This is a genomic window from Aeromonas sp. FDAARGOS 1409, from assembly GCF_019048705.1.
In the GTDB taxonomy this organism is placed as follows: domain Bacteria; phylum Pseudomonadota; class Gammaproteobacteria; order Enterobacterales; family Aeromonadaceae; genus Aeromonas; species Aeromonas sanarellii.
Map to the genome: position 1 here is coordinate 1,573,010 of NZ_CP077395.1, position 113,684 is coordinate 1,686,693.

Here is a 113,684-nt window from a genome sequence, read left to right on the forward strand (position 1 = left end):
GTTGCACCGGCTGCGGCTGGTACGGCTTGGCCTGGCCGATGGGGGTCCCCGGCTGGGGGATCTCGGTCGGCACGGGTTGCGGCAGCTTCTCCGGCTGCAGGGTCAGGGTCTCGGCGGGTGGCGGCGGCAGCACGCCCGGCTGGGGCGGCGGCTCTATGATGTCCACCTGCTTGTTCTCCAGCCGCTCGATGTAGCTCCACTTCTCCTGGGGCAGGCCATTGCCCTGCGCCTTGGGCTTGTTGGCCTTCACCTGCTCCTCGATGGTGGGGGCGTCGGCTCCCTTGCCGTTGATGAGGTAGAGGAAGGCGCCGAAGCCGACCACCAGGGCCCCGGCCAGCAGTGCCGGGATAACAGGAAAGCGGCGAGGCGCCGCTTTCTTGATGTTACGGCCACCCGCCCGTCGTCTCGGGCTGTTGCCGACGTAATCCCGGGTCGCCATCTATTACATGCGCTCCAGGGTGTGGATGCCCAGCACGCCCAGGCCCAGCTTGAGCACCTTGGCAGTGGCGGCACACAGCAGCAGACGGCTCTGGCGGGTCGCCTCGTCCACGCCGTCCTTGTTGATCGGGCAGGCTTCGTAGAAGGTCATAAAGTTGCCAGACAATTCATAGAGATATGTGCACAGAAGGTGCGGCATCCCCTTGTCAGCCACGCCGTTGACCGCGTCGGAGAACTGGATCAGCTTCTGGGCCAGGGTCTCTTCCGCCTCTTCGGCCAGGACCACCTTGCCGCTCAGGGTGTCGGCATCGACGCCGGCCTTGCGGAAGATGGACTGGATCCGGGTGTAGGCGTACTGCAGGTAGGGGGCCGTGTTGCCTTCAAAGGAGAGCATCAGATCCCAGTCGAAGATGTAGTCCGTGGTGCGGTTCTTGGAGAGATCCGCATACTTGACCGCGCCCATGGCGATGGCGTGGACCACCTCGGCCTTCTCTTCGGCGGAGAGGTCGCTGTTGCGGCTCTCCAGCAGGGCGCTCGCGCGCTCTTCCGCCTCGTTCAGCAGGTCGACCAGCTTGACGGTGCCGCCGGAGCGGGTCTTGTAGGGGCGGCCATCCTTGCCCAGCATCATGCCGAAGGCGTGGTGCTCGAGGGGCACGGACTCCGGCACATAGCCCGCCTTGCGGGTGATGGTCCAGGCCTGCATCAGGTGCTGGTGCTGACGGGAGTCGATGAAGTACATCACCCGGTCGGCGCCCAGGGTCTCGTAACGGTACTTGGCACAGGCGATGTCGGTGGTGGTGTAGAGGAAGCCGCCGTCGCTCTTCTGGATGATGACCCCCATGGGCTCGCCATCCTTGTTCTTGAACTCGTCCAGGAAGACGACGGTGGCCCCTTCGCTCTCGACCGCGAGGCCCTTGGCCTTCAGGTCGGCGACGATCTGGGGCAGCATGTCGTTGTACATGGACTCGCCCATGATGTCCTTGTTGGTCAGGGAGACGTTCAGGCGGTCGTAGTTGCGCTGGTTCTGCTCCATGGTCATGTCGACCAGCTTCTTCCACATGGTACGGCAGTACTCATCGCCACCCTGCAGCTTGACCACGTAGTTGCGCGCGCGCTCGGCGAAGGCTTCGTCTTCGTCGTAGTGACGCTTGGCCTGGGTGTAGAAGGCCTCCAGATCGCGCAGCTCCATGTCGGAGGCGTGCTCGTTGGCCATCTTCTCCAGGTAGGCGATCAGCATGCCGAACTGGGTGCCCCAGTCGCCGATGTGGTTGGCGCGGATCACCTTGTGGCCGAGGAACTCCAGGGCGCGGGCGGCCACGTCACCGAGCACGGTGGAACGGATGTGGTGCACCGCCATCTCTTTGGCCACGTTGGGGGCGGAGTAGTCCACCACCACGGTCTGCGGCGCGGGCAGGCGCACGTTGGCGTTGGCGCTGGTCACCATGGCTTCCACCTGGCCGGCCAGCCAGCTCGTGTCGAAGAAGAAGTTGATGAAGCCGGGGCCGGCGATCTCGACCTTGGCGATCAGATCGGAGGCGGGCAGGTGCTCGATGATGGCGGCGGCCAGCTCGCGGGGATTCTTGCGGGCCGGTTTGGCCAGCAGCATGGCCAGGTTGGTGGCCAGGTCGCCGTGAGCCTTCTCCTTGCATCGGTCTACTTGCACGCGGGCTTCCAGGTCCGCCGGCAGGACGCCCACAGACTTGAGATTGGCTACCGTTTGTTCAAGTAGATGATGAATATGCTCTTTCATAACTGACCACCGAGGTTGCGCGTCGAAAAATGACTGACTGGATAAGGGCGTGAATTTTACCCGCATCGGGCCGAGAAAACTATAGGAACGGCCCGTACCCGTGGGTGCGACGGATATTTCACTGCGTTTTCCACCACATGGCAGGATATTGATTTGAATAAGTGGTGGTTATCCATTTCTACTGCATATCGAAGCGGCTTGTCCAGGCTATTTTCCCCTGATTATTGCGGGGCTATTTATACCGTTTCGGTCTGAATGATCTCGCTGCCTACGGCGGTCGTATCCTTAGAGGAAGCCGCTGGAGGACGATTCCCATGACACTGGTACTGTTTCCACTCTCCGCTCACCTGCTGCCCGGCGGCATCATGCCGCTGCGCATCTTCGAGCCCAGATACCAGCGCATGATCGCCGAGTCCCGGGAGCGGGAGTTCGCGCTCTGCATGCTGGATCCCCGCCAGCCCGATGCGCTGCGCAACATGTATCCCATCGCCACCCGGGTGCGGATCATCGACTTCGATCTGCTGCCTGACGGCCTGCTCGGCATCACAGTGCTCGGGGTGGAGCGGGTCAGGATCACCGATCTGTGGCAGGAAGAGGACGGCCTGCGGGTCGGCGAGGTGGAGCCGCTGCCCCCCTGGCAGAGCGGCCGGCTCAAGGCCGACCAGCACTCCCTGGCCAAGGCGTTGCAGGACGTGTTCAACGACTACCCCGAATACGCGGCCCTCTATCCCGAGCCGGACTGGGAGGACGCGAGCTGGGTGGCCCAGCGCTGGCTGGAGGTGCTGCCCATCCCGGTGGAGCAGAAGCAGTGGCTGGTCGCGGCCAAGGACAACCAGCCCGCCCTCTCCCTGCTGAGCGGCCTGCTGGTCGCCAGCCACTGACAGTCCGGGGTGATCCTTTTTCCTTCCCGCACGTACTGGTGAAGACCACGACACGCGAGGGATGGCGCAATGGCATATACTGGCCAACCACAATCGGCTCCACGCAGGACATCGCCCCCCATGGACAACCCAGATGGCGATCTGACATCTCTACTCATCCGGGTGGCCGAGCAGGCCGACAAGGCTGCCTTCGCCACCCTGTTTCAACACTTCGCCCCGCGCATCCGCAGCTACGGGCTGCGCCACCTCGGCAGCGAGGCCAACGCCATGGAGCTGGTCCAGGAGACCATGCTGCTGGTGTGGCAGAAGGCGCGCCTCTACCACCCCGACAAGGGGGCGCCGACCACCTGGATCTATACGGTGATGCGCAACCAGAGCTTCGACATGCTGCGCCGCCGCCGCGCCAGCAAGGAGGAGCTGTGCGCCGAGGAGATCTGGCCCCTGCTGGAGTTCAGGGCGGAGGAGGAGCACCTGAGCGGGGGCGAGGACGCCGTGCTGACCCGCCAGATGGCCCACTATGTGGCCACCCTGCCGGAGCCGCAGCAGCAGGTGGTGCGCGGCATCTATCTGCAGGAGCTCTCCCAGCAGGAGCTGGCAGACCGGCTCGGCGTGCCGCTCGGTACCATCAAGTCCCGCCTCCGGCTGGCATTACAGAAACTGAAGGAACAAGTGGAGCAAGGCCATGATTAAGACCCATCCGACTGCACTCATGCTGCGCGCCTTCGCCGCCGACGAGCTGCCACTGCCGCTGGCCGTCGGCGTCTCCGCCCATTGCGAGCTCTGCCCGGACTGCGCCGCCCGGGTCAAGGATTGCGAAGAGGAGCTGGCCCGCGAGCACCTGGCGCCCGCCGAGCCGGACGAGGCGCTGCCGGCCGGGTTCGATGCCATGCTGGCCGGGATACTGCATCAGCCGGTGGCGACGGCGGCCGAGCGGGAGCCCCCGGCGAGCCCCCGGCCCGAGCTGCGGGTGGCGGGTCACAGCTACCGCCTGCCACGGGTGCTGGCCAGGTACCATGACCCCAGGTGGCGCCACATCGGCGCCATTCGCCAGCACAGCCTGCCGCTCGACGAGATGGGGGCCCGCGCCAGCCTGCTCCACATCGAGGCGGGCGGCCGCATCCCCGAGCACACCCACAGGGGCTATGAGCTGACCCTGCTGCTGGCGGGCACCATAGAAGATGGCGACACCCGCTATCAGGCCGGGGATTTCATCTGGCGCGACGCCAGCCACGCCCACAGTCCGCACACCCCGGACGGCTGCCTCTGCTACACGGTGCAGGATGCGCCCGTGCAGTTCACCAAGGGGCTGTCGCGGCTGCTCAACGGCATCAGCCATCGCCTCTACTGAGCCCTCAATGGCAATAAAAAAGGGACCCTCAGGGTCCCTTTCTCGTTCCACGGCATGGTGATCAGGCCACAAACACCAGGTAGACGGCGAAGGCCACCACGAAGCGGTAGATGGCGAACGGGATGAAGTCGAGGCGACGGATCAGCGCCAGGAAGGTCTTGATGGCGATCATGGCCACCACGAAGGCGGTGACGAAACCCACCGCAAACATGGGGAAGTCGGCCATGGAGAGGAAGTCACGGCTCTTGTAGAGATCCAGGCCGCTGGCCGCGATCATCATGGGCACCGCCATGATGAAGGAGAACTCGGCCGCCGCGTGGCGGCTGATCCCCATCAGCATGCCGCCGCTGATGGTGGCGCCGGAGCGGGAGAAGCCGGGCCAGAGCGCCAGGCACTGGAACAGGCCGATGCCGAAGGCCTGCTTGTAGCTGATGTCGTCAAGCGTCTCGGCGCGAACCGCCGGACGGAACTTCTCGGCGATGATGAGCAGGATGCCGCCGGCCACCAGGGCATACATCACGGTCTGGGGGCCGAACAGATGGGCCTTGATCCAGCTGTGGATGACCAGCCCGATGACCACGGCGGGCAGCATGCCGAGGATGATGTGCACCAGCGACAGGGTGGCCTGGCCCTTCGGCGGCTTCTGGCCGAAGTGGATGCCGATGAGACCGAACAGGCGGCGCCAGAACATGACGACCACCGCCAGGATGGAGCCCAGCTGGATCACCACCTCGAAGGTGGCGGCCTTGGGCCCCTCAAAACCGAGCAGGTGGCCGACGATGATCATGTGGCCGGTGGAGGAAACGGGCAGAAACTCGGTCAGGCCTTCCACTATGCCCAGCACGAAGGCGACAAACAGGGCGTAGGATTCGGTCATGGTGCAGATCTCTTGGTTGATGGGTCTGGATAAAATCAGCCCCGAACAGGGTCGGGGCGGCCAATGATGGCGGAAAATCGCGCGGGCAACCAGAGATTATTGGAAGGGACCGCCGACCCCGACCTGTGCCGTGCGGCCGGGGTCGTCTGTCTGCGGGCTGCGCGGGGCAGGGGTCGGCCGCCCCCTGGTCCCGTCATCTTCTGGCATGGTCAGCGGCATAGGCCCGTCACGCCAGCACGGACAGGATCTGCTGCTGCAGCGTCTCCTCCAGGGGCGGCAGGGCCAGGGCGTCGACGGCGCTCGTTATCTGTTGCGGGTTGCTGGCGCCGATGAGGGCGCAGCTCACCACGGGGTCGCGCAGCACCCACTGTAGCGCGAGCTGTGACAGGGATTGTCCCCGCCGCTGTGCCAGATCGTGCAGGGCGCGGATACGGGTCAGCCTGTCCGGGGTGATCTGTTCGGGCTTGAGGAAGGGGCTGGCGCTGGCGGCGCGGGAATCCGCCGGAATGCCGGCCAGATAGCGATCGCTCAGCAGTCCGCCCGCCAGGGGCGAGAAGGCGACCACCCCCATCCCCTGCTCCCGGCAGACCGGCAGTGTCTGCTCTTCGATCTCCCGCTGGAACAGGGAGTACTTGAGCTGGTTGACCAGGCAAGGGGTGCCGAGCTCCGCCAGCCGGGTGGCGGCACTAGCGGCAAGCGGGGCCGGGTAGTTGGAGAGGCCGACGTAGAGCGCCTTGCCCTGGCGCACCATGAGCGCCAGTGCCTGGCAGGTCTCCTCCAGCGGGGTGCGGGGATCCGGCCTGTGGTGATAGAAGATGTCCACGTAGTCGAGGCCGAGCCGGCGCAGGCTCTGGTGCAGGCTGGCAAACAGGTACTTGGCGCTGCCGCCGTCGCCGTAGGGGCCGTCCCACATCACGTAGCCCGCCTTGCTGGCGATGATCAGCTCGTCCCGGTAGGGAGCCAGGCTGCCCTTGAGCAGCTTGCCGAAGGTGGTCTCGGCGGCGCCCGGGGGCGGGCCGTAGTTGTTGGCGAGATCGAAGTGGGTGATGCCGAGATCGAACGCCCGGTGCACCATGGCCTTCGCGGTGGCGGGATCGCTCCCTTCGCCGAAGTTGTGCCAGAGGCCGAGACCGATGCCGGGCAGGCGGAGGCCGTGGCGACCGGCGGGTCGGTAGGCCTGGCGCTGGTAACGATCCGGCGCGGCGAGGTAGGGATCATCCATGGGTACTCCTGAATCAGCTTTCATGTGCAGGACCTTAGGCCTCAAGCCGTTGTTGGCGCGGGCATCGGCACGCCGGGGGATGTCTGAATGCATCGCCATACAACGCCAGAAGCCATCGCGGTTGTCAACGGCAATGACGGGGGCAACCACGGTGTGATCACACATTGCAAACTCAATATAAAACAACGGGTTGGCATAGTTTCTATGCCAACCCGTCGCGCCTCAATTCCTGCCGGTTCTCAGCCCCCGTCCCTGTGGAACACGGGGATCGGCAGCGGATCCTGGCCGGGTGGTTACCACCATACGTTGGCTTGCAGGCCCACGGTCCAGGTGTCATCGGCGGTGCCGTTGTCGAAGGCGTGGGAGCCATCCCAGTCGGCGTTGTCGCTGTCGAGGTAGCTGGCGAACACGCGCAGCTCCGGCTCGCCACGGCCGAAGGAGAAGGCCTGGGCGATGGTGGTCTTGGAGCCACTGCGGGAGTCGACGTCACCGTTCTCGGTCTTCTCGTCCTCGAAGTAACCGGCTTCCACATAGGTGCGGGTGATGTCGGTCCAGTGGTAGGTCACCTTGGCGCTCACGGCGAAGGCGCTTGCGTCACCCTCGACGCCATCCCACTGCTTGATGTCGTTCGCTTCGGCGTAGTTGATGGCGTGGCTCAGATCCCAGTCTGCGGCCAGCGGGATGATGCCGTAGTTGCGGATGGCGAAGCCGTTGCCGCTCTCGACACGGCCGCTCAGGGTATCGGCAGAACCGAAGGTGACCCCTTGCAGGGCGGAGCCGTCGGCGTAGTACTGGAGGGTGGTCTTGTTCCAACCAGTTCCCAGGAGCGACTGATTCAGTTCCAGCATCACGGCATGGCCGTCGGCGTAGTCATGGTTGCCCAGATCGGCATCGATCTGCTCCGCGGTGGCATCGGCCTTCAGGAACTTGTAACCCATGGCCAGGGTGGCGCCATTCCACAGCGGCAGGTCGGTGTAGAGCAAGTCCAGCTGGTTGGAGTCGATCATGTCCTCTATCGGGTCGCCGACACTGTTGTTGTAGGTGCCGGCGATGTCGCGGTGCAGGGCGGCGACGGAGAGCTTGCCCTGGCCCAGCTGCATGTCTTCGATACCGCCACCTATGTTGGTCTGGTTCCAGTAGAAGAAATCATTCGAGTCGATGACGAAGCCCTTCTTGTACTGACGGATGCCGGCCCAGGAGGTCTCACCCAGGCCCATGAAGTTGCGCAGCTGCATGTTCATGTTTTCCCAGCCGAAGTTGGAATCCCCCATGTTGCTGTTGGTGTCGCCGTCGTACATGTTGAACATGGTCTGGATATAGACGGACTTGGTTTCGTCGCTCTTCAGCTCCTTGCCGAAACCCACCTCGGCATAGGTATCGAATTCGTTGCCCAGACGGCCGACCTTGTTCTTCTGGAAGCTGCCCCCCACGGCATCTTGCATGGAGCCGCTGTCGCCCGTTCCCATGCCGGAGCGGAAATAGCCGTAATAATCGAAGCCGGCCGCCTCGGCAGAAACGGCAGCTTGCGCGGAAAGCGCAGACACGACGGCGACGGCAACTGGAAGCCACTTGGTTTTCATGATCTCTTCCTTATAACAATGATGAATTGGGTAACGCCGAAAACAATCAGCATTCCACTGAGTCAATTCCCTGACCGATTTGAAACTCGACACTTCTCTGTGCTGAGCCTTGCAAACATAAATAATGGGAATAGCGGCGTGACGGCATGGGAGCCTGCCACAGGTGGCCGTTATTTTAGGAAACCGTGTTATCCATTCTTTTAATAAAAGAATGGAGCATTGTCAGGACATCATTGCCGGCGGCATGTCTTCGCAACTAGCTTTCATTGATCGCAATGGTTACCAACGAGGACGCGATAATGGCAAATCCGTTGACCGTTTTTCGAAATAGCATTGGGGCGACGCGCACATCTGCCTGCCCCTCGCCTGGCGAGCAGCCTGTCACAGGCAAGCATCACAGGTGTCTCGACCCTTAGCGTGGCGTTCAGGCGCTGAGCTGATGTCGCTGTTCTGGGGCGCGTTCAACCCTTGTCTGTCATGAGGCGAGCAGCCCTCATGGCACATCCAAAATAGATGGCACCTGTTCACGCATATTTTGACCTTGCCAGACAAGCGCATCAAAAAGGCATGCTTGTGGAGTCAGCCTGACTATAGCAAACAGACCAGGCAAGAACATCAGCAGCAATTTATTTTGCCATGCGCTTCACACAATTCTTTCTCTATTTAATTCAAGTGGACTCATTCCAGTTCATATTAATTTGATGATGTGTTTTGCCAGTATTTAGGCTGAACTGGAACTTAACTAAGAAAATAATAAAGACTGTTCAGCTTGCTTGATTAAAGCTGAATAAAACAAATTAATGTTCAATCCATGTCGCCACCATATTGACAATTATTGAGGTGTGGTGAGGCCGATATATGACCCGTACATCGCACCGAGTGAGGCGGTGAATTTTGTGGGTCAAATGACACTCTCCTGCATCAGGTTGCTGCCGACAACCACAAAAAGCCTCTCAGGAGGCGATGGCGCTGTCGCGGGCCGCATCCTGGCCTCTCTCACGGGCGGCGAGTGCAGGGTGCTCTCCTCCCACCATGTCGTTGAAGCCCCCCATCGGGGTCTCCATCAGTGCGGGGCTGTCCGTGGGCGTCCGGCCCCCAGGGGGGAGCCAAACAGAGGCAGGCCCTGCTCGTCCCAGTGAAAGGGTTGCATGTGTATCTCGCGGTTCCAGCCTGCCCCCTTGAACTTGGCGGCGTGATAGATCAGCCAGGGCTGTCCCGCGCCATCGGCAAAGAAGCCGTTATGGCCGGGACCATAGACGTCCACCGCCTCATGCTTGCTGAAGACGGGTTCCGGCCGCTTGCGCCAGTGTGCCGGGTTCATCGGATCCTCCCCCTCCAGCGTCAGCAGGCCGAGGCAATAATCGTCCGTCCAGCTGCCGCTGGCGGAGTAGACGAGGAAGAGGCGCCCTTCCGGGCCCAGCAGGACTTGCGGGGCCTCATTGACCTGGGGCGTGCCGATGCGCTCCCACGCCAGCTCGGGGCGGGAAATCTCGACCCGCGCTCCTGCCAGTCGCCAGGGGGAGCTCATCCTGGCGATGTAGATGCGCTGCTGCTCGTTGACGTCCCCCTCCCAGCCCGACCAGATGAAATAGCGCTGGCCCTCGTATTCCAGCACTGTGCCATCGATGGCCCACTTGTCGCTGGCATCGGAGATCTTGCCGGCGTCGGTATCTTGCGGGAAGGCGTAGCTGCCGAACGGGTCGTCCCCCTCGGATTGCAGCACGTACATGCGCTGCCGGGCCATGTCCCCTGCCGAGGCGGCGAAATAGAGGTACCAGCGGCCGTCGAGCCGGTGCAGCTCGGGCGCCCAGATGTGGGAGCCGTTGACGGCACCCTGAGCCGGCATCCAGACCACCTTGCGCTCGGCATGCTCAAGGTCGGCGATATCTCTGGTTCGCCATAGGGTGATGTCGTTGCCGGTTGTCTGGGTGTAGTAGTAAAAGCCGTCGTCATGGCGCACGACCCAGGGGTCTGCGCCATCACTCAGGATGGGATTGGTAAACGTCGAACCGGCCTGTGCTGGCATGATGGCTCCCACCAGGATGAACAGAGTGAACAGGATGCGAAACATGGCTGATGCTCCATGACGGGGCGAGGCTTGCCCGCCCCTCGGCTCAACGCCGCAGGCTCTGTCCCTGCTCGCCGAAGAGGTGGACGTATTCGAGGGCGACGGTGAGGGAGACGGCCTCGTCGCACGCGGGCACCCGCCGATCCGTGTTGACCTTGGCCAGCAGCAGTCGCTCCAGACCCTCGCACTTGATGTGCAGGATGGCGGAATCGCCGAGGTTCTCTACCAGAGAGACCCGACCCTGGAGATGGGCGCCCGACGCCCCCTCTGCACCGACCAGCAGATGTTCGGGGCGGATCCCCAGCTTGATGCTGTGCTGGCCGGTGCAGTCGAACGAGGACTCAGGCACGGCCAGCGCGATCCCTCTGCCCGCTGTCAGCTGCCAGTGTTTCCCCTCTGCTCCCGCCAGTTTGCAGGTCAGCAGGTTCATTTTTGGCATGCCGAGGAAGGTGGCCACGAACTCGGTGGCGGGGCGCTGGTAGAGCTCCAGCGGTGAACCCACCTGCTCGATGTGTCCCTTGTTGAAGACCACGATCCTGTCCCCCAGGGTCATCGCCTCCACCTGATCGTGCGTCACGTAAATCATGGTGGTGCCGAGCTTCTGGTGCAGGCGCGCCAGCTCGGTGCGCATCTGTCCGCGCAGGGCCGCATCCAGGTTGGAGAGCGGCTCGTCGAACAGGAAGACGTCGGGTTCGCGCACTATGGCACGACCGATGGCAACCCGCTGACGCTGGCCCCCCGAGAGCTCGGCGGGCTTGCGATCCAGCAGGTGGGCCAGTTGCAGGGTCTCCGCCACCCGGTTCACCTTGGTGGCGATCTCCGCCTTTGGCGTGCCGTTGAACAGCAGGGAGAAGCCCATGTTCTCGGCCACCGTCAGGTGGGGGTAGAGCGCATAGGACTGGAACACCATGGCGACCCCCCGCCTGGCGGCATCCAGATCGTTGGCGCGCTTGTTGCCGATGTGCAGATCCCCTTCGGAGATCGCCTCCAGCCCGGCGATCATGCGCAGCAGGGTGGATTTGCCGCAGCCGGAGGGGCCGACGAAGACGACGAATTCCCCCTGCTTTATTTCCAGATCCACGCCGTGGATGACGGCATTGCCGTTGGGATAGGTCTTCTTGATGTTGTTAAGCAATACGCAGGACATATGAATGTTCTCTCACGAGGGCCCGTGCTGGCCGTAAAACAAGGGGCTCGCCTCGGCGGGCCCGTGAATGGTCAACCCTTGAGACCGGTGGCAGCGAGGAAGCCCGATGCGACTCGTTTCTGGAATATGACGTAGAGGATGGCGACCGGCAGGCCACCTATCAGGGCGGAGGCCATGTTCTGGGCATAGCGCACCCCGTAGGTGTCGTTGAGCTGGGTCAGGCCGATGGGGATGGTCATGTTCTCGGTGGAGCTCACCACCAGGAACGGCCAGAGGAAGTTGTTCCAGGCCCCCATGAAGGTGATGATCGCCATGGCATAGATGATGTTTCGAGACAGGGGCAGATAAACGCGCAGCAGCACCTGCCACTCCCGTGCGCCATCCAGGATGGCCGCCTCGCGAAAGTCCTTTGGGATCTGATCGAAGAAGCGCTTGAGCACGAACAGCACCATGGGCGACACCACCTGGGGCAGGATCACGCCCCCGAGGGAGTCCGCCAGTCCGAGGTGATAAATCTGGCGGAAGAGCGGGATCACCAGGGCCTCGAACGGGAAGATGATGCCGAACATGCAGCACCAGAACAGCAGGTTTGCCCCCCGAAAGCGGAGCTGGGAGAAGCTGTAGGCGGCCAGCACTGTGACGGACAGCGTCAGCACTGTGACCGCCAGCGAGGTGAACACGCTGTTCATGAAGAAGATGGGCAGATCCCCCAGGGTCAGCACCTTGATGAAGGCATCGAGGGTGACGGGGTCGGGCAACCACTGCAGCCCGGCGACGGTCTGCTCCTCCGGGCGCAGCGCAGTGCTGATGGCCCACAGCAGCGGGGCGCCCCACAACAGGCAGAGCAGCAGGGTCAATGAGATGGCCAGCAAGGCGGTAAATGTCAGTTTGCTCTTCATCTTAGCCTCGACGATTGATGAATCTATTAGCCAGGGATTGCAGCACCAGAATGAGCAAGACGATCAGCACGAAGACCACGGCGATGGCCGAGGCATAGCCGGCGTTCTGGTTGACGAACCCGGTCTCGTACATGTAGTGCAGAACGACCTTGGTGCTGTCGAAGGGGCCGCCGCCAGTCAGCAGGTAGGTCTGGCCGAAGATCTTCAGGGAGGCCACCAGTTGCAGGCCGAAGACCATGACGGTCACGGGGCGCAGCTGGCGCCAGGTGATGTAACGGAAGATCCCCCACTCCGAGGCGCCGTCGAGCCGGGCCGCCTCGTAGAGGTCCTGCGGGATGTTCTTGAGCGCCGCGAGGAACAACAGCACGTTGAAGCCGACGGTCCACCAGATGGTCGCCATCGCGACCATGGGCATGGCGAAGTCCGGGTCGTTGAACCAGGCGATCTCGGTGCCCGCGATCAGGTTGACCACCCCAAAGGTGGGGTGCAGCATCCATCCACCGATCATCGCCATGACGGCGATAGGCAAGATATTGGGGATGAAGAAGATGGCCTGCACCAGGCCGGCGAAGCGGGTGAGCCGGTTGATCAGCATCGCCATCACCAGCCCCAGGGCGGTCAGGGGGACCACGGTGAGCAGGGCGAAGTAGGCGGTTTGCAGCAGTGAATCCCAGAAGCTCGGGTCTTGCAGCAGTTCCACATAGTTGGCAAGGCCAACATAGCCGTGGGTCTCGGTCAGCCCGCTGTCGGTAAAGCTCAACTGCAACGTTTGCAGGGCCGGAATGACAAAGAAGAGCAAAAAGGCGAGCAGGAAGGGGGCCAGCATGAGCCAGGGCGTCATGAGGGCCCCCAAGCTGCCGGCGGGGGTTCTGGTAGTGTCTTTATGATCCATGTCTGCGATCGAACCTGGAATGGGAGAAACGGAGGGGCAGGGGGTGACCCTCTGCCCCGGGGTCATTAACGGGCCGGGCGGCTCATGAACTTGCCTGCGTCGCGCTCGAACATCTGCAGTGCCTTTTCGGTGGGCAGCTGACCGGTCAGGGCCGCAGGGAAGTACTTGGAGGCGGTGGCCTGCAGGGGGCCTGCGGCTCCGCTGTACCAGCCGTCCGGGTCATAGACGATGTGGCTGGCGGTGTCGCTGACATAGTCGGCGAGCAGCGGCATCTCCTTGAACTCCTTGGTCTCCACTACCGGTTCATAGGCCGGGATATGGCCACCCTCGGCCCAGGTGATGGCGTGCTGGTTGATGTAGGTGGCGAACCGGGCGACCCCTTTCATCTTCTCGGCCGAGATGGGCTTGCCCTTGTTGTTCGGAATGGCGAGCGCATGGGAGTCGGCCCAGGCCGCCTGCACGCCGTTGAAGAAGGAGGGCAGCGAAGCCACCCCCACCTCGAAGCCGAGCCTGCCGCCCTTCATGCCGTCGTTGACGGAGGGCAGCTCCCAGACGCCGTTGAGCATGAAGGCGGATTTGCCCGTCATGAATTCGGTGGTGGAAGAGGCGTAATCCAGCCCCTTGGTGGCGTAGCCGTCGGCATACCACCTGGCCATGGCCTCCATGGCCTTCTGGCCCGCCTCACCGTAGACGAACTTGTTGTTCTCTATGGTCTTGCCCCCCTGCTGGGTGATCATGGATAGCCAGAGGCGGTACGGCATATAGGACATGGGAGAGGTCTCCATGCTCAGCCCCATGGCGCCCTGATCTTTGACGCTCTTGAGCGCCGCGTCGAACTGTGCCAGCGAGGTGATGGGCTTGAGCTTGCCCTGCTCGTCCAGCAGGCCGGCCTTGGCCGCGATGGACTTGTTGTAGTAGAGCACCAGGGCATGGGTATCGATGGGCAGCGCATAGGTCTTGCCATCGACGTTCGATTGTTTCCAGAGCAGCGGGAACAGCTTGCCGCTGTCATAGCCGGCGGCCTGCATCGCCTGTGCCGTGATGGGCTCCAGGCCCTGGGTCTGGGTGAGGCCGGAGATCTTGGAGAGGTGGATGGTGGCCATGTCCGGGCCGCTACCCATGGCTGAGGCGGTCTTGAGCTTGGTGTAGAAGGGTTCGCCCCAGTTCAGGGTGGTGGTCTCTATTCTGTAGTCGCCCTGGCTGGCGTTGAAACCGTCGACCAGCTGTTTCATGCGGGCGCCGTCGCCGCCGTTGAGCAGGGTCCAGTATTGCAGTGTGGTCTGCGCCAGGGTGACGGGAGAGAGCGTCGCGCCCGCGACCAGCAATGCCAGCAGCTTTATCTTTTTCATCATTTGACCTCTATGCGTAGGGTGAGGCGATGCCTGGTGGATCGCCCCGGAAGGTTTTTTTATTCGTCGGTCAGGGACCGGATCAGGGCAACTTCGCGTCCGTCATAAGGGGAGCCATCCGCCTCGAGCAGGTCGTGGAACCAGGTGTCCGCATACTCTGGGAGTTCGCGCTGGATATTGGGCCAGGGCAGATGGGTCTGGGTTTTCCCCTTGACCAGCCCCCACTGGTAGCAGGCGATTTTCCGTTCCTTGAAGAGGGGCAGTTGTTCATGCATGAAGGACTGTGCGTGGCGAGCGAGCCATTCGGTGCAGAGCAGGGGGCGATCATAGGCCGCGACTATTGCCAGGCTCTTTTCCAGCAGCGCCAGTGGCTGATAGGCATGGAAACTGATCACGTCTGACAGCTCCATGGCCCGGATGTCGGTGGGATGGGCAAAGATGGGCTCATCCGGGCTGAAGTGGTTGGCGGCATGCCAGGCACAGACGGTGAGCGGCTGGCTGGGATCCGCTTCGCGTGCCCAGGTGAAGGCCAGCTCCATCAGATGGTGGCTGTAGGGCTCCATGGCCGGATCGAACTCTTCAGACAGACCGGGGCCGCGGAAGATGCCGCGATTGGTCGGCTCGTTGTAGAGGTCCCACACCAGGATGCGATCGTCCTTGGCAAAGGTGGCGACGATGTCCTTGATATAACGCCCAATCTCATGCCACTGCGTAATATCCATGACGACGTTGCGCCCGGGGCTTGCCGCCGCCTGGCTGTTGTGCAGCTGCTCGACAGGTCCTTTCTGCGGGCCAAGGTAGGGATGATCGCCGGAGAAACCGCAATCATCCATGGGGGTCAGCATGACGCCGATCCCTTCTGCGGCCGCAGCCGCGAGGAAACTGTCGATGCGGGCGATCAGGCCATCCCTGTCTGCCTGCCAGACGATGAAGGGCAGGTTGGTGCGCAGGGTGTTGTAGCCCACCTCTCTGGCCCAGGCCAGCTCCTGCCTGATGGTCGGGAGATCGAAGGTGTCCCGTTGCCACATCTCCGTCCAGTTGACGGCGGTTCTGGGCAAGTAATTGAACCCTCTCAACCAGGGTTGCCTGCTCCACCATTGCCAGGCCCGGTCTGTGGACCACTGTTGTACCGCCATCGAGACTCCCCATTGCTAATCTTTGCTTTTGATTAGCTAATTTTTATTAGCTAATCATGTTGATGGCAAAGGATGAAGGGTGAAATTTGGTGGCTGGTCACAAAATGAGCCTGAGCAGGGCTCATTCCAATCTCTGGTTTCGCCGTCGCGGTTCACCGCACGGCACCTGTCGAGTGAACGGTGCAAGCCGCACGACGCCATGGTGAGGGCGATAACTTGGCTGGCTCCCCCCTGTCCCCTGGGTTATGATTGGCGAGAAAAAATAACTAATAATATTATCTGGGCGACAGGGACAGCCCGTAATCAATGGCCATATCGATGAACAAGAAACGCATAACCATGAGTGCCATCGCCGCCGCGGCGGGCGTCTCCCAATCCACCGTCTCCTTGGTGCTCAATGGCTCTACCGCGGTGAAGCTCTCCGAAGAGACGAGGCGTCGGGTGATCGAGAAGGCGTCCGAGTTGGGCTACCAGCACAAGCGGGTGGAGCATCAGCCCAAGGGTCCGGCTCCTCGCAAGATTGCCTTTGTATTCAACGGGCTCACCCTCTATGACCCCTTCCTGGATGCGATCAATGCCTGCAATGAACGCGCCTGGGAGGCCGATCGCATGCTGGTGACCTTCGATTATCGCAACAGCCGGGATCTCACCGAGCTGATCGAGCAGGAGATCAATCAGGGAGACTATATGGGGATGATCTTTGCTTCCTCGATGACGCGGCAGCTCCCCGAGATGGAGCTTTCTCCCCAGGTGCCCACCGTCCTGCTCAACTGCTATCTGGAGGCATCAGGCTCACCCGATCGCCCCTCCATCCTGCCTGCCGACAAGCTCGGGGGATACAAGATGACGGCACACCTGTTGGCGCAGGGCTGCCGGCGGATCGCGCTGATTCAGGGAGAACCCTGGATGGAGGCCAACAACCTGCGGCTGGAGGGGTATCGCCAGGCGCTGATCAATCATGACGTGATCCCGGACCCACAACTGGTGCGCGTCGCTAACTGGTCCTTGCACGAGGCCTATGAGCAGACGCGGCAGTTGCTGGCGCTCCCCCAGGCACCCGACGGTATCTTCTGCTGCAGCGACTACATGGCGCAGGGCTGTTATCAGGCCATTGCGGAGGCAGGGTTACGCATTCCGGAAGATATCCTGGTGGCTGGTCACGATAATCAGATGCTGGCCAACGAGATGGTCCCCCCGCTGAGCTCCATCGAGCTGCCCTACGACGAAATGGGCAAGCTGGCGGTGGAGACCCTGATGCAGCTGGCGCAGGGGGAGAGACCGATTGCCCCCGTGATGAAGCTGGAGGGGGAGCTCTTTATCCGGACATCCAGCCAGCGGTTGGTGCATGAGTCGTGAGAGGGGGCGTGGCGTTTGTCTGGGATTGGCACCACGGCATGGGATTGAGATAAAGACTTTTCTCTCTCCCCTCTAAAGCACGCCGTCGCCCTCCTGAGTCAGCGTCATCGCCTATCTGGCATCCGCCCGCTGCAGCCGCATGCTCGGCGTCTCGCCGGAGACTCGCTGGAAGAGCTGGCTGCCGGGAGTGCCCGGAACAGCCAGTCGTCAAGGCGCCCTGTCCGCAGGCGGGAAGCGGCTGGTCGGCTGGAGCTTCACATTCCGGATGGTGGGCGCGACCAGATGAGCCCGTTCTTTTCCATCGGAACCTCAGGTACGCGACTCGTTGCGCAGCTTGAGCAGCAGCACAGTGCTGGCCAGCGCCAGCGTGATGCTGTTTGCGATGGTGACCGGTCTATCGCCAATCTTCAGACCGTACACCAGCCACAGCAGCACGCCACAGCCGAAGGCGAGATACATGCCGAGGGAGATGGCCTTGGTCTCCCGGGTTTTCAGGATGTGGACAACTTGCAGGGCAAAGGAGCCTGTGGTGAGAAAGGCGGCGCACAGGCCGAGATAGGCATCATCCAGCCAGAGCACCAGACCCCCCAGGGAGAGTGACAGGGCGATGGCTCCGGGCCAGAACAGGGGCGGCATAATCAGGTTCCTCGATAGCGATGGGGGCGGTGATGGCCGGAGGGCGGGCCAGATGATGATCCGGCCCGCCGCATCTTTGTATTGTCCGGTTAAATAGCGTTGGTGGAGCGCCACTTCAGCAGGGCATGACGGACCTTCGCATGCTTTTCTTCGGTGAAGTTGTAACGGGTCATGATGATGACGCGCATGACGCTGCCCACGATCGGCACCAGCGAGATGCAGATGAAGAGCCCGTCCATGGTGGCCTGCGTCTGCGCCATGTTCGGCTGATAACCGAGCCAGATCAGCAGGGAGCCGGAGATGCCGCCCGCGATGGCCCAGGCCAGTTTGCCGGTAAAGGTCTGCCCGGAGAAGGCGATGGCGGCGCAGCGGCGGCCGGACTTGAGCTCGGCATATTCGATGGTCTCGCTCAGCATGGCGGAGATCAGCGGGTTGGTGATGACGTTGGCGGCGTGGATCAGGGCGAGGAAGCCGAACACCAGCATCAGGTTGTCGTAACCCGTCGTGTAGAAGCCGACGCGCAGGGCGATCTCCAGCATGGTGAGCATCAGGAAGAGATCGCGCTTCCTGAAGCGCTTGGTCAACACCGGCACCAGCATGCAGGCCATGGAGGTGGCCACGCCTATGGTCCCCATCACAGAGAGCAGCCCGGCGTCACCCATGTTGTAGGTGAAGAAGAAGATGTAGAGCCCGGTCGCCAGGTTGAAGAAGACGTTGCAGAAGAAGGAGCCCAGCACATAGGCCAGCGGCTTGTTGGAGCGCAGGACGCGGAAGGAGTCCCGGATGGTGATCTTGTCATCCGGATTGGGCCTGACGCGCTCCTTCATCTGGCTGGCGCCGATCACCATCAGCGGCAGGGCGATCAGCATCAGGCAGATGGCGCCTTCCATGTAGCCCTTGGTGCTGCTGGTGGCGGCGAACAGCTCGGTGAGCTTGGGGAAGATGATGGAGGCCCCGCCGATGCCGATGTTGACCCCCAGCATGGCCACGGTCACGGCCTTGGCGCGCTCTTGCGGCTCCTGGCTCATGACAGACGACATGGTCCAGAACGGCACATCGGAGAGGGTGTAGATCATGCCCCAGGCGATATAGGTCACCGCCGCATAGGCCACCTTGGTCGCCATCGGCAGATCCATGCCGATGAAGCTGAGGGAGGTGACGCCCGCGATCAGGAAGGGCACGAACAGCATGTAGGGAGTGAATTTGCCGCGCTTGAAATTCAGCGTGTCCATGTAGCCGGCGATCAGGGGATCGTTGATGGCATCCCAAATACGGGCGACGAGGAAAATGGCCCCGGCCGCTGCGGGCGATATTCCAAGGATATCGGTGTAAAAATAGAGAATGAAGGAGCCCACCAGGCCGAAGCTCAGGCATTGCCCGACGGCGTAGCTAAAATATCCCGCCAGCTCTCTATTTTGTATCTTCTGGTCTGTCATCTGCCAACCTCTACGACATGAATGGGTTGCGAAGGGCGCCACCTCTGTGGCGTCCTGTTGGTGTTATGAGCGGGTCAATGTGCGGATAAGCGCCGTCTCGCTGGCGGAGTAGGGGGTGCCGTCCTCTTCCAGCAGGTCATGGAACCAGACCCGGCGAAAATCGGGGTCGATATTGCGGACGAAGGGCCAGGGCAGGTGGGTCTGGGTCTTGCCTTTCACCAGGCCCCACTGATAGGCGCCAATCTTCAGCTCCTTGAACAGGGGCAACTGCTGCTCCACCACACTGCCGACATGGCGTGCCAGCCACTCGGTGCAGAAGATCGGGCGGCGATAGCTGCCAACCACCTCCAGTGAGATCCTCAACCCCTCCATGCGCTGATAGGAGTGGAAGCTGATGACGTCAGACAGCTCCATGGCGCGCCGGTCGGTGGGGTGGGTGAAGGTGTTTTCCGGGGTAAATTCCGAGTCACCCTGACCGATGCTGTAGGGGGCGTGCCAGGCGCCGACGGTGAGCGGCTGGGTGGGGTTCTCCTCCCGCGCCCAGACGAACGCCAGCTCCATCAGATAGTGGGCGTAGGTCTCCAGCGCCTCGTCGAAGCGCACCTCCACATCGCCCTCCGCGAAGATGCCGCGGTTGGTCGGCTCATTGTAGAGATCCCAGATGAAGATCCGTTCGTCATTGGCGAAGGTACGCACCAGATCGCGGATGTAACGCTCCAGATCGCGCCATTGGGTCGGATCGATGACGACGTTGCGGCCGGGGCTCGCGGCCGCCTGGCTGTTGTGCACATCGTCCCGCGGCGGTTTCTGGCTGCCCAGATAGGGGTGATCGCCGGAGAAGCCGCAGTCATCCATCAGGGTCATCATCACGCGGATGCCGTGCTGGGCGCACAGGCCGAGGAACTGCTCGATGCGGGCGATCAGGCCGTCGCGGTCGTGCTGCCAGACGATAAACGGCAGGTTGGTGCGCAGGGTGTTGTAGCCCAGCTCGCTGGCCCAGCCCAGCTCCTGATCGATGGTGGCGGGATCGAAGGTCTCGGCCTGCCACATCTCGGTCCAGTTGACCGCGGTGCGGGGCAGATAGTTGAAGCCCAGCAGCCAGGGCTGCTCGTCATACCAGGCGTTGGCCTGCTCGATCGTCCATTGTTGTACCGCCATCGGAACCTCTCGCTAAAGTTTATTTTGATTAGCTAATTTTATTAGCTGGTTTTCGCGATGGCAAAGGAGGAAGGGCAGAAGTTGGTGCTCAGTCACAAAATGAGCTCCCCGGTTGCACTATCGCTTAGAGACGCGCGGTTCGCATCGATCCCGCGGTGATAAGCCACAGAAGTCGAGCACGAGGGGGATCACGCGGCAGGAGCCCCTGATCTTGCGGGTCATGACTGGTGAGAGAGAACAAACTAATAATATTAGCTGGCGGCAGGCTGCCAACGCCTATGGGAGATGGCAGCCTGCTGAGGGTACCTCATTCTGTGTTATAGCGGCGGCCTCTGGGTTTAGCTCCCCAGATACCAAGGCAACTCTGTCATACGCAGGTGGGTGCATCCAAAGGGGATCAGGGTGAGATCGGTCTCCTCGCCTCGCACCCTGATCGGACTCTGTGGCGGCTCGCCGGCCAGGCATGAGACGCTGGATTGCCAGTCGGGCAGGTGGATGGCCTTGACCTTCAGGGTGGCGGGAGGCTGTTCCCGGCTGAAGGGGACGGGGCCAGGGGTGCCCAGATGGACCTCTGCGCTGCCGGGATCGATGGCCCAGTTCCAGGGGGAGCCAGGGGTCACCTCGTAGTCACAGTGAGGTGGCTCGCGATGGGGCTTGTCCTCATTGATGCGTGTCCACCGTTCCTCCAGTGGCAAGGCATAGACGAGGGGGCCATGGCTCAGAACCAGGGCTCCGTTGTGGCGGGATTCCTGCTGCAACTGGAAGTCGAACTGGATGTCGATTCGCTGGGTGCCTTGCCAGGTCTGACGTAGCACGACGTCGCCGCATGCCCCGCTGCTCACGATCTCCCCATTCAACCTGATGGTGGTGTGTCGGGACCAGGACGGGATACGGAGTCGCAAGGCAAATTCGGCGCCGGATTCGCACTGCAGGCTGAGGCTCACCCCATCCGAGAAGGGATAATGGCTTTCGTTGCGCACGCTGACGCTGTGGCCCTTGAAACGGGTACTGAATTCGAGCGGTACGTATGAAACGGCCACCAACTCCTCCTCATTCTGGAGCCAGGCGTGCGCGGCGAACTTGGGCAGCCCCTGATGGTAGTTGGAGGTACAGCAGCCGAAATGGGGCATTAGGCCATAGGTATTGGCGTCCGGGTGGTTGGTGTTCCAGGGCATGGCCGGATCGACGACACAGGCGATCTGATTGACCTGCTGGTTGTACTGATGTGTCCACATGTCGCGGCTGAAGTAGGCCGGCAGGGCGTTGAAGGCGATCTTCTCGAGCCGGTCGGCAAAGCCGAGATCCCCGTAGATGGCGATGAGTTGCTCCAGGGAGTACATGTATTCCACCGCGGCGCAGAGTTCGGTACCGCGTGTCGGATGCTTGCCCGCCAGGCATTCATCGCCGGTGAAGGTGCCGACGGCGGTACCGTGGTAGCGATCCAACTGGGTGATGAAGTCGTAGGGGGTCTGCCGATCCCGCTCCTCCCCGGTCAGCTTCCAGACCAGGGCGTAGGCCTTGACCGCCATGGCGTTGTTGACGACGTGGCTCATGAAGTTCCAACCCCCCTTGGGGGTCGCCTCCTTGCAGGGCCAGGCGGCGATGAACCTCTGCCAGTTGAAACCCTGGGCCTCCAGCTTGACGCACAGATCGAGCAGCCACTGCTCGGGGCGACGCTCGTGGAGCCAGAAAATGGCGATGAAGGCCTCGAACCAGCGGGCCTGACCCCAATCGAACAGCGGCGTCCAGTTGATGGAGGCATCTATCTTGCGCAGCGCACGCTCGACGGCCCCTTCGACCCGTGAGTCTCCGGTGAATGCGTGATACTCGATCAGCATCTTCACGGCCAGGAACTGGGCCCAGATGTCATAGCTTTCCTTGGCCTCGGGGTTGACCGTGTTCGAGTCCCTGGGACCGAGCCAGCCATCTTCCTGCTGGTGGGTGAGGATGTAGTCGACATAGCCGGTGATGCGCTGTTGCAGGGCCTCGTCGCCGGTGAACCAGGCGAGCGGGATGGCACCGTCGAGCCAGTAGGGGGCCCGTTCCCATCCCTCGGATGCACCGCCGAACCAGGCGCTGTCCTGCACGTCTGGCCAGAATTGATCGAGGTGGCCGCTCATGCCGGCACACTGGATGGCCAACTGATCGCGCAGCCAGCCAAGCGGGCGCAACTGGGTCAGTGGCACGCGGGAGTAAGCATTGGGTTGGATCATGATCGCGTTCCTTAGGCAGCGGTGGTGTTGGTTTGGCTCTGACGGGACTGGGAGCCTTTGAAAAGCAGCATGAAGCTGGCGGCGACGATCAGGTTGAAGGCGGCAAACGCAATCATGATGCCGTTCCAATCGCGCAGGCCGTCATGGGTGAAGAAGGCATCGATCATCCAGCCGCTGACGAAACCGCCAAGGGTACCGCCGACTCCGATGATCATGACCTGCAGCAGGCCCTGTGCCGTGGCCTTCATGCCGTTGTCCACATTGGTCTCAAGGAACAGGGATCCCGCCAGGTTGAAGAAGTCGAAGGCAACCCCCCAGACCAGCATGGAGAGGATGATCATCCACCACAATTCCCCCGGGTTGCCGAAGCCGAGCAGCAGCCAGCGGGCGACCCAGGCGAACATGCTGATGAGCATGACGGTCTTGACGCTGTAGCGGGTCAGGAAGAAGGGGACCAGCAGCACGAAGAGCATTTCCGACATCTGACCGATGGAGACAATCACCGCCGGGTACTTGATCATGATGCTGTCGCCGTAGAGCGGGTTGCTGCCGAAGTCATGCAGGTAGGTACCGGCGTAGGCGTTGGACAGCTGCATGCTGACCCCGAGCAGGCCGGAGAAGACGAAGAAGGCGCCGAAGCGCTTGTCGGCGAACAGTTTGCCGAAGCTGAGGAACTGCTGGGCGATCGAACCCTGGCTGGCTCCGCTTGGACGGCACTGGGGCATGGTCATGACCAGGGCCGCAACGGCAAGAGAGGCGGCGGCGGAGATGTAGAACTGGATCGGCGAGGTTTCCAGACCGGAGAGGCTGGTCAGCCACATGCCGCCGGCGAATCCCAGGGTGCCGAATACCCGCAGCGGCGGGTACTCCTTGATGATGTTCATGCCGGACTGGGTCATGACTCCGAAGGAGACCGAGAAGGCGAGGGAGATGGTGGGGATGTAGCAGATCATGTTGACCAGCATCAGCCAGAACAGCTGTTGCGGCGTGTCGACCTGAGGCACCATCACCATGCACAGGGCACAGCCCAGTTGCAGCAGGGCATAGAGGCGTTCGGCGTTCATCCACTTGTCCGCCACTATGCCGGCCAGGGTCGGCATGAAGAGGGCGGCGATGCCTATGGTAGCGAAGATGCTGCCAAACTCGGCGGCGCTCCACTGCTTGGCGTGCAGGCAGTAGGCGCCGACGGAGATGAGCCAGCTCCCCCAGGCCAGGAACTGCAGGAATTGCAGTCCGGCAATCTTAATTTTCAGCGGTTTCATATCGTTATCCTTAAGTAAGGTAAAATATTATTTGTTGCTTGTTAAAAGGAGACCATAAATGTTCGCGTGCGATCGTATTGATGACGACGATGGTAGATGCATGGATCATCACCAACAAGGTGACAAAGAGGCACAAAAAGAGGACAAAACCGACCTGCCGTTGTGGAGTGTGAGCCTGGTCATGTAACGGATATGAGAAAGCCATATACTGAAAAAGTCTTGTGAGAGTTTTCGGGTGCAATATGAACCTCTGTTTTTATAATCCGGTCTGCGTCGAAAATGGCGGTTTTTTCATTTCAAATGGTAAAGGGCGCCATCCATCCCGTGTGATTGACTCTTACGAGCTTATTTTTGTCCATAGTGGTTGTTTAGCCATGAGGGAAGCTAATCAAAATTATTCGTTGGAACCGGGAAGTTTTTTATTGCTTCATCCCGGACTGCGTCATGAGGGGATAGCAGATTATGCGGCTGATCTTAAATTTTATTGGGTGCACTTTACATTGTCCCCGAGAAGAGATGCTACCTCGAATCACAGGTTTCATCTTGTTAAACAAGGGCTAACAAAGTCACTGGAACGGACGACAGAGTTGTTCAACTTTTTTCTACGTGAACAGGAAAATGAAAATGACAAGGAGTCTCTCGGTTTGGCTTTATTGTTGATATTGGAGCAACTTGGTAAAGCGAATCAAAAAGAACAACCCAAACAAGGGGCTCATCTGGCGTACCATGCAAAAATGTATATTACGGTGCATTATCGTGAGAAATTAACTCCGTCACTAGTTGCGTCGAAAATGCAATGTAATGTGGATTATCTTGGGCGCGTTTTTAAATCAGCATTTAATGTCACCTTGACACAATATATTCTGCAAAAGAAGTTGTCAGCGGCAAAAAAGATGTTGGTTGAGGGAAAACTCTCTATCAATGCTGTCGCAGCCATGCTGGGTTTTAGTGATGTCAGCTATTTTCGCCGAGTGTTTATAAAAAATGTCGGTGTGAAGCCGTTAGCATACAAAAAGCTTTATGCTATCAAACACACTAACTCAGAATGAAAACACCGTAACGCACGATTTTTATCTAATTTTACTGAGCACCGAACGATACTGATTGTACCGATCTGGTTATCACCCTGGCCTCAGAGCTGTGTCTTGTTTGTACAGTTCTAGTTATCACCTGACACCGGCCACAAACCGGTATCTTGTTTACGCTGCTTTAAGAGCGCACTCCTTCGGTATTCATTTCGGCCCCTTCTTGAACGTGCTGTAGGGTCTGTCCCTCCATCATTCTGTCCTGATGTGGCCGTTGGTTGTTGCAGTGCCCCAGGCATCTGTCCAGGTCTGTTTGTATCTGTTCCACCGACCCAATAGGGCGTCAGCGCTTCGGGGTTATGTCTGGTTGTGGCATGACAGATCCGGCCTAATTGATCACATCAGTGAGGAGAGTGCCGTGACAAGGTGAAGAGAGAACCCCAGCACGGTGGGCTCCACGGCAGAGGTTCTCACTTGGTCAATTCCAATGGGGGTTATTTGTCTGTCGGGATCAAGCGATACCGGGTCTGATGCCGATAGGTCTGACCGGGCAGCAGCCAGGGATCGCCGAGCTCGGGGCGGTTCGGGCTGTCCGGCAGTTGCTGCGCCTCGAGGCAGAGCCCCTGATAGTTCTGCCACTCGCCGCCGCCACGGGCCGGGGTGCCGGCCAGCCAGTTGCCAGTGTAGAGCTGCACGCCGGGCTGATCCGTGTACATCTCCAGGCAAAGGCGCTGGTCACCCGAGATCAGGGTCACGGCGGGCTCGTCCTGTGGCCCGTCCAGCAGGAAGCAGTGATCGTAGCCACGGCACCGCACCAGCTGTGGATGGTCCTGCCAATCGGCGCCGATGCGGCGGGTCTGGCGCAGATCGAAGGGGCCGTCCACCTCGGCCTTGCCGAGCGGGATCGAGCGTTCGTCGGTCGGCAGGTAGCGATCGGCGGCGATGCAGATGAGGTGGTCGCGCACGTCACCGCCATCCAGGTTGAAGTAGGCGTGGCTGGTGAGGTTGACCGGGGTCGGCGCATCCGTGGTGGCGGTCAGCTCGATCACCAGATCCAACTGCTCCAGCCGGTACTCCAGCTCCACTTCCAGATTGCCGGGGAAGCCCTGCTCGCCGTCGGCCAGCCGGGTGCGCAGGCGCAGGCGGTCGGCAGCCTGCTCGACCAGCTGCCACGTCCGGTTGTGCACCGAGTCGTGGCCCCCGTGCAGGCAGGTGGTGCCCTCGTTGGCGCTGAGGAGCCACTCCCGACCATCCCGTACCAGCCGGGAGCCGCCGATGCGGTTGGCGAAGCGGCCGACGATGGCGCCGAGATAGGCCTGCTGGCGCGGGTAGTCGGCGGGCTCGCAGGCCAGCGCCACGTTGCGATACTGGCCGTCGACGGTCAGGCCCAGTTCGGTGAGGGTGGCACCGAAGTCGAGCACGCGGGCCTTGAGGCCAGCCTTGTTTTGCAGATGGAACTCTTGCATCAGATGGCCCCCGCCCCGGTGTCGTTGCTGGGGCAGACGTTGTGGCCTGCCCTGATGATGGTGCCTGTGTTGAATGTGGTCATAGCTGGCCCGCCCCGGCGCTGGCACGACAGACGTAGCAGTCTGCCTTGAGGCCGAAGCGAGCCTGATACTCGGCCTCGACCGCCGCGATCGCCGCGGCCACCTTCTCCGGACGCAGCACGGCCACCACGCAGCCGCCGAAGCCGCCGCCCGTCATGCGCACGCCGCCCTCGCTGCCGATCTGGGCCTTGATGATCTCCACCAGGCCGTCGATGGCCGGCACGGTGATCTCGAAGTCATCGCGCATGGCGGCGTGGGACTGGCCCATCAGCTCGCCGAGGCGCACCAGATCGCCGGACTCCAGCGCATCGGCGGCGGCCAGGGTGCGGGCGTTCTCGCCGACCACGTGGCGGGCGCGGCGATAGCTCGCCTCGTCCAGCCCCGCCTTGCCGGCTTCCAGCGCGGCCAGATCGAGGTCGCGCAGCGCCTTGACGCCGTAGTGGCGGGCGGCGGCCTCGCACTGCTGGCGGCGGGTGTTGTATTCGCTGTCCACCAGGCCGCGGCGCACGTTGGAGTTGACGATCAGCACCGCCAGATTGCTCGGCATGGGGATGAGGCGGGTCTCCAGGGAGCGGCAGTCCAGCAGCAGGGCGTGATCCTTCTCGCCGCTCGCCGAGATCATCTGATCCATGATGCCGCAGTTGCAGCCGACGAACTGGTTCTCCGCCTGCTGGCCGTTCAGGGCGATCTCGGCCTGGCTGATGTCAAGTCCCAGTGCCTCCTTGAAGGCCTGGCCAATGGCCACCTCCAGGGAGGCGGAGGACGACAGCCCTGCCCCCTGGGGCACGTTGCCGGAGACCACCAGGTTGAGGCCGCGCAGGGCATGACCGCGCTCCTGCAGGCACTTCACCACGCCGCGGATGTAGTCGCTCCAGCGTTGATCCGGATGATGGGCGATGGGCTGGTCCAGGCTGAACAGATCGCGCTGGTTGCCGTAGTCGGCGGCGACCACCTGCACCAGGTTGTCGGTGCGGTGGCCGATGGCGACGCAGGTCTCGTAGTCGATGGCGCAGGGCAGCACGAAGCCGTCGTTGTAGTCGGTGTGCTCGCCGATGAGGTTGACGCGGCCTGGGGCTCGGACCAGCAGGTCGGGTTGTTGTTCAAACTGCTCGGCGAAGACGGCGCTGACGCGCTGGCTGGGGGTCATGGGGTCACCTCATTGGTTTTGTAATGAACGGGGGAGAGGGAGCGCAGGCGCTCGGCGGCCTGTTCCGGGGTCAGGTCTCGCTGGGTTTCGGCCAGCATCTCGAAGCCCACCATGAATTTGCGCACCGTGGCGGAGCGCAGCAGGGGCGGATAGAAGTGGGCGTGCAGCTGCCAGGCCTCGGGGCAGTCCGACTTGGGCGGCGCGAAGTGCCAGCCCATGGAGTAGGGGAAGCTGCACTCGAACAGGTTGTCGTAGCGGCTGGTCAGCTCCTTGAGCGCGATGGCCAGATCCTGCTGCAACTCCGGGGTGAGATTGAGCAGGGAGGGCACATGGCGCTTGGGCAGCAGCAGGGTCTCGAATGGCCAGGCGGCCCAGAACGGCACCACGGCCAGCCAGTGCTCGGTCTCCACCACGATGCGGGAGCGGTCTTTGAGCTCCCGCTCCACGTAGTCGACCAGCAGCGGGCGGCCGTGCTCGGCCAGCCAGGCGCGCTGGTGTTCCTCTTCCCGGGCGATCTCGTTGGGCAGGAAGTCGCTGCCCCACAGCTGGCCGTGGGGGTGGGGATTGGAGCAGCCCATGACGGCGCCCTTGTTCTCGAACACCTGCACCCATTCCCACTGGGCTGACAGCTCGGCCACCTGGCTCATCCAGGTGGTGATCACCGCCTCGATGGCGGGCAGTTCCAGCTCGGGGAGGGTCTTGCCGTGGTCCGGCGAGAAGCAGATGACCCGGCTGGTGCCGCGGGCGGCCTCCAGCTTCAGCAGGGGATCCTGCTCGCCGGCGGCGGCCGGGGTGTCCTGCATCAAGGCGGCGAAGTCGTTGGTAAAGACGAAGGTGCCCCGATAGTCGGGGTTCATGTCGCCGGTGACGCGCTTGTTGCCCGCGCAGAGGAAGCAGTCGGGATCGTGGGCCAGGCTCGGCGCCTGGCTCACCTTCTCGACCTGGCCCTGCCAGGGGCGCTTGGCCCTGTGGGGGGAGACCAGCACATACTGGCCGGTCAGCGGGTTGAAACGGCGGTGGGGGTGATCAACGGGGTTGAACATCATCACTCCAGTCAATGAGTTGGGAGAATCGTCATGGAGAGGCCGGGGGCCTACTCCTCGTAACCGTTCGGGTTGGCGGACTGCCAGCGCCAGCTGTCGGCGCACATGGCCGCGAGATCCCGGCTGGCGTGCCAGCCCAGCTCACGCTCGGCCTTGGCCGGGTCTGCCCAGCACTCGGCGATGTCGCCGGGGCGCCTTGGCTCGATGCGATAGGGCAGGGGGCGGCCGCTGGCCGCCTCGAACGCCGCCACCATCTGCAGCACGCTCTGGCCCTGGCCGGTGCCCAGGTTGTAGGCATGGACGCCGCCCTTGTGGGTGCAATGCTGCAGCGCCTTGACGTGGCCCTCGGCGAGATCCATCACGTGGATGTAGTCGCGTACCCCTGTGCCATCCGGGGTTTTGTAATCGTTTCCAAAGACCGAGAGGCAGTCGCGGCGACCGATGGCGACCTGGGTCAGAAAGGGCATGAGGTTGTTCGGGATGCCCTGGGGATCCTCTCCCAGGGTGCCGGACTCGTGGGCGCCGACCGGGTTGAAGTAGCGCAGCAGGGTCATGCTCCAGTGGGGCTCGGCAGCCTGCAGATCCTCGAGGATCTCCTCGATGATCAGCTTGGATCGCCCATAGGGATTGGTGGCGCTGCGGGGGAAGTCTTCGCGGATGGGCACGCTTGCCGGGTCGCCGTAGACGGTGGCCGAGGAGCTGAACACCAGGTTGTGGACCCCGGCGCGTTTCATGGCCTGCAGCAGCACCAGGGTGCCGCCGAGGTTGTTGTCGTAGTAGTCGAGGGGAATGCGGGTCGACTCGCCGACCGCCTTGAGGGCGGCGAAGTGGATCACGGCCCCTATCTCCTGCTCGGCGAAGATGCGATCCAGCAGGGCCGGGTCGCGGATGTCCCCCTGGTAGAACGCGGGCGCCTGCCCGCTGATGGCGGCGATGCGCGTCAGCACGCCGGTCTTGCTGTTGCACAGGTTGTCCACCACCACGGGCTCCATGCCTGCGGCCTGCAAGGCCAGGCAGGTGTGGCTGCCGATATAGCCGCAACCGCCGGTGACCAGTACTTTCATCCTCTTCTCCACCCTTGGATCCTCACACAGGAAAGTCTGAGAAGGAGTCTAGCCGAGGGCTTGGAAGGTAAACTGTGATCCGGTTAACGGTTTTGTGTAAACGATTACACTTGTTTTTGTCGTCACAAATGCCGTGGGATGACTTTTTCCCCTGTTATCAGGGACATTGCCCGGTATAATGCGTCATATCGAACCGTGAAATAAGTGAAAACAGCATGAGCACCATCAAGGATGTCGCCCGTTTGGCCAATGTGTCGGTGGCAACGGTTTCACGGGTGATGAACAATTCACCCAAGGCCAGCGCCGCCTCCCGCGAGGTGGTGCTGAAGGCCATGGCCGAACTGGGCTACACCCCCAACGCCAACGCCCGGGCCCTGGTCAGCCAGACCTGCGACACCATGGGGGTGGTGGTGGGCGACGTGGCCGATCCCTTCTTCGGTGCCCTGGTCAAGGGGGTGGCGACGGTGGCGGTCGAGCAGGGGTTGCACCTCCTGATGGGTAATGGTTTTCACCGAGCCCAGCAGGAGCGGGCAGCGATCGAGCTGCTGATCGGCAAGCGTTGCGAGGCGCTGGTGGTGCACAGCAAGGCGCTCGGTGACGAGGAACTCATCGACTATGCCCTGCGGGCCCCCGGCATGGTGCTGATCAACCGCGACATCCCGAGCCTGCGGGGGCGCTGCATCGCCCTCAACAACCGTCAGGGGGCCGCGACCGCGACCCGCCATCTGCTGGAGCTGGGCCATCGCCACATCGCCTTCCTGAGCTCGGATCACGCCATCGAGGATGCCTTGCTGCGCCATCAAGGCTATCAGGACGCCCTGGCCGAGGCGGGATTGAGCGCCGATCCCGAGCTGGTGGAGAGCGGCATGCCCAATGAGGAGGGTGGGGAGCGCGCCATGCTCAACCTGCTGGCCAAGGGGCTGCCCATCACGGCGGTGGTGGCCTACAACGATGCCATGGCGGCGGGGGCCATCTCGGTGCTGGCGGACAACGGCTTCAAGGTGCCGGAGGAGGTCTCGGTGGTGGGGTTCGATGACATCATCTATGCCAGATACTTGCGGCCCAAGCTCTCCACCATGCGCTATCCCATCGAGCTGATGGCGGCGCAGGCGGCCAAGCTGGCATTGCAGCTCGCCGCGGGGGAGAGCGAGTCGGTGCAGAGCCGCATCTACACTCCGACCCTGATCAACCGTCACTCGGTCGCCCCCGTCAGGCCCTGATCCTTCCCGCCCATTTCACCTGTGACGGGGCCGTCCCCTGCGTCTGCACCAGCGCAGGCGGGGGCTGACTCCTCCATCCCGCGTCCATCGCTGCGTCCGGGCTGCGACAGCTCTCACCGCGGCGACAGCGCTTTGGCGCGCCTAAGATGGGGTCACAGCCGCCATCTACCCTAGTCTCTGCGCCATCATCAGCATCGCTGAACCCTCAGGGCCGGGTGCGCTTCTATGCCGTCTCCGGCCCGTGGAACCGCGGCTGCATGGGCTTCCACCCCTGCCAGCCAGCGCCCTGGCCCCGCCGTGTGCCAGCGAAGCCTGTGCACCTGCGGTACGCCACTCGGCCCGACTGGCTGCCGACGCCCCGGTGTGGCGGCCCTTTACCCCTATTTATCCGATTTTTACTCCGCTTTACTTAACAAAATAAGTGTAATCGTTTACATCTGTGTGAGCGAGATCGCCGATCGCCGGTCAAAACTTCCCTACACTGCAATGGTTTTCAGCGCTCATGCAGGGAGAGAGAAGCATGCTCAGGGAGATAGTGGCCCGTCAGGACTGGCAGACCCAGGCGATTACGTCGGTGAATCGTCTGCCCACCCATACCCCCTTGTCCAGTTGGCGCAGCGAGGCCGAGGCGCGAGTCGGGCTTCCTTCGCCTTCCCGCATGCTGCTCGACGGCGAGTGGCGTTTTTCTTTCTTCGGTGCCCCCGAGCAGGTGCCCGAGCGCTGGGTGAACGAGGATCTGCCCGACGCGACGGCCATCCGGGTACCCGGCAACTGGCAGCTGGATGCGGCCTACCCAGGGTTGCGGCCTGCGACCGACGTGCCCATCTACACCAACATCAAGTATCCCTTCCCCTGCGATCCGCCCAGGGTGCCCGCCGAGAATCCCACCGGCTGCTACTCTCGCGAGTTCGCACTGCCCGCCGACTGGCTGGCCGGCGGCCAGACCCGAGTCATCTTCGACGGGGTGGACAGTGCCTTCCACCTGTTCTGCAACGGCCGCTGGGTCGGCTACTCCCAGGACAGCCGGCTGCCCGCCGAATTCGATCTGAGCCCCTTCCTTCAGGCCGGATCCAACCGGCTCGCCGCCCTGGTGCTGCGCTGGTCCGACGGCTCCTATCTGGAGGATCAGGACATGTGGCGCATGAGCGGCATCTTCCGCTCCGTGAGCCTGCTGCACAAACCGGCCCGTCATCTGATGGATATCCGGGTGACGCCCGAGCTTGACGCCTGCTACCGGGATGCCCGCCTCAAGGTCGATCTGCAGGTCAATGAGGGCAGCGGCCTGGCGGTGGAGGCCAGGCTCTATTTCGGTGAGACGCTGATCGCCGAGCGACGCCAGCCGCTCGGCACCGGCGCCATCGACGAAAAAGGGGTTTACGACGACCGTGCCGAGCTGTGGCTGGCGGTGGCGGCGCCACACAAGTGGAGCGCCGAGACGCCCCATCTTTATCGTCTGACCCTGACCCTGCTGGACGAGCAGGGGGCGCCCATCGAGAGCGAGGCTTATGACGTGGGCTTTCGTGCGGTGGAGATCCGTGGCGGCCTGCTGCGGGTCAACGGCCAACCCCTGGTGATCCGCGGCGCCAACCGCCACGAGCACCATCCCGCCACGGGACACGCGGTTACGCCTGCCGACATGGAGCAGGATCTGCTGCTGATGAAGCGGCACAACTTCAACGCGGTGCGCTGCTCCCACTATCCCAACCACCCCGAGCTCTATCGCCTGTGCGACCGGCTGGGCCTCTACGTGGTGGACGAGGCGAACCTGGAGACTCACGGCATGACCCCCATGGGGCGGCTGGCGCGGGATCCCGCCTGGAGCACCGCCTTCCTCGAGCGGGTCACTCGCATGGTGGCCCGGGACTTCAACCACCCCAGCATCATCATCTGGTCCCTGGGCAACGAGTCCGGCTACGGCCCGGCCCACGACGCCATGTATCGCTGGGTCAAGGGGAGCGATCCGAGCCGCCCCGTGCAGTACGAGGGGGGCGGGGCCGACACCCCGGCCACCGACATCATCTGCCCCATGTATGCCCGCACCCACCAGGATCAACCCTTCCCGGCGGTGCCCAAGTGGGCGCTCGGCAAGTGGATCGGCCTGCCAGGAGAGACCCGGCCGCTGATCCTGTGCGAGTACGCCCACGCCATGGGCAACAGCCTGGGGGGGTATGCCCACTACTGGCAGGCGTTTCGCGATCATCCCCGCCTGCAGGGCGGCTTCGTCTGGGATTGGGTGGATCAGGGGCTGGACAAGCAGACAGACGAGGGTCGCCACTTCTGGGCCTACGGCGGCGACTTCGGCGACGCCCCGAACGATCGCCAGTTCTGCTGCAACGGCCTGCTGTTCCCGGATCGCACCCCCCATCCCTCCCTGTTCGAGGCCAAGCGGGCCCAGCAGCCGTTCGCGCTGACGCTGATCGAGCGGCAGCCGCTGACGGTGGTGATCCACAGCGAATATCTGTTCCGCCCCACGGACAACGAAGTCTTGCGGTGGCGGCTGTGCGAGGACGGCGTGGCGTTGAGCCAGGGAGAATGCCTGCTCGACCTGGCGCCCCAGGCCAGCGTGACGCTGACCCTGCTGGATCGGCTGCCGGCCTTCACGGCAGGCTCCCTCGCCTGGCTGGAGCTCGCCATAGTGCAGCCGGCCGCCACCCCCTGGGCCGGGGCGGGCCACGAGGTGGCACGCCAGCAATTCATGCTGCCCACGCCGCTGGCGCTGCCCGGCCTCTCTGCCCCCGCCAGCTTGCAAGAGCAATCCGATCGATGGCTGGTCACGGCGGGTGGCACCGAATGGCGGTTGGACAAGGCCAGCGGCCGCATCCTGAGCTGGCGCAAGCGGGGACGCGAACAGTTGCGGGAGGCGATCTGCGATCACTTCTACCGGGCGCCGCTCGACAATGACATTGGCACCAGCGAGGCGGATCACGCCGATCCCAATGCCTGGATTGCCCGCTGGCAGGAGGCCGGACTGAACGATTTGAGCCATCGCTGCCTCGGCCTGGAGGCGAACCCGGCGCAGGGGCTAGTCACGGTACGCCACGGCTACTTCGTGGGCGACGAGCCGAAGGTGCTGACCCGCTGGCACCACAGGTTTGGTGATGATGGCGCCATGGCGCTGGAGATCGAGGTGGAGATCGCTGCCGACATGCCCTCCCTGCCCCGCATCGGGGCCAGGCTCTGGCTGGCCGACGAGGTCGCCGGGAATGGCGAGGTGAGCTGGCTGGGGCGCGGCCCCCACGAGAACTACCCGGACCGCCTGCTGGCCGCCGACCTCGGTCGCTGGCAGTCGTCGCTCGATGCGCTGCACACCGCGTATGTGTTCCCGACCGACAACGGCCTGCGCTGCGATACCCGCCAGCTGCGGCTGGGAGAGCTGGAGGTGGAGGGGCACTTCCACTTCAGCGTCAGCCGTTACAGCCAGCAACAGCTCGCCCTGGCGCGTCACCAGACCGATCTGGTGGCCGAAGGGGGAGTGCACCTCTGCCTCGATGGCTTCCACATGGGGGTGGGAGGCGATGACTCCTGGAGCCAGAGCGTGCGGCCAGAATTCTGGTTGTTGCCGGGAAGTTACAGCTGGCACTGCATTTTGCGCTAGATGGGCTAGTCTTTCATGGAGAGGCCTCGAAAGAGGCCTTAACTTACATAACTATTTAATTTTTAACAATATTGCTTCTATGTAACAGAGTGTAAACGTTTTCATTTTGTTGCCATGATCACAGACCGTCACACAACAAACTGATTACATTAGGCTGGCGCCAGTTCACATGGTGTACAGCATTCCCTACAAAAACAGATAGAGATCGGAGCATAACAATGAAAAAACTCACGACAGTTGCCACCTTGCTGATGGGACTGATGGCGGGAGCCCAAGCCCAGGCCGATACCCGTATCGGTGTCACCGTCTACAAGTATGACGACAACTTCATGGCCGTGGTGCGCAAGGCCATCGAGAAGGAAGCGGCAGCCAATCCCGGCGTGGAGCTGCTGATGAACGACTCCCAGAATGACCAGTCCAAGCAGAACGACCAGATCGACGTATTGCTGGCCAAGGGCGTGAAGGCGCTGGCCATCAACCTGGTCGACCCGGCGGCGGCCCCTGTCGTGATCGAGAAAGCCCGTGCGGACGAGATCCCCGTGGTGTTCTACAACAAGGAACCGAGCGCAGCCGATCTGGCCAGCTACGACAAGGCCTACTACGTAGGGACCGACTCCAAGGAGTCCGGCATCATCCAGGGCGAGCTGATCGCCAAGCACTGGAAGGCCCATCCCGAGTGGGATCTGAACAAGGATGGCGTCATCCAGTTCGTGCTGCTCAAGGGAGAGCCTGGCCACCCGGATGCGGAAGCCCGTACCACCTACGTCGTCAAGACCCTGAACGACGGCGGCGTCAAGACCGAGCAGCTGCACATGGATACCGGTATGTGGGATACCGCCATGGCCAAGGACAAGATGGATGCCTGGATCTCCGGCCCCAACGCCAACAAGATCGAAGTGGTCATCGCCAACAACGACGGCATGGCAATGGGCGCTGTTGAATCCCTGAAGGCCCAGGGCAAGACCGCCATCCCGGTGTTCGGCGTCGACGCCCTGCCGGAAGCCCTGGCCATGGTCAAGAGCGGCGCCATGGCGGGCACAGTGCTGAACGATGCGGCCAACCAGGCCAAGGCCACCTTCGAACTGACCAAGAACCTGGCGGAAGGCAAGCCGGCCGGTGAAGGCACCAACTGGAAGATCGACAACAAGGTCGTGCGTGTTGCCTACGTGGGCGTAGATAAAGACAACCTGTCCCAATTCGAGTAATTCCCACCTCCAGGGCAAGGGAGATCCCTTGCCCTTTTTTCAACCAGATGTGATGGCTGATATGACAACACGGCAACAATCAGAATGGCTGTTGGAGATGATTGACGTCAGTAAGAGCTTTCCCGGCGTCAAGGCACTCGATAATGTCAATTTACGGGTCCGTCCTCATTCTGTGCATGCGTTGATGGGCGAGAATGGCGCAGGGAAGTCCACGCTGCTCAAGTGCCTGTTCGGCATCTACGAGAAGGATCAGGGCAAGATCTTCTTCAAGGGCGAGGAGGTCAACTTCACCTCGTCCAAGGAGGCGCTGGAGAACGGTGTCTCCATGGTGCACCAGGAGCTGAACCTGGTTCTGCAACGCACCGTGATGGACAACATGTGGCTCGGCCGCTACCCCACCAAGGGGTGGTTCATCGATCACGGCAAGATGTATGACGACACCAAGCGCATCTTCGAAGAGCTGGACATCGACATAGACCCGCGAGTCAAGGTCGGCACGCTGTCCGTCTCCCAGATGCAGATGATCGAGATCGCCAAGGCATTCTCCTATGACGCCAAGATCGTCATCATGGACGAACCCACCTCCTCCCTGACCGAGAAGGAGGTCAACCACCTCTTCAAGATCATCAACAAGCTCAAGGAGAAGGGGTGCGGCATCGTCTACATCTCCCACAAGATGGAAGAGATCTTCCAGCTCTGTGACGAGATCACCATATTGCGGGATGGCCAGTGGGTGGCGACCCAGTCCCTCGAAGGGCTCACCATGGACAAGATCATCGGCATGATGGTCGGCCGCGAGCTCACCCAGCGTTTCCCGGAAAAAACCAACCAGCCGAAAGAAGTGATCCTCGAGGTCGAACACCTGACGGCCAAGAACCAGCCTTCCATCAAGGACGTGACCTTCAACCTGCACAAGGGGGAGATCCTCGGCATCGCCGGTCTGGTGGGGGCCAAGCGCACCGACATCGTGGAGACCCTGTTCGGCATTCGCGAGCACAGCGAGGGGAGCATCAAGCTTCACGGCAAGGAGGTCGCCAACCGCAACGCCCACGAGGCGATCCAGAATGGCTTCGCCCTGGTCACCGAAGAGCGCCGCTCCACCGGGATTTACTCCCGTCTCGATATCGCCTTCAACTCCCTGATCGCCAACATGGACAACTACAAGGGATCCATGGGGCTGCTCAGCGACAACAAGATGAAGAGCGATACCCAGTGGGTCATCGACTCCATGCGGGTCAAGACGCCGACCCAGCAGACCCAGATCGGCTCCTTGTCCGGCGGCAACCAGCAGAAGGTGATCATCGGCCGCTGGCTGCTGACCCAGCCGGAGATACTGATGCTGGACGAACCGACCCGCGGCATCGACGTGGGGGCCAAGTTCGAGATCTACCAGCTCATCCTGGAGCTGGCGAAGAAGGACAAGGGCATCGTCATCATCTCGTCCGAGATGCCGGAACTGCTCGGGATCACCGATCGCATCCTGGTCATGAGCAATGGCCGGGTCGCCGGGATCGTCAACACCAAAGAAACTGACCAGAGCGAGATCCTGCGCCTGGCATCTCTGTACCTATAAAGACAGGAAGACATTATGGAGTCGGCTAAAAATTTCAACCTGATGCAGGCGCTCAAAGAGAACGGCATCTATGTGGTGCTGCTGGTGTTGCTCATGATCATCGTGATCAAGGAGCCCTCCTTCCTCAGCCTCACCAACCTCAGCAACATCCTGACCCAGTCCTCGGTGCGGGTCATCATCGCCCTCGGGGTGGCGGGCATCATCATCACCCAGGGCACCGACCTGTCGGCCGGTCGCCAGGTCGGCCTGGCGGCGCTGATCGCGGCCACCATGCTGCAGGCCCTGACCAACGTCAACAAGGTATTCCCGACTCTGGGTGAAGTGCCCATCCCCGCGGTGATCCTGCTGGTGTGCGTGGTGGGGGCCCTGATCGGCCTGGTCAACGGCCTGATCGTGGCCTACCTGAACGTGACGCCCTTCATCACCACCCTGGGCACCATGATCATCGTCTACGGCATCAACTCGCTGTACTTCGACTCCGTGGGTGCCTCCCCGGTGGCAGGCTTCGATCCCCGCTTCTCCAACTTTGCCCAGGGGTTCATCCGGATTGGCGGGTTCAAGCTCTCCTACCTGACCTTCTATGCGGCCATCGCCAGCGTCTTCGTCTGGGTGCTGTGGAACAAGACCCGCTTCGGCAAGAACATCTTCGCCATCGGCGGCAACCCGGAGGCGGCCAAGGTGTCCGGCGTCAACGTCGCCGTCAACCTGGTGATCATCTACGCCCTGGCCGGTGTCTTCTATGCCTTCGGCGGCATGCTGGAAGCGGGCCGCATCGGCAGCGCCACCAACAACCTCGGCTTCATGTATGAACTCGACGCCATCGCGGCCTGCGTGGTGGGTGGGGTGTCGTTCGCCGGCGGTGTGGGCACTGTCGCGGGTGTGATCACCGGCGTACTTATCTTCACGCTGATCAACTATGGTTTGACCTACATAGGGGTCAGCCCTTACTGGCAGTTCATCATCAAGGGCGGCATCATCATTCTGGCGGTCGCGCTGGACTCCATGAAGTACGCCAAGAAGAAGTAAGCATTGGCAGAGAGGGCTGGAGCAATTCCGGCCCTTTCTCTCTGGAGGGACCCATCCCATGCCATTCAAAGTCAAGATCAACGTCCTCCTGCTGCTCGCCATCCTGGCCACCATCGGCACCGCCTGGTTCAGCGTCAACCACTTCATCAGCGGGTACATCCGCACCCAGGCCACCCAGAACATCAACGAGCAGATAACCCTGGTCAGGGAGAAGCTGGCGGGAGACATCAACCAGAGGGTGTTGCTGGCCGCCAACCTCAATCTCGGGGTGACCAGCGTCAAGAAAGCCCTCCAGGAAACCGGCTTTCACAACATCGTCAAGATCATCGGCGACATGGCATTCGACGTGAACGGAGTGATCGATGACAAGGCCAGGGTCGAGGCCCTGCGCAAACAGATCCCCGCCGCCAACAACCAGATCACCGTCAGCCCGCTGGAGCAGCTGGACGGCAAGCCGGTGATCTCCATCCTGGTACCCCGTGGTGCCGATTCCGCCTACCTCTACTACCTCGACATGAGCGAGTTCAAGACGCTGCTGGAGAAGGTGAGCGGGGAGGGGCGCTACTTCTCCCTCACCGACAGCCAGGGCCGGGAGCTCTACAGCAGCAAGCCCAGGGGAGAGACAGAGAGCCGTCCCAACACGCTGGATATCCGGGGCAGCAGCTGGACCTTGACCGGCTATATCGACCTCGATTACATCCGGGCCATGACCCAGGCGCTCAACCGCAAGATCACCCTGGCCCTGCTCGGGGTCGCGGCCCTGGTGCTGGTGATCTCCATGGTGGCGCTCAACCTGGCCTATAGACCCATCCTCTCCCTGCGCGACCTGGTGCAGGAGTTGTCCCAGGGCAACGGCGATCTGACCCGCCGTCTCACGGTGACCAGCAAGGACGATCTCGGCCAGATCTCGGCGGGCATCAACCGCTTCATCGAGCAGTTGCAGGAGATGATGGGGGAGGTACGGCAGGCCAGTGGCCAGCTCAACGAGGGGATTTCGGATCTCGCCAGGCAGACGGGCTCGGCACAGGGGCTGCTGGCCGAGCATGTGCGGGAGACGGAGCAGGTGGTCACCGCCATCAACGAGATGAGCCGCACCGCCGTCTCGGTGTCGGAGAGTGCGGCCAGCACGGCCCAGCTCACCGGCCAGAGCCAGCAGCTGGCCAACCAGTCGCGTCAGGTGGTGGATCAGGCCATGGCCAGCGTGACCGCCCTGGTGACCGAGGTGGAAGCCACGGCACGTTCCATCGAGGCCATGCAGCAGGATGTGCAGCAGATCGGCTCCATCCTCGGGGTCATCGGCGGCATCGCGGAACAGACCAACCTGCTGGCCCTCAACGCCGCCATCGAGGCGGCCAGGGCCGGTGAACAGGGGCGTGGCTTCGCCGTGGTGGCGGACGAGGTGCGCTCCCTGGCAGGCCGTACCCAGAAGAGCACAGCCGAGATCCAGACCATGCTGACCCGGTTGCAGCGGGGCACCCAGACAGTGGTGACCGCCATGGGCAACACCCGGCAGAGCTGTCAGGATGCGGCGGAAAACACCAGCAAGGTGAATGCGTCGCTGGATCTGATGGCGGGGGAAGTGGTGGAGATCAACGATCTCATCAGCCATATCGCCACGGCGGCGGAGCAGCAGAGTGCCGTTGCCGAGGAGATCAACCGCAACATGAGCGCCATCGCCGAGGTGATCAGCCAGCTCAAGGGCAACGGGGAGCGGACCGCGCACAGCTCGAGCGCCATGCAGCGCACCTATGACAGGCTGAGGGAGATAGTGGGGCACTTCCGGCTGGAATAAGGTCTGGTCGTGGACACCCTGGCCGACAGCGCCGTGGCCGGGGTGACCCATCAGCGGGCAGGAGTGAAAAATGCCCAAAAAAGATGGGGGCGACTCGCGTCGCCCCCGATAGTCTTATCGCTCAGATCCTTGAACGAAGTTGCTCCCTGCAATCCCTGACTATACCTCTTCCTTTAGGTTTCCCCTTCCCAATCCTTTGGGGTGTCCTTTAGCCATCATGGCCTGACGAGTCATCCTTTCCCGTCGCACTTTCTCCGTCCTGGGAGGTGTCCTTTACCACATCCTGTGGTGAGTCCATTTGCCCAACCCTGGCAGCCAGTCTTCCTGACCGACTTCATTGCGTCCGTGCAGGAGTAACTATAAGGATTTCGCGCAGGGCGACAACGGCATGTTGAAAAACGTTTTTTCTCAACTCGTTTCTCGCGAAATGATATAGAGATTATTTTGTTATTAATCATTGTGTTGTCAGTGTTGCTTGTGGTTTTTTCACGCTTATCTTCCGACTATGGCGAGAATTTTTATGGCGTTTTACTCACTTATGTAATGGCGAATGTCTCACAGGCCGTTTACCTGGGGTTCAGAAAAGTCGGCGCTACCGGTGTCGATCGCAGATGGGCGCATGCGGGAGCCGACATCCAGGGGCGTGGTGTCGGCCAAATGGCAATCCCGGGGGAGTGAAGCGACGGGTCTGGATGGGGGCGAGGGCGAACGAGGGAATGGCATCACCCAAGAGGAGTGCATCCCCCCTTGGGTGAGAGGACGTGGGTGGGAGGATCAGTGGTGCTGGCTGCCGCCATACCATTGGCAAAGGTAGGCGGGCACCAGCATCTGGGGTGCCTGGTCGACATGGCATACCACCAGCGGCATGGCGGGGGCGCCCTGGGCGTGGACCAGGGCCGGGGCCATGGGCAGGACCAGGGCGACGAGCAGAAACAGCGACTTGATCTTCATGGTTATCTCCTTGGTGACAGAAAAGCGTGTGATCCCGATCACTTTCTGAGTTAAGGCGAACCACGGGTTGGTGCAAGGCGCTGCAATAAATTCAACTAATGAAAAAACTTTGAATCCCGGCTGCAATGGCGCTGATGAGAAAACCCCCGCCGGGATGCGTCCAAAATGCATATCCATATAAAAGACATGGCGTGAAAGCCGTGGGCGCGAAGCCTGCCGTGCGACCTGGCGCAAATGCCATGATCTGGAACAAAAGATGGATTATTCAACCGGAATGGCGAAAGTGACTATTTATGTGGTGCACTCAAGGGGAGTGAATGACGATAAATTCATGGAGAGATATAAAAAATTCAAAAACTGAAGTGGATTATTTTATCTTGCTGATTTTCAAGTGATTTTAAAGCAATGGATATCTCTTTGTGGATAATAAAAATGAATGAAAACGCCATCTTGCCGGGATTTTACGGGCGTTTTTTGCTTGTTTATGCCATGGCGACCCTGGGGCAAATATCGTTTATGTACACTCCGTCATAAATTAACTCCGGAATTTATGCAGTCTGAGTTGAATGTGATCAATGTCTAAGTTTGATGTGACCTCCAGTCCTAATCTCTGCGTCGAAAGGCAAGGGCAGGATAGAACATAAGCCGAATACCCTACATAAAGAATATCCCGCCTTAGCCACGAGCCTGAATAGAAGGAATCTATTCAATCACTCGCAGGGACCACTGCTAGACGGAATATAATCATGAGCAAATTTTATGTAGGTTCTGAAGTTGGCCAGTTGCGCCGCGTCATGTTGCACCGCCCCAACCTCAGTCTGAAGCGTCTGACCCCCTCCAACTGCCAGGATCTGCTGTTCGATGACGTCCTGTCCGTGGAACGCGCCGGTCAGGAGCACGACAAATTCGCTCAGGTGCTGCGCGATCAGAATGTCGAAGTCTTCCTGCTGACCAACCTGCTGGCGGAAACCCTGGATGTACCGGAAGCCAAAACCTGGCTGCTGCAGCATCAGGTCTCCGATTATCGCCTCGGCACCGCGCTGGCCAACGACGTGCGCTGCTTCCTGGCCGACATGCCGCACCGCGAGCTGGCCCGCATCCTCTCCGGCGGCCTGACCTACTCCGAGATGCCCTACAGCGGCGTCAACATGGTGGTCGGCATGCACGCCCCGACCGATTTCATCATCGAGCCGCTGCCCAACCACCTCTTCACCCGCGACACCTCCTGCTGGGTCTACGGCGGCGTCTCCATCAACCCCATGGCCAAGGCCGCCCGTCGCCGCGAGACCAACCATGTGAAGGCCATCTACCGCTGGCACCCGCAGTTCGCCGGCCAGGACTTCATCAAGTACTTCGGTGACGAAGACCGCGACTACGACAACTCCACCATTGAGGGGGGCGACGTCCTGGTCATCGGCCGCGGCGCCGTGCTCATCGGCATGTCCGAGCGCACCACGCCGCAAGGTGTCGAACACCTGGCCCGCGGCCTGTTCAAACACGGCCAAGCCAAGCAGGTCATCGCCATGCAGTTGCCGAAACACCGCAGCTGCATGCACCTCGACACCGTCATGACCCACATGGACATAGACACCTTCTCCGTCTATCCGGAAGTCATCCGCAAGGACGTGAACTGCTGGAGCCTGACCCCGGGTGGCGCCACCGGCATGAACATCAAGGAGGAGGGTTACTTCGTCACCGCCATCGAGAAGGCGCTGGGGGTGGATCAGCTCAAGCTCATCACCACGGGCGGCGACAGCTTCGAGGCCGAGCGCGAGCAGTGGAACGACGCCAACAACGTGCTGACCGTGCGCCCCGGCGTGGTGGTGGGTTACGAGCGCAACACCTACACCAACGAGAAGTACGACAAGGCCGGCATCACTGTGCTGCCCATCCCGGGTGAAGAGCTGGGACGTGGTCGCGGCGGCGCCCGCTGCATGAGCTGCCCGATGGAACGTGACGGCATCTGACAAGACGGCGTGGCGCCGGCAGAGGCTGGCGCCACACTCACCAAGACTCGAGAGTAACACCATGAAAAAACCAACTGTCGTCGTCGCCCTGGGTGGCAATGCCCTGCTCCGTCGTGGCGAGCCGCTTGAAGCTGACATCCAGCGCAAGAACATCGCCACCGCCGCCAAGACCATCGCCCTGATCGCCCAGGAGTACAACGTGGTGCTGGTGCATGGCAACGGTCCGCAAGTCGGCCTGCTGGCCCTGCAGAACAGCGCCTACACCAAGGTCTCCCCCTATCCCCTGGATGTGCTGGGCGCCGAGTCCCAGGGCATGATCGGCTACATGCTGATCCAGGAGCTGAAGAACCTGATGCCGAGCCGCAACGTCACCGCGTTGCTGACCCAGGTCCAGGTCGATCCCAAGGATCCGGCGTTTGCCAATCCGACCAAGTTTATCGGCCCGGTTTATGAAGAAGTGGAGGCCCGCGCCCTGGCTGCCGAGAAGCAGTGGAGCGTCAAGGCCGACGGCAAGTTCTTCCGCCGCGTGGTGCCGTCCCCGCTGCCTCAGCGCATCGTCGAAGGCGACGCCATCGAAACCCTGATCGCCCAGGGCCACCTCATCATCTGTACCGGTGGTGGCGGCATCCCGGTGACCTGGGATGGCCAGAGCCTGACCGGTATCGAGGCCGTCATCGACAAGGACATGTCTGCCGCCTACCTGGCCAAGCAGATCAAGGCCGACGCCCTGCTGATCCTGACCGACGCCGATGCCGTCTACCTGGATTGGGGCAAGCCGACCCAGCGTCCGCTGCGGGTTACCAGCCCGGACGAGCTGGCCGGAGTCAAGTTCGATGCAGGCTCCATGGGACCCAAGGTCGAGGCCTCCTGCGAATTCGTCAAGGCGACCGGCGGCATGGTCGGGATCGGTTCCCTGGAAGATGGCCTCGCCATCCTCAGGGGCGAAGCCGGCACCAATATCGTTGCCACTAATACCGTCAATGCCTGAGCTAATGCTCTGGCCTGAACAACTGCGTAGTTAACAACACTGCCCAAATTGGTCTGAACAAATATAGAGAGAACTCATCATGGCTTTTAATCTGCGTAACCGTAACTTCCTGAAACTGCTGGACTTCACCCCGCGCGAAATCCAATACATGATCGATCTGGCCATCGACCTGAAGAAGGCCAAATACGGTGGCTATGAGCGCAAGCATCTGGTCGGCAAGAACATCGCCCTGATCTTCGAGAAGACCTCCACCCGCACCCGCTGTGCGTTTGAAGTAGCGGCCTTCGACCAGGGCGCGCAGGTCTCCTACCTCGGCCCGAGCGGTTCCCAGATCGGCCACAAGGAGTCCATGAAGGACACCGCCCGCGTACTGGGCCGCATGTATGACGGCATCGAGTACCGTGGCTACGGCCAGGAGATCGTGGAAGAGCTGGGTGCCTACGCCGGTGTCCCGGTATGGAACGGCCTGACCAACGAATTCCACCCGACCCAGATCCTGGCCGACTTCATGACCATGCTGGAGCATGGCAAGGGCAAGCGCCTGGATCAGATCAAGTTCGCCTACCTGGGTGATGCCCGCAACAACATGGGCAACTCCCTGATGGTCGGCGCCGCCAAGATGGGCATGGATATCCGCCTGGTGGCGCCGAAAGCCTTCTGGCCGGAAGAGGAGCTGGTTGCCAAGTGCCGCCTGATCGCCGAAGAGACAGGCGCACGCATTACCCTGACCGAAGATGTCAAAGAGGGTGTGCTGGGTACCGACTTCCTCTACACCGACGTCTGGGTCTCCATGGGTGAGGCGAAAGAGGCCTGGGATCAGCGCGTCAAACTGATGACCCCGTATCAGGTCAACATGGACGTCATCAATGCCACCAAGAACCCAGATGTGAAGTTCATGCACTGCCTGCCGGCCTTCCACAACGACGAGACCACCATGGGCAAGGAAGTGGCCGACAAATATGGCATGAAGGGCCTGGAAGTGACCGAGGACGTGTTCGAATCCGAGCACAGCATCGTATTCGACGAGGCCGAAAACCGGATGCATACCATCAAGGCAGTGATGGTTGCTACGCTGGGCGACTGAGGTCGCAGTAGTGGTGCCGGGGGGTGACCCCCGGCTTTTCGACCATGTGACAGCGGAACAACACCTCTAACCCTACGACCCGCAGCCTGCATGGATACCACACCCACAGAAGGAAGCTGGACCATGACCAAATTCAAGTTCCCGTCAGCCTACACCATATTGTTTGTGCTGATCGCCCTGGTGGCCGCCCTGAGCTGGATAGTGCCCGCCGGCAAATATGAAATGACCATGAACGAGGCCCTCGGCAAGGAAGTGCCGGTCGCCGGTACCTACAAGCTGGTGGATGCCAATCCCCAGGGGATCGTCGACGTGCTGCTGGCCCCCATCGACGGCCTCTACAACCACGACACCTATGAGGCGGGCGCCATCGACGTCTCCCTCTTCATCCTGATCATCGGCGGCTTCCTTGGCATAGTGACCAAGACCGGCGCCATCGATGCCGGGATCGAGCGCGTCACCGACCGCCTGCGCGGCCGCGAGGAGTGGATGATCCCGATCCTGATGGCGCTGTTTGCCGCGGGTGGCACCATCTACGGCATGGCGGAAGAGTCGCTGCCCTTCTACACCCTGCTGGTGCCGGTGATGATGGCCGCCCGCTTCGACCCTGTGGTGGCTGCCGCAACCGTATTGCTGGGGGCCGGTATCGGTACCCTGGGTTCCACAATCAACCCGTTCGCCACCGTTATCGCTGCCAACGCGGCCGGTATCTCCTTCACCGACGGCATCTGGCTGCGGGTCGCCATGCTGGTTGCCGGCTGGCTGCTGTGTGTGGCCTACGTGATGCGCTACGCCAAGATGGTGCGCAACGACCCCAGCAAGTCCCTGGTGGCCGACAAGTGGGATGAGAACCGTGCCCACTTCCTGGGCAACAAGAGCGACCAGATGCTGGAGTTCACCCTGACCCGCAAGATCGTGCTGGGTATCTTCGTCGCCGCCTTCGCCGTGATGATCTACGGGGTGGCCGTGCTGGGCTGGTGGATGGCGCAGATCTCCGGCGTCTTCCTGGCCGCCGCCATCATAGTCGGTGTCATCTCCCGCATGAGTGAAGAGGAGCTGACCTCCAACTTCATCGACGGTGCCCGCGATCTGCTCGGCGTGGCCCTCATCATAGGTATCGCCCGCGGCATCGTCGTGGTGATGGACAACGGCATGATCACCCACACCATCTTGCACAGCGCGGAAGGCATAGTGACCGGCCTCTCCACCGTGGTGTTCATCAACGTGATGTTCGCGCTGGAAGTGGTGCTCTCCTTCCTGGTGCCCTCCTCCTCCGGTCTGGCCGTGCTGACCATGCCGATCATGGCGCCACTGGCCGACTTCGCCAACGTGGGTCGCGAGCTGGTGGTCACCGCCTACCAGTCCGCCTCCGGCCTGGTGAACCTGGTGACCCCGACCTCCGCCGTGGTCATGGGGGGCCTTGCCATCGCCAAGGTGCCCTATGTGCGCTACCTGAAGTGGGTGGCCCCGCTGCTCGGCCTGCTGACCGTGCTGATCGTGGCCTGCCTGAGTCTTGGCGCCATGCTGGCCTGACGAAGAGATCGACACCGCAAACGGGAGCCAGTGGCTCCCGTTTTTTATGGTTGCGGCTGATCCCCGGCGAACCACAGGCAACAAAAAGGCGACCCAAGGGTCGCCTCGCTGCGTCGAAGGGAGGTGCTAGCGCGCCTGCTCCAGGGTGCGCACCACGGCGGCGTGGGCCTGGCGGGTGCGGCTGATGTGGCGCGGGGCGATCAGCACCACGTCGTTGCCGGCCACCGCCCCCAGGATCTCCGGATCGGCGTGGCGATCCAGCAGGCGGGCGACCACGGTGGCGGCCCCCGGGGTGGTGTGCACCAGCACCATCTGCTGGTTGTGGACCACGGCGCGCACCATGTCATGTACCGAACGGGTGCTACCGGCGGGCTCCAACTGCTCGTCCACCAGGGTGTAGACCTTCTTGCCGTTGGCGTTCTGGGCTTTGGCCACGCCTAGGCGGCGCAGCAGGCGGGAGATGGTGGACTGGCTGATGTCGGCGAAGCCGCGCTCCGACAGCTCGCGGCGGATCTCTTCCTGGGTGCTGTAGCAGTGCTGGCCGATGATCTGGCGGCAGGCATCCAGCTGAGCCTGGTCGGACTCTGGTTCCTGGGGGCGAGTGAGGGTCTTGACCATGGCGACTTTCCTTTGATGATGACCGATGGCTATCCTCGCTCAGTCTGTCATTCCGGTTTTTCATAGCAAAAAACACTGATGACGAGCGTTCAAGCAGGTGATGAGCAATGCCTAGCCGTTCTGAGATGGCAAATTATAACCAAAGGGGGAATAAGTGATGTGACAGGGTTCAAAAATGGGCCCGATGGGGCCCACATGGATATCTGTTGCAGGCGAGAAATCAGTAGCGCTCGCTGACGATCTCCTGGGTGAAGGACTTCTCGCAGTACTTGCACTTCATGCGCACCGCACCTTTCACCTCGCGCACCCGGAAGTAGCTCTCCACCGGCTCGTTGTGGGAGATGCAGTTGGAGTTGGGGCAGTGGAACACCCCGGCGATGAACTCCGGCAGCGCCAGCTGGTGCTTCTTCACCACCACGAAGTCTTCGATGATGTTGACGGTGGCCTTGGGGGCGAACAGCGCGAGCTGGTTCGCCTGCTGCTCGGTCAATCGGGTGTTCTCGATCTTGATGAGATCCTTCTTGCCCAGGGCGCCGGATTTCAGGTTGAAGCCGACGGTGATCCGCTCCTGGGTCTCGATCAGCTGGAACAGCTTGAGGATCTTGATGCCCTGGCCGGCGGGGACGTGGTCGATGACGGAGCCGTGACGGATGGCTTCGACTTGCAGTTGGTTCTTGTCAGACATGATGTTCCCCTTTCCCTTAGACGGTTTCGTTCAGTACCAGTGCCAGCAGAGCCTGGCGCGCATAGACCCCGTTCTCCGCCTGCTGGAAGTAGTAGGCGTGGGGGGTCTTGTCGACGGCCACGTCGATCTCGTCGACCCGGGGCAGGGGATGCAGGATCTTCATGGTCGGCTTGGCCCCTTCCAGGGTGGCCCGTTCCAGCACGAACTTGGCGGCCATGTGCTTGTACTCGGTCTCGTCGAAGCGCTCCTTCTGGACGCGGGTCATGTAGAGGATGTCGAGCTCCGGCATCACCTCTTCCATGGTCTCGTGCACGCTGAACTGGATGCCCTTCTCCTCCAGCTCCTCGCACAGGTAGTCCGGCATGGCCAGCGCCTCGGGGGAGATGAAGAAGAAGCGGCAGTTGAACAGGCTCAGGGCCTGGGCCAGGGAGTGGACGGTGCGGCCGTATTTCAGGTCGCCGACGAAGGCGACGTTGAGGCCGTCCAGGCGCCCTTGCGTCTCGTGGATGGAGAAGAGATCGAGCAGGGTCTGGGTCGGATGCTGGTTGGAACCGTCACCGCCGTTGATGACCGGCACCCGGGAGAACTCGGAGGCGAGGCGGGCGGCGCCCTCCTTCGGGTGGCGCATCACCACCGCATCGGAGTAGGAGCCGATGATCTTGATGGAGTCGGCCAGGGTCTCGCCCTTCTTGGCGCTGGTGTTGCCGCCGTCGGCGAAGCCGATGATGTTGCCGCCCAGGCGCTGGACGGCAGTTTCGAACGACAGTCGGGTACGGGTGGAGGCCTCGAAGAAGCAGCTGGCGACCAGCTTGTCTTTCAGCAGGCGGCTGTCGGGTTCGGCCTTCAACCGCTGTGCGGTGGCGACCACCAGTTCCATGTCGGACCGGGTCAGATCCGAGATGGAGATGACGTGTTTGTTATAGAGTGGATTGGTCATCGTCTGCATTCCCTTTGACATCAATGAAGGTTTTTCCGGCACAAAAAAAAGCCCCTGAAACAGGGGCTCTTTTTAAAAACAACTGGGGATCTGTGGGGCGGGAACCGGAAACAACGGGGCCGCTCTGGTGCGCTCCACCCGTCTGCAAGGCTGCTTTTTTCATCAAAAACGGCATCGTCCTGTCCCGACCTTTTTTCAAACCGGACAGATTATAGGGCCGCTTTTTGAATTGTCAAAAATTTATTTGATAGGCAGGATTCGCCTGGGAAAACGTTTAAGTATCGCGAACGGGCCGGCAAATCCACAGCTCGTGTTCATCTCGCAGCGGCGCGCCGTCTTCGGCCATGCTGCGCAGGTAGCCGAGTCTGTGGTGTCCCTCCAGCAGGCAGTATGGGCGGGGCAGGGGCTGGCCGTCGGGGTAGCAGGCATCGGGCTCGGGTTCCAGCACTATGATGGGTTCGGACCAGGTGCCGAGACTCAGCATCTTCTCCCCGAGCCAGGAGCGGCGCACGTAGCGATTGTGGCGCAGCATCTCGCCCCAGCGGTCGATGACCTCCATATGGCGGGAGTCGATGTTGGCGACAATCTGCGCCGTGGGCCAGCGTTCCCGCTCGAAGCGGTGGCTGGCGAGGTCGATAAAGCTCCAGTTGGATTCAAAACCGCGCCAGTGGCGGTAAATCCACTGGGCAAGCACGTTCGGGGGAATGAAGGGCACCAGGGGATAGACCCGCTCGAGGTAGTCAGCCAGGGACTCGGTTTTGCGCTCATCCCTGAAGTTGAGCGGTGCAAGTTGTTGCAGCAGTCGGTAATTGAGCATGGGCGGCCTCCCTGTACCTGATTTCACCCTACCCCCATTTGTGTCCCATTCCTACCCCGTTGGGGCTGCAAATACAGCAGCTTACCCCTGCTCCTTGCAAGAATGACGGGGATTTGCTCGTCATTTGTTCGATCGCATCGAAAGTGAGAAAAAAAGCCTTTACCTTTGAACCCCGCTTTGTATACTACGCCTCGTTTGTTGCAGGGGCGTAGTTCCAATTGGTAGAACAGCGGTCTCCAAAACCGATGGTTGCGGGTTCGAGTCCTGCCGCCCCTGCCATTTTTCAGAAAGGCCAGCTCATTGAGCTGGCCTTTCGCATTTCCGACGTTTGCCGCCGCCTCCGTTAGCCTCTTTTCCCCCTCTTCGCCGCTGCCATTTCTGCCAATGGAGGCCGCTTTTCCCCTGTGCTACACCTTGCTTCCTGCCAGATGGCGCCCTCAGGCGCATCGCATCCGGCGGGCCCAAGGCGCTTCAACAAGGAGAGAGCGATGAACAAGGCAGTGGATACGCGTCACCCCCATGCCCATGCCGGTGGCTGGGTCCCCCGGGATCAGGCCCATGTGGCACGCTGGGTGCAGCGGCTGCGTCAGGCGGTCACCCGCCAGCCGCGCCCGCTGGTGGCACCAATCGCCGGGCTGAAGGCGCTGGTGGAGCAGGATCCTGTCCTGCATCTGCAGGCCCAGGCGATGTTTGACGAGGCGTGGCAGCACGAGCAGAGCACGCCGCTCGGCCAGATCGAGGTGCGCAGCTTCGACGAGTTCCTGCTGCTACTCAACGGCATCATGACCACGGCCCCGGAGGCCTATCAGGATGTGAAAACCCAGGAGCCCGCCGGGCTGATCGGATTTCCCATCAATGCCCTGCTCAACTGGCCCATGGCGACGGTCGCCGGCTACGACTTCTTCGCCAATGCGCTGGTGAACCAGCAACTGCGCAAGATCCTCGGCTACTGGGCCGACTTCCTGCAAAGCCCCGCGTCCCGCTATGTGCTGACCGAGTCGGTGAGCCCCCTGGATCGCCAGACCCTGATCGTTCCCTGGCTCGGCGAGGTGGCGAAGGAGGAGATGGTCCGGGTGGCGCAGGGGGCGCTCGGGGCCGGCGACAACCCCACCCCAGACCGCTTCGAGGAGATCTTCCACACCGTGCCGGGAGAGCAGTACGAGGGCTTTGCCAGCTGGGACGACTTCTTCACCCGCCGTTTCTGCCCCGGCGTGCGGCCGGTGACGGCCCCGGATGATGACAGCGTGATCGCCAATGCCTGCGAATCGGCCCCGCTGCAGGTGGTCAGAGGGGTACGGCGGCAGGATGCCTTCTGGCTCAAGGGGCAGCCCTATTCCCTGGACAACCTGCTGGACTTCGACCCGCGCGCCGCCGCGTTCGAGGGGGGCACTCTCTATCAGGCCTTCCTCAGCGCCCTCAGCTATCACCGCTGGCACAGCCCGGTGAGCGGCACGGTTCGCTCGGTCAAGGTGGTCAACGGCAGCTACTACCTCGCCAACCGGTACCAGGGCTTTGGCAACCCGGAGGGGCCCGACCCGAGCGCCCCCAACCAGTCCCAGCCCTTCCTCACTGCGGTGGCGACCCGGGCACTCATCTTCATCGAGGCGGACAACCCCAAGATCGGCCTGATGTGCGTGGTGCCGGTGGGCATGGCGGAGGTGTCGAGCTGCGAGGTGACGGTGCAGCCGGGGCAGCGGATCGCGAAGGGGGAGCAGCTCGGCATGTTCCACTTCGGCGGCTCCACCCACTGCCTGCTGTTCCGCCCCGGGGTCGAGCTGGCGTTCGACTTCTACGGCCAGCAGCCGGGGCTGGAGGCGTCCAACCTGAGGATCAACACGGCGCTGGCGCGGGTCGGATAACCCCGCCTCCGATAGCACGAGGCCGCCTTCGGGCGGCCTTGTTGCATTCAGGCCTGCTGCCGGAGAAGCAGATCCAGGTAGGCACCTTCTATCAGTTGGGAGGGCTCTACCTCAAGCTGCGCCATGATGTCGTTGGCTTCCTGCATCCCCGCCTCAAGCGGCTCGTCCTCCTCCAGCACCACCTCCAGTTCGAGGAAGTGGCCAAGCCCCTGCACCTGATCGAGGTGGATCCGGGTTCTGCCGACCAGCAACAGGGTGCGCTTCTTCTGCACCCTGCCGATCTGGCCCCAGGCCAGGCTGAGGGTCTCCCGCAGGCGATCTGGTTCATGTGTCGGGGTCAGCTGATAGAAGCTCTCCTTGGGGCCTTGTTGATCGGCGCGGCGGTAGAAGATGAGCTCGCCGGCCGAGGGGGAAAAGGTTCGCAGCTTCAGACGACCGGCGTTACAGCGAAAGAAGGAGTCATCCTGCTCGATCTCGACGGGGCCCTGATCGGCGATGGCGAGTGCCTTGGGGAGTAGATCATCTATCCGCTCTATGCTGGCTTTGATCTCGATATTTCGGGGCATGGCAGGTTTATCTATCAGGGTTTGAAGGAGTCCACCCTAGCACGGATTGCGTCCCTGCATAGCCATCTGTCGAGACGGATATCGGCTGAAGACTTGGTAGTTTTTCGTGACCCACGGCACAACCTGTTGCCGAGTCATGATAAATCAACAGGATTCACTAAAGTCTGCTCCTCATACTGCCGATAGACCTACCAAGATGGGGGTGTTTCCGACCCCCGGCTACCACAAGGATTCGTTGTCATGACTCTCTCGTTGCGCGGCAAGTTGCTCGCGGCCAGCCTGGGGGTAGTGCTGCTGATGGCAGCCCTGCTCGGTATCGTCGCCTTCCATACCCTCAAATCCCGCACCCTGGGCGCCATCCAGAGCGAGGCGGTCAACTACGGCCACGCCCACTCGGTGGCCATCGGCAACTGGCTGGCGGATCGCAAGCACGCGGTCGATGCCCTGGCCGCCGTGATTGCCGACAATCCCGAGACGACCCTGGTGCCGCACCTGCTGCAGACCCGCACCTCGGGCGGCTTTGGTCTGACCTACTTCGGCTCGGAGCAGGGAGAGATGACCCGCCATGATCCCTCCCTCAACACCGCCAACTACGACCCCAGGGTGCGTCCCTGGTATCAGAACGCCAGCAAGGCGGGCCGACTCATCGTCACCGCTCCCTATGTCAGCGTGACCATGCAGCAGATGGTGGTGACCCTGGCCGAGCCGGTGAACCACCAGGGCCGGGTGATCGGGGTCGCCGGGGCGGATCTCTCCCTCGATGCCCTGATCGACGAGGTGCTGGCCATGAAGGTACAGGGGGAGGGCTACGCCATGCTGCTCGATCGTGCCGGCCTCATCGTCGGCCACCCGAACAAGGAGCTGGCGCTCAAGCAGGTGGCGGAGCTGGATCCCGGCCTCACGGGGGCGGCGCTGGATGCGTGGAGCCGGGACGGCGAGCTGCATGGCGCCAACCTGAACGGGCGCGAGGTGCTGCTCTCGGTGCAGGGGGTGCCCGGCACCGACTGGCTGCTCGCCATGGTAATGTACAAGGACGTGCTGGAAGCCCCGCTCGCCACCCTGCTGTGGCAACTGGTGGGGCTGACCCTGGTGCTGCTGCTGGTGTTCGGCGCCCTGCTCATCGCCATGTTCAACTACCTGTTCGCCGATCTCGGCCGGGTGTCGAAGGCGCTTGCCGCCATCGCCCACGGGGAGGGGGATCTCACGGTGCAGATCACCACCCGCAGCAAGGACGAGGTGGGACTGCTGGCCCAGAACTTCAACCTGTTCGTGACCCGGCTGCACGGCATCGTCAGCCGGTTGCGGGACGTCACCATAGAGCTGGCGGCCCAGTCCAGGACCCAGGCGGCAGGGGCCGAGGCGCGCAGCCAGCGAGTGCGCCAGCAGCAGGACGAGATCGTCATGGTGGCGACCGCGGTGACCGAGATGGCCTCCGCCACCCAGGAGATCGCCGGCAATGCCGAGTTTGCCGCCACCACCGCCGGGGAGGCGGTCAGCCTGGCCGTCGCCGGCCAGTCCCAGGTCGGCCAGAGCCAGCGCAGCATCACGGGGCTGGCGGACGAGGTGTCCGACGCGAGCCAGACCATTCACGAGCTGGATGGCCACGCCCAGCAGATCAGCGGCATCCTGGCCACCATCAGCGGCATCGCCGAGCAGACCAATTTGCTGGCGCTCAACGCCGCCATCGAGGCGGCCCGGGCCGGGGAGCAGGGGCGGGGCTTCGCCGTGGTGGCGGACGAGGTGCGGGTGCTGTCGCGCCGCACCCACGACTCTACCGCCGAGATCCAGCAGATGATCGAGGCCCTGCAGCAGACCACCCGCCGCGCCGTGGGCGGCATGGAGACCAGCCGTCGGCTCGCGGGCACCAGCGTGGAGGATGCGGAATCCGCCAACCAGAGCCTGGCGCGGATCAACGAGGCCATCGGCTCCATCAGCGACATGGCGACCCAGATAGCGGCGGCGGCCGAGGAGCAGACCTCGGTGACCGGCGAGATCAGCCGCAACACCGAGAACATCCGCCACGTTTCCCAGGCGCTGGCGGAGCAGGCCGGGGAGGAGGCGGCTCAGGCCGCCGAGCTCAAGTCACTGACCGAGCGGCTGGAGCAGGAGATAGGACGCTTCCGGCTCTGATCCTCCCGTCATTCAGCCAAGAGAAAGGGCAGCCCGCGGGCTGCCCTTTTGTGTTGCCGGCTCAGGGGGTCTGACTGACCCGGATCAGCTGGTCGGTGGCAAAGCCGAGCGCCCTGGCTTGCGCGATCAGGGCCTGCACCTTCTCCTCGGGCGGGTTGGGGGTTCGCGAGAGGATCCAGAGGTACTGGAGGTTGTAGCTGCTCACCAGGGAGAGCTCGTAGTCGGTCGCCAGCACGTTGTAGCTGCCGTAGAAGGGGCCGAAGAAGCTCACCTTTAGGCGTCCCTCGTCGCGCTCGCCCACGAAGTAGGCGCGCCCCTCGGCCTCGCGCCACTGGCCGTCCTCGTCCTGGCCCCGGTTCAGCACCCTGACGCCGCCGTCGTCCCTCAGGCTGTAGCTGGCGGTGACCCGGTTCAGGCCGCGCTCGAAACCGTGATCGAGGCGGGCCACCTCGTACCAGGTGCCCAGGTAGCGGTCGAGCTGGAAGGGCTTGACCACCCTGTGCCCTTCCGGAATGCCGGTACAGGCGGTGGTCAGCAAGGCCAGAAGCAGGATCAGCGTGCGCATGTCATCCCTCCACGATACGCAGTTGTCCCGAGCGGAAGCGTGCCGCGTGTTCGCTCGGGGTGTTGCCAAAGAAGCGTTTGTATTCGCGGCTGAACTGGGAGCCGCTCTCGTAGCCTACCTTGTCCGCCGCCACCCCGGCCTTGAGGCCGTCGTGCAGCATCATCAGCCGCGCCCGGTGCAGGCGCAGGCTCTTGATGTACTGCAGGGGCGAGGTGGCGGTGGCCGCCTTGAAGTGGTGGTGGAAGGCCGAGACGCTCATGTTTGCCTCCCGGGCCAGCTCCTCCACCGTCAGGTTCTCGGTAAAGCGCTGCTCCATGATACGCAGCACCCGGGCGATCTGGCTCACCTGGCTGTGACGGCTGGCCATGGCGAGCAGGGCGGGGGCCCCCGCCTCATGCAGGGCGTGGAACAGGATCTCGCGCACTATCTGGGGCCCCAGCACCCGGGCGTGGAGCGGCTTGTCCATCACGTCGATGAGGCGCTCCACGGCGCAGAGCATGGTCTCGGAGAGGGGCACGGAGACCACGCCGCGGCCCGGCTCCGCCGGGGCGGGGGCCGCGTCCCCCATCTCCAGCAGCAGGGCCTGCAGCGCCGCCACGTCGATCTCCACCGAGAGCCCCACCAGGGGGGATTCGGGGGAGGCGAAGCACTCGCACTCGCAGGGCAGCGGCAGGGTCATCATCAGGTAGTGCTCGGGGTCGTAGCGGAAGGTGAAGTCCGAGAGGTAGCCCACCTTGTGCCCCTGCAGGATGATGATCATGCGCGGGCGGTAGAGCACCGGGATGCGGTCGTGGTGCTCCGTGGTGTAGATGAGGTGCACGCCGGGCACGGGGGCGGCGGTGATCCCCGGGGGCGGCGCCAGGGCGGCGAGCCGGGAGGCGAGGGCGGACTGGTGGGTCGCCGCAACGGGCTGATTTGTACTCATTTATCCAGGCTCAGTAGAAATAGGCAAGAAATCGGCAGAAAGATCCCTTGATGGTAGGTGGTTATAAGAGAAAAATGCAACCCATACCTTACCGACTACGACCACTCCGGGAGATCCCATGAACAACTTCATCCTGCACACCCCCACCAAGGTGCTGTTCGGCAAGGGCCAGGTGGCCCAGCTGCGCGGCCAGATCCCCAGCGACGCCCGCATCCTCGTCACCTACGGCGGTGGCAGCGTGGTGCGCAGCGGCCTGCTGGACCAGATCCGCAGCGAGCTGGCCGGCCTGACCCTGTTTGAATTTGGCGGCATCGAGCCCAACCCCACCTACGAGACCCTGATGGGCGCCGTCGAACTGGCCCGCGCCGAGCGGATCGACTTCCTGCTCGCCGTCGGCGGTGGCTCCGTGCTGGACGGTACCAAGTTCATCGCGGCGGCCGCCCACTACGATCCGGCCAGGGATCCCTGGCACATCCTCGAGACCGTGGGTGGTGAGGTGGCCTCCGCCATTCCCCTCGGCAGCGTGCTGACCCTGCCGGCCACCGGTTCCGAGATGAACATGGGCGCCGTCATCACCCGCAAGAGCACAGGGGACAAGCAGCACTTCTTCTCGCCCTTCGTGATGCCGCGCTTCGCCGTGCTCGACCCCGTGCTCACCTATACCCTGCCCGCCCGTCAGGTGGCCAACGGGGTGGTGGATGCCTTCATCCACACCCTGGAGCAGTACCTCACCTACCCGGTGGACGCCAAGGTGCAGGATCGCTTCGCCGAAGGGCTGCTGCTGACCCTGATGGAGGAGGGCCCCAAGGCGCTGGTGGAGCCGGAAAACTACGACGTGCGTGCCAACATCATGTGGAGCGCCACCCTGGCACTGAACGGCCTGATCGGTGCCGGCGTGCCCCAGGACTGGGCCACCCACATGCTGGGCCACGAGATCACCGCCCTGCACGGTCTGGACCACGCCCAGACCCTGGCGGTGGTGCTGCCTGCCCTGCTCAATGCCAAGCGCGAGCAGAAGCGCGCCAAGCTGCTGCAATACGCCGAACGGGTCTGGGATCTGCGCAGCGGCAGCGAGGCCGAGCGCATCGACGGGGCCATCGCCGCCACCCGCGACTTCTTCGAGCGGATGGGGATCAAGACCCGGCTGCGGGATTACGTGGCCGACGCCCAGGTCGACGCCCTGCTGGCCAAGCTCGAAGAGCACGGCATGACCAGCCTGGGGGAGCACGGCGACATCGACCTGGCCCAGAGCCGGCATATTTATGAGGCCGCCTGGTAAGCAGAGCACGCCTGAACCGGGCCGCAGGTCCGGTTGTACCAGGGGGCCCGACTCCGCCGGATGGCGGGGCAGCGGCCCCCTGATCGTTGCAAAATGGTTACTTTTTCCTTTTTTCATCTCATCAAATGAGCCAATGGCAGATTTCATAAGAACAAAAAACGCTAAGGTAGAGAGCGGCCCAAACATTTTTTTTGACTGGTTGGATCACTTTTTTTGGCGCTTTTTGCTGGTATAAGCCCCTAATTTGGTTTGTTTTTTTTAATCGTGCGCCGGGATGGGTTGAATTCTGTACCCGACCGTCCGGGGCCGTGGTTGTAATAAAACTCCAAAATTTGATACTAATCACCCTCGCGCCTGAAAAGCGGGGGCCTGACCGTGACAGGAGGTCGAGGTGAAGCCTGCTGATTTTCATAACAAAGGGCCCGTGACCTGCACTTTGATCATGCCTTGTCCCCTCAGACATGAGAGACTGGGCAATGATTGTTTATTAACCATCAGGGAATAGTCATGCAGATTGGAATACCGAGAGAGAGTCTCGCCGGTGAGACCCGGGTCGCAGCGACCCCGGCCACTGTCGAGCAGCTGAAAAAGCTCGGCTTCGAGGTTGCCATCGAGGCCGGTGCCGGCCTGCGAGCCAGCTTCGATGATGCCGCCTTCGAGGCTGCCGGTGCCAGCGTGGTACCGAACGTCTGGCAAGCCGACCTTGTCTTCAAGGTCAACGCGCCGACCGAGGCCGAAATCGCACAAATTAAGGATGGTGCCACCCTGGTGAGCTTCATCTGGCCCGCCCAGAACCCCGAGCTGGTCAAGAAGCTTTCCGAGCGCAACATCAATGTGATGGCGATGGACATGGTGCCGCGGATCTCCCGTGCCCAGTCCCTGGACGCCCTCTCTTCCATGGCCAACATCGGTGGCTATCGCGCCGTGGTGGAAGCCGCACACCAGTTCGGTCGCTTCTTCACCGGCCAGATCACCGCCGCCGGTAAAGTGCCGCCCGCCAAGGTGCTGGTCATCGGTGCCGGTGTGGCCGGTCTGGCCGCCATCGGGACCGCCGGTTCCCTCGGTGCCATCGTGCGTGCCTTCGATACCCGTCTGGAAGTCGCCGAGCAGATCGAGTCCATGGGTGGGGAATTCCTCAAGCTGGACTTCGGCGGCGAAGATGGCGCATCCAGCGACGGTTACGCCAAGGTGATGAGCGAAGAGTTCATCAAGGCCGAGATGGAGCTGTTCGCCCAGCAGGCCAAGGAAGTGGACATCATCATCACTACCGCCCTGATCCCGGGCAAGCCGGCACCCAAGCTGATCACCAAGGAGATGGTGGACAGCATGAAGCCGGGCTCCGTCATCGTGGACATGGCGGCCCAGGCCGGCGGCAACTGCGAATACACGGTACCGGGTGAACTGCATGTCACCGACAACGGCGTCAAGGTGATCGGTTACACCGATCTGCCGGGCCGCCTGCCTGCCCAATCCTCCCAGCTCTACGGCACCAACCTGGTGAACCTGATGAAGCTGATGTGCAAGGAGAAGGACGGCAACGTCGCCATCGACTTCGAAGACGTGGTGCAGCGCAACATGACGGTGATCCAGGCCGGTGAAGTGACCTTCCCGCCCCCCGCCATCTCCGTCTCTGCCGCCCCGCAGAAACCGGCTGCCGCCAAACCGGCCGCCAAGAAGGAAGAGGCCAAGCCCTCCAACAAGAAGTTCGTGTTCGGTGCCCTCGGCATCGCCGCCTTCGGTTGGGTGGCCGCCGTGGCGCCTGCCGCCTTCCTCTCCCACTTCACCGTCTTCATCTTGGCCTGCGTGGTCGGTTACTACGTGGTGTGGAACGTCTCTCACGCCCTGCACACGCCGCTGATGTCGGTCACCAATGCCATCTCCGGCATCATCGTCGTCGGTGCGCTGTTGCAGATTGGACAAGGGTCGACCCTGGTCACCGTGCTGGCCTTTGTCGCCGTGCTGATTGCCAGTATCAACATCTTCGGTGGCTTCACCGTCACTCAGCGCATGCTGAAGATGTTCCGTAAGGATTAAGGGGGTTTAACGTGTCTCAAGGACTGGTAACAGCATCCTATATCGTTGCCGCCGTGCTCTTCATCCTCAGTCTCGCGGGACTGTCGAAGCAAGAGACGGCCAAGCATGGCAACCTGTTCGGTATCGCGGGCATGGCCATCGCCCTGCTCGCCACCGTCTTCAACCCGGAAACCAGTGGTGTCCACTGGATCATCCTGGCCATGGCCATCGGTGGCGCCATCGGCGTGCGTCTGGCCCTCAAGGTCGAGATGACCGAGATGCCCGAGCTGGTGGCCGTGCTGCACAGCTTCGTGGGCATGGCAGCGGTGCTGGTGGGCTTCAACAGCTTCATCGATCTGCACCCCTCCGCTCCCGCTGAAGTGGTGGTCTCCGTCGGTTCCAACCTGGATGCGACCCTGGCAGCCGCCCGGGCGGCGTTCGAGCAGGCGGCCAGCGTCGCCCAGGTCGAGCACCTCTCCGGCGCCATGCTGAACATCCACTTGGTCGAGGTATTTTTAGGCGTCTTTATCGGTGCCGTGACCTTCACCGGTTCCGTAGTGGCGTTCGGCAAGCTGCGTGGTCTCATCTCTTCCAAGCCGCTGATGCTGCCCCATCGTCACAAGCTGAACCTGCTGGCCGTGGTGGTCTCCTTCGCGCTGATGATCCACTTCGTCAACGCCGGTGGCTCCACCTTTGCCCTGCTGGTGATGACTCTGATCGCCTTCGCCTTCGGCTGGCACCTGGTGGCCTCCATCGGCGGCGCCGACATGCCGGTGGTGGTCTCCATGCTGAACTCCTACTCCGGTTGGGCGGCGGCGGCGGCGGGCTTCATGCTCTCCAATGACCTGCTGATCGTCACCGGTGCCCTGGTGGGTTCCTCCGGTGCCATCCTCTCCTACATCATGTGCAAGGCGATGAACCGCTCCTTCATCTCCGTGATCGCCGGTGGCTTCGGCTCCGACGGCGTGGCCTCCACCGCCGAGCAGGAGCTGGGCGAATACCGCGAGACCAACGCGGAAGACGTGGCCGACATGCTGAAGAACGCCCACTCCGTCATCATCACCCCGGGCTACGGCATGGCGGTGGCGCAGGCGCAGTATCCGGTGGCCGAGATCACCCACAAACTGCGTGAGCGCGGCGTCAAGGTGCGCTTCGGTATCCACCCGGTGGCCGGTCGTCTGCCTGGTCACATGAACGTGCTGCTGGCGGAAGCCAAGGTCCCCTATGACATCGTGCTGGAAATGGACGAGATCAACGAGGACTTCGGCGATACCGACGTGGTGCTGGTGATCGGTGCGAACGACACCGTCAACCCGGCCGCCATGGAAGATCCGGGCAGCCCCATCGCCGGCATGCCGGTGCTGGAAGTGTGGAAGGCGCAGAACGTCATCGGCTTCAAGCGCTCCATGAACACCGGCTACGCCGGGGTCCAGAACCCGCTGTTCTTCAAGGAGAACACCCAGATGCTGTTTGGCGATGCCAAGGCCAGCGTCGAGGCCATCCTGAAGGCGCTCTAAGGGTCGATGGGATGAGACAAGAGGAGGCTTCGGCCTCCTTTTTTATTGCCTGTTTTTTACCGGGGCCAAGGCATTGATGGCAAAGAGATTCGCCGGGATGGCGGGGCGCGCGTGCCGGCGGCAGCGCAGCAATCCGGTGACCTTGCCCCTGCGGGAAGGCATAATGGCGGCAAAAAGGGGAGCGGGCTCAATTTTATTTGATATCCGCCCCGTTAGAATCAAATTAAGTTGCATGAACAGGGTGGCCCGGCGGGCCACCCCGAGGCGTGACCCGACACCGTCATGGGATGACCGCGGTACAGTGAACCAGAGAAACCACAGATGAAAGCACAATGGACCGACTTTATTACCCTGCTCAAGCGTGAAGTGGTGCCGGCCCTGGGCTGCACCGAACCCATGTCGGTGGCCCTGGCGGCGGCCAACTGCCGCAGGCTGCTGGGGCAGGTGCCGACCCGCATCAGCGTCTGGGTCAGCGGCAACCTGTTCAAGAACGGCATGGGGGTGGGGGTGCCGGGTACCGGCATGATAGGCCTGCCGGTGGCGGCGGCCGTCGGCCTCACGGGGGGCAACCCGGACGCCGGGCTGGAGGTACTCAAGGCCCTGACGCCGGCCCAGGTGGAGGCCGCCAAGGCGCTGCTGCCCATGATCCAGGTGGATGTGAAGGACGTGCCTGACGTGCTCTACGCCGAGGTGCTGGCAGAGGTGGACGGCCACAGCGCCCGGGTGGTGATCTGCACCGACCACACCCGCATCGTGCTGATGGAGAAGGATGGCGAGGTGCTGCTGGCGCAGGACAGCGCCCCGGGCGTGCAGATCCAGCCCGCCAGGTCTGACAAGCCCGCCATGACCCTGCGGGAGATCGTCGACTTCGCCCTGCAGGCGCCCCTGGCCGAGATCGATTTCATTCGCGAGGCGGCCAGCATGAACCAGGCGCTGGCGGACGAGGGGCTGCAGGGCTATGGCCTGCGCATCGGCAAGATCCTGACCGAACAGGTGGAGCGCAAGCTGCTGTCCGACGATCTGATGACCCTGGCCATGCGCCTCTCCTCCGCCGCCTCCGATGCGCGGATGGACGGCGCCATGCTGCCCGCCATGTCGAACTCGGGTTCCGGCAACCAGGGCATCGCCGCCACCATGCCGGTGGTGGCCGCCGCCCGTTTCCTCGAGGCCGATGATGAGCAGCTGGCCCGCGCCCTGGTGATGAGCCACCTGGTGGCCATCTACATCAAGATGTACCAGAACAAGCTCTCCGCCCTGTGCGCCGCCAGCACCGCCGCCATGGGATCGGGGGCCGCCATCACCTGGCTGCTCGGCGGCCAGTTCGAGCAGATCAGCCACTGCATCAACAACATGATTGGCGACGTCTCCGGCATCATCTGCGACGGCGCCGGCAGCGCCTGCTCCATGAAAGTCTCCACCTCCACCTCGGCGGCGGTGAAGTCGTCCCTGATGGCCATCAACAACCTGCGGGTGCCCCAGAGCGAAGGGATCGTCTCCGACGACGTGGATCAGACCATCGCCAACCTGGGGCGTCTCTCCAAGCAGGGGATGCTGGACACCGACATCGAGATCATCAACATCATGCGGGCCAAGCAGCAGGGTAAGGCCAGCTGACGAGCCGCAAGCCGGCATAGACCCATAAAAAAACCGGAGCCAGTGGCTCCGGTTTTTCATTGTCCGTTGAACGCTCAGCCGCGGCCGAGGCGATTGTCCGGGTAGTTCTTGGCTAGCACTTCGCGGGCGTGGCGGGCCAGGGTCGGCATCTTGAGGGTGTCGTAGGCGTTGACCATGATCTCCAGCGCCTTCTCGGTTTCCGCCGTGTCGGGGTAGGTCTCGACGACCAGCTTGGCGCGGTTGGCGGCGGCGATCAGGGCGTCACGCTTGACGTAGTACTCGGCCACCCCCAGGTCGTAGCGGGCGAGGCGGTTCTTCAGGCCGATCATGCGGGCGCGGGCGTCGGCCGCATACTGGCTGTTGGGGTAGTTCTGCAGCAGGGTCTTGAAGTCCTGGAAGGCCTGACGGGCGTAGGAGGGGTCCTTGTCATCCCGATCGATGCCCAGGAAGTCCTGGAAGAAGTTGTAGTCTGCCGCCATGTTGGTCAGACCGCGCATGTAGAAGACGTAATCGATGTTCTTGTGTGCCGGATTGAGGCGGATGAAACGGTCGATGTTGGCGACCGCCTGGGCGGTGTCGTCCTGCTTGTAGTAGGCGTAGATGAGGTCGAGCTGCACCTGGTTGGAATAGGCACCGAACGGGTAGCGGGAATCCAGCGCCTCCAGCAACTCGATGGCATTCAGGTAGTTGCCTGCATCCAGCTTGAGCCGGGCTTTATGGTACAGGACTTCCGGCGGTTCGTCGGGAACCTTGGGTTTGGTGCTGGAACAGCCAGTGATCAGGGTGGCAACCAAGGCGAGCGACATCAGCAGGTGAGACTTCTTTCCCATCAACAACATCCGGTCCATTTCCACGAAATTGGCAAAGTATCCGTTATGCTTGGCTAAAAGAAAAGCTAGAATACCCGGATTATTTCGAATTGATACCCCCGCTCAAGAGACCATACATGAGCCAGCATATTGAACTGACAGGCGAATTTCAGGATCACCAATTCGGGCAGCGACTCGACCAGGCCCTGGCCGAATTGTTTCCCGACTACTCCCGCACCCGCATCAAGGAGTGGATTTTACAGGACAGAGTGACCCTGGACGGTCAGGTTGCCAATACCCCGCGCGAGAAAGTGGTGGCCGGGCAGCAGGTGCATGTGAATGTGGAACTGGCAGACGACACCCGCTGGGATGCCCAGAACATCGAGCTCAACATCGTCTATGAAGACGAACACATCCTGGTGATCGACAAGCCGGCCGGCCTGGTGGTCCACCCGGGCGCCGGCACGCCGGACGGCACAGTGCTCAACGCCCTGCTGCACCGCTACCCCGGCATCGCCGAGGTGCCTCGTGCCGGCATAGTGCACCGTCTGGACAAGGACACCACCGGCCTGATGGTGGTGGCCAAGACCATTCCGGCCCAGACCCACCTGGTGGAGGCGCTGCAGGCGCGCCAGATCACCCGTGAGTACGAGGCCATCGCCATCGGTCACATGACTGCGGGCGGCACCGTCGATGCCCCCATCGGCCGTCATCCGACCCAGCGTACCCACATGGCCGTGGTGCCCAATGGGCGCGAGTCCGTCACCCACTACCGGGTGCACGAGAAATTCCGTGGTCACACCCGCCTGCGGCTGCGGCTGGAGACCGGTCGTACCCACCAGATCCGCGTGCACATGGCCCACATCAAGCATCCCCTGGTGGGGGATCCCGCCTACGGCGGCCGTCTGCGTCTGCTGCGCAACGCCACCCCAGAGCTGACCGAGGCCCTGCGCAACTTCCATCGCCAGGCACTGCACGCCACTATGCTGAAGCTGGCCCACCCCATCACGGGTGAGGTGATGGAGTGGCACTCCCCCACGCCGCAGGACATGGTGGATCTGATGGAGGTGCTGCGGGCGGATACCCTGGCCAACCCGGACGATCTGGTCTGGAACTGAGACAGCGGCAGTTCTGCGACTATTCCTGCCGCAACCTGCCCTCCATGATCTGACACGGGGCCCCTTGACTGGTTGCAGCCAAGGGGCCCCGCTTTCATATGACCGAAAGGAGCCACAGATGAACTGGATCGAACCCGACTGGCCCGCGCCGGGCAATGTCAGGGCCCTGTCGACCACCCGAAACGGGGGCCTGAGCGAGGGGGTCTTTGCTGGCCTCAACCTGGGGGCCCACGTGGGAGACGAGCCGGCCAGGGTCGAGGCCAACCGCACCTTGCTGCAACAGGCCGCAGGGATCCCCGGCCCTCTCAACTGGCTCAACCAGGTGCATGGCACCGCTGTGCACCCCGTGAGTCGCGAGTATGGGGGGGCGCCGGAGGCCGATGCAGCCTGTGCCCGCGAGGCCGGGCTGGGCTGTATAGTGATGACCGCCGACTGCCTGCCGGTGCTGTTCTGCGATCGGGCCGGCACAGTGGTGGCGGCGGCCCATGCCGGCTGGCGCGGGTTGCAGGGGGGCGTGCTGGAGGAGAGCATCGCGGCCATGGGCTGCGAGCCGGGGGTGATCCTCGCCTGGCTGGGCCCGGCCATAGGCCCTGCCGCCTTTGAGGTGGGCGGCGAGGTGCGCGACGCTTTTATGGCGGAGCAGGCGGAAGCGGCTGCGGCTTTCGTGCCTTCTCCCAACGAAGGGAAATGGCTGGCGGATATCTATCAGCTGGCCCGGCTGCGCCTCGCCCGTGCCGGCGTCACCGCCGTTTATGGCGGCGAGCACTGCACCTTCAGCGATTCCGAGCGTTTCTACTCCTACCGCCGCGATGGCCAGACCGGTCGCATGGCCTCCATCGTCTGGCTGGCCCCCTAACCTCTTCCCCGCCCTGCATCTTGCCGGGCGGGGGATGCTGCCTCCTTCCCGCCTTGCAGAAAAAATAACCAGGCCTGCCCCTTGAAATAGCCCGTACGGGCCTCATCTTTCATCTCAGAAAGTTATGTTGTTTGCCGCGCAAGCGGCGTCTGTCTTGAAGGGGGAGTGCAATGCGCCTCGATCGCCTGACCAGCAAATTCCAGATTGCCATTTCCGATGCCCAGTCTCTTGCACTGGGTCGTGACCACCAATTCATCGAACCCGTCCACCTGATGAGCGCCCTGCTCAATCAGGACGGCGGCTCCATTCGTCCATTGCTCGCCCTGACCGGGCTCGACATCAATGCCCTGCGCTCGCGCCTCGGTGAGGAGCTCGATCGCCTGCCCCGCGTCAGCGGCGTGGAGGGGGACGTTCAGCTCTCCAACGGCCTCGGCCGGCTGCTCAATGTCTGCGACAAGCTGGCCCAGCAGCGCAAGGATCAGTTCATCTCGTCCGAGCTGTTCGTGCTGGCGGCCCTGGACGAGAAGGGGACCCTGGGCGAGCTGCTGCGCGCCCAGGGCCTGACCAAGGAAAAACTCGAGCAGGCCATCGACAAGGTGCGCGGCGGCAAGAAGGTGGAGGATGCCAACGCCGAGGAGAACCGCCAGGCGCTGGAGAAATACACCATAGATCTCACCGAGCGGGCCGAGCTCGGCAAGCTCGACCCGGTGATCGGCCGGGATGACGAGATCCGCCGCACCATCCAGGTGCTGCAGCGCCGCACCAAGAACAACCCCGTGCTGATCGGCGCCCCGGGCGTCGGCAAGACCGCCATCGTCGAGGGGCTGGCCCAGCGCATCATCAACGGCGAGGTGCCGGAAGGGCTCAAGAACAAGCGGGTGCTCTCCCTGGATATGGGGGCCCTGGTGGCCGGGGCCAAGTATCGCGGCGAGTTCGAGGAACGGCTCAAGGCGGTGCTCAGCGATCTGGCCAAGGAGGAGGGCAACGTCATCCTGTTCGTGGACGAGCTGCACACCATGGTCGGCGCCGGCAAGGGCGAGGGGGCCATGGACGCGGGCAACATGCTCAAACCCGCCCTGGCCCGTGGCGAGCTGCACTGCGTCGGCGCCACCACCCTCGATGAGTATCGCCAGTATGTGGAGAAGGATGCCGCCCTGGAGCGCCGCTTCCAGAAGGTGCTGGTGGAGGAGCCCTCGGTAGAGGACACCATCGCCATCCTGCGCGGCCTGAAGGAGCGCTACGAGCTGCACCACCACGTGCAGATCACCGACCCCGCCATCGTCGCGGCGGCCCAGCTGTCCCACCGCTACATCGCGGATCGCCAGCTGCCGGACAAGGCCATCGACCTCATCGACGAGGCGGCGGCCAGCATCCGGCTGCAGATCGACTCCAAGCCGGAGTCCCTGGATCGGCTGGAGCGGCGCATCATCCAGTTGAAACTGGAGCAACAGGCGCTGATGAAGGAGGACGACGATGCCAGCCGCAAGCGCCTCGATCTGCTCAATCAGGAGCTGAGTGAAAAAGAGCGGGAATACAACGAGCTGGAAGAGGTGTGGAAGGCCGAGAAGGCCGCCCTCGCCGGTACCCAGCACATCAAAGCTGCACTGGAGCAGGCCCGTCAGGATCTCGAGGTGGCGCGCCGCGCAGGCGACTTGGGCCGCATGTCCGAGCTGCAGTATGGCCGCATCCCCGAGCTTGAGAAACAGCTCGACCTCGCCACCCAGGCGGAGATGCAGGAGACCAGCCTGCTGCGCAATCGGGTCACCGACGTGGAGATTGCAGACGTCCTGGCGCGCTGGACCGGCATTCCGGTGGCGCGGATGCTGGAAGGGGAGCGGGAGAAGCTGCTACGGATGGAAGATCAGCTGCACAGCCGGGTGATCGGCCAGGAGGAGGCGGTGGACGCCGTCTCCAACGCCATTCGTCGCTCCCGTGCCGGGCTGTCCGACCCGAACCGCCCCATCGGCTCCTTCCTGTTCCTGGGCCCCACCGGGGTGGGCAAGACCGAGCTGTGCAAGGCGCTGGCGGAGTTCCTGTTCGATACCCAGGACGCCATGGTGCGCATCGACATGTCCGAATTCATGGAGAAACACAGCGTGGCCCGTCTGGTGGGGGCGCCTCCGGGATACGTGGGTTACGAGGAGGGGGGCTATCTCACCGAGGCGGTGCGCCGTCGCCCCTACTCGGTGATCCTGCTGGACGAAGTGGAGAAGGCCCACCCGGACGTGTTCAACATCCTGTTGCAGGTGCTGGACGACGGCCGACTGACCGATGGTCAGGGCCGCACCGTGGACTTCCGCAACACCGTGGTCATCATGACCTCCAACCTCGGTTCGGATCTCATCCAGGAGCACCACTCCGAGAAGGATTACGACGAGATGAAGGCCATGCTGATGGAGGTGCTGACCCGCAGCTTCCGCCCGGAGTTCATCAACCGGATCGACGAGACCGTGGTATTCCACCCGCTCGGCGAGGAGCACATCAAGTCCATCGCCCGCATCCAGCTCAAGAGCCTGATGAGTCGCCTGGAGTCCCAGGGCTTCGAGGTGGAGGTGAGCGAGGAGCTGCTGACCAAGCTGGTGCACGCGGGCTTCGACCCCGTCTACGGGGCGCGGCCCCTCAAGCGGGCCATCCAGCACAAGGTGGAGAACCCGCTGGCCCAGGCTCTGCTCTCGGGTCGGGTCATCCCCGGCAAGCGGCTGCTGCTCGGGGCGGACAGCAATGGTCTCACCATGACCCAGTAACCGGTTGGTCGATAAAAAACGCAGGCTCAGTGCCTGCGTTTTGTTTTGAGGGAAAATCTGATGCTCACCTTTTCCGTGCTAGTGGATGACGATGTTTATCGGCCAGGCTGTCTGCCCGAGCGGGGATTGGCGCTGCTGTTGGAGTGCGACGGCTTCAGGGTGCTGTTCGACAGCGGCCGTGGCCGGGCTTTGCGTCACAACGCCACCGTGATGGGGATCGATCTCGCCTCCCTCACTCATGTGGTGCTCTCCCACGGTCATTACGACCATGTGGGCGGGGTCGACTCGCTGCCCCGCTATGCCACGTCCATCCCGCTGATAGCCTGTCCGGATGTGTTCAATGAGCGAGGCTACTTCCTGCCAATCCCCTTCTGGCGATGCAACCTCTATCGCCTGTCGGGGGAGCTGGCTCAGGAGTCGCTGGCGGCCAAAGGTTTGCTCCCCCACTGCTCGGCCGATCCGGTGTGGATCTCTGATCGTCTGGTGTTCCTCGGCAGCATTGTGCGGCGCGACAGGGCCGCCCCCTCGCTGCTCGGCTACATAGTGCGGGGCGGACAGGTGGAGAAAGACCTTATCAGCGATGATTCGGCGCTGGCCTATAAGAGTTCCAAAGGTCTTATCGTCTTTATCGGCTGCGGTCACGCTGGGGTCGAGAACATCATAGCGCGGGCCAGGGAGGTGTGTGGCGAGGAGCGGATCCACGCCGTCATCGGCGGCCTGCATCTGAAGTTTTCCGGTCCGCAGCGGGCGGCGGCGCTCGGCGCCTATTTGGAAGAGGAAGCGGTGGAGAAGCTGTTTGCCTGTCACTGTACCGGCAGCAGAAAGGCGAGACTGCCGCGTCAGCACCCGATCGGGGCCGGTTTCGAGTACAGTTTTCCGACATAAAAAACGGCAATCCGAAGATTGCCGGGAGGAATGTATTCAATGCGACCTGGCGTGGGTCGAGCGGGTCGCAGGGGCAAGCCCCAGGGTCGGCAGGCACAGTCAGCGACCATGCCCGCCTTACAGTCAGTCGGGATACGCTCTCCACCCCGGCTGACCAGCTTCGCTATCGCGTCTGTCCCGCGCCGTGTTGCCGCGATAGGAGGACAGATGCAATCAAATCAATTCGTTACAGCATGCCCGGGATGGCAGCCTTCATTTCAGATGGCCAGACGCCCACCTGCACCTGACCGATGTGCTCTTTTTGCAGCAGCAGCATGGCCAGACGGGATTGGCCGATGCCGCCGCCTATGGTCTGGGGCATGCGCGCTGCCAGCAGATCCTGATGCCAGTCGTACTGCAGGCGGTCCTCGTCCCCCGTAATGGCGAGCTGGCGGCGCAGGGCCTCGGCGTCAACCCGGATCCCCATGGAGGAGATCTCGAAGCTGTCTTCCAGCACCGGGTTCCACACCAGGATGTCGCCGTTCAGGCCGGCCAGCCCCAGCTCGCTCTCGCTGCTCCAGTCGTCGTAGTCCGGGGCGCGCACATCGTGGCGCTCACCGTGGGACAGGGCACCGCCGATACCGATGAGGAAGACGGCGCCCAGCTCTTTGGCGATGGCTCGCTCGCGCCCCTTGGCGTCGAGATCCGGGTAACGGGTCAGTAACTCTTCGCTGTGCAGGAACTGGATCTCGGCCGGCAGGAAGGGAGTCAGCGCGTGCTCGGCGCAGACCGCGCGCTCTGTGGCCTTGATGGCGGACCAGATGCCGCGCACGGTTTCCTGCAGGTAGGCGAGATCCCGGCGCTCGCTCGGCATCACCTTCTCCCAGTCCCACTGGTCCACGTAGACGGAGTGGATGGGGGTGAGGCGATCCTCGTCCGGACGCAGCGCCTTCATGTGGGTGTAGATGCCTTCGCCCGGGCCGAAACCGAAGCGACCCAGGGTCTGGCGCTTCCACTTGGCCAGCGAATGCACCACTTCGTAGCTGTGCTGCGGCAGGGTCTTCACCTTGACCTGCACCGCATTCTCGTGGCCGGACAGGTTGTCCTGAGTGCCATCACCGACCCGGCTCAGGATGGGGGCTTGTACCTCCATCAGGCCCAGTTGCAGGGCGAGTTGGCGGGAGAACATCTCTTTGACGAAGCTGATCTGTTGTTGGCTGCGAATGTAGTGCTGTTTCATGCTGAATGACCTGTCTTGAACTCGTTGAATGCGGTGATTCTTCAACAGATTGTGCAAACAATTCAATATTCTATAATAGAAATAGGCTTTATCTATTTTTTTAATCAAAATATACGTGCAATTAATGAGGTATCGTTAACGGGAGTGCGAAAAAGTGTCAGAAAATTATCGGATCGATAATCTCGATCAGGCCATCCTCACCGCCCTGATGGAGAATGCGCGTATCCCCTATGCCGAGCTGGCCAAGCAGCTGGCGGTCAGCCCGGGGACCATCCACGTGCGGGTGGAGAAGATGAAGCAGGCGGGGATCATCGAGGGGACCAGGGTGCAGGTGAACCCCAAGAAGCTGGGTTACGACGTCTGCTGCTTTATCGGCATCAATCTGAAGAGCGCCAAGGATTATCCCTCGGCCCTGGCCAAGCTGCAGGCGCTGGACGAGGTGGTGGAGGCCTACTACACCACGGGTCACTACAGCATCTTCATGAAGGTGATGACCCGCTCCATCGACGAGCTGCAGACGGTGCTGATCCACAAGATCCAGACCATAGACGAGATCCAGTCCACCGAGACGCTGATCTCCCTGCAAAACCCCATCTTGAGAGATGTGAAACCCTGAGCGAGGTGGGAGATCCCTCTCCCGTGCGAGCCCCGGATTAGGGCTGTTGGCCGGCTTCAGGGCTCGAGATAGGGAATGCCGTACTTGTCGTAGAGGGCCTTGAGGCGGCCATCCTGCTTCATGTGCAGCAGTTCGGTGTCATAGGCCGCCATCAGGGCCGGGGTGTCGGCATCGGCCCGGGAGCGGGTCCAGACATTGAAGTAGGGGCTGGTCTTGAGGGGCTTTGGCAGGTAGTCGAGCCTGCCCTCCAGCCCCTCCTCCCTGATCTGGGCGAAGGCGGTGACCAGGGACATGGGGACCACATCGATGCGCCCGGCGATCAGCTTGCGCAGTTGCAGCTGGTTGATGGGGATCTCCTGGAAGCGGTAGGCAGGGTCGGCCATGGCTGCCGCGAGCTCGGGGGTATAGGAGAAGTCACGGGTGACGCCGATGCGCCAGGGCTTGAGATCCGCCAGATGGTCGTAGTGGATCTGCCCCACGGACTCCTTGCGTATGAAGAAGTGCCAGCTGTGGAGGATGTGGGCCTGCTTGGGGTAGAGCAGGTAGGCCTCCCGCTCCGGCTTGTAGGAGTGGGTCAGCAGCAGATCATAGAGGCCGCCCTCGGCATTGCGGGTGAGCCTGGCCCCGGAATCGATCAGCTCTATCTTGATGGGGACCCGGAGGGTGCCGAAGATGGCGCTGACCAGATCCACGTCCAGCCCCCTGGGGTGGCCGCCTTCATCCAGCCACTTCAGGGGCGGCTCAAGGATGCCGCCAATGACCAGCTCCCTGGCCGACAGCCAGCAGGGCAGCAGCAAGCAGAACACGAGCAAGCTTCGCACGTTACATCTCCTGAGCACGCGGGACGAGGTCACGCATGCCGGATGCGGTGGCCGTCAGATATCTAACTAGAGACGACCCCGGATGGCAAACCCTGAAATGGGGAGGGGACAAAAGAATGGCACCTGGGAAGGGGCGTGGCGCTGCATCGGCAGGCCGCCCTGTGGCAGTGTCGGGAGGGGTGGACCAGCCACTCGTTGCTGTGCAGGGGAAGTTTGCAGGAGCCCGCCCCCTGCGTGGAACGTGCCTGGGGGCAGCGTCGCCTCAGGTCGCCTGACATTGCTTCAACTGGGTGTTGAGGGCCTGCATCACCCGGCGCCGGCTGATGAGGCCGATCACCCTGTCCCCCTCCATCACCGGATAGAGCCTGGGCTTGGCCCCGGTCATCTGGCGGGCGAGATCCAGGATGCTGTCGTCCGGGCCGACGAACAGCGGTGTCCGGCTCATCAGATCCTCGACCCGGGTGCGGCTGTCGCAGTGATAGCTGCCGGTGAGCAGGGCGGGAATGCAGTCCTGCTCGGAGAGGAATCCGATGAGCCGTCTCTGGTCGTCCAGCACCGGCAGGCCGCCGAGATCGGCCAGGTGCAGCCTGTCCATGGCCTCGGCCAGGCCGAGCTCGGGGCTGAGTGAGTGGGTCAATGGCTGCATATGATCGCGAACTTGTAGCATGATGGTGGCTCCAACAGGGTCGATGGTGTCACTATGCCTGGTCGGCCCGGCGTGGGGCCAATGGGTTTGGTCTCGGACATTGATAGGCCATTCACGAAGCAGAGGCCCTTCGCGGGATCCGGTATGGGTCGGGCAGGGCGACAACCACAAGGAGAGGGTATGCGTGCATTGGTAACGGGCTGTGGCCGCCGACTGGGATTCTATCTGTGCGAGCAGTTGGTGGCATCGGGTTGGCAGGTCACGGGCAGCTATCGCAGCGAGCGGCCCGAGTTGGCCCGCCTGCGGGCGTTGGGGGTGGAGCTGGTGCAGGCGGACTTCGCCGTGGAGGAGGAGGTCGCCCGCCTGGTCAGGGCGCTGGGTGTCCATGAGGATCTGGCGCTGATCATCCACAACGCCTCGGCCTTCGAGCCAGAAGCCGATGAGCAGGCGGCCCAGCTGGCCCAGTTCGATCAGTTCTACCGGGTGCACATGGCGGCACCCTTCCAGCTCAACCGGTCCCTGGCCCCCGTGCTGGCGCGCAATGCCAACGCCAGCATCATCCATATCACCGATATCTATATCCACGCCCCGGCGCCCCAGTTTGCCAGCTATGTGGCCACCAAGGCGGGGGCCCACTCGCTGGCCATGAGCTTTGCCCGGGAGCTGGCGCCCGCCGTGCGGGTCAACACCATAGAGCCCGGGCCCATCCTGTTTCTCGACGAACACGGCGACGAGTGGCGCCAGCAGGTGCTGGCAAAGACGCCGCTGGCGCGGGAAGGGGGGCTAGCGCCCATCTGGCAGGCGGTGCAGTTGCTGATGCAGAACGACTATATGACCGGGGCCAGCATACGGGTGGACGGGGGGAGGGCCCTGGCCGTCATCTAGGAGGCATGATGACGCGAGGCGCCCCTGGGCGCCTCGCGGTTTTACGCGGGGGCTAGTGGTGGCGGATGGTCGCGTGATGGGACGCCCTGTCCGGCGGCGTGCCGCCGAGGCCCCTGTGCTCCTCGGGCAGCAGGAGATCGACGGGGGAGTGGCCGAAGTGCTGGCGTGCAAATACCTTGCTGCCAGGCAGGCTCAGCACCACCTTGCCGGCCTCGATGCGCCCGCCCAGATACATCTCGGCCAGCAGCTCGCCGAGGTAGGCATCCACCCCGACGGCGGCGAAGTCATCCCGCTCGTCCCAGGCCAGGATGTCGATGTCGAGCGGCCTGTCCGCCAACTTGCACAGAGGGTGGTTGCGATCCCGGCCGTGGGCCAGCTCCATGGTGACAAACTCGGCCTTGAGCTGGGCGGTGGAGAGTTCGCTCTGGACGACGAACAGGCAGTTGAGAAAGTCGTGGTGCGAGTGCATGCCGACCGGTTTGGTCCGGATCACCGAGCTCAGGCGCAGGTGACCGAAGCGTGCCAGCAATTCCTCAACGGCCTGACAGACATGCAGGCCGGGGTCGAGATTGGATCCAATGCTGCAGAGATAAAACATGCGTACCCTTCCTTGGTTTGGGCTCGTCTGAAATATATACGCGGCTCACGGTTATTGGATTCACTATGAATTAACATATCGTTATCTGTTGTGATCCAACTCTGATTGGCAGAAAGGAGGTTTGCATGAGCGTGGAGATGAAATGGGCACTGTTGACCGCCGCGGGGGCCCTGGCCGTGATCATGATCATCTGTCTGGCGTCCGTCGGTCTGGCGTGATCCCGGGCCCCTGGTGCAATCAAACCGGCCTCCTGGCCGGTTTTGCTTTTTGGTGCAGTGCGGATATGCTGGCCCACCCATGACGACTCGAGACCGCAGAAGATGACCAAGGTTCGCCCCCGTTCCCTGCTCCAGGTGGTATTGATGGGCTTCGTGCTGGTGCTGATGCCCCTGGGGGGCATGATCTGGCACGACAGTCAGGCGCTCTCCCACCTGGGGCAGCTGACCAGCGACGAGATGGAGCGGGCGGTGCGGGATACCCGTCGGGCGACCCTGCTCACTACCCAGGCCACCGATCTGGAGCGCACCCTGCGCCGCTACGCGGTGCTGGGGGACGAGCGCATCCTGGCCAGCTATCAGCAGCAGCTGGCCCGTTATCGGGAACTGCTCGGCACCCATCAGCAGTCCATACCGGATGCCGAGGTCTATGGGGATCTCGAGGCCGCGCTGACCTGGTTGGACGGCCTGCAGGATCTGCGCAAGGCCAGGCAGGAGGCGAACAGCCCCCATTTCACCGAGTTCAACGAACTGAACCAGCAGCTGGAGATCGTCACCCGGGGTCAGGTCGACGAGCACGTGACCCGGATGCGGGCCGCCATCGCGGAGCTGAGGAAGGAGATCTGGTGGGTCAGCGGCTTCGTGGTCGGGCTCAGCCTGTTGCTGGTGCTGCTGTTTACCTACCTCATCATTCACCCCGTACGTCAGATTGAGTCGCGGATCCTGAGCCTGGGGGCCGGGGTCGAGCCGGACACGCGCCCGGTGGACGGCCCGGCTGAGCTGGTGCTGCTGGGAGAGCGGATCGGCTGGTTGCACGACAAGCTCAAGGAGCTGGAACAGCAGAAGTACCAGTTCCTGCGCCACGTCTCCCACGAGCTGAAGACCCCCCTCGCCGTGCTGAGGGAGGGGGCGGATCTGCTCTCCGAACAGCTGGTGGGACCCCTCAACGGGGATCAGCAGGAGATCTGCCAGATGCTGGAGGAGAACAGCCGCCGGCTGCAGACCCTGATCGAGCGCCTGCTCGACTTCAACCGCCTCAGCCAGCAGGAGGTGTTCAGCCTGACGGCGGTCCCCCTGGCGCCCCTGCTGTCAGACTTGTCCGAAGAGTACCGGCTGGCGCTGGAATCCAAGCAAATCAGTGTACACTTGCCGCCCGAGCCCATCAGTCTGCAGGCCGAGCCCTATCGCCTGCGACTCATCCTCGACAACCTGTTTTCCAACGCGGTCAGCTACGGCGCCAAAGGGGGCCAGATCTGGATCCGGGCCGGTCAGGGGGAAAACGGGGGCTGGCTGGAGGTGGCCAACGAGGGGCCCGTCATCCCGCTGGCCGAGCGGGAACGGATCTTCGAACCCTTCGAGCAGGGCAGCATAGTGCGCCAGGGATTGTTGAAAGGGTCCGGGATGGGCCTCTCCATCGCCCGCGAGTCGGCGATGAGCCTGGGCGGCGAGCTCAGGCTCATCGAGGATGAGCAGGCGGATGTCTGCTTCCGGCTGGATTTGAAAGAGCGCCCGGCATGACGGGATCTGCCGTGTCGGCGATCGCCCGGCGCACCCTTGCAACCGAATATTGAGACGAACAGGCGGACGCCTGTTTTCCCTTGGATCTGAAGTGACGTTCAAGATGAAACGATTTGTTGTTCCCGTGTTGATGATGGGCCTGCTCGCGGGCTGTTCCCTGCTGCCATCCCCCAGCCTCACCGAGCCTTCTCAGGAGGCGATCGCCAGGCGGATGGAGTTTGCCAACAAGGAGATGCAGGTGCGCCTGCAGTACTCGGACTGGCTGCTGGCCAGCCACCCCCAGCAACGGGCACAGGAGCGCCAGCGGCTGGCGGGTGCCACCGATCTCGAGAGCCGGGTCAGCCTGGCCATGGTCAATACCCACCCGTCCGAATCGGTGGCCAGCCGTCGGGCCGGGCTGGACAAGCTCAAATCCCTGCTGCCCGAGCTCGGCCTGGATGCCCAGGCCTTCCTGCGCAGCTGGATAGCCCTCGGCGAGGAGCTGCTGGTGCGCGACAGCCGTCGCGACGACCAGAGTCAGGAGGTACAGCGTCTGCGCCGCCAGATAGAACAGCTCTCCGCCATCGACGAACAGCTCAACGAGCGTAAGCTCAATGGAGGGGGCCAGCCATGACACGCCGGTCCTGTGCCGGGGCTATCCCCCCGGTTCTTCACACAGAGGGAGTGAGAGCATGAGCCGCATTCTGCTGGTGGACGACGATGCCAGCCTGCTCAAGCTGATGAGCATGCGCCTGCGCAGCCAGGGCTACGAGGTGGATACCGCCGACAGCGCCGAGGGGGCGCTGGACAGGCTGCGTCAGCAGCGGGCCGACCTGGTGCTGAGCGATCTGCGGATGGGGGGCATGGACGGACTGGCGCTGTTCGAGCGGATCCAGTCCCAGTGGCTCGGCATGCCGGTGATCATCATGACCGCCCACGGCACCATTCCCGACGCCATCCAGGCGACCCGCTCCGGGGTGTTCAGCTTCCTCACCAAGCCCATCGACAAGGACGAGCTGCTGGTCACCATAGAACACGCCCTGAGCCTGACCCGCCCGAAGCAGCAGCAGGAGTGGCAGTCTCTCATCCAGACCCGCAACCCGCAGATGGAGCAGTTGCTGATCCAGGCGAGCAGCATCGCCACCATGGACGTGCCCGTGCTGATCCTGGGGCCTTCCGGCTCCGGCAAGGGGGTCATGACCCAGGCGCTGCATCAGGCCAGCCATCGTCGCGACAAGCCGCTGTACACCATCAACTGCGCCGCCCTGCCCTGGGCGGCGCTGGACCTGCAGCTGTTTGGGGAGGACGGCCAGTCCGGCCTGTTTGCCGAGGCCAAAGGGGGGACCCTCTTCCTCGACGAGATCGGGGATCTGTCGGAGTCGCTGCAGGCCAAGCTGCTGCAGGTGCTGGCGGAGTATGGTCAGGGGGCCCCCGAGGTGCGGGTCATCAGCTCCAGCCACCAGGATCTGGTGGCGGCCATGGAGGAGGGGCGCTTTCGCGAGGATCTCTTCTATCGCCTCAACGTGGCGAACATCACCCTGCCGCCCCTCAGTGCCCGCAGCGAGGACATTCCGCTGCTGGCGCGCCAGGCGCTGGACGATTACCGCAGCCGTCACCCCGATTGTGCCGCCCTCGGCTTCTCGCCGGAGGCGCTGGCCTTGCTGGCAGCAGCGGCCTGGCCCGGCAACGTGCGCCAGCTCTGCGGGGTGGTGGAACAGCTCGCCAGCCTCTGCTGCAGCCCGGTGATAGGCGCGGCCATGGTGGAGTCGGCCCTGAGTGGCGGCGGTGGCGGTATTCCCTCGTTCAACGAGGCGCGGGCCGAGTTCGAGAAGGAGTATCTGATCCGCCTGCTGCGCACCACGGAGGGGAACGTGACCCTGGCGGCCAACATGGCGGGGAGAAACCGCACCGATTTCTACAAGCTATTGAATCGGCACGGTATCGAGGCGGCAAACTTCAAGTCGAAGGGGTAAATGACAGAGGGGCGGCTCGTCGATGACGGGCCGCCCCTCTTGTTTCAGACCGAATCGGTCACATCGCTAGGATCAGGCCGGGTCGGTGACGCCAGCGGTGGCCTGGGTTTTCTGGGTCTTGTGGGAGAGCCAGAGGCCGCTCGCCTTCATCAGGTAGCCGAACAGGGCGCCTATCACCAGGGAGGGAAGGATGAGGCGCCACTCCCCTGCAGCGCCGAAGGTGGCGCAGCATCCGGCGAAGGTGCCGGGAATGTAGGCGAGCCACTGCTGCCTGGCCTGCACGCACATCAGGGTCGCCACCACCCCCGTCATCAGATAGCCGGCCATGCCGGCCCCCCACCAGGACTCCCCGTGGATCAGCAAGAGTGCCCACAGCATGCCGCTGGCGTTGCACAGCAGGGTCTGCAGCAGCGCCTTGTAACCGCCGCTCGAGGCGAAGTAGCTGGTGCAGCCGAGGAAGCCGACCCAGGAGATGAGGCCGAGGGCGGCGGCCAGTCCGCCCCAGACGGCGGAGAGGATCCCGGTCGTGATGGCGATGGCGATCAATGGGCTCATGGCGTGACTCTCAGTGGTTGAATCCGGAAAAGGAGGCAGCCTACCCTGCGGCAGGGGGGCGGCAAGCGGGGGCCGGATTGTGTGTGATCAGGGTCACTCTTTGCAACTCGGGAATACGCTTGCGCTCGCGAAAAAAATTCATTGGAGGCACCGCAGGCCTTGAACCATAGTTAGAGGCCCTGTCCTGCTCATGGAGTGAGTCTGATGGTGCCAAACGTGATAGTCCCTCTGCTGGTATTCATTCTGCTGTTCCTGGTCGGAACCATGGCCAAGGCACTGCCCATTTACCAACTCATGTGATCTCGTGTGAAATAAAACTCGACCGGGGCGGGTCTTATGATTGTCAGCCTCATCGCCCCGGGAGTTATTCATGTTGATCAAACACCGCTCTTCTCACCACCCCGTCGAACGGGACGTCACGCCGGAAGCCGTCTATCAGGATCGTCGGCGCATTCTCAAGGGGCTGGGCCTGGGCGTCGCCACCGCCACCCTGGCATTTCCCACGCACGCCAGCCTGCTGGATCTCTTCTCCACCGAGGAGAAAACCCCGGCACCTGCCAGCAAACCGCTCAATTACAAGGCCGCGACCCGGCCGGACGGATTGACCCTGACGCCGCTGGAGAAGGCCACCACCCACAACAACTTCTATGAGCTCGGCACCGACAAGGGGGATCCGGCCCGCAACGCCCACTACCTCAAGCCCGAGCCCTGGACCCTGAAGGTGGAGGGGGAGGTGGCCAGGCCCTTCACCCTGGATGTGTGGGATCTCATCAACAAGAGCACGCTGGAGGAGCGGATCTACCGGCTGCGCTGCGTGGAGGCCTGGTCCATGGTGCTGCCCTGGAGCGGCATTGCGCTGGCGGATCTGATCCGCCGTGCCGAGCCCAGCAGTCGCGCCAAGTTCGTGGCCTTCGAGACCCTCTACGATCCCGAGCAGCTGCCGGGGCAGGCCTCCCGTACCCTCGGCGGCGGCATCGATTATCCCTACGTGGAGGGCTTGCGCCTCGACGAGGCCATGCACCCGCTCTCCTTCCTGGCGATGGGGCTCTACGGCAAGACGCTGCCCGCCCAGAACGGGGCGCCCATCCGGCTGGTGGTGCCCTGGAAATACGGCTTCAAGAGCATCAAGAGCATCGTCTCCATCCGCCTGGTGGAGGAGATGCCCCCCACCACCTGGAACCTGCTGGCACCGAACGAATATGGCTTCTACGCCAACGTCAATCCACGGGTGGATCACCCGCGCTGGAGCCAGGCCAGCGAACGCTTCATCGGCGAGGGGGGCATCTTCGGTGCCAAGCGCCAGCCGACCCTGATGTTCAACGGCTATGGCGATGAGGTGGCCTCCCTCTACCAAGGGATGGATCTGCGCAAGTGGTATTGAGACGGGGGGCCGACGCCATGACATTGAGACTGACCACACGCCATATCACTCTGCTGCGGGCCCTGGTACACCTGGCCTCGCTGGGCTTTTTGCTCTGGCTCGGCTATGCGGTGCCGGCGGGCCTGCTGGGGGGGGATCCGGTGCAGGGGCTGACCCACTACCTCGGCAAGGGGGCCCTGCACCTGCTGCTGCTCACTCTGCTCATCTCGCCGCTGGCCAAGCGCTGGCGCCAGGGTCAGCTCGTCAAGCTGCGCCGCCCCCTCGGGCTCTGGTGTTGTGCCTGGGCGTTATTGCACTTTATGGTGTGGCTGGGGCTGGATCTGCAGTTCGACTGGGGTCTGATCGGCGGCGAGCTGGTGAAGCGCAGCTACATAGTGGTGGGGATGGTGGCGCTGCTGCTGTTGCTGGCGCTGAGCATCACCTCGATCCCGGCGCTGCTGCGGGCCATGGGGCCGGCCTGGCAGAAGCTGCACAACTGGATCTATGTGGTGGCCCTGCTGGTGCCGGTGCACTACTGGTGGTCGGTCAAGAGCGGGTGGCTGGAGCCCCTCATCTATCTGATGCTGGCCACCGCCCTGTTGTGGCCGCGCCGTGACAAGCTGCTGAGGCCCTGGCGCCAGCGCCAGTCACTGAAGGGGACGCAGGGCGCCGTGCAGCAGCCGTCGCGTCCATAGCAAAAGAGGCCTAATCGGCCTCTTTTTTGGTGATTTCCCCGCTGTCGGCATCGACCTCCAGCTGGACGCGCTGGTTGTCGGCATTCAGGGTGTCCACCTCGAATTTGTCTCCTTCCAGCGCCACTTCCCGAATGTCGTGGTACCCTTGTGCCAGCAACAACTTGACCAGTCCGGCCATGTCGAGACGGGTCTGGGCCGCCCAGCCAAAGGTGGAAAAGAGACACAAGATCAGCAGGATACTGCGTGGGATCATATTCATTCCGGATTCATGGCTGGCACACTATAAACGGCATTATGTTAGGTTTTGAGAGATGAATCACCCATGAATAGCGCCCTGCCCCTGCTTGGATTGCTGCTGCCGATGCTGGTGCAGGCGGCCCAGCCGAACGAGGCCTTGCTGCAACAGGCGGTCAGCGAGGGGCGGATCCGGCCTTTTCATGAGCTGATGGCGGTGGCGTCCCGTCTGCCGGTACGCGTGCTGCGGGTCGACCTGGGGGAGGAGGACGGTGTCTGGTTGTACGAGCTCAGGCTCATCGACGAGGAGGACAGCGTCATCAAGGTGGGCTATCGGGCCGACAACCTGGAGATGGTGTGGCTCAAGGGTCATCATCTGGAACGCCTGTTCGAGCCCCGCCCGCCCCCGGAAGAGGAGTAAGCCGCCGGCTGCCCCGGCCTCTCCCCAATCGCCGCCGTGACAGGCACAACTCTGCTTTGGATACCCATTTATGCGAATTCTGATAGTTGAAGACGAGAAGATCCTGGCGGGCCAGCTGGCGGAACAGCTGCGCCTGTCCGGCTTTGTTACCGATCTCTGCCACGACGGCAACGAGGCCGGCTTTCTCGGCGAGACCGAACCCTATGACGCCATCATCCTGGATCTCGGCCTGCCGGGTCGCGACGGCCTGAGCGTGCTGAAGGAGTGGCGCAGCAAGGGCATCGACACCCCGGTGCTGGTGCTGACCGCACGGGGCCAGCTGCACGAGAAGATAGAGGGGCTGAACGCCGGGGCCGACGACTACCTCACCAAGCCCTTCCAGGTGGCCGAGCTGGTGGCCAGGGTGCAGGCCCTGGTACGCCGGGCGGCGGGCAATGCCAGCTCCATCCTCGAGATCGGCGGCGTGCGCCTCGACATGGCGGCCTCCCAGGTCTGGTACGAGGGCACCCCCATCAAGCTCACCGCCCACGAATTCCGGGTGCTGGGCTACCTGATGCAGCACAGGGGCAAGGTGGTGTCCCGCAGCGAGCTCATCGACCACATCTATGCCCAGGATTTCGACCGGGATTCTAATACGGTTGAGGTGTTTATCGGCCGGATCCGCAAGAAGACCCACGCCGATCTCATCGAGACGGTGCGCGGCCTCGGCTACCGGATCAACGAATGAGCCGGGTCCAGGGGATCGCGAGGCGGGCTGAATGAGGCTGGTACGCACCCTGCGGGGACGGCTGGTGGTCATCGCCATGGTCTGGTGCGGTCTCTTCCTGTTCGCCACCGGCTTCAGCCTGCAGACCATGATGCGCAACTACTGGCAGGAGGCGGAGGCCGACGGCCTGCGCCTGCAACTCTACGATCTGCTCGCCCGCCTCGAGATCCAGCCGGACGGCCTGCCGGTCGTCACCGAACCCATGGCGGATCCCCGCTATCGCCAGCCTTACTCCGGCTACTACTGGCAGCTGGAGCTGGGGGAGACGGTGGTCAGCCGCTCCCGCTCCCTGTGGGATGCCCATCTGAGCGCCCATGGCCTGAAGTCGGCCTTCGGCGACCCGGATCTCTTCGTCGGCAAGGGGCCCAACAAGGAGCCCCTGCTGATCATGACCCGCACCGTGCTGCTGCCGGGCTCGGATAGGGTCTTTACCCTGGTGATGGCCAAGGACAGCAGCGCCCTGACCCAGACCCTGAAGAAGACGCGCATCAGCCTCTTCCTCGGTCTCGGCTTCGCCGCCACCGGCCTGGTGCTCGGCTTCATGTTCCAGATAGTCTACGGCCTGCGCCCGCTGCACCTGCTGCGCCGCGAGCTGAGCCGCGTCCATCAGGGCCATCAGGAGGGATTCAGGCTGCGCTACCCGCTGGAGATCCAGCCCCTGGTGGAGGACATCAACCGCCTGCTGCACCACTACGGTGAGCTGTTGCAGCGGGCACGCTCCCACACCGGCAACCTGGCCCACGCCCTCAAGACCCCGCTCAGCATCATGCGCAACCAGGTGGCCCAGCTGCCGCCGGAGGATCAGGCCGCCATCGGCGAGCAGCTCGACCAGATCCAGCGCCACATCGACTACCACCTCGGCAAGGCGCGGGTGACCGGTGCCGCCAAGATCCTCGGGGTCTCGACCCCGGTGCGGGCCCGGGTGGAGTACATCTGCCGCGCCTTCTCCCGCCTCTATCCGGGCCGGGAGGTGGATCTGCAGGTGCCGGCCAGTCTGGCGGTCGGGGTGGAGGAGCAGGACTTCGACGAGATGGTGGGCAACCTGCTGGAAAACGCCTTCAAGTGGTCCGCCGGCCGGCTGCGCATCTCCAGCGCCGAGCTGGGGGGCTGGATCACCCTGCGCATCGAAGATGACGGCCCCGGCATGAGCGAGGATCAGATCGCCAAGGCGGTGCTGCGCGGGGTGCGGCTCGACGAGAAGGTGCCGGGTTCCGGTCTGGGTCTCAACATCGTCTCCGATCTAGCGGAAGCCTACCGCGGCAGCCTCATCATGGGGCGGGCCGAGCTGGGGGGATTGGCCGCTTCTCTGTCGCTGCCCAAGGTCGCCAGGGTCGAGAGTTAGGTCGGGGTTTGTCATCAGGGGCCTTCGGGCCGCCGCCCGCGCTGGCAAGGGACGGGTCGCCGGCATAAGATAAGGCTCTTGTTTCAAGGTTGAGGAAGGGTAGCAATGACTGACGATCCGTGGGCACTGTGTCATCTCGACGATTCGTTCGATGCCTCCGTGCTGGGCACCAAGGGGGCCCAGATCCAGTGGTTCGAGGACAGGGACGCCCTGATCCAGTTCCTGCTGGAGGATTTCGTCGACCTGCTGGCCGACGTGGGGGAGCTGGACGAAGATCAGACCGAGAGCGCCCGCGAGCGCTTCACCCTGCTGGTGGAGCAGAGCCTGGACGATCGCGGCCTGATGGATGCCATCAACGATCTCGCCTCCGGCCTGCGCCGCATCGCCTGGCTTGGTCCCCTTTCCGAACTGGCGGAGCTGAGCGACGACTTCGCGAGCGGCCTGAGGGCCTTCTTCTGGAGCCAGTATGACGGTGACGAGGACGACCCCGAGGCCTGGGTGCCGGAAGAGCTCTGGCCACAGCTGGTGGAGTGTGCGGAAGAGTATATGGTGGAAGGGGACTTCTGAGTCATCTTGTCCGCGCGCACTCTGGCTGCAAGGCGGGTGGAGTGAGCCGAAGAGTATATGGTCGAGGGCGACTTCTGAGTCACACAGGAAACGGGAACCCGCGATAAAAAACGGCGCCTTGATGGCGCCGTTTTTATTGGGTTACAACCTGCTTAGCCGTTGGCCGGTACCGCGTGGGCGGTGTTGGCCAGCACCGGGCCTGCGTACTTCTCGATCTGCAGCTGGGCCATGTGGCCGCAGTTGCCCTGCGCCAGGCTGGACGAGCCTTCGTCGAAGGTGAGGCAGTTGACGTTGCCGTTCTTGCAGATGCTGCCCGCTTCCCCCGGCTTGGCCGGGTCATACCAGGCCCCTTCGCAGATCCGCACCACCCCCTGACGCACATCCTCGGAGAGCAGGGCGCCCACCAGGATCTGGCCGCGCTCGTTGAAGGCGCGCACCAGATCGCCATCATGGATGCCGCGCGCCTTGGCGTCGGCGGGATGGATCATGATCGCCTCGCGGTCGGCGATGGCGAACTTGTCCCGCAGCGGGGTGTTGTCGAGCTGGGAGTGCAGCCGCTGGGTCGGGTGGGAGGTGTTGAGGGACAGCGGATAACGCGCCGCCATCTCGCTCTTCACCCACTCCCTGGGCTCATACCACTTGGGATGGCCGGCGCAGTCGGCATAACCCATCCCGGCCACGGTATTGGAGAAGATCTCGATCTTTCCGGACGGGGTGCCTAGCGGGTTGAGCAGCGGATTCTCGCGAAAATCGGCGTGACGGATCCACTGGCGGTTGGCCTCGGGGATCGGGAAGCGCACGTAGTTGTTGGATTCCCAGAACATGTTGAATGGCGGCAGTGCCACGCGGGCGCCGCGGGCCTGGGCCGCCATGCCGTCGTACATCTGCTTGAGCCACAGCATCTCGTCCTTTCCTTCGGTGTACTGCTCCTGCACGCCCAGCTTGGCGGCGATGGCGCTGAAGATATCGAAGTCGTTGCGGGCTTCAAACTGCGGCGGCACGCACTGGTGCATGGGGAACACATAGCGCTGGGAGTAGTCGCCACCCATCTCCAGATCGTTGCGCTCGTAGCTGGTGGTGACCGGCAGCACGATATCGGCGTGCTTGGCGGTGGCCGTCCAGTAGGGCTCGTGAACGATCACGGTCTGCGGCTTGCGCCACGCCTGCAGCAGGTTGTTGGTGTCCTGATGGTGGTGGAAGGGGTTGCCGCCCGCCACGTAGACCAGCTTGATGTCCGGATAGGTCACCTTGCGGCCATTGAAGTCGATGGTCTTGCCCGGGTTGGCGAGACAGTCGGCGATGCGGGCCACCGGGATCGGGGCCGGGCTGTTCTTCGGCGCGTTGCCAGCGGAGATACCCGCCAGAATGCCGCCCTTGGCGGTGGGGCTGCCACCGGAGGAGTAGTGGTAGCTGAAGCCGTAGCCGCCGCCCGGCAGGCCGATCTGGCCCAGCATGGCGGCCAGGGTCACCAGCATCCAGTTCGGCTGTTCGCCATGCTGCTGACGCTGCATGCCCCAACCGGCCATGATCATGGTGCGCTTGGCTGCCATGTCGAGGGCCAGCTGGCGAATGACCTTGGCCTCGACACCGCAGACGGTGCTCGCCCACTCGGCGCTCTTGGGCTGGCCGTCCTCCTTGCCGAGCAGATAGGCGAGGAAGGTGTCGAAGCCGACTGTGTAGCGATCGAGGAAGGCCTGATCGTGCTTCTTCTCGCTGTAGAGGGTGTGAGCGACACCCAGCATCATGGCCACGTCGGTGTAAGCGTTCGGGGCAATCCACTCGGCACCGACCAGCTTGGCGGTCTCGTTGTAGACGGGGTCGATGCTGATGACCCGGGTGCCTTTCTCTTTCAGGGCCTTGAAGCCGGCCTGACCCTCGTGATCCGGCATGTTCCAGCTGTTCTTCAGGGTCACCTGAGCATTGACCCCCCAGAGCACCACCAGTTCGGCGTTCTCCACCACGTTGGGCCAGGCGGTCTGCTGCTCGTACACCTCGATGGAGCCCATCACGTGGGACATGATTACCTGGGCCGCTCCGGTGGAGTAGTCACCGGCATAACCGGTGAAGCCGCCGGAGAGGTTCATCAGTCGGTGCAGCAGGGTGCGGCTGTTGTGGAACATGCCGACACTCTTCCAGCCGTAGGAACCGGCGTGGATCGCCTGCGGGCCGAAGTCGCTCTGGACCCGCTGGATCTCGCCGGCCACCAGTTCGATCGCCTTGTCCCAGCTCACCCGCACCCACTCGTCGGCGCCGCGCAGCTCCGGCTTGGCGCCCGGGCCGTGCTCCAGCCAGCTCTTGCGTACCATGGGGTACTTGATGCGGTTCTTGGCGTGCACCTGGAACGGCGCCATATCGATGAGATCGTTCGGCGCCGGATCATCGGCCACCGGCTGCACCCGGATCATGCGGCCATCGGCGACTATGGCTTCGAAGGCCCCCCAGTGGGCGCCGGTCAGAATGCCCTTCTGGGCGGACACCAGGGTCGGGAACTGACTCAATGCGGTGCTGATGGCTTGTGCCAGCGCACTCTTGGGAAAAATGCCGCCGAGCAGGGGCAGGGCTGCGCAGGCGCCGAGGCCCTTGAGCAGGTTGCGGCGGGACAGATTGGTCTTCTTGTCATTGAAAAAAGTCATAACGGTTTTCCTCTGTGCCAGCCTCAGTGGGCCGCGCTCATGTCGCTGGCGTGCTTCTGCACGTATTGGGTCAACATGCGAGCCTGTTCCGGAGTCAGGGAGGTACGAGATTCCATCCCCTTGATGACGCCGATCCACTGGTTGGCGTTGAAGTGATCCAGCGCGGTGAGGCCGTGGCAGCCGGTGCAGTTGTTGGACATCAGGGTGGAGGCGTACTGCCACAGCTTGCCCTGGTCGCCGATGAGCTGGCTCTGGTCCACCCAGGCGGTCAGCTTGACCTGATGCCAAGTGAGGTTGGTGGCGCTGTCGGTCTCGCTCTGGCCGGTGACCAGCGCCTTCTTGGCGGCATCGCCGACCAGTACGCTGAGGATCCGTTTGCCGGGGGCGGCATAGAAGACCTCGCTCACGCCGTCCTGTTGCCAGCCTTCGATCTGCACCTTGGCGCGGCCGTTTTCGTTGGCAAGCACTTCCACCTGGGTGGAGGGCATCAGGGTGCCTTCGTCGGTCTTGGCGGCGGCATCGAGGAACAGCGGGGTGGTGGCGATGGCATAGCGGGTGGTGACGTTGGCCGGGGTCTGGGCCGCAGCCTGCGCCAGCTCGCTGGCACCGGCGGCAGCCAGGCCGCTCATGTCAGGCATGATGTGGGCGACGCCGCGGTGGCAGTCGATACAGGTCTGGCCTTCCTTGATGGCGACCGGGTGCTCGGCACGGGCATTGGGGCGCTGGGCCAGAATGTCCATCGCCTCGTAGCTGTGGCAGCTGCGGCAGGTGGCGGAGTCGTTGGCCTTGAGCTGATCCCACACCGTCTGGGCCATCCGCAGCTTGTGGGCCTCGTATTTCTCAGGGGTGTCGAGCGTGCCGATCGCCTCGTGATAGATATCCTTCACGGCGCGGATCTTGGTCCAGAGGTAGGAGGTGGGGTCGCCCGGGATGTGGCAATCGGCACACTCGGCGCGGATCCCCTTGGTGTTCTGGAAGTGGACACTGCCCTGATACTCGGCGAGGGGTGTCTGCATGGAGTGGCAGGAGACGCAGAACTCGGTGGAGCTGGTCTTGTGCAGCACGGAGACGGTGACCCCCAGCGCGGCGATCCCCAGCAGGGCCCCCAGCAGCAGAAGCCAGAACCAGGGCTTTCTCAACATTTTTCCAAGCATGGTGGCAGTGTCCTTCGAATCGGGTAGTACCAATATAGTAGTAGTCCTGGGAAACCAGGGGTTGACCTCGGTCATGGTTTTTATTTCGATGGAAACTATTTGGCTGTTAAAAGTTTTCTATTTTCGTTTTTTTATGAATTTAAGTCTGATTCTCCTGTTTTGAACGGGTGAGACTCAGGTGCGGAGGGCGGAACAAGGTGACAGCCCGGGGCTTGGGGTTTGCGCGTGGCGGGATGTATACTGTTCGCATATACAGTATTCAGGTGTGTCTTCCATGCGACTCTTTATCGCCGAGAAACCCAGCCTTGGCCGCGCCATCGCCGACGTTCTGCCCAAGCCCCACAAGAAGGGGGAGGGTTTCATCGAGACGGCGCAGGGGGACGTGGTGACCTGGTGCATCGGCCACTTGCTGGAGCAGGCGGAGCCCGACGCCTATGACGCCGCCTACAAGCAGTGGCGGATGGAATCGCTTCCCATCATCCCCGAGCAGTGGCAACTGGTGGCCAAACCCAAGACCCGGGCTCAGCTCAATGTGATCAAGGGGCTCATCAAGCGGGCCGACTGCGTGGTCAACGCCGGCGACCCGGACAGGGAAGGGCAGCTGCTGGTGGACGAGGTGATCGACTTTCTCGGCTACCCCAAGAGCAAGCCGGTGCAGCGCTGCCTCATCAGCGATCTCAACCCGCCGGCGGTGCGTCGTGCCCTGGACCAGCTGCGGGACAACAAGGAGTTCGTGCCGCTGGCTGTGTCGGCCCTGGCCCGCAGCCGGGCCGACTGGCTCTATGGCATCAACATGACCCGGGCCTACACCCTGCTCGGCCGCAAGGGGGGTTGCAACGAGCTGCTGTCGGTGGGGCGGGTGCAGACGCCGCTGTTGGGGCTGGTGGTGCGGCGGGATCTCGAAATAGAAGCCTTCGTGCCCAAGCCGTTCTACGAGGTGCTGGCCCACCTGCTGACTGGGGGCAATGAGCGTTTCACCGCAAAGTGGCTCCCCTCGGAAGCCTGCCTCCCCTGGCAGGATGAAGAGGGGCGGGTGCTCAACCGGGCGCTGGCCGCCAAGGTGGTGGAGCGGATCCAGGGGCAACCCGCGTTGGTGGAAGAGGTGGAGGAGCAGGCCCGCAAGCAGGCGGCGCCGCTGCCCTACAACCTCTCCAGCCTGCAGATCGATGCGGCCAAGCGGTTCGGCATGGATGCCAAGCGGGTGCTGGACGTCTGCCAGAGCCTCTACGAGCGTCACAAGCTCATCACCTACCCCAGATCCGACAGCCGTTATCTGCCGAGCGATCACTTCCATCGGGCGCCCCAGGTGCGGGAGGCCATCGCCGCCACGGCGCCGGCGCTGGCGAAGGCGGTGGCCGAGGCGGACGGCAGGATCCGCAGCAAGGCGTGGAACGACGGCAAGGTGGATGCCCACCACGCCATCATCCCCACCGAGAAGCGGGGCAACGAGGGGAGCCTGAGCGGGGATGAGGCCAGGCTGTATGGCCTTGTCGCCCGCCAGTATCTGCTGCAGTTCTACCCGCCGTTCGAGTACAACGACAGCAAGGTGCTGCTGCGCATCGCTGGCGGCCTGTTCCAGGCCAAGGCGCGTCGCATCCTCAAGGCGGGCTGGAAGGCGCTGCTCGGGGTGGAGGAGGATGACGAGGAGGAGGCGGGCACCCTGCCTGCCCTGAAGAAGGGGGAGCAACTATTTTGCGAGCGGGGCGAGCTGCTGGAGAAGATGACCCAGCCCCCCAAGCCGTTTACCGATGCCACCCTGCTAGCCGCCATGACAGGCATCGCCCGCTACGTTCAGGATCCCGAGATCCGCAAGACCCTGCGGGAGACCGACGGTCTGGGCACCGAGGCGACCCGGGCCGGGATCATAGATCTGCTGTTCAAGCGCCGCTTCCTGGTGCGCCAGGGCAAGAGCATCAAGGCGACACCCACCGGGCGGGCCCTGGTCCAGGCGCTGCCCCCTGGCGCCACCACGCCGGACATGACGGCGCTCTGGGAGCAGAGCCTCGGCCGGATCGCCGAGCGTCACGGCAGCTACCAGCAGTTTATGGGGCCGCTGACGGAGCAGCTGAACGCCTTGATAGAGGGGGCCAGGCAGGACTCCGGTGCCAGCTTCAGCGCCCTGCCCAAGGCGGCCCCCGGCGCCGACAAGCGCCGTTTCACTCGTCGCAGCAGTGGAAAGAGCGGGGGCAAGGGCGGTGCTGGCACAGGAGCCAGCCCTCGCAAGGGCACGGGCAAGCGCACCACTCGAACCAAGGCGGCTTGAGAACCTGTTTACGATCTGTCGCGAGAGGTTGTCAGCAAGGTGAAGAGCAGCGCAGGAACCGGAGTGTATAAGCCATACATGAGCACTCTTTGTTACAAACAAGCGAGCAGCACATGAGCCTTGATCACGGCCTCGCAGTAAGATCATAAACAGGTTCTAAGTCGTTCAGAGGTCGATGTCTGCCATAGAGAAGAGGGGCTTTCGCCCCTCTTCTCTATTGAAATAATCCAATAACAGCAGTGAATTAACCTGTATAGACACCTTCCTCCGGGTAACGGATCCGGGTCTCGCTCGGTCTGGCCAGCATCAGGGCCAGGGTGAGGGGGCCCAGACGGCCGCAGATCATCACCAGCACCAGGATCAGCTTGCCCGGTTCACTCAGGGAAGCGGTGATGCCGGTCGAGAGGCCGACGGTGGCGAAGGCCGAGATGGTCTCGAACATGATCTTGTCGAAGGGCTGTGATTCCGTGAGCATCAACAGAAACATGGCCAGCATCAGGGCCATGGTGCTGACGATGATGATGGCGAGCGATCGGGTCACTATCTGGGGGGATAGGGTGCGGCCAAAGGCGGTGACATGGGGGCGCTTGGTCAGAAACGCCCGGGTCGCGAGCAGGACGACGGCGAAGGTGGTGACCTTGATGCCGCCCCCTGTCGAGGTCGCCCCGGCACCGATGAACATCAGCATCATCATGAACAGCAGGGAGGCCGGCACCATCTGGCCGATGTCCACCGTATTGAAGCCCGCCGTGCGTGCGGTGGCCGACTGGAAGAAGGCCGCCAGCCACTGGCCGCCCAGACTGCTCTGGCCCAGGGTGTTAGGGTTGTCGTGCTCCAGCAGCCAGAACATCAGGGTGCCCAGCAGCAGCAGCCCCGGGGTCATCAGCAGCATCAGCTTGCTGTGCAGCTTCAGCTTGCGCCAGCGGCGGTTGCGCACCAGATCGACGATGACGGTAAAGCCGATGCCGCCGAGGATGAGCAGGGCCGGAATGGTCAGGCTGATGAGGGGGTCGTCGCGATAGTCCATCAGATTGTTGGCAAACAGCGAGAACCCGGCGTTGTTGAAGGCCGACACCGCGTGGAAGAAGCTGACATAGAGGCCGTGGCTCCACCCCATCTCGGGGACCCAGCGAATGGCCATGATGCCGGTGCCGATCAGCTGGGCGATGAGGGCGAACAAGACGATGCGCTTCACCAGCTGGATGATGTTGACCGAGCCCTCCTGGCCCAGCGCCTCCTTGGCCAGTACCTGCTGGCGCAGGCCGACCCGTTTGCTGAACATGGCGATCAGCAGCAGCGTCATGGTCATCTGGCCCAGCCCGCCTATCTCCATCAGCATCAGCAGGATGATCTGCCCCTGCAGGGTGAAAGCGGTGCCGGTATCTACCACCCCCAGGCCGGTCACGCTGATGGCCGAGGTGGCGGTAAACAGGGCGTTGATGAAGGTGACCTCCCCCTTGTGGCTGGAGGGCTGCACCAGAAACAGGGTGCCGACCAGCAGTATGATGAGGAAGCTGCCCAGGATCAGCCTGGCCTCGCTCCAGCGGGAGTTGTCATCCCGATACAGGGTGAAGGCGTAGTTGCTGCGCCAGCTGATCATAGGGTGTCGAGCCAGTGGTCGATGGCATGCTTGTTGCCAGCCAGGATCAGGATGTCACCCAGCTGCAGCTCCATCTTGCCGGTCAGCACGTTGTGCAGGACCTCGCCGCGCTTGATGGCCAGCAGCTGGAAGTCGTTCTGCTGCAACAGGTGCAGGTCGGCCAGGGTGCGGGCATTCTGCTGCAGGCCGATGACGAACTCGGTGAGCACCATGTCGTGCCCCAGCTCCAGATAGTCGAACAGCCGGTTGTCCAGCATGCTCTGGGCCACCCGGCGCCCCATGTCCCACTCCGGGTTGATCACCTTGTCGGCCCCCACCTTCTGCAGGATCTTGGCGTGGAACTTGTCGCGGGCCTTGACCCACACCTTCTTCACGCCGGCTTCCTTCAGAACGAGGGTGGTGAGGATGCTGGTCTCCAGGTTGTCGCCGATGGCGACGAAGACGATGTCGAAATTCGCCAGACCCAGTTCGGCGACCGTGGCCTCGTCGGTGGCATCGGCGACGATGACATGATTGCACAGGGTGGCTATCTGGCGGGTCTTGACCTCGTCGATGTCGATGGCCAGCACCTCGGCATCCTGCCGCTGCAACTCTTCGCACAGGGCGCTGCCAAACAGGCCGAGGCCGATGACGGCGAATTGATTGTTCATTCATGCTTCCTCAAGGAACTGAAGGCGTTACTCTACTCCAGCGGTGTGAGTCCGAAAAGTGTCCGGGTTTTTTGTCCCGGGGGATCTGGGGTAAACTGCCCCCCTGTCCTTGTCGGAACACGCAGATGAAACTCACCCCCCAAGCCTCCCTGTCGACCCTCAATACCCTGGCGCTGGATGCGCACTGTCTCTGGCTGGCAGACGTGACCCAGCTGGATGACCTCGCACAGTTGCGGGTTCACCCCGAGCTGGGCGTCTTGCCACGCCTGGTGCTGGGCGGCGGCAGCAACATCCTGTTCTGCGATGACTTCGCCGGTCTGGTGGTGCACAACGGCCTGAAGGGGATTACGCTGCACGACGAGGGGGATCACTGGCTGCTGCACGTGGCGGCCGGCGAGAACTGGCACGAGCTGGTGTGCCATGCCCTGCAGCAGGGCTGGTACGGCCTGGAGAACCTGGCGCTCATTCCCGGCACCGTCGGTGCCGCCCCGGTGCAGAACATCGGTGCCTACGGGGTCGAGCTGGCCAGTGTCTGCGCCTATGTGGAGGCATTCAACTGGCACAGCGGCGAGGTGGAGCACATCGACGCCGCCGATTGCCAGTTCGGTTACCGTGACAGCATCTTCAAGCACGCCTGTCAGGACTCCCACTTCATTACCGCCGTCGGCCTGCGTCTGCCCAAGGCCTGGCGACCGGTGGCGGGGTACGGCCCCCTTGCCGCCTTGGGGGAGGCGCCGAGTGCACAAGCCATCTTCGACACCGTCTGTGCCACTCGCATGGCCAAGCTGCCGGATCCCGCCGTGCTCGGCAATGCGGGCAGCTTCTTCAAGAACCCGGTGGTGCCTGCCGCATTGGCTGAGACCCTGAGACAGCAATACCCGCAGATGCCCAGCTACCCGGCCGGCGACGGTCAGGTGAAGCTGGCGGCGGGCTGGCTGATCGATCAGTGCGGCCTCAAGGGGTTCGCCATCGGCCGTGCCGCCGTCCATCAGGAGCAGGCGTTGGTGCTGGTCAACCTGGGAGGCGCCAGCGCCATGGAGCTGATCGCCCTGGCGGCCCATGTGCGGGACAGCGTGGAGCAGAAGTTCGGGGTGGTGCTGGAGCACGAGGTGCGCTTCATGGGCCGCAGCGGCGAGACCCGGCTCGATGAGGTACTGGCATGATCCTGACCCCCATCCGGCAGACGCTGATCACCCTGCTCAGCGACGGCCAGTTCCACTCGGGCGAGCAGCTCGGCGAGCGGCTCGGCATCAGCCGGGCGGCGGTGAGTAAGCACATGGCTGCGCTCAAGGAGCTGGGGCTGGACTTATTCAGCCTGACCGGCAAAGGCTACCGGCTCGCGGTGCCCATGGCGCTCTATGACGAGGCGCAGCTGCGGGCGCTGGCTCCAATGGCACCGGTGCACTGCTTCCCGGTGATCGACTCCACCAACCAGTACCTGCTGGAGCGGGTCAACCAGCTGAGCTCAGGCGAGAGCTGTCTGGCCGAGTGTCAGACCGCCGGCCGGGGGCGCCGCGGCAAGCCCTGGGTCTCCCCCTTCGGCTGCCAGCTGATCCTCAGCATGTACTGGCGGCTGGAGCAGGGCATGGCGGCCGCCATGGGGCTCAGCCTGGCGGTAGGGGTGGCCGTGGTGGAGGCGCTGGAGTCGCTCGGTTATCCAGGGGTTGAGCTCAAGTGGCCGAACGATCTCTACTATCAGGGCCGCAAGCTGGCGGGCATTCTGGTGGAGATGAGCGGCAGTGCCGGTGCCAGCTGCAATCTGGTGATCGGGGTCGGCCTCAATCTTGCGATGCCGAGCCGGGAGGGGGAGAAGATCGATCAGGCCTGGTCCGAGCTGCGCCACATCCAGCCCGAACTGGTGGACCGCAACCAGCTGGCCGCCTGCGTGCTGTTGCACCTGCAGCAGGCCATGCAGACCTTCGAGCAGACCGGGCTGGCGAGCTTCGTCGAGAGCTGGAACCGGCTCGATCACTTCGCCGGCCAGCCGGTGAAACTGTTGATGGGGGATCAGGTGATCCGCGGGATCGCCAGGGGCATCGACGATCGCGGGGCCCTGCGGCTGGAGACGGAGGAGGGGATCAAGTTCTACCTGGGCGGGGAGATCTCCCTGCGCCGGGGGGACTGAGACTCCATCCGGCATGAATGAGAAGAGGGGGCCCATGGGCCCCCTCTTCGTCGCTGTCATTATTTGCGCAGCTTGATCTGCTCGATGGCGTGCTCCCTGCCCTTGGTCAGGATCAGGTTCGCCCGCTCCCGGGTCGGCAGGATGTTCTCTTGCAGATTCAGGTAGTTGATATCCTGCCAGATGTTGTTGGCGATCTCGGTGGCCTCGCTCTCCGCCAGCCTGGCATAGTGGTGGAAATAGGAGTCGGGATCCGAGAAGGCGCCGCTGCGGAACTTGAGGAAGCGGTCTATGTACCAGGTGCGCAGCAGCTCGGCGTCGGCGTCCACATAGATGGAGAAGTCGACGAAGTCGGACACGAAGACGCGATGGGGGTCCTGGGGGTAGTCCATGCCGCTTTGCAGCACGTTGAGCCCTTCCAGGATCAGGATGTCCGGTTGCTCCACTACCTTCTTCTCGTCGGGCAGGATGTCGTAGACGAGGTGGGAGTAGACGGGGGCCTCGACCTTCTCGTGGCCGGCGCGGATATTGGCGACAAACTCCACCAGATGGCGGATGTCATAGGACTCGGGGAAGCCCTTGCGGCGCATCAGGCCGCGGGCTTCCAGCTCCTTGTTGGGAAACAGGAAGCCATCCGTGGTGACCAGCTCCACCCTGGGGTGCTCAGGCCAGCGTTCCAGCAGTGCCTGCAGGATACGGGCCGTGGTGCTCTTGCCCCCCGCCACGCTGCCGGCGATGCTGATGATATAGGTGCCCTTGCCGCGGGACTGGCCGAGAAACTGCTCCAGCACCCGGCTGCGCCGCTGCTTGGCCTTGACGTAGAGATTGAGCAGGCGGGAGAGGGGCAGGTAGATCTCTTCCACTTCCCGCAATGACACCTTCTCGTTGATGCCGCGCAGGGTCTGCAGATCGTGCTCGGTCAGGGTCAGGGGGACCGCATCGCGCAATAACGCCCATTGTTCGCGGGTGAATTGCAAATAGGGGTTATGCTCTGTCGTCATGGTGTCATCACTGTTTCTTGGGCAGGGCGACCATACACCAAGGGGTCGGGAGCGACAAGGGACGCGTCCGGTTGGGACGGAGAAGGAGCGCTTTTTTGCCTAGATCCCGGCAATAATGCACATTTTGCAAGGCGCAATGGTTGCATCCCCAAAATCCTTACCATAAAATGCGCGACGCTTGGATGTCTGTCGTCTATTTGCCCAGCAAAAGCGACAAAAACAACGGGTGCAAGCAGAATTACCGTTGTGGCATTTATGCAACCGGAGGGGTTCCCGAGCGGCCAAAGGGATCAGACTGTAAATCTGACGGCTCTGCCTTCGAAGGTTCGAATCCTTCTCCCTCCACCATATTTCTCTGCGGTTTGAGTTCTTTGGGTTAGAGAAATGCGGGCATCGTATAATGGCTATTACCTCAGCCTTCCAAGCTGATGATGCGGGTTCGATTCCCGCTGCCCGCTCCAAGATGCTGATATGGCTCAGGTAATTCTGAAAGCCACACCCTAGGGTGAGTTCGGCAATCGAACCAGCCTGTCAGCACCAGCCTCTCTGCTCCCCTTGATTCAAATCCATCATATAAACTGTTCTGTGGTTAGCTTGCCACCGCGTACTCAGCGTTAGTTTAGAGGGACGATCATGTCTAAAGAAAAATTTGAGCGTAATAAACCGCACGTTAACGTGGGTACCATCGGCCACGTTGACCACGGTAAAACCACCCTGACCGCTGCCATCACCAACGTGCTGGCCAAGCACTTCGGTGGTAAAGCTTTCGCCTTCGACCAGATCGACAAGGCACCGGAAGAGCGTGAGCGTGGTATCACCATCAACACCTCCCACGTAGAATACGACACCGCTACCCGTCACTACGCCCACGTAGATTGCCCGGGTCACGCCGACTACGTTAAAAACATGATCACCGGTGCTGCCCAGATGGACGGCGCGATCCTGGTAGTAGCAGCGACTGACGGCCCGATGCCGCAGACTCGTGAGCACATCCTGCTGGGTCGTCAGGTAGGCGTTCCGTACATCATCGTGTTCATGAACAAGTGCGACATGGTCGATGACGAAGAGCTGCTGGAACTGGTCGAGATGGAAGTTCGCGAACTGCTGTCCGAGTACGACTTCCCGGGTGATGACCTGCCGGTCGTACGTGGTTCCGCACTGAAAGCGCTGGAAGGCGACGCTCAGTGGGAAGAGAAGATCCTGGAACTGGCAAACCACCTGGATACCTACATCCCGGAGCCGGAGCGTGCGATTGACCAGCCGTTCCTGATGCCGATCGAAGACGTGTTCTCCATCGCAGGCCGTGGTACCGTAGTAACCGGTCGTGTAGAGCGCGGTATCGTCAAGGTTGGCGAAGAAGTGGAAATCGTGGGTATCAAAGATACCACCAAGACCACCTGTACCGGTGTTGAAATGTTCCGCAAGCTGCTGGACGAAGGCCGTGCTGGTGAGAACGTTGGCGCGCTGCTGCGTGGCGTGAAGCGTGAAGACGTGGAGCGTGGTCAGGTACTGGCCAAGCCGGGCACCATCAAGCCGCACACCAAGTTCGAATCCGAAGTGTATGTACTGTCCAAAGAAGAAGGTGGTCGTCATACCCCGTTCTTCAAGGGCTACCGTCCGCAGTTCTACTTCCGTACTACCGACGTGACCGGTACCATCGAACTGCCGGAAGGCGTAGAGATGGTGATGCCGGGCGACAACATCAAGATGGTTGTTACCCTGATTGCGCCGATCGCGATGGACGACGGCCTGCGTTTCGCTATCCGTGAAGGTGGCCGTACCGTAGGTGCTGGTGTTGTAGCCAAAGTTATCGCTTAATCTTGGCTTACATAAATAAAGCAAAGCCCCTATAATAGGGGCTTTCTTATGCAGGGGCGTAGTTCGAATTGGTAGAACAGCGGTCTCCAAAACCGATGGTTGCGGGTTCGAGTCCTGCCGCCCCTGCCATATACCTCGTCTCGTACGGGGCTTTTGTGTCTTTGGTTACGTCAGATACAGGTGGGTTGTATGAGTGTTAGTTCTGAGGGTCAGGGCGGAAGCAAGGATACCCTGCTTTGGGGCCTGGTTTTCATCATCCTGGCGGCCGCTGTAGTGGGCAATTACCTGCTGAGCGACGTTATTGCTGCCGTCCGCGCCCTGGGTGTGGTCGTTGTCATCGCCGCTGCCGGTGCAGTGGCCCTGCAAACCACCAAGGGCAAGGCAACACTGGCTTTTGCTCGTGAGTCTCGCCTGGAAGTCCGCAAGGTCGTATGGCCAACCCGTCAGGAAGCCATTCAGACAACCCTGATAGTGCTGGCGGTGACCGCCGTGATGGGGCTGTTGCTGTTCGTCTTGGACGGTGCCTTGGTCTGGTTGGTCAACCTGATTACCGGTGTGTAAGGATAAGCCATGACTGAACAACGTGAACAGCGTATGAGATGGTATGTGGTGCAGGCGTTTTCCGGCTATGAAGGCCGGGTTGCCAAATCCCTGCGTGAACATATCAAGATGCATGGCATGGAAGAGCTGTTTGGCGAAGTGCTGGTCCCGACCGAAGAAGTGGTCGAGATGCGCGCTGGCCAGAAGCGCAAGAGTGAGCGCAAATTTTTCCCGGGCTACGTCCTGGTTCAGATGGTGATGGATGAGACCACATGGCACCTGGTACGCAATGTACCGCGCGTCATGGGCTTCATCGGCGGCACTTCCGATCGTCCCGCTCCTATCTCCGATAAAGAAGCGGATGCCATCCTCAATCGTCTGCAAGATGCCCACGACAAGCCGCGTCCGAAAACCCTGTTTGAACCGGGTGAGATGGTCCGGGTTGCCGATGGTCCGTTCGCCGACTTCAACGGTACTGTTGAAGAGGTGGACTACGAAAAGAGCCGCGTGAAGGTCTCCGTACTGATCTTCGGCCGCTCAACACCGGTAGAACTGGATTTTGGTCAGGTCGAGAAAGGCTGATTAATCTCTGTACGTTTAACGGTTGTCAGGGGCAGCGATTATCTCTATAATTCGCTGCCCCTTTATTTGTTGGGGAGCCGTTTGCAGGAGCATGTCTCCGAGGCGTTAGAACCCATTTTTGAGGTATTTTTGTAATGGCTAAGAAAGTCACAGCTTATATCAAGCTGCAAGTTAAGGCTGGCAGTGCTAACCCCAGCCCTCCCGTTGGTCCTGCTCTGGGTCAGCACGGTGTGAACATCATGGAATTCTGTAAGGCATTCAACGCCCGTACAGAAAAGCTGGAAAAAGGTTCTCCGACTCCGGTCGTGATCACCGTTTACAGCGACCGTTCCTTCACCTTCGAAACCAAGACTCCGCCCGCTTCCTTCCTGCTGAAGAAAGCCGCTGGTATCCAGTCTGGTTCCGCCAAGCCGAACAAAGACAAGGTTGGTAAGGTGACTGTGGCTCAGCTGCAAGAAATCGCCAAGACCAAAGAGCCGGATATGACTGGTGCCGATCTGGATGCAAAAGTACGTTGCATCGCCGGTTCCGCTCGTTCCATGGGCCTGGTAGTGGAGGAGTAAGACAATGGCTAAACTGTCCAAGCGTATGCGCGTTATTCGCGAAAAAGTTGACGGTACCAAAGAGTACTCCATCAACGAAGCCATTGCCCTGCTGAAAGAACTGGCTACTGCCAAGTTCGTTGAAAGCGTTGACGTTGCCGTTAACCTGGGTATCGATGCTCGTAAATCCGACCAGAACGTACGTGGTGCGACTGTACTGCCGCACGGTACCGGTCGTGACATCCGTGTCGCCGTGTTCACCCAGGGTGCCAACGCCGAAGCCGCCAAGGCTGCCGGTGCTGAACTGGTTGGTATGGACGACCTGGCCGAGCTGGTCAAGAAAGGCGAGATGAACTTCGACGTCGTGATCGCATCCCCGGATGCCATGCGCGTTGTTGGTCAACTGGGCCAGATCCTGGGCCCGCGCGGCCTGATGCCGAACCCGAAGGTTGGTACCGTGACTCCGAACGTAGCCGAAGCCGTCAAGAACGCCAAGGCTGGTCAGGTTCGTTACCGTAACGACAAGAACGGTATCATTCACACCACCCTGGGCAAGGTCTCTTTCAACGAAGTTCAGCTGAAAGAAAACCTCGAAGCACTGCTGGTTGCCTTGAAGAAGGCCAAGCCGTCCTCCGCCAAGGGTGTATTCATCAAGAAAGTCAGCATCTCCACCACCATGGGTGCCGGTGTTGCCGTAGACCAAGCTTCCCTGGAAGCGCAGGCCTAATTGATGGGTTTTACAAGGCGCAAAATTTAATCTATAATTTTGCGCCTTGATTGGTTGGGGGTTTCGACCTCCGTCCAAGACCGCAGGAGGCCGCAGGGCCTTAATTCTTCCTGCGTAGACGGTGCCGGAAACCCAGCGAGAAAGATTCTTTCTCTTCTGGAATCCTGCTACCGCATCGTTCCCCTCTGTTGTAAAGGTAGGGGGGATGTGTCAGTACTGGGTCAACAGACCCGGATTCAATCCAGGAGTTAAGCCAATGGCATTGGGACTCGAAGACAAAAAGGCAATTGTTGCTGAAGTCAACGAAGCTGCCAAAGGCGCTCTTTCTGCAGTTGTAGCCGATTCTCGCGGCGTCACTGTAGACAAGATGACCGTCCTGCGTAAGACCGCTCGTGAAGCTGGTGTGTATATGCGCGTTGTGCGTAACACCCTGCTGCGTCGCGCGGTAGAAGGTACCGAATACGAGTGCCTGAACGACGCATTTACCGGTCCTACCTTGATTGCTTTCTCCAACGAACACCCGGGCGCTGCCGCTCGTCTGTTCAAAGAGTTTGCCAAAGCGAACCAAAAGTTCGAAATCAAGGCTGGCGCTTTTAACGGTGAGTTTATCGCCGCAGCACAAATTGATCGTCTGGCCACGCTGCCGACCTACGAAGAAGCAATTGCGAAGTTGATGGCTACCATGAAGGAAGCCTCTGCTGGCAAGCTGGTTCGTACTATCGCTGCTGTTCGCGACCAGAAACAAGCTGCTGCTTGATTCTCGCCTATCTAGGCTGTTTGAGTTTATTCAACATCAGGAATTTTTGTCATGTCTATCACTAAAGACCAAATCATCGAAGCCGTTGCTTCCATGTCCGTAATGGAAGTTGTTGAGCTGATCGAAGCTATGGAAGAGAAGTTCGGTGTTTCTGCCGCTGCTGCCGTCATGGCCGGCCCGGCTGCTGCTGAAGCAGTAGAAGAGAAGACCGAGTTCGACGTAGTTCTGACTGCTGCTGGCGCCAACAAAGTTGCCGTCATCAAGGCCGTTCGTGGCGCTACCGGTCTGGGCCTGAAAGAAGCCAAGGACCTGGTAGAAGCTGCTCCGACCAATCTGAAAGAAGCCGTGTCCAAGGACGAAGCTGAAGCTCTGAAGAAAGAGCTGGAAGCTGCCGGTGCTTCTGTTGAGATCAAATAATCTGCATTTATGTAGATTAGCCTGATAAAACAGGCTAGGGCTGGTGAATGTTTGTTCACCAGCCTTTTTGCGCTGTAGACTGAGAGCATTTCACACCGTTTACGACTCTCGGTGCACCAGCAATCCGGACCGCTTCATCGTCCGGGCCAACACAAAACGGTGTTGAGACAGAGCTGTCCCGCGGGACAGAGTGGGTCACTTATCAGCGAGCTGAGGAACCCTATGGTTTACTCTTATACCGAAAAAAAACGCATTCGTAAGGACTTCGGTAAGCGAGACCAGGTACTGGACACGCCTTATCTGTTGTCCATTCAGCTGGACTCCTTCAAGCAGTTCATCGAGGCCGACCCGGAAGGTGAATATGGCCTAGAGGCCGCTTTCCGTAGCGTTTTCCCGATCACCAGTTACTCCGGTAGTGCTGAGCTTCAGTATGTCAGCTATCGCCTGGGTGAGCCGGTATTTGACGTAAAAGAATGCCAGATCCGTGGAGTGACCTACTCCGCGCCGCTGCGTGTCAAGCTTCGTATGGTTCTGTACGACCGTGAAGCAGCTGCCGGCACCGTCAAAGATATCAAGGAACAAGAAGTATACATGGGCGAAATTCCGCTCATGACCGAAAACGGCACCTTTGTCATCAATGGTACCGAGCGGGTTATCGTCTCCCAGCTGCACCGCAGCCCGGGCGTCTTCTTCGACCACGATAAAGGCAAAACACATTCATCCGGTAAGGTACTGTATAACGCCCGCGTTATCCCCTACCGTGGCTCCTGGCTGGACTTCGAGTTCGATGCGAAAGACAACCTGTTTGTCCGTATCGACCGTCGTCGTAAACTGCCGGCCTCCATTATTCTGCGCGCCCTGGACTTCAGCTCCGAAGAAATCCTGGCCACCTTCTTCGAGACTATCGGTTTCGAGGTCAAGGATGGCAAGTTAATGATGGATCTGGTGCCCGAGCGCCTGCGTGGCGAAACCGCGACCTTCGACATCATTGCCAATGGCGCCGTGGTGGTCGAGACCGGTCGTCGTGTCACCGCGCGTCACATCCGCCAGTTGGAAAAAGATGGCATCACCCAGATCGAGGTGCCGGTCGAGTATGTTGTTGGCAAGGTTGCTGCCAAGAACTACGCGCACCCGCAGACTGGTGAAATGGTTGTCACTGCCAACCAGGCCCTGAGCCTGGAAGCGGTAGCCAACCTGTCCCAAGCCGGCTTCAAGCACTTCGAGGTTCTGTTCACCAACGAACTGGACCACGGTGCCTACATGTCCGAGACCCTGCGTATCGACTCCAGCTCCAGCCGCCTGGAAGCCCTGGTCGAGATCTATCGCATGATGCGTCCGGGCGAGCCGCCCACTCGCGAAGCGGCCGAACAGCTGTTCGAGAACCTGTTCTTCTCTTCCGAGCGTTACGACCTGTCTACCGTGGGTCGGATGAAGTTCAACCGCCGTCTGGGTCGTGAAGACGAGACCGGCGTCGGCGTGCTGACCAAGGATGACATCGTCGAGGTCATGAAGCGCCTGATCGACATCCGTAACGGCAACGACGAAGTGGACGATATTGACCACCTGGGCAACCGTCGCATCCGTTCCGTCGGCGAAATGGCCGAGAACCAGTTCCGCGTCGGTCTGGTCCGTGTCGAGCGTGCGGTGAAGGAACGCCTGTCTCTGGGCGATCTGGACACCCTGATGCCGCAGGATCTGATCAACGCCAAGCCGATCTCCGCCGCGGTCAAAGAGTTCTTCGGTTCCAGCCAGCTGTCCCAGTTCATGGACCAGAACAACCCGCTGTCCGAAGTGACCCACAAGCGCCGTATCTCCGCGCTGGGCCCGGGCGGTCTGACCCGTGAGCGTGCCGGCTTCGAAGTTCGAGACGTACACCCGACCCACTACGGCCGTCTGTGCCCCATCGAAACGCCGGAAGGTCCGAACATCGGTCTGATCAACTCGCTGTCCGTGTACTCCCGCACCAACGAGTACGGTTTCCTCGAGACCCCGTACCGCAAGGTGATCGACGGTGTGATCACCGACGAAGTGGACTACCTGTCCGCGATCGAAGAAGGCAAGTACGTGATCGCCCAGGCCAACGCCGCGACCACCGAAGATGGCCGTCTGAAAGATGAGCTGATCCCGTGCCGTCACAAGGGTGAATCCACCTTTATGAACGCTGACCAGATCCAGTATATGGACGTGAGCCCGCAACAGATCGTCTCTGTGGCAGCGGCCCTGATCCCCTTCCTGGAGCACGATGATGCTAACCGAGCCCTGATGGGTTCGAACATGCAACGTCAGGCCGTACCAACCCTGCGCGCCGACAAGCCGCTGGTAGGTACCGGTATGGAACGCGCCGTGGCCGTTGACTCCGGTGTAACCGTGGTGGCCAAGCGTGGCGGCATGATCGACTACGTCGATGCCTCCCGTATCGTTATCAAGGTCAACGAAGATGAGCTGCTGCCTGGCGAAGCCGGCATCGACATCTACAACCTGACCAAGTACACCCGTTCCAACCAGAACACCTGTATCAACCAGCGTCCGTGCGTGATGTTGGGCGAACCGGTGATGGCGGGCGACGTGCTGGCTGACGGTCCGTCCACCGACCTGGGTGAACTGGCGCTGGGCCAGAACCTGCGCGTCGCGTTCATGCCGTGGAACGGTTACAACTTCGAAGACTCGATCCTGGTGAACGAACGCGTGGTTCAGGAAGATCGCCTGACCACCATCCACATCCAGGAACTGGCCTGTATCTCCCGCGACACCAAGCTGGGTCCGGAAGAGATCACTGCCGACATCCCGAACGTGGGTGAAGCCGCGCTGTCCAAGCTGGACGAGTCCGGTATCGTCTACGTGGGTGCGGAAGTGAAGGGCGGCGACATCCTGGTCGGCAAGGTAACACCCAAGGGTGAAACCCAGCTGACCCCGGAAGAGAAGCTGCTGCGCGCCATCTTCGGCGAGAAGGCGTCCGACGTGAAGGACTCCTCCCTGCGCGTGCCGAACGGTGTGTACGGTACCGTGGTTGACGTGCAGGTCTTTACCCGCGATGGCGTGGAAAAAGACAAGCGCGCCAAAGAAATCGAAGAGATGCAGCTGAAGGAAGCGAAGAAGGACTTGACCGAAGAGTTCAAGATCCTGGAAGACGGCATTTTCGGCCGTTCCCGCAACCTGCTGCTGGCCGCCGGTTACAGCGAAGATCGTCTGAACAAGCTGGATCGTTCCAAGTGGTTTGAACTGGCCATCGAAGATGAAGCCAAGCAAATCGAGCTGGAGCAGATCGCCGAACAGCACGTCGAGCTGAAGGCCGAGTTCGACAAGAAATTCGAGAACAAGCGTCGCAAGATCATCCAGGGCGATGACCTGGCGCCGGGCGTACTGAAGATCGTCAAGGTCTATCTGGCCGTCAAGCGTCGCATCCAGCCGGGTGACAAGATGGCGGGCCGTCACGGTAACAAGGGTGTTATCTCCAAGATCTGTCCGGTCGAGGACATGCCCCATGACGAGTACGGCCGTCCGGTCGACATCGTACTGAACCCGCTGGGTGTACCGTCCCGTATGAACATCGGTCAGATCCTCGAAGTGCACCTGGGCCTCGCGGCCAAGGGCATCGGCGAGAAGATCGATCGCATGATCAAAGAACAGCGCGAGCTGCACGAGATGCGCGAGTTCCTGCAACAGGTCTATGACCTGGGCGAGAAGGACTCACAGCAAGTTAACATCGCCGAGCTGTCTGACGACGACGTGCGCACCCTGGTGGGTAACCTGCGTAAGGGTCTGCCGGTGGCTACACCTGTCTTTGATGGCGCCAAAGAGCGCGAAATCAAGGCCTTGCTGAAGCTGGCCGATCTGCCGGAATCCGGTCAGATCTCCCTGTACGACGGTCGTACCGGCAACGCCTTCGAGCGCAAGGTCACCGTGGGTTACATGTACATGCTGAAGCTGAACCACCTGGTAGACGACAAGATGCACGCGCGTTCTACCGGTTCCTACAGCCTGGTTACCCAGCAGCCGCTGGGTGGTAAGGCGCAGTTCGGTGGTCAGCGGTTCGGTGAGATGGAAGTGTGGGCCCTGGAGGCTTACGGTGCGGCATATACCCTGCAGGAAATGCTGACCGTCAAGTCTGACGATGTGAACGGCCGTACCAAGATGTACAAGAACATCGTGGATGGCGACCACCGTATGGAGCCGGGCATGCCCGAATCCTTCAACGTATTGCTGAAGGAAATCCGCTCTCTGGGTATCAACATCGAGCTGGACGAAGAGTAAGAGCTCGCTCTTATTGTTCGAGAATTGACGTGGGCGCCCCGCTGTTTCGACAGCTGGGGCGCCGAGGTTAGACTCCTGACAGGGGAAACACGTGAAAGACTTACTCAAGTTTTTGAAGGCTCAGACCAAGACCGAAGAGTTTGACAGTATCAAGATCGGTCTGGCCTCTCCTGACATGATCCGCTCCTGGTCATTCGGTGAGGTCAAAAAGCCTGAGACCATCAACTACCGGACTTTCAAGCCGGAGCGTGATGGTCTGTTCTGCGCCCGTATCTTCGGACCGGTGAAGGACTACGAGTGTCTGTGCGGCAAGTACAAGCGCCTGAAACACCGTGGTGTGATCTGTGAGAAGTGCGGCGTAGAAGTGACCCAGACCAAGGTCCGTCGTGAGCGCATGGGCCACATCGAGCTGGCCAGCCCGACTGCCCACATCTGGTTCCTGAAGTCCCTGCCGTCCCGTATCGGTCTGCTGCTGGACATGACCCTGCGTGACATCGAGCGCGTGCTGTATTTCGAATCCTATGTGGTGATCGAACCCGGCATGACCAACCTCGAGCGCAGCCAGATGCTGTCCGAAGAGAACTATCTGGACGCACTGGAAGAGTGGGGCGACGAATTCGACGCCAAGATGGGGGCCGAGGCCATTCTGGCCCTGCTGCGTGCCATCGATCTGGAAGGCGAAGTCAAGGCCATGCGCGAGGAGCTGGATCAGACCAACTCCGAGACCAAGCGCAAGAAGACCACCAAGCGTCTGAAGCTGATGGAAGCCTTCCTGCAGTCCGGCAACAAGCCGGAGTGGATGATCATGACAGTGCTGCCCGTGCTGCCGCCGGACCTGCGTCCGCTGGTACCGCTGGACGGTGGCCGTTTCGCGACCTCCGATCTGAACGATCTGTACCGTCGCGTGATCAACCGTAACAACCGACTGAAGCGTCTGCTGGATCTGGCGGCTCCGGACATCATCGTGCGCAACGAAAAGCGCATGCTGCAAGAGTCCGTGGATGCCCTGCTGGACAACGGCCGTCGTGGTCGTGCCATTACCGGTTCCAACAAGCGCCCGCTGAAATCCCTGGCCGACATGATCAAGGGTAAGCAAGGTCGTTTCCGTCAGAACCTGCTGGGTAAACGTGTCGACTACTCCGGTCGTTCCGTTATCACCGTAGGTCCGACCCTGCGTCTGCATCAGTGCGGTCTGCCGAAGAAGATGGCGCTGGAGCTGTTCAAGCCCTTCATCTACGGTAAGCTGGAATCTCGCGGTCTGGCGACCACCATTAAGGCCGCCAAGAAGATGGTGGAGCGCGAAGAAGCCGTCGTTTGGGACATCCTGGACGAAGTGATCCGCGAACACCCGGTCCTGCTGAACCGTGCACCGACCCTGCACCGTCTGGGTATCCAGGCGTTTGAACCGACCCTGATCGAAGGCAAGGCCATCCAGCTGCACCCGCTCGTCTGTGCCGCCTATAACGCGGACTTCGACGGTGACCAAATGGCGGTCCACGTACCGCTGACCCTGGAAGCCCAGCTGGAAGCGCGCGCCCTGATGATGTCCACCAACAACATCCTGTCGCCCGCCTCCGGTGAGCCGATCATCGTTCCTTCCCAGGACGTGGTCTTGGGTCTGTACTACATGACCCGTGCCCGTATCAACGCCAAGGGCGAAGGTATGGTGCTGTCCGGTCCGAAAGAGGCCGAGAAGGTCTACCGTGCCGGTCTGGCCGACCTGCATGCGCGCGTCAAGTGCCGCATCACCGAGTACGTGAAGAACGAAGCCGGTGAGCTGGTTGCCAAGACCGAGATGAAGAACACCACAGTTGGTCGTGCGATCCTGAGCCTGATCCTGCCGAAAGGCATGGAATACGCGCTGATCGACGAGCCCAAGGTACTGACTGCTGCAGAGCAGGCTGACCTGGACGCCAACCCGCAGAACTGGATCAAGTGCGTCTCCAACAAGGCGCTGGGCAAGAAGCTCATCTCCCGTCTGCTGAACACCTGCTATCGCAAGCAGGGCCTGAAGGACACCGTCATCTTCGCTGACCAGCTGATGTATACCGGTTTCCACTACGCGGCCCTGTCCGGTGCGTCCGTTGGTATCGATGACATGGTCATCCCGGATGCCAAGAAAGACATCATCGCCGCCGCTGAAGCCGAAGTCGCCGAGATCCAGGACCAGTTCCTGTCCGGTCTGGTGACCGCAGGCGAGCGCTACAACAAGGTTATCGATATCTGGGCCAGCGCGAACGATCGCGTCTCCAAGGCCATGATGGACAACCTTTCCAAGGAGCGTAACGTCAACTCCCTGGGCGATGAGGAAGAGCAGGCCTCCTTCAACAGCATCTTCATGATGGCCGACTCCGGTGCGCGGGGTTCCGCCGCCCAGATCCGTCAGCTGGCCGGTATGCGTGGCCTGATGGCGAAGCCGGATGGTTCCATCATCGAAACGCCGATCGTGGCGAACTTCCGTGAAGGTCTGAACGTACTGCAGTACTTCATCTCCACTCACGGTGCTCGTAAGGGTCTGGCGGATACCGCACTGAAGACTGCGAACTCCGGTTACCTGACCCGTCGTCTGGTTGACGTGGCCCAGGACATGGTGATCACCGAGGACGATTGCGGCACTACCGACGGTCTGTGGATGACTCCGCTGATCGAGGGTGGCGACGTGGTCGAGCCGCTGCGTGAGCGCGTGCTGGGTCGTGTGGTGGCCGAGGACGTCATCAAGCCGGGTACCGAGGATGAAGTGCTGGTAGCGCGCAACACCCTGCTCGACGAGCAGCTGTGTGACCTGCTGGAGCGCAACTCCGTCGACCGCGTGAAGGTACGTTCCGCCATCACCTGTGAAACTGACTTCGGTAACTGTGCTCACTGCTACGGCCGTGATCTGGCCCGTGGTCACCTGGTTAACAAGGGTGAGGCTGTCGGTGTTATTGCCGCCCAGTCCATCGGTGAGCCGGGTACCCAGCTGACGATGCGTACCTTCCACATCGGTGGTGCCGCATCCCGAGCGGCTGCCGAGAGCAGCATCCAGGTGAAGAACACCGGTAGCATCAAGCTGCAGAACGCCAAGTTTGTTCTGAACAACTCTGACAAGCTGGTTATCACCTCCCGTTCTACCGAGCTGACCATCATGGACGAGATGGGCCGTACCAAGGAAAGCCACAAGCTGCCTTACGGTTCCGTCCTGGAAGTGAAGGATGGCCAGGCCGTGAGCGCCGGTGATACCGTCGCGAACTGGGACCCGCACACCCACCCGATCATCACCGAAGTGGCAGGTCGTCTGCACTTCGAACACATGATCGACGGCGTGACCATCACTCGTCAGACCGACGAGCTGACCGGTCTCTCCTCCATCGTCGTGCTGGACGTCAACGAGCGTCCGAGCGCCGGTAAAGAGATGCGTCCGACCGTGAAACTGGTCGACCTGAACGGCAAGGATGTGATGATCCCGGGCACCGACGTTCCCGCCCAGTACTTCCTGCCGGGCAAGGCGATCGTGAACCTGGAAGATGGCGCCAACGTGGGCGTGGGTGACGCTGTTGCGCGTATCCCGCAAGAGTCCAGTGGTACCAAGGACATCACCGGTGGTCTGCCGCGCGTTGCGGATCTGTTCGAAGCACGTCAACCGAAAGAGCCGGCCATTCTGGCCGAAATCTCCGGCACCATCTCCTTCGGGAAAGAGACCAAGGGCAAGCGCCGTCTGGTCATCACCCCGACCGACGGTGGCGAGATCTACGAAGAGATGATTCCGAAGTGGCGTCACCTCAACGTGTTCGAAGGTGAAAAAGTTGAGAAGGGTGAAGTCCTGGCGGACGGTCCTGAGTCTGCTCACGACATCCTGCGTCTGCGCGGTATCAGCCCGGTCGCCAACTACATCGCCAACGAAGTGCAGGACGTTTACCGTCTGCAGGGCGTTAAGATCAACGACAAGCACATCGAAGTCATCGTTCGTCAGATGCTGCGCAAGTGCGAGATCCTGAGCGCCGGCGACACCGACCTGATCGAAGGCGAGCAGGTTGAAGTGGCGCGCGTGAAGATTGCCAACCGTAAACTGGTTGCCGAAGGCAAGACCCCGGCTACCTACCGTCACATCCTGATGGGTATTACCAAGGCATCTCTGAGCACCGAGTCCTTCATCTCCGCGGCTTCCTTCCAGGAAACCACCCGCGTGCTGACTGAAGCTGCCGTTGGTGGCAAGCGCGACGAGCTGCGTGGCCTGAAAGAGAACGTGATCGTGGGTCGTCTGATCCCGGCGGGTACCGGCTTTGCCTACCACCACAGCCGGATCAACCAGCGTGCAGCCGCAGCCCGTGCTGTCGGTGTACCGCAGGTGACTGCCGATGAGGCTCAGCAAAATCTGGCGGATCTGCTCAACGCAGCCGGCAGCTTTGACGAAGAGTAATCTTCCGCTGCAGTGATCGAAAAGGGCCCCTTCTAGGGGCCCTTTTTTCGTTCAGCCCCCGGCCGCCAGCCTGCACCGGGCTGGGGCAGGGGATGATCCAGTGCAAGGTTATAGAGCAAAAAATCAAAAAAAGTTGACATTGACCCCTCGCAATTGAAAACTCGGGAAAGTTGAATGGGTATTACAGGGGTAGAACATGGCTGTCGGTATCGAGGAAGTACTGCTTCCCGAAGAACAACTGAGCGGTCGCGCTTTTACAGACGAAGACAGGGAATTGTTGCGTTCATATGGGGGCCTCATCGATGGCCTGGCCGATCTGTTCGGCAAGCACTGCGAGGTGGTGCTCCACTCCCTGGAAAATCTGCATGAGTCCGTGATCCAAATCGCGAATGGTTTCAATACGGGTCGTACTCTGGGGGCGCCGATCACCGATCTCGCCCTGCGCATGCTCAAGGACATCGAGAGCACGGGCCAGGATCACACCCAGAGTTATTTTGCCCGCAGCCGGACCGGTGCCCTGATGAAATCGAGCACCATCGCCATCCGCAACCGCGACAAGCAGGTGATCGGTCTTATCTGCATCAACCTGCACATCAATGCGCCCTTCCACGAGTTCGTGGCCGAGTTCTTCCCGACCCCGCAGCAGGTGGAGCGCCAATCGCCGGAGACCTTCGCCAACAGTGTCGAGGAGCTGGTCGCCCAGACGGTGGACAACACCATCGACGAGATCAACCGCGATCCCTCAGTGGCCAACAACGCGAAGAACCGTTTTATCGTGACCCAGTTGTTCGAGAAGGGCATATTTGATATCAAGGACTCGATCAATCTGGTCGCCGACAAGCTGAATATTTCCAAACATACCGTGTATCTCTACATCCGACAGCGCAAGCAGGGTGAAGAAGAGAGCGAGTAAGCGCCATAGATAGGGGATAGATAACAATGGCTAAAGAAGTGATTGCAACCGACAAGGCGCCAGCCGCAATTGGGCCTTATGTTCAGGCGACCAAGCTGGGTGAGCTGGTGTTCACCTCAGGGCAGATCCCGCTCGATCCTGCCACCATGGACATAGTCGCCGGTGGCATCGAAGCTCAGGCCGAACAGGTGATGAAGAATCTGGTTGCAGTATTGAAGGCTGCAGGGGCGGATACCAGCAAGGTGCTGAAGACCACCTGCTTCCTGAGCGACATGAACAACTTCGTGGCCTTCAACCAGGTGTATGCCCGCTACTTCGGTGAGTCCGCTCCGGCACGCTCCTGCGTGGAAGTGGCGCGCCTGCCCAAGGACGTCCTGGTCGAAGTGGAAGCCATTGCTCATCTCTGAGCCTCTGTATTGGCAGAAGCCCCTCCCAGGAGGGGCTTTTTTGTCTATGAGGTAGAATGGTTGCATACCCTTGCAGGAGTCCGGACATGAGTCTGAATTTTGCGCTGCTGGTCACCGGGCCCGCCTATGGTACCCAGACGGCCAGCACTGCCTATCGTTTTGCCCTGAGCCTGGTCGAGCAGGGGCACCGTTTGTCCCATCTGTTTTTCTATCAGGATGGGGTTCACAACGGCAACGGTCTGCATGCCCCGGCCAGCGATGAGACCGATCTGGTTGCGCTGTGGCGTGAATTGGCGCTGGCACAAGGCATCGCCATCGATGTGTGCGTGGCTGCGGCGATGCGACGTGGGGTGATCGACGAGACGGAGGCGAAGAGTGCAGGCAAATCCCAGTTCAATCTGCAGGTGCCGTTTCGCCTGAGCGGCCTGGGCCAGTTGGCCGAGGCCAGCCTGACTGCCGATCGCTTCGTCCAGTTCTAGGGGGAGACATGACCAAGATAGCTTTTATCTGTCGCCGTGGTCCTCACGGTACGGCGAGCGGTCGGGAGGGGCTGGATGCCCTGCTGGCGACCTCGGCCCTGACAGAGTCTCTGGCCCTCTTCCTGATAGGAGACGGCGTATTGCAGCTGGTGAAGGAGCAGTCGCCCCAGGCGACACTGCAGCGTCACTACGCCCCGACCTTCAAGATGCTGGAACTGTATGACATCGAGGAGGTCTACGTCTGCACGGTGTCGCTGGCCGAGCGCGGGCTGACGGTGGCGGATCTGCTGATCCCCGTGACCCTGTTGTCCCCCGCTGAGATCCGCCGTTCCTGGGATGATTTCACCACTCACATCTGCTTCTGAGGTACCCATGATACAGGTGGTATTGAACTCTCCCTTCCTGACTCAGGATCTCGAACAGGCGCTGCGCTATCGTCGGGAAGAGGATCTGCTGGTGCTGATGCAGGACGCCGTGGTGGCCACGGTGGCGCCGTCATGGCGTGAACGGCTGGCTGGCATCCCGCTCTATGTCATGGTGGAAGACTTGCAGGCGAGGGGATTGTCATCCGGGATCGGGATGGAACTCGACATGCCCGGTTTGATCAGCCTGATCGCCGAACATGGATCGCCGCAGACCTGGGCCAGCTAGTTTGTGTTTTCACGATATAACTCAGGTGCTTAGCATAATGGTAACGGACTGTCATTTGGCATTTCGGTGCACAAATTGTATAAATCTTGACTCCCCAGACAACAGGGCATAAAATTTCGCGTCCCCGTATCTGCGGGGAGGATTTTTCACACGTTTATGAAGTCATTATCAGGAGCCTTTTGATGGCAACTATTAACCAGTTGGTTCGCAAGCCACGCACCAAGCTCGTTGTGAAAAGCAACGTGCCGGCGTTGGAAGCGTGCCCTCAGAAGCGTGGCGTATGCACCCGTGTATACACCACCACCCCGAAGAAGCCTAACTCTGCACTGCGTAAAGTATGCCGTGTACGTCTGACCAACGGCTTCGAAGTCACCTCCTATATCGGTGGTGAAGGTCACAACCTGCAGGAACACTCTGTTGTTCTGATCCGTGGCGGTCGTGTAAAGGACTTGCCAGGTGTTCGTTATCACACCGTTCGTGGTGCGTTGGACTGTGCCGGTGTTAAAGACCGTAAGCAGGCTCGCTCCAAGTACGGCGTGAAGCGTCCGAAAGCTTAATGGTTCTCCGTTAAGTAAGGCCAAACGTTAATTCGTTTCTAGTTAGATAACTTTCTAGTTTTGGGTAACCCCTGAAGTTACGGAGAATTTGAAATGCCAAGACGTCGTGTTGTTGGTCAGCGTAAAATCCTGCCGGATCCCAAGTTCGGATCTGAGCTGCTGGCTAAATTTGTCAACGTAGTAATGGTTGACGGTAAGAAATCTGTTGCAGAAGCCATCGTATATGGCGCCCTGGACATCATTGCCACCAAATCTGGCAAAGAGCACCTGGCCCTGTTCGAAGTCGCTCTGGACAACATTCGTCCGGCGGTCGAGGTTAAATCTCGTCGCGTCGGTGGTGCAACCTATCAGGTGCCGGTAGAAGTTCGTCCGGTACGTCGCAACGCCCTGGCGATGCGCTGGTTGGTTGATGCCGCTCGTAAACGTGGTGAAAAATCAATGGCTCAGCGTTTGGCTGGCGAGCTGCTGGATGCCGCTGAGAATAAGGGTTCGTCTGTCAAGAAACGTGAAGACGTTCACCGTATGGCTGAAGCGAACAAGGCCTTCGCTCACTTCCGCTGGTAATCCGCTTGCGCAGGGTCTTCTGGCTCTGCGCACCTTTAATTATCTGGGGACAAGTGCCCTAGTAAGAGGATGACAATGGCTCGTACAACCCCCATTGAGCGTTATCGTAACATCGGTATCTCCGCTCACATCGACGCCGGTAAGACTACTACTACCGAGCGCGTCCTGTTTTACACCGGCGTAAGTCACAAGATCGGTGAAGTTCACGATGGCGCTGCCACCATGGACTGGATGGAACAGGAACAAGAGCGTGGTATCACCATCACCTCCGCCGCGACCACCGCTTTCTGGTCCGGTATGGGTAAACAGTTCCAACCGCACCGTATCAACATCATCGATACCCCGGGCCACGTTGACTTTACTATCGAAGTAGAGCGCTCCATGCGTGTTCTGGATGGCGCCGTGATGGTGTACTGTGCCGTAGGTGGCGTACAGCCCCAGTCTGAGACCGTATGGCGTCAGGCTAACAAGTACAAGGTTCCCCGTATCGCGTTCGTCAACAAGATGGACCGTACCGGTGCCAACTTCCTGCGCTGCGTTGAGCACATCAAGACCCGTCTGAAAGGCAACCCGGTTCCGCTGCAACTGAACATCGGTTCAGAAGAGAACTTCAAGGGTGTTATCGACCTGGTCAAGATGAAGGCCATCAACTGGAGCGAAGCCGACCAGGGCGTTTCCTTCGACTACGAAGACGTGCCGGCCGAGCTGCTGGAACAAGCGCAAGAAATGCGCATGAACCTGGTTGAAGCCGCTGCCGAAGCGTCTGAAGACCTGATGGAAAAATACCTGGGTGGTGAAGAACTGACCGAAGAAGAGATCAAGAAGGCTCTTCGTCAGCGCGTTCTGAACAACGAAATCATCCTGGTTACCTGTGGCTCCGCGTTCAAGAACAAGGGCGTACAGGCCATGCTGGATGCCGTGGTCGAGTACCTGCCGGCGCCGACCGACGTTGCTGCTATCGACGGTCTGAAGCTGGACGGCGAGACCAAGGACGAGCGTCACGCTTCCGATGACGAGCCGTTCTCTGCTCTGGCGTTCAAGATTGCTACCGACCCGTTCGTGGGCAACCTGACCTTCTTCCGCGTTTACTCCGGTGTGGTTAACTCCGGTGACTCCGTGCTGAACTCCGTCAAAGAGAAGCGCGAGCGTTTTGGCCGTATCGTTCAGATGCACGCCAACAAGCGTGAGGAGATCAAAGAAGTTCGCGCGGGCGACATCGCCGCAGCCATCGGTCTGAAGGACGTCACCACCGGTGACACCCTGTGTGACGAAAACGCCCCGATCATCCTGGAGCGTATGGAATTCCCGGAGCCGGTAATCTCCATCGCCGTTGAGCCGAAATCCAAGGCTGACCAGGAGAAGATGGGTCTGGCTCTGGGCCGTCTGGCTCAGGAAGATCCGTCCTTCCGTGTATGGACCGACGAAGAATCTGGCCAAACCATCATCGCCGGTATGGGTGAGCTGCACCTGGATATCATCGTTGACCGTATGCGTCGCGAGTTCAAGGTAGAAGCGAACGTAGGTAAGCCGCAGGTTGCCTACCGTGAAACCATCCGCACCACCGTCAAGGACATCGAAGGCAAGCATGCCAAGCAGTCCGGTGGTCGTGGTCAGTACGGTCACGTCGTGATCGACATGTACCCGCTGGAAGAAGGTAAAGCCTACGAATTCGTCAACGACATCAAGGGTGGCGTGATTCCGGGCGAATTCATTCCGGGCGTCGACAAGGGTATCCGCGAGCAGCTGAAGTCCGGCCCGCTGGCAGGTTATCCGGTAATGGATCTGGGCGTGCGTCTGCACTTCGGTTCCTATCACGATGTCGACTCTTCCGAACTGGCGTTCAAGATCGCTGCTTCCCTGGCGTTCAAGGCTGGCTTCATGAAGGCCAACCCGGTTCTGCTCGAGCCG

Annotated in this window: 99 protein-coding genes, 4 tRNA genes and 1 pseudogene (2 of these 104 running past the window's edge); 62 read left to right on the plus strand and 42 right to left on the minus strand. The window is 61.8% G+C overall.

All coding sequences use genetic code 11. The annotated features are described in order from the left end of the window. Positions 1-439 carry the 5' portion of an SPOR domain-containing protein gene (locus I6L39_RS07500; protein ID WP_216991453.1) on the minus strand. The gene continues 410 nt to the left of window position 1, outside the view, so 439 of the gene's 849 nt are visible here — the first part of the coding sequence; it begins with the start codon at positions 437-439; the stop codon falls past the left edge of the window. 3 nt (positions 440-442) lie between these two features. Next, the gene (argS, locus tag I6L39_RS07505; protein ID WP_216991454.1) at positions 443-2,188 is read right to left on the minus strand and encodes an arginine--tRNA ligase; all 1,746 of its coding nucleotides are present in this window, start codon (positions 2,186-2,188) and stop codon (positions 443-445) included. A gap of 314 nt (positions 2,189-2,502) precedes the next feature. Between argS and I6L39_RS07510 the strand changes: the two genes are divergently transcribed. The 3 genes from I6L39_RS07510 (at position 2,503) to I6L39_RS07520 (ending at position 4,417) form a co-directional block, all read left to right on the plus strand. Then, a complete protein-coding gene (locus tag I6L39_RS07510) occupies positions 2,503-3,069 on the plus strand; it encodes an LON peptidase substrate-binding domain-containing protein (protein ID WP_209794335.1) in 567 nt (188 codons plus the stop codon). 120 nt (positions 3,070-3,189) lie between these two features. After that, positions 3,190-3,759, plus strand: a complete 570-nt coding sequence (locus I6L39_RS07515) for a sigma-70 family RNA polymerase sigma factor (protein ID WP_216991455.1) — start codon at positions 3,190-3,192, stop codon at positions 3,757-3,759. Continuing rightward, positions 3,752-4,417, plus strand: a complete 666-nt coding sequence (locus I6L39_RS07520) for a ChrR family anti-sigma-E factor (protein ID WP_216991456.1) — start codon at positions 3,752-3,754, stop codon at positions 4,415-4,417. The genes I6L39_RS07515 and I6L39_RS07520 overlap by 8 nt, the downstream gene beginning before the upstream one ends. Before the next feature lie 61 nt (positions 4,418-4,478). On the opposite strand, the gene bacA is transcribed toward I6L39_RS07520, so the two are convergent. The 9 genes from bacA to I6L39_RS07565 all read right to left on the minus strand — a co-directional run bounded on the left by bacA (position 4,479) and on the right by I6L39_RS07565 (position 15,509). Further along, positions 4,479-5,294 carry an undecaprenyl-diphosphate phosphatase gene (gene bacA, locus I6L39_RS07525; protein ID WP_042078741.1) on the minus strand — a complete coding sequence of 272 codons (816 nt, stop codon included), beginning with the start codon at positions 5,292-5,294 and terminating at the stop codon, positions 4,479-4,481. 226 nt (positions 5,295-5,520) lie between these two features. Further along, positions 5,521-6,516 (minus strand): aldo/keto reductase, encoded by a 996-nt coding sequence (locus I6L39_RS07530; protein ID WP_216991457.1) that lies wholly within the window; start codon positions 6,514-6,516, stop codon positions 5,521-5,523. Between the two features lie 293 nt (positions 6,517-6,809). Further along, the gene (locus I6L39_RS07535) at positions 6,810-8,096 is read right to left on the minus strand and encodes a carbohydrate porin (protein WP_216991458.1); all 1,287 of its coding nucleotides are present in this window, start codon (positions 8,094-8,096) and stop codon (positions 6,810-6,812) included. Between the two features lie 1,063 nt (positions 8,097-9,159). Continuing rightward, the gene (locus I6L39_RS07540) at positions 9,160-10,167 is read right to left on the minus strand and encodes a family 43 glycosylhydrolase (protein WP_216991459.1); all 1,008 of its coding nucleotides are present in this window, start codon (positions 10,165-10,167) and stop codon (positions 9,160-9,162) included. Positions 10,168-10,210: 43 nt separating this feature from the next. Further along, positions 10,211-11,311: an ABC transporter ATP-binding protein gene (locus tag I6L39_RS07545; RefSeq protein ID WP_216991460.1), complete on the minus strand. Its 1,101-nt coding sequence runs from the start codon at positions 11,309-11,311 to the stop codon at positions 10,211-10,213. Positions 11,312-11,382: 71 nt separating this feature from the next. Continuing rightward, the gene (locus tag I6L39_RS07550) at positions 11,383-12,210 is read right to left on the minus strand and encodes a carbohydrate ABC transporter permease (protein WP_042078745.1); all 828 of its coding nucleotides are present in this window, start codon (positions 12,208-12,210) and stop codon (positions 11,383-11,385) included. Between the two features lies 1 nt (position 12,211). Further along, the gene (locus I6L39_RS07555) at positions 12,212-13,051 is read right to left on the minus strand and encodes a carbohydrate ABC transporter permease (protein ID WP_254203751.1); all 840 of its coding nucleotides are present in this window, start codon (positions 13,049-13,051) and stop codon (positions 12,212-12,214) included. Positions 13,052-13,167: 116 nt separating this feature from the next. Further along, entirely contained in the window at positions 13,168-14,454 is a 1,287-nt protein-coding gene (locus I6L39_RS07560) for an extracellular solute-binding protein (protein ID WP_254203753.1), read from the minus strand. A gap of 56 nt (positions 14,455-14,510) precedes the next feature. Next, on the minus strand, positions 14,511-15,509 hold the full coding sequence (locus I6L39_RS07565; RefSeq protein ID WP_254203754.1) for a cellulase family glycosylhydrolase: 999 nt from the start codon (positions 15,507-15,509) through the stop codon (positions 14,511-14,513). A gap of 396 nt (positions 15,510-15,905) precedes the next feature. Here I6L39_RS07565 and I6L39_RS07570 point away from each other — a divergent pair, with 396 nt between their 5' ends. Continuing rightward, positions 15,906-16,943 (plus strand): LacI family DNA-binding transcriptional regulator, encoded by a 1,038-nt coding sequence (locus I6L39_RS07570; protein ID WP_042078747.1) that lies wholly within the window; start codon positions 15,906-15,908, stop codon positions 16,941-16,943. 309 nt (positions 16,944-17,252) lie between these two features. Here I6L39_RS07570 and I6L39_RS07575 read toward each other — a convergent pair whose 3' ends face one another. The 5 genes from I6L39_RS07575 to I6L39_RS07595 form a co-directional block, all read right to left on the minus strand. Continuing rightward, on the minus strand, positions 17,253-17,579 hold the full coding sequence (locus I6L39_RS07575) for a SemiSWEET family sugar transporter (RefSeq protein ID WP_084203018.1): 327 nt from the start codon (positions 17,577-17,579) through the stop codon (positions 17,253-17,255). 89 nt (positions 17,580-17,668) lie between these two features. Next, entirely contained in the window at positions 17,669-19,015 is a 1,347-nt protein-coding gene (locus tag I6L39_RS07580; protein ID WP_216991463.1) for an MFS transporter, read from the minus strand. 63 nt (positions 19,016-19,078) lie between these two features. Then, positions 19,079-20,173: a cellulase family glycosylhydrolase gene (locus tag I6L39_RS07585; protein WP_254203756.1), complete on the minus strand. Its 1,095-nt coding sequence runs from the start codon at positions 20,171-20,173 to the stop codon at positions 19,079-19,081. Between the two features lie 338 nt (positions 20,174-20,511). Next, on the minus strand, positions 20,512-22,386 hold the full coding sequence (locus I6L39_RS07590) for a beta-L-arabinofuranosidase domain-containing protein (protein WP_209794319.1): 1,875 nt from the start codon (positions 22,384-22,386) through the stop codon (positions 20,512-20,514). Positions 22,387-22,397: 11 nt separating this feature from the next. Beyond that, positions 22,398-23,648 carry an MFS transporter gene (locus I6L39_RS07595; protein ID WP_216991464.1) on the minus strand — a complete coding sequence of 417 codons (1,251 nt, stop codon included), beginning with the start codon at positions 23,646-23,648 and terminating at the stop codon, positions 22,398-22,400. 242 nt (positions 23,649-23,890) lie between these two features. Between I6L39_RS07595 and I6L39_RS07600 the strand changes: the two genes are divergently transcribed. After that, positions 23,891-24,697 (plus strand): AraC family transcriptional regulator, encoded by an 807-nt coding sequence (locus I6L39_RS07600; protein WP_209794316.1) that lies wholly within the window; start codon positions 23,891-23,893, stop codon positions 24,695-24,697. 183 nt (positions 24,698-24,880) lie between these two features. Here I6L39_RS07600 and I6L39_RS07605 read toward each other — a convergent pair. From I6L39_RS07605 to galE, 5 genes and pseudogenes are all read right to left on the minus strand, one after another. Then, a pseudogene (locus I6L39_RS07605) lies at positions 24,881-25,004 on the minus strand (IS481 family transposase); the annotation flags it as partial. A 163-nt stretch (positions 25,005-25,167) separates the two neighbouring features. After that, on the minus strand, positions 25,168-26,139 hold the full coding sequence (locus tag I6L39_RS07610) for an aldose epimerase family protein (RefSeq protein ID WP_216991465.1): 972 nt from the start codon (positions 26,137-26,139) through the stop codon (positions 25,168-25,170). Positions 26,140-26,218: 79 nt separating this feature from the next. Further along, positions 26,219-27,367, minus strand: a complete 1,149-nt coding sequence (gene galK / locus I6L39_RS07615; RefSeq protein ID WP_216991466.1) for a galactokinase — start codon at positions 27,365-27,367, stop codon at positions 26,219-26,221. Continuing rightward, positions 27,364-28,410: a UDP-glucose--hexose-1-phosphate uridylyltransferase gene (locus tag I6L39_RS07620; protein WP_216991467.1), complete on the minus strand. Its 1,047-nt coding sequence runs from the start codon at positions 28,408-28,410 to the stop codon at positions 27,364-27,366. Before I6L39_RS07620 ends, galK begins: the two co-directional genes overlap by 4 nt. 50 nt (positions 28,411-28,460) lie before the next feature. Continuing rightward, on the minus strand, positions 28,461-29,474 hold the full coding sequence (gene galE, locus I6L39_RS07625) for a UDP-glucose 4-epimerase GalE (protein ID WP_042078754.1): 1,014 nt from the start codon (positions 29,472-29,474) through the stop codon (positions 28,461-28,463). 215 nt (positions 29,475-29,689) lie between these two features. Here galE and I6L39_RS07630 point away from each other — a divergent pair, with 215 nt between their 5' ends. The 7 genes from I6L39_RS07630 to I6L39_RS07660 all read left to right on the plus strand — a co-directional run bounded on the left by I6L39_RS07630 (position 29,690) and on the right by I6L39_RS07660 (position 40,563). Continuing rightward, complete coding sequence (locus tag I6L39_RS07630) at positions 29,690-30,694, plus strand: substrate-binding domain-containing protein (RefSeq protein WP_216991468.1); 1,005 nt, start codon at positions 29,690-29,692, stop codon at positions 30,692-30,694. A gap of 520 nt (positions 30,695-31,214) precedes the next feature. Further along, positions 31,215-34,289, plus strand: coding sequence for a beta-galactosidase (locus I6L39_RS07635; RefSeq protein ID WP_216991469.1), 3,075 nt, complete (start codon positions 31,215-31,217; stop codon positions 34,287-34,289). 218 nt (positions 34,290-34,507) lie between these two features. Then, the gene (gene mglB / locus I6L39_RS07640) at positions 34,508-35,494 is read left to right on the plus strand and encodes a galactose/glucose ABC transporter substrate-binding protein MglB (RefSeq protein WP_042078757.1); all 987 of its coding nucleotides are present in this window, start codon (positions 34,508-34,510) and stop codon (positions 35,492-35,494) included. Positions 35,495-35,546: 52 nt separating this feature from the next. After that, positions 35,547-37,067, plus strand: a complete 1,521-nt coding sequence (gene mglA / locus I6L39_RS07645) for a galactose/methyl galactoside ABC transporter ATP-binding protein MglA (RefSeq protein ID WP_042078758.1) — start codon at positions 35,547-35,549, stop codon at positions 37,065-37,067. Positions 37,068-37,082: 15 nt separating this feature from the next. Then, a complete protein-coding gene (mglC, locus tag I6L39_RS07650) occupies positions 37,083-38,093 on the plus strand; it encodes a galactose/methyl galactoside ABC transporter permease MglC (protein WP_042078760.1) in 1,011 nt (336 codons plus the stop codon). Positions 38,094-38,151: 58 nt separating this feature from the next. Next, positions 38,152-39,885, plus strand: a complete 1,734-nt coding sequence (locus tag I6L39_RS07655) for a methyl-accepting chemotaxis protein (protein WP_216991470.1) — start codon at positions 38,152-38,154, stop codon at positions 39,883-39,885. A 444-nt stretch (positions 39,886-40,329) separates the two neighbouring features. Beyond that, positions 40,330-40,563 carry a hypothetical protein gene (locus I6L39_RS07660; RefSeq protein ID WP_216991471.1) on the plus strand — a complete coding sequence of 78 codons (234 nt, stop codon included), beginning with the start codon at positions 40,330-40,332 and terminating at the stop codon, positions 40,561-40,563. Between the two features lie 96 nt (positions 40,564-40,659). On the opposite strand, the gene I6L39_RS07665 is transcribed toward I6L39_RS07660, so the two are convergent. Beyond that, positions 40,660-40,836, minus strand: coding sequence for a hypothetical protein (locus I6L39_RS07665; protein WP_152551730.1), 177 nt, complete (start codon positions 40,834-40,836; stop codon positions 40,660-40,662). 746 nt (positions 40,837-41,582) lie between these two features. Between I6L39_RS07665 and arcA the strand changes: the two genes are divergently transcribed. From arcA to I6L39_RS07685, 4 genes are all read left to right on the plus strand, one after another. After that, a complete protein-coding gene (gene arcA / locus I6L39_RS07670; RefSeq protein WP_042078763.1) occupies positions 41,583-42,803 on the plus strand; it encodes an arginine deiminase in 1,221 nt (406 codons plus the stop codon). Between the two features lie 61 nt (positions 42,804-42,864). Then, positions 42,865-43,791 carry a carbamate kinase gene (gene arcC / locus I6L39_RS07675; RefSeq protein ID WP_216991472.1) on the plus strand — a complete coding sequence of 309 codons (927 nt, stop codon included), beginning with the start codon at positions 42,865-42,867 and terminating at the stop codon, positions 43,789-43,791. Positions 43,792-43,870: 79 nt separating this feature from the next. Continuing rightward, on the plus strand, positions 43,871-44,875 hold the full coding sequence (argF, locus tag I6L39_RS07680; RefSeq protein WP_033114793.1) for an ornithine carbamoyltransferase: 1,005 nt from the start codon (positions 43,871-43,873) through the stop codon (positions 44,873-44,875). A 123-nt stretch (positions 44,876-44,998) separates the two neighbouring features. Continuing rightward, complete coding sequence (locus I6L39_RS07685; protein ID WP_216991473.1) at positions 44,999-46,405, plus strand: YfcC family protein; 1,407 nt, start codon at positions 44,999-45,001, stop codon at positions 46,403-46,405. 126 nt (positions 46,406-46,531) lie between these two features. On the opposite strand, the gene I6L39_RS07690 is transcribed toward I6L39_RS07685, so the two are convergent. The 5 genes from I6L39_RS07690 to I6L39_RS07710 all read right to left on the minus strand — a co-directional run bounded on the left by I6L39_RS07690 (position 46,532) and on the right by I6L39_RS07710 (position 49,462). Continuing rightward, positions 46,532-47,023, minus strand: coding sequence for an arginine repressor (locus I6L39_RS07690; protein WP_042078766.1), 492 nt, complete (start codon positions 47,021-47,023; stop codon positions 46,532-46,534). A gap of 220 nt (positions 47,024-47,243) precedes the next feature. Further along, the gene (pyrI, locus tag I6L39_RS07695; protein WP_216991474.1) at positions 47,244-47,708 is read right to left on the minus strand and encodes an aspartate carbamoyltransferase regulatory subunit; all 465 of its coding nucleotides are present in this window, start codon (positions 47,706-47,708) and stop codon (positions 47,244-47,246) included. Between the two features lie 16 nt (positions 47,709-47,724). Beyond that, entirely contained in the window at positions 47,725-48,645 is a 921-nt protein-coding gene (pyrB, locus tag I6L39_RS07700; RefSeq protein WP_216991475.1) for an aspartate carbamoyltransferase, read from the minus strand. Further along, the gene (locus I6L39_RS07705) at positions 48,626-48,820 is read right to left on the minus strand and encodes a hypothetical protein (protein WP_216991476.1); all 195 of its coding nucleotides are present in this window, start codon (positions 48,818-48,820) and stop codon (positions 48,626-48,628) included. The genes pyrB and I6L39_RS07705 overlap by 20 nt, the downstream gene beginning before the upstream one ends. A gap of 99 nt (positions 48,821-48,919) precedes the next feature. Continuing rightward, on the minus strand, positions 48,920-49,462 hold the full coding sequence (locus I6L39_RS07710) for a hypothetical protein (protein ID WP_209794293.1): 543 nt from the start codon (positions 49,460-49,462) through the stop codon (positions 48,920-48,922). Between the two features lie 202 nt (positions 49,463-49,664). Here I6L39_RS07710 and I6L39_RS07715 point away from each other — a divergent pair. Beyond that, positions 49,665-49,741, plus strand: a tRNA-Trp gene (locus tag I6L39_RS07715). A 209-nt stretch (positions 49,742-49,950) separates the two neighbouring features. Further along, entirely contained in the window at positions 49,951-51,321 is a 1,371-nt protein-coding gene (locus tag I6L39_RS07720; protein WP_216991477.1) for a phosphatidylserine decarboxylase family protein, read from the plus strand. A 47-nt stretch (positions 51,322-51,368) separates the two neighbouring features. Here the strand turns inward: I6L39_RS07720 and I6L39_RS07725 are convergent, their stop codons facing one another. Next, positions 51,369-51,887: a class IV adenylate cyclase gene (locus I6L39_RS07725; RefSeq protein ID WP_216991478.1), complete on the minus strand. Its 519-nt coding sequence runs from the start codon at positions 51,885-51,887 to the stop codon at positions 51,369-51,371. Between the two features lie 240 nt (positions 51,888-52,127). Here I6L39_RS07725 and I6L39_RS07730 point away from each other — a divergent pair, with 240 nt between their 5' ends. Further along, on the plus strand, positions 52,128-54,017 hold the full coding sequence (locus I6L39_RS07730) for a methyl-accepting chemotaxis protein (protein ID WP_216991479.1): 1,890 nt from the start codon (positions 52,128-52,130) through the stop codon (positions 54,015-54,017). 61 nt (positions 54,018-54,078) lie between these two features. Here the strand turns inward: I6L39_RS07730 and I6L39_RS07735 are convergent, their stop codons facing one another. Together I6L39_RS07735 and I6L39_RS07740 are read right to left on the minus strand one after the other, a co-directional pair. Continuing rightward, on the minus strand, positions 54,079-54,582 hold the full coding sequence (locus I6L39_RS07735; protein ID WP_216991480.1) for a lipocalin family protein: 504 nt from the start codon (positions 54,580-54,582) through the stop codon (positions 54,079-54,081). A gap of 1 nt (position 54,583) precedes the next feature. After that, positions 54,584-55,507, minus strand: coding sequence for an AraC family transcriptional regulator (locus I6L39_RS07740; protein WP_216991481.1), 924 nt, complete (start codon positions 55,505-55,507; stop codon positions 54,584-54,586). Between the two features lie 118 nt (positions 55,508-55,625). On the opposite strand from I6L39_RS07740, the gene yqhD reads away from it, so the two are divergent. The 4 genes from yqhD to I6L39_RS07760 all read left to right on the plus strand — a co-directional run bounded on the left by yqhD (position 55,626) and on the right by I6L39_RS07760 (position 61,930). Beyond that, entirely contained in the window at positions 55,626-56,786 is a 1,161-nt protein-coding gene (gene yqhD, locus I6L39_RS07745) for an alcohol dehydrogenase (protein WP_216991482.1), read from the plus strand. Positions 56,787-57,293: 507 nt separating this feature from the next. Continuing rightward, the gene (locus I6L39_RS07750; protein WP_209794278.1) at positions 57,294-58,820 is read left to right on the plus strand and encodes a Re/Si-specific NAD(P)(+) transhydrogenase subunit alpha; all 1,527 of its coding nucleotides are present in this window, start codon (positions 57,294-57,296) and stop codon (positions 58,818-58,820) included. Between the two features lie 11 nt (positions 58,821-58,831). After that, a complete protein-coding gene (gene pntB / locus I6L39_RS07755; protein ID WP_216991483.1) occupies positions 58,832-60,316 on the plus strand; it encodes a Re/Si-specific NAD(P)(+) transhydrogenase subunit beta in 1,485 nt (494 codons plus the stop codon). A 321-nt stretch (positions 60,317-60,637) separates the two neighbouring features. Continuing rightward, positions 60,638-61,930: a serine dehydratase subunit alpha family protein gene (locus tag I6L39_RS07760; RefSeq protein ID WP_216991484.1), complete on the plus strand. Its 1,293-nt coding sequence runs from the start codon at positions 60,638-60,640 to the stop codon at positions 61,928-61,930. A gap of 74 nt (positions 61,931-62,004) precedes the next feature. On the opposite strand, the gene I6L39_RS07765 is transcribed toward I6L39_RS07760, so the two are convergent. Beyond that, positions 62,005-62,760: an outer membrane protein assembly factor BamD gene (locus I6L39_RS07765; RefSeq protein ID WP_042078784.1), complete on the minus strand. Its 756-nt coding sequence runs from the start codon at positions 62,758-62,760 to the stop codon at positions 62,005-62,007. Positions 62,761-62,876: 116 nt separating this feature from the next. Between I6L39_RS07765 and rluD the strand changes: the two genes are divergently transcribed. The 4 genes from rluD (at position 62,877) to I6L39_RS07785 (ending at position 68,342) form a co-directional block, all read left to right on the plus strand. Then, complete coding sequence (rluD, locus tag I6L39_RS07770) at positions 62,877-63,857, plus strand: 23S rRNA pseudouridine(1911/1915/1917) synthase RluD (protein WP_042078785.1); 981 nt, start codon at positions 62,877-62,879, stop codon at positions 63,855-63,857. Between the two features lie 118 nt (positions 63,858-63,975). Then, positions 63,976-64,713: a peptidoglycan editing factor PgeF gene (gene pgeF, locus I6L39_RS07775; protein WP_103857753.1), complete on the plus strand. Its 738-nt coding sequence runs from the start codon at positions 63,976-63,978 to the stop codon at positions 64,711-64,713. A gap of 170 nt (positions 64,714-64,883) precedes the next feature. Next, positions 64,884-67,457, plus strand: a complete 2,574-nt coding sequence (gene clpB, locus I6L39_RS07780) for an ATP-dependent chaperone ClpB (RefSeq protein ID WP_103857752.1) — start codon at positions 64,884-64,886, stop codon at positions 67,455-67,457. A 60-nt stretch (positions 67,458-67,517) separates the two neighbouring features. Continuing rightward, positions 67,518-68,342 carry an MBL fold metallo-hydrolase gene (locus I6L39_RS07785; RefSeq protein ID WP_216991485.1) on the plus strand — a complete coding sequence of 275 codons (825 nt, stop codon included), beginning with the start codon at positions 67,518-67,520 and terminating at the stop codon, positions 68,340-68,342. Positions 68,343-68,568: 226 nt separating this feature from the next. Here the strand turns inward: I6L39_RS07785 and asnA are convergent, their stop codons facing one another. Beyond that, positions 68,569-69,561, minus strand: a complete 993-nt coding sequence (asnA, locus tag I6L39_RS07790) for an aspartate--ammonia ligase (RefSeq protein WP_216991486.1) — start codon at positions 69,559-69,561, stop codon at positions 68,569-68,571. A 154-nt stretch (positions 69,562-69,715) separates the two neighbouring features. On the opposite strand from asnA, the gene asnC reads away from it, so the two are divergent. Beyond that, the gene (gene asnC, locus I6L39_RS07795; RefSeq protein WP_041211931.1) at positions 69,716-70,177 is read left to right on the plus strand and encodes a transcriptional regulator AsnC; all 462 of its coding nucleotides are present in this window, start codon (positions 69,716-69,718) and stop codon (positions 70,175-70,177) included. 56 nt (positions 70,178-70,233) lie between these two features. On the opposite strand, the gene I6L39_RS07800 is transcribed toward asnC, so the two are convergent. Both I6L39_RS07800 and I6L39_RS07805 read right to left on the minus strand, forming a co-directional pair. After that, positions 70,234-70,998 carry an ABC transporter substrate-binding protein gene (locus I6L39_RS07800; RefSeq protein WP_216991487.1) on the minus strand — a complete coding sequence of 255 codons (765 nt, stop codon included), beginning with the start codon at positions 70,996-70,998 and terminating at the stop codon, positions 70,234-70,236. 262 nt (positions 70,999-71,260) lie between these two features. Continuing rightward, the gene (locus I6L39_RS07805; RefSeq protein ID WP_209794269.1) at positions 71,261-71,665 is read right to left on the minus strand and encodes a CBS domain-containing protein; all 405 of its coding nucleotides are present in this window, start codon (positions 71,663-71,665) and stop codon (positions 71,261-71,263) included. Positions 71,666-71,824: 159 nt separating this feature from the next. Between I6L39_RS07805 and I6L39_RS07810 the strand changes: the two genes are divergently transcribed. After that, on the plus strand, positions 71,825-72,529 hold the full coding sequence (locus I6L39_RS07810) for an SDR family oxidoreductase (protein WP_216991488.1): 705 nt from the start codon (positions 71,825-71,827) through the stop codon (positions 72,527-72,529). A 52-nt stretch (positions 72,530-72,581) separates the two neighbouring features. Here the strand turns inward: I6L39_RS07810 and I6L39_RS07815 are convergent, their stop codons facing one another. Beyond that, on the minus strand, positions 72,582-73,127 hold the full coding sequence (locus I6L39_RS07815) for a 2-amino-4-hydroxy-6-hydroxymethyldihydropteridine diphosphokinase (RefSeq protein WP_216991489.1): 546 nt from the start codon (positions 73,125-73,127) through the stop codon (positions 72,582-72,584). Positions 73,128-73,252: 125 nt separating this feature from the next. On the opposite strand from I6L39_RS07815, the gene I6L39_RS07820 reads away from it, so the two are divergent. The 4 genes from I6L39_RS07820 to I6L39_RS07835 all read left to right on the plus strand — a co-directional run bounded on the left by I6L39_RS07820 (position 73,253) and on the right by I6L39_RS07835 (position 76,812). Further along, positions 73,253-73,345 (plus strand): YnhF family membrane protein, encoded by a 93-nt coding sequence (locus I6L39_RS07820; protein WP_157005474.1) that lies wholly within the window; start codon positions 73,253-73,255, stop codon positions 73,343-73,345. A gap of 102 nt (positions 73,346-73,447) precedes the next feature. Further along, positions 73,448-74,860 (plus strand): ATP-binding protein, encoded by a 1,413-nt coding sequence (locus tag I6L39_RS07825; protein WP_042078795.1) that lies wholly within the window; start codon positions 73,448-73,450, stop codon positions 74,858-74,860. A 103-nt stretch (positions 74,861-74,963) separates the two neighbouring features. Then, positions 74,964-75,473 (plus strand): hypothetical protein, encoded by a 510-nt coding sequence (locus tag I6L39_RS07830; protein ID WP_216991490.1) that lies wholly within the window; start codon positions 74,964-74,966, stop codon positions 75,471-75,473. 58 nt (positions 75,474-75,531) lie between these two features. Further along, a complete protein-coding gene (locus I6L39_RS07835; RefSeq protein WP_209794262.1) occupies positions 75,532-76,812 on the plus strand; it encodes a sigma 54-interacting transcriptional regulator in 1,281 nt (426 codons plus the stop codon). Positions 76,813-76,884: 72 nt separating this feature from the next. On the opposite strand, the gene I6L39_RS07840 is transcribed toward I6L39_RS07835, so the two are convergent. Continuing rightward, positions 76,885-77,367, minus strand: a complete 483-nt coding sequence (locus I6L39_RS07840; protein ID WP_042078797.1) for a DUF1097 domain-containing protein — start codon at positions 77,365-77,367, stop codon at positions 76,885-76,887. A gap of 370 nt (positions 77,368-77,737) precedes the next feature. On the opposite strand from I6L39_RS07840, the gene msrP reads away from it, so the two are divergent. Together msrP and msrQ are read left to right on the plus strand one after the other, a co-directional pair. Beyond that, the gene (gene msrP / locus I6L39_RS07845) at positions 77,738-78,748 is read left to right on the plus strand and encodes a protein-methionine-sulfoxide reductase catalytic subunit MsrP (protein ID WP_216991491.1); all 1,011 of its coding nucleotides are present in this window, start codon (positions 77,738-77,740) and stop codon (positions 78,746-78,748) included. Between the two features lie 17 nt (positions 78,749-78,765). Beyond that, positions 78,766-79,422, plus strand: a complete 657-nt coding sequence (gene msrQ, locus I6L39_RS07850; RefSeq protein ID WP_216991492.1) for a protein-methionine-sulfoxide reductase heme-binding subunit MsrQ — start codon at positions 78,766-78,768, stop codon at positions 79,420-79,422. Between the two features lie 10 nt (positions 79,423-79,432). Here the strand turns inward: msrQ and I6L39_RS07855 are convergent, their stop codons facing one another. Continuing rightward, the gene (locus tag I6L39_RS07855) at positions 79,433-79,681 is read right to left on the minus strand and encodes a PepSY domain-containing protein (protein ID WP_216991493.1); all 249 of its coding nucleotides are present in this window, start codon (positions 79,679-79,681) and stop codon (positions 79,433-79,435) included. 63 nt (positions 79,682-79,744) lie between these two features. Here I6L39_RS07855 and I6L39_RS07860 point away from each other — a divergent pair, with 63 nt between their 5' ends. The 4 genes from I6L39_RS07860 (at position 79,745) to I6L39_RS07875 (ending at position 82,752) form a co-directional block, all read left to right on the plus strand. After that, complete coding sequence (locus tag I6L39_RS07860; RefSeq protein WP_042078801.1) at positions 79,745-80,077, plus strand: PepSY domain-containing protein; 333 nt, start codon at positions 79,745-79,747, stop codon at positions 80,075-80,077. A 70-nt stretch (positions 80,078-80,147) separates the two neighbouring features. Continuing rightward, positions 80,148-80,804, plus strand: coding sequence for a response regulator transcription factor (locus I6L39_RS07865; protein ID WP_025328630.1), 657 nt, complete (start codon positions 80,148-80,150; stop codon positions 80,802-80,804). A 31-nt stretch (positions 80,805-80,835) separates the two neighbouring features. After that, positions 80,836-82,185 (plus strand): sensor histidine kinase, encoded by a 1,350-nt coding sequence (locus I6L39_RS07870; RefSeq protein ID WP_209795059.1) that lies wholly within the window; start codon positions 80,836-80,838, stop codon positions 82,183-82,185. A gap of 105 nt (positions 82,186-82,290) precedes the next feature. Next, a complete protein-coding gene (locus tag I6L39_RS07875) occupies positions 82,291-82,752 on the plus strand; it encodes a hypothetical protein (RefSeq protein ID WP_209795060.1) in 462 nt (153 codons plus the stop codon). Positions 82,753-82,904: 152 nt separating this feature from the next. On the opposite strand, the gene torA is transcribed toward I6L39_RS07875, so the two are convergent. After that, entirely contained in the window at positions 82,905-85,385 is a 2,481-nt protein-coding gene (gene torA, locus I6L39_RS07880; RefSeq protein ID WP_216991494.1) for a trimethylamine-N-oxide reductase TorA, read from the minus strand. A gap of 23 nt (positions 85,386-85,408) precedes the next feature. Further along, positions 85,409-86,539, minus strand: coding sequence for a NapC/NirT family cytochrome c (locus tag I6L39_RS07885; RefSeq protein WP_216991495.1), 1,131 nt, complete (start codon positions 86,537-86,539; stop codon positions 85,409-85,411). 274 nt (positions 86,540-86,813) lie between these two features. On the opposite strand from I6L39_RS07885, the gene I6L39_RS07890 reads away from it, so the two are divergent. After that, positions 86,814-88,802, plus strand: coding sequence for a DNA topoisomerase III (locus I6L39_RS07890; RefSeq protein ID WP_216991496.1), 1,989 nt, complete (start codon positions 86,814-86,816; stop codon positions 88,800-88,802). 244 nt (positions 88,803-89,046) lie between these two features. On the opposite strand, the gene I6L39_RS07895 is transcribed toward I6L39_RS07890, so the two are convergent. Continuing rightward, positions 89,047-90,402: a TrkH family potassium uptake protein gene (locus I6L39_RS07895; protein ID WP_216991497.1), complete on the minus strand. Its 1,356-nt coding sequence runs from the start codon at positions 90,400-90,402 to the stop codon at positions 89,047-89,049. Further along, entirely contained in the window at positions 90,399-91,052 is a 654-nt protein-coding gene (locus tag I6L39_RS07900) for a TrkA family potassium uptake protein (protein ID WP_042078808.1), read from the minus strand. Before I6L39_RS07900 ends, I6L39_RS07895 begins: the two co-directional genes overlap by 4 nt. Positions 91,053-91,177: 125 nt before the next feature. Between I6L39_RS07900 and murB the strand changes: the two genes are divergently transcribed. After that, positions 91,178-92,215 (plus strand): UDP-N-acetylmuramate dehydrogenase, encoded by a 1,038-nt coding sequence (gene murB / locus I6L39_RS07905; protein ID WP_216991498.1) that lies wholly within the window; start codon positions 91,178-91,180, stop codon positions 92,213-92,215. After that, entirely contained in the window at positions 92,212-93,177 is a 966-nt protein-coding gene (gene birA / locus I6L39_RS07910) for a bifunctional biotin--[acetyl-CoA-carboxylase] ligase/biotin operon repressor BirA (RefSeq protein WP_216991499.1), read from the plus strand. Before murB ends, birA begins: the two co-directional genes overlap by 4 nt. Before the next feature lie 59 nt (positions 93,178-93,236). On the opposite strand, the gene coaA is transcribed toward birA, so the two are convergent. Next, positions 93,237-94,175 (minus strand): type I pantothenate kinase, encoded by a 939-nt coding sequence (coaA, locus tag I6L39_RS07915; protein ID WP_216991500.1) that lies wholly within the window; start codon positions 94,173-94,175, stop codon positions 93,237-93,239. Positions 94,176-94,438: 263 nt separating this feature from the next. On the opposite strand from coaA, the gene I6L39_RS07920 reads away from it, so the two are divergent. The 20 genes from I6L39_RS07920 to fusA form a co-directional block, all read left to right on the plus strand. Next, positions 94,439-94,523, plus strand: a tRNA-Tyr gene (locus tag I6L39_RS07920). A gap of 38 nt (positions 94,524-94,561) precedes the next feature. Continuing rightward, a tRNA-Gly gene (locus tag I6L39_RS07925) sits at positions 94,562-94,636 on the plus strand. 172 nt (positions 94,637-94,808) lie between these two features. Next, a complete protein-coding gene (tuf, locus tag I6L39_RS07930; RefSeq protein ID WP_209795068.1) occupies positions 94,809-95,993 on the plus strand; it encodes an elongation factor Tu in 1,185 nt (394 codons plus the stop codon). 52 nt (positions 95,994-96,045) lie between these two features. Next, a tRNA-Trp gene (locus I6L39_RS07935) sits at positions 96,046-96,122 on the plus strand. 60 nt (positions 96,123-96,182) lie between these two features. Next, positions 96,183-96,554 carry a preprotein translocase subunit SecE gene (secE, locus tag I6L39_RS07940; protein ID WP_010675960.1) on the plus strand — a complete coding sequence of 124 codons (372 nt, stop codon included), beginning with the start codon at positions 96,183-96,185 and terminating at the stop codon, positions 96,552-96,554. A 9-nt stretch (positions 96,555-96,563) separates the two neighbouring features. Continuing rightward, positions 96,564-97,115 carry a transcription termination/antitermination protein NusG gene (nusG, locus tag I6L39_RS07945; RefSeq protein ID WP_010675959.1) on the plus strand — a complete coding sequence of 184 codons (552 nt, stop codon included), beginning with the start codon at positions 96,564-96,566 and terminating at the stop codon, positions 97,113-97,115. Positions 97,116-97,249: 134 nt separating this feature from the next. Next, positions 97,250-97,678: a 50S ribosomal protein L11 gene (rplK, locus tag I6L39_RS07950; RefSeq protein ID WP_005306313.1), complete on the plus strand. Its 429-nt coding sequence runs from the start codon at positions 97,250-97,252 to the stop codon at positions 97,676-97,678. A 4-nt stretch (positions 97,679-97,682) separates the two neighbouring features. Continuing rightward, on the plus strand, positions 97,683-98,384 hold the full coding sequence (gene rplA / locus I6L39_RS07955; RefSeq protein WP_010675958.1) for a 50S ribosomal protein L1: 702 nt from the start codon (positions 97,683-97,685) through the stop codon (positions 98,382-98,384). 256 nt (positions 98,385-98,640) lie between these two features. Then, positions 98,641-99,141: a 50S ribosomal protein L10 gene (gene rplJ / locus I6L39_RS07960; protein ID WP_005339895.1), complete on the plus strand. Its 501-nt coding sequence runs from the start codon at positions 98,641-98,643 to the stop codon at positions 99,139-99,141. Between the two features lie 51 nt (positions 99,142-99,192). Continuing rightward, positions 99,193-99,558 carry a 50S ribosomal protein L7/L12 gene (rplL, locus tag I6L39_RS07965; protein ID WP_010675957.1) on the plus strand — a complete coding sequence of 122 codons (366 nt, stop codon included), beginning with the start codon at positions 99,193-99,195 and terminating at the stop codon, positions 99,556-99,558. 222 nt (positions 99,559-99,780) lie between these two features. Next, positions 99,781-103,809 (plus strand): DNA-directed RNA polymerase subunit beta, encoded by a 4,029-nt coding sequence (rpoB, locus tag I6L39_RS07970; protein WP_042016253.1) that lies wholly within the window; start codon positions 99,781-99,783, stop codon positions 103,807-103,809. Between the two features lie 91 nt (positions 103,810-103,900). Next, positions 103,901-108,205 (plus strand): DNA-directed RNA polymerase subunit beta', encoded by a 4,305-nt coding sequence (gene rpoC / locus I6L39_RS07975; protein ID WP_042074468.1) that lies wholly within the window; start codon positions 103,901-103,903, stop codon positions 108,203-108,205. Between the two features lie 196 nt (positions 108,206-108,401). Next, on the plus strand, positions 108,402-109,118 hold the full coding sequence (locus I6L39_RS07980) for a transcriptional regulator (protein ID WP_042074464.1): 717 nt from the start codon (positions 108,402-108,404) through the stop codon (positions 109,116-109,118). A gap of 26 nt (positions 109,119-109,144) precedes the next feature. Beyond that, positions 109,145-109,525, plus strand: coding sequence for a RidA family protein (locus I6L39_RS07985; RefSeq protein ID WP_042074462.1), 381 nt, complete (start codon positions 109,145-109,147; stop codon positions 109,523-109,525). Positions 109,526-109,611: 86 nt separating this feature from the next. Beyond that, on the plus strand, positions 109,612-110,004 hold the full coding sequence (gene tusD / locus I6L39_RS07990) for a sulfurtransferase complex subunit TusD (RefSeq protein ID WP_209795069.1): 393 nt from the start codon (positions 109,612-109,614) through the stop codon (positions 110,002-110,004). Between the two features lie 8 nt (positions 110,005-110,012). Continuing rightward, positions 110,013-110,369: a sulfurtransferase complex subunit TusC gene (gene tusC, locus I6L39_RS07995; RefSeq protein WP_216991501.1), complete on the plus strand. Its 357-nt coding sequence runs from the start codon at positions 110,013-110,015 to the stop codon at positions 110,367-110,369. 7 nt (positions 110,370-110,376) lie between these two features. Continuing rightward, positions 110,377-110,655: a sulfurtransferase complex subunit TusB gene (gene tusB / locus I6L39_RS08000; RefSeq protein ID WP_209795071.1), complete on the plus strand. Its 279-nt coding sequence runs from the start codon at positions 110,377-110,379 to the stop codon at positions 110,653-110,655. A 182-nt stretch (positions 110,656-110,837) separates the two neighbouring features. Further along, complete coding sequence (gene rpsL, locus I6L39_RS08005; protein ID WP_026456685.1) at positions 110,838-111,212, plus strand: 30S ribosomal protein S12; 375 nt, start codon at positions 110,838-110,840, stop codon at positions 111,210-111,212. 93 nt (positions 111,213-111,305) lie between these two features. Then, the gene (gene rpsG / locus I6L39_RS08010; RefSeq protein WP_042074449.1) at positions 111,306-111,776 is read left to right on the plus strand and encodes a 30S ribosomal protein S7; all 471 of its coding nucleotides are present in this window, start codon (positions 111,306-111,308) and stop codon (positions 111,774-111,776) included. Between the two features lie 75 nt (positions 111,777-111,851). After that, positions 111,852-113,684, plus strand: partial view of an elongation factor G gene (fusA, locus tag I6L39_RS08015; protein WP_042074448.1) — the 5' portion only. 273 nt of this gene lie beyond the right edge of the window; 1,833 of the gene's 2,106 nt are visible here — the first part of the coding sequence; it begins with the start codon at positions 111,852-111,854; its stop codon lies beyond the right edge, outside the window.

What these genes read in the sequence shown, in the direction of transcription:
- argS (WP_216991454.1), bottom strand. Translation starts at nt 2,188, where the DNA reads ATGAAAGAGCATATTCATCATCTACTTGAACAAACGGTAGCCAATCTC.
- I6L39_RS07510 (WP_209794335.1), top strand. Translation starts at nt 2,503, where the DNA reads ATGACACTGGTACTGTTTCCACTCTCCGCTCACCTGCTGCCCGGCGGC.
- I6L39_RS07515 (WP_216991455.1), top strand. Translation starts at nt 3,190, where the DNA reads ATGGACAACCCAGATGGCGATCTGACATCTCTACTCATCCGGGTGGCC.
- I6L39_RS07520 (WP_216991456.1), top strand. Translation starts at nt 3,752, where the DNA reads ATGATTAAGACCCATCCGACTGCACTCATGCTGCGCGCCTTCGCCGCC.
- bacA (WP_042078741.1), bottom strand. Translation starts at nt 5,294, where the DNA reads ATGACCGAATCCTACGCCCTGTTTGTCGCCTTCGTGCTGGGCATAGTG.
- I6L39_RS07530 (WP_216991457.1), bottom strand. Translation starts at nt 6,516, where the DNA reads ATGGATGATCCCTACCTCGCCGCGCCGGATCGTTACCAGCGCCAGGCC.
- I6L39_RS07535 (WP_216991458.1), bottom strand. Translation starts at nt 8,096, where the DNA reads ATGAAAACCAAGTGGCTTCCAGTTGCCGTCGCCGTCGTGTCTGCGCTT.
- I6L39_RS07540 (WP_216991459.1), bottom strand. Translation starts at nt 10,167, where the DNA reads ATGTTTCGCATCCTGTTCACTCTGTTCATCCTGGTGGGAGCCATCATG.
- I6L39_RS07545 (WP_216991460.1), bottom strand. Translation starts at nt 11,311, where the DNA reads ATGTCCTGCGTATTGCTTAACAACATCAAGAAGACCTATCCCAACGGC.
- I6L39_RS07550 (WP_042078745.1), bottom strand. Translation starts at nt 12,210, where the DNA reads ATGAAGAGCAAACTGACATTTACCGCCTTGCTGGCCATCTCATTGACC.
- I6L39_RS07555 (WP_254203751.1), bottom strand. Translation starts at nt 13,051, where the DNA reads ATGACGCCCTGGCTCATGCTGGCCCCCTTCCTGCTCGCCTTTTTGCTC.
- I6L39_RS07560 (WP_254203753.1), bottom strand. Translation starts at nt 14,454, where the DNA reads ATGATGAAAAAGATAAAGCTGCTGGCATTGCTGGTCGCGGGCGCGACG.
- I6L39_RS07570 (WP_042078747.1), top strand. Translation starts at nt 15,906, where the DNA reads ATGAACAAGAAACGCATAACCATGAGTGCCATCGCCGCCGCGGCGGGC.
- I6L39_RS07575 (WP_084203018.1), bottom strand. Translation starts at nt 17,579, where the DNA reads ATGCCGCCCCTGTTCTGGCCCGGAGCCATCGCCCTGTCACTCTCCCTG.
- I6L39_RS07580 (WP_216991463.1), bottom strand. Translation starts at nt 19,015, where the DNA reads ATGACAGACCAGAAGATACAAAATAGAGAGCTGGCGGGATATTTTAGC.
- I6L39_RS07585 (WP_254203756.1), bottom strand. Translation starts at nt 20,173, where the DNA reads ATGGCGGTACAACAATGGACGATCGAGCAGGCCAACGCCTGGTATGAC.
- I6L39_RS07590 (WP_209794319.1), bottom strand. Translation starts at nt 22,386, where the DNA reads ATGATCCAACCCAATGCTTACTCCCGCGTGCCACTGACCCAGTTGCGC.
- I6L39_RS07595 (WP_216991464.1), bottom strand. Translation starts at nt 23,648, where the DNA reads ATGAAACCGCTGAAAATTAAGATTGCCGGACTGCAATTCCTGCAGTTC.
- I6L39_RS07600 (WP_209794316.1), top strand. Translation starts at nt 23,891, where the DNA reads ATGAACCTCTGTTTTTATAATCCGGTCTGCGTCGAAAATGGCGGTTTT.
- I6L39_RS07610 (WP_216991465.1), bottom strand. Translation starts at nt 26,139, where the DNA reads ATGCAAGAGTTCCATCTGCAAAACAAGGCTGGCCTCAAGGCCCGCGTG.
- galK (WP_216991466.1), bottom strand. Translation starts at nt 27,367, where the DNA reads ATGACCCCCAGCCAGCGCGTCAGCGCCGTCTTCGCCGAGCAGTTTGAA.
- I6L39_RS07620 (WP_216991467.1), bottom strand. Translation starts at nt 28,410, where the DNA reads ATGTTCAACCCCGTTGATCACCCCCACCGCCGTTTCAACCCGCTGACC.
- galE (WP_042078754.1), bottom strand. Translation starts at nt 29,474, where the DNA reads ATGAAAGTACTGGTCACCGGCGGTTGCGGCTATATCGGCAGCCACACC.
- I6L39_RS07630 (WP_216991468.1), top strand. Translation starts at nt 29,690, where the DNA reads ATGAGCACCATCAAGGATGTCGCCCGTTTGGCCAATGTGTCGGTGGCA.
- I6L39_RS07635 (WP_216991469.1), top strand. Translation starts at nt 31,215, where the DNA reads ATGCTCAGGGAGATAGTGGCCCGTCAGGACTGGCAGACCCAGGCGATT.
- mglB (WP_042078757.1), top strand. Translation starts at nt 34,508, where the DNA reads ATGAAAAAACTCACGACAGTTGCCACCTTGCTGATGGGACTGATGGCG.
- mglA (WP_042078758.1), top strand. Translation starts at nt 35,547, where the DNA reads ATGGCTGATATGACAACACGGCAACAATCAGAATGGCTGTTGGAGATG.
- mglC (WP_042078760.1), top strand. Translation starts at nt 37,083, where the DNA reads ATGGAGTCGGCTAAAAATTTCAACCTGATGCAGGCGCTCAAAGAGAAC.
- I6L39_RS07655 (WP_216991470.1), top strand. Translation starts at nt 38,152, where the DNA reads ATGCCATTCAAAGTCAAGATCAACGTCCTCCTGCTGCTCGCCATCCTG.
- I6L39_RS07665 (WP_152551730.1), bottom strand. Translation starts at nt 40,836, where the DNA reads ATGAAGATCAAGTCGCTGTTTCTGCTCGTCGCCCTGGTCCTGCCCATG.
- arcA (WP_042078763.1), top strand. Translation starts at nt 41,583, where the DNA reads ATGAGCAAATTTTATGTAGGTTCTGAAGTTGGCCAGTTGCGCCGCGTC.
- arcC (WP_216991472.1), top strand. Translation starts at nt 42,865, where the DNA reads ATGAAAAAACCAACTGTCGTCGTCGCCCTGGGTGGCAATGCCCTGCTC.
- argF (WP_033114793.1), top strand. Translation starts at nt 43,871, where the DNA reads ATGGCTTTTAATCTGCGTAACCGTAACTTCCTGAAACTGCTGGACTTC.
- I6L39_RS07685 (WP_216991473.1), top strand. Translation starts at nt 44,999, where the DNA reads ATGACCAAATTCAAGTTCCCGTCAGCCTACACCATATTGTTTGTGCTG.
- I6L39_RS07690 (WP_042078766.1), bottom strand. Translation starts at nt 47,023, where the DNA reads ATGGTCAAGACCCTCACTCGCCCCCAGGAACCAGAGTCCGACCAGGCT.
- pyrI (WP_216991474.1), bottom strand. Translation starts at nt 47,708, where the DNA reads ATGTCTGACAAGAACCAACTGCAAGTCGAAGCCATCCGTCACGGCTCC.
- pyrB (WP_216991475.1), bottom strand. Translation starts at nt 48,645, where the DNA reads ATGACCAATCCACTCTATAACAAACACGTCATCTCCATCTCGGATCTG.
- I6L39_RS07705 (WP_216991476.1), bottom strand. Translation starts at nt 48,820, where the DNA reads ATGCCGTTTTTGATGAAAAAAGCAGCCTTGCAGACGGGTGGAGCGCAC.
- I6L39_RS07710 (WP_209794293.1), bottom strand. Translation starts at nt 49,462, where the DNA reads ATGCTCAATTACCGACTGCTGCAACAACTTGCACCGCTCAACTTCAGG.
- I6L39_RS07720 (WP_216991477.1), top strand. Translation starts at nt 49,951, where the DNA reads ATGAACAAGGCAGTGGATACGCGTCACCCCCATGCCCATGCCGGTGGC.
- I6L39_RS07725 (WP_216991478.1), bottom strand. Translation starts at nt 51,887, where the DNA reads ATGCCCCGAAATATCGAGATCAAAGCCAGCATAGAGCGGATAGATGAT.
- I6L39_RS07730 (WP_216991479.1), top strand. Translation starts at nt 52,128, where the DNA reads ATGACTCTCTCGTTGCGCGGCAAGTTGCTCGCGGCCAGCCTGGGGGTA.
- I6L39_RS07735 (WP_216991480.1), bottom strand. Translation starts at nt 54,582, where the DNA reads ATGCGCACGCTGATCCTGCTTCTGGCCTTGCTGACCACCGCCTGTACC.
- I6L39_RS07740 (WP_216991481.1), bottom strand. Translation starts at nt 55,507, where the DNA reads ATGAGTACAAATCAGCCCGTTGCGGCGACCCACCAGTCCGCCCTCGCC.
- yqhD (WP_216991482.1), top strand. Translation starts at nt 55,626, where the DNA reads ATGAACAACTTCATCCTGCACACCCCCACCAAGGTGCTGTTCGGCAAG.
- I6L39_RS07750 (WP_209794278.1), top strand. Translation starts at nt 57,294, where the DNA reads ATGCAGATTGGAATACCGAGAGAGAGTCTCGCCGGTGAGACCCGGGTC.
- I6L39_RS07760 (WP_216991484.1), top strand. Translation starts at nt 60,638, where the DNA reads ATGAAAGCACAATGGACCGACTTTATTACCCTGCTCAAGCGTGAAGTG.
- I6L39_RS07765 (WP_042078784.1), bottom strand. Translation starts at nt 62,760, where the DNA reads ATGGGAAAGAAGTCTCACCTGCTGATGTCGCTCGCCTTGGTTGCCACC.
- rluD (WP_042078785.1), top strand. Translation starts at nt 62,877, where the DNA reads ATGAGCCAGCATATTGAACTGACAGGCGAATTTCAGGATCACCAATTC.
- pgeF (WP_103857753.1), top strand. Translation starts at nt 63,976, where the DNA reads ATGAACTGGATCGAACCCGACTGGCCCGCGCCGGGCAATGTCAGGGCC.
- clpB (WP_103857752.1), top strand. Translation starts at nt 64,884, where the DNA reads ATGCGCCTCGATCGCCTGACCAGCAAATTCCAGATTGCCATTTCCGAT.
- I6L39_RS07785 (WP_216991485.1), top strand. Translation starts at nt 67,518, where the DNA reads ATGCTCACCTTTTCCGTGCTAGTGGATGACGATGTTTATCGGCCAGGC.
- asnA (WP_216991486.1), bottom strand. Translation starts at nt 69,561, where the DNA reads ATGAAACAGCACTACATTCGCAGCCAACAACAGATCAGCTTCGTCAAA.
- I6L39_RS07805 (WP_209794269.1), bottom strand. Translation starts at nt 71,665, where the DNA reads ATGCTACAAGTTCGCGATCATATGCAGCCATTGACCCACTCACTCAGC.
- I6L39_RS07810 (WP_216991488.1), top strand. Translation starts at nt 71,825, where the DNA reads ATGCGTGCATTGGTAACGGGCTGTGGCCGCCGACTGGGATTCTATCTG.
- I6L39_RS07815 (WP_216991489.1), bottom strand. Translation starts at nt 73,127, where the DNA reads ATGTTTTATCTCTGCAGCATTGGATCCAATCTCGACCCCGGCCTGCAT.
- I6L39_RS07820 (WP_157005474.1), top strand. Translation starts at nt 73,253, where the DNA reads ATGAGCGTGGAGATGAAATGGGCACTGTTGACCGCCGCGGGGGCCCTG.
- I6L39_RS07825 (WP_042078795.1), top strand. Translation starts at nt 73,448, where the DNA reads ATGACCAAGGTTCGCCCCCGTTCCCTGCTCCAGGTGGTATTGATGGGC.
- I6L39_RS07830 (WP_216991490.1), top strand. Translation starts at nt 74,964, where the DNA reads ATGAAACGATTTGTTGTTCCCGTGTTGATGATGGGCCTGCTCGCGGGC.
- I6L39_RS07835 (WP_209794262.1), top strand. Translation starts at nt 75,532, where the DNA reads ATGAGCCGCATTCTGCTGGTGGACGACGATGCCAGCCTGCTCAAGCTG.
- I6L39_RS07840 (WP_042078797.1), bottom strand. Translation starts at nt 77,367, where the DNA reads ATGAGCCCATTGATCGCCATCGCCATCACGACCGGGATCCTCTCCGCC.
- msrP (WP_216991491.1), top strand. Translation starts at nt 77,738, where the DNA reads ATGTTGATCAAACACCGCTCTTCTCACCACCCCGTCGAACGGGACGTC.
- msrQ (WP_216991492.1), top strand. Translation starts at nt 78,766, where the DNA reads ATGACATTGAGACTGACCACACGCCATATCACTCTGCTGCGGGCCCTG.
- I6L39_RS07855 (WP_216991493.1), bottom strand. Translation starts at nt 79,681, where the DNA reads ATGAATATGATCCCACGCAGTATCCTGCTGATCTTGTGTCTCTTTTCC.
- I6L39_RS07860 (WP_042078801.1), top strand. Translation starts at nt 79,745, where the DNA reads ATGAATAGCGCCCTGCCCCTGCTTGGATTGCTGCTGCCGATGCTGGTG.
- I6L39_RS07865 (WP_025328630.1), top strand. Translation starts at nt 80,148, where the DNA reads ATGCGAATTCTGATAGTTGAAGACGAGAAGATCCTGGCGGGCCAGCTG.
- I6L39_RS07870 (WP_209795059.1), top strand. Translation starts at nt 80,836, where the DNA reads ATGAGGCTGGTACGCACCCTGCGGGGACGGCTGGTGGTCATCGCCATG.
- I6L39_RS07875 (WP_209795060.1), top strand. Translation starts at nt 82,291, where the DNA reads ATGACTGACGATCCGTGGGCACTGTGTCATCTCGACGATTCGTTCGAT.
- torA (WP_216991494.1), bottom strand. Translation starts at nt 85,385, where the DNA reads ATGACTTTTTTCAATGACAAGAAGACCAATCTGTCCCGCCGCAACCTG.
- I6L39_RS07885 (WP_216991495.1), bottom strand. Translation starts at nt 86,539, where the DNA reads ATGCTTGGAAAAATGTTGAGAAAGCCCTGGTTCTGGCTTCTGCTGCTG.
- I6L39_RS07890 (WP_216991496.1), top strand. Translation starts at nt 86,814, where the DNA reads ATGCGACTCTTTATCGCCGAGAAACCCAGCCTTGGCCGCGCCATCGCC.
- I6L39_RS07895 (WP_216991497.1), bottom strand. Translation starts at nt 90,402, where the DNA reads ATGATCAGCTGGCGCAGCAACTACGCCTTCACCCTGTATCGGGATGAC.
- I6L39_RS07900 (WP_042078808.1), bottom strand. Translation starts at nt 91,052, where the DNA reads ATGAACAATCAATTCGCCGTCATCGGCCTCGGCCTGTTTGGCAGCGCC.
- murB (WP_216991498.1), top strand. Translation starts at nt 91,178, where the DNA reads ATGAAACTCACCCCCCAAGCCTCCCTGTCGACCCTCAATACCCTGGCG.
- birA (WP_216991499.1), top strand. Translation starts at nt 92,212, where the DNA reads ATGATCCTGACCCCCATCCGGCAGACGCTGATCACCCTGCTCAGCGAC.
- coaA (WP_216991500.1), bottom strand. Translation starts at nt 94,175, where the DNA reads ATGACGACAGAGCATAACCCCTATTTGCAATTCACCCGCGAACAATGG.
- tuf (WP_209795068.1), top strand. Translation starts at nt 94,809, where the DNA reads ATGTCTAAAGAAAAATTTGAGCGTAATAAACCGCACGTTAACGTGGGT.
- secE (WP_010675960.1), top strand. Translation starts at nt 96,183, where the DNA reads ATGAGTGTTAGTTCTGAGGGTCAGGGCGGAAGCAAGGATACCCTGCTT.
- nusG (WP_010675959.1), top strand. Translation starts at nt 96,564, where the DNA reads ATGACTGAACAACGTGAACAGCGTATGAGATGGTATGTGGTGCAGGCG.
- rplK (WP_005306313.1), top strand. Translation starts at nt 97,250, where the DNA reads ATGGCTAAGAAAGTCACAGCTTATATCAAGCTGCAAGTTAAGGCTGGC.
- rplA (WP_010675958.1), top strand. Translation starts at nt 97,683, where the DNA reads ATGGCTAAACTGTCCAAGCGTATGCGCGTTATTCGCGAAAAAGTTGAC.
- rplJ (WP_005339895.1), top strand. Translation starts at nt 98,641, where the DNA reads ATGGCATTGGGACTCGAAGACAAAAAGGCAATTGTTGCTGAAGTCAAC.
- rplL (WP_010675957.1), top strand. Translation starts at nt 99,193, where the DNA reads ATGTCTATCACTAAAGACCAAATCATCGAAGCCGTTGCTTCCATGTCC.
- rpoB (WP_042016253.1), top strand. Translation starts at nt 99,781, where the DNA reads ATGGTTTACTCTTATACCGAAAAAAAACGCATTCGTAAGGACTTCGGT.
- I6L39_RS07980 (WP_042074464.1), top strand. Translation starts at nt 108,402, where the DNA reads ATGGCTGTCGGTATCGAGGAAGTACTGCTTCCCGAAGAACAACTGAGC.
- I6L39_RS07985 (WP_042074462.1), top strand. Translation starts at nt 109,145, where the DNA reads ATGGCTAAAGAAGTGATTGCAACCGACAAGGCGCCAGCCGCAATTGGG.
- tusD (WP_209795069.1), top strand. Translation starts at nt 109,612, where the DNA reads ATGAGTCTGAATTTTGCGCTGCTGGTCACCGGGCCCGCCTATGGTACC.
- tusC (WP_216991501.1), top strand. Translation starts at nt 110,013, where the DNA reads ATGACCAAGATAGCTTTTATCTGTCGCCGTGGTCCTCACGGTACGGCG.
- tusB (WP_209795071.1), top strand. Translation starts at nt 110,377, where the DNA reads ATGATACAGGTGGTATTGAACTCTCCCTTCCTGACTCAGGATCTCGAA.
- rpsL (WP_026456685.1), top strand. Translation starts at nt 110,838, where the DNA reads ATGGCAACTATTAACCAGTTGGTTCGCAAGCCACGCACCAAGCTCGTT.
- rpsG (WP_042074449.1), top strand. Translation starts at nt 111,306, where the DNA reads ATGCCAAGACGTCGTGTTGTTGGTCAGCGTAAAATCCTGCCGGATCCC.